The following is a 96,338-nucleotide window of genomic DNA, read 5'->3' on the forward strand; positions in this document are numbered from 1 at the left end:
AAGCCGCGATCAGCTGATGGATGTCGCCTATGACGATCAGGTCTATGTCGATGACCGCACGATCGACAGCCATATCAAGCGTTTGCGCAAGAAGATGCGCGCGGCCGATCCCGATTTCGCGGCGATCGAAACGCTGTATGGCATCGGCTACCGCTATAACGAGGAGTGAGCGCCGGCCATGACCGTCGCGCAGCGGATCGGGACCGACCGAAAGAACAGCATCCCGCGCAACAGCGAGGTGCTGATCGGTGAGGATTGGGAGACGCCGGAGGCTTTGGCGGAGCAGGAATTGCGTGCGCGCACATCCCGCAGAGGCCTCGTGGCGCTGAATCACTCACCGCTGGCCCGCAAAATCGTGATCTTCAACATGATGGCGCTGGTCATCATGGTGGCGGGGGTGCTGTTCCTGAACCCGTTCCGCGACAGCTTGGTATTGCAACGCGAACAGGGTCTAGTGACCGAGGCGCAGCTGTCCGCGCGGGTGTTCGAGGCCCGACTGGCCGATGGCGGTATTCTGGATGCCGCGCTGCCGGTGGCACCGCACCTCGGACCGGGGGTGGAACTGCACGTCTTCGACGCGTCCGGCGCGGTGATCGCTCAGGGCCGCGGCACCGCACAGCCGATTGTCGAAGATGCGCGGGCGACCATCATCACCGATTTTCTGAACAGGTCATGGGATTGGGTTTCCAACCTGCTGACCACGCAGGAACCCCTGACGCGCGCTCCCGACGGCGAAACGCTGGCACGGGCGCTGTTGCCAGCCGCCCAGGCCGGTGAAACGGCGGTCAATACGGCCCGCGCGCCTGAAGGGGGCACCGTCTTTTCTGTGGCGACACCGATCCGGCAGGACGGCGCGGTTGTCGGGGTGCTGGCCCTGACCTCGGCAGAGGGGGAGATTGACCGGCTGGTCCGGTCCGAGCGCGAACAGGTCTTGCAGATGTTCGTCATTGCCTTGCTGGTGTCAGTCGGGCTTAGCCTCGTGCTGGCCTCGACCATCGCCAATCCGCTGAACGATCTGGCGACAGCGGCCGAGCTGGGGCGTGACCGCGACGCGCGCAAGATGGCGCCGGGTCGGGTGCGTATCCCCGACCTGACCGCGCGTCCCGATGAAATCGGGCGCCTGTCCATCGCCATGCGTGGCATGGTGGCGGCGCTTTACGACCGGATCGACGCGAACGAACAGTTCGCCGCCGACGTGGCGCATGAGATCAAGAATCCGCTGGCCAGCCTGCGCTCGGCCGTCGCCTCGCTGCATCTGGCGAAGCGCGACGATCAGCGCGTTCGCCTGCTGGAGGTGATTGACCATGACGTGCGCAGGCTGGACCGTCTGGTCAGCGACATTTCAAATGCCTCGCGGCTGGACAGCGAACTGGTCAAGGAAGACGAGGAGGAATTCAATCTTCTGAAGACGCTGTCGAACCTGACGGAATACCTGTCGCAGGAGGCCGTCGCGCGGAAGGTTGAGTTCATCACCGACCTGCCGGCCGATCCCATCGTGATCCGCGGGCTGGAGGGCCGTCTGGCACAGGTTTTCGTCAATCTGATCACCAATGCGATTTCCTTCTGCGAGGAAGGTGATGCCGTGCGCGTCTGGGCGCGGCGGCGCGACAATCGTGTGTTGGTGGTGGTGGAAGACACCGGACCGGGCATTCCCGAGGCGGCCTTGACCAAGGTTTTCAAGCGCTTCTATTCTGAACGGCCGCAGGGTGATTTCGGTAATCACTCCGGTCTTGGGCTTGCGATTTCCAAGCAGATCGTCGAAGCCCATGGTGGCGTGATCTGGGCCGAGAACATCCGGCCAACCGATGCAGACCTGACCTCCGAACCGCTGGGCGCGCGCTTTGTCGTCGGCCTGCCGGTCTGATGATGTGGGGGGGCTGACGGCCGATCTTGTCCATGGCTCCTGCGTGGCTCTGGGCGGGCGCGGTCTTCTGATCCTCGGCCCGTCGGGCAGTGGCAAGTCCACCCTTGCGTTGAAGCTGATCGCCACGGGGGCAACACTCGTTGCCGATGATCAGGTGCGTTTGCGTCGTGCGGGCAGCGGCGTTGTCGCTTCCGCTCCCGAGCGTCTTGCCGGTATGATCGAAGCGCGCGGGGTAGGCCTTTTGCGCGCGGATTTTCTGGCAGAGACCCTGCTTGTGCTGGTCGTCGATCTTGCGCGCAAAGAGCCGGACCGCCTGCCGCCATTCCGACACATCCCCGTGCTTGGCTGCACGCTCGATCTTGTGTCCGGTGCGGGCAACCCTCATCTTGAAACTGCGCTTCTGCAATGGCTGCGGGGTGGAGGAAGGGTTGGATGATGGACGGCGCCACCGCCAAACAGGGTGAATTTCGGATCGTTCTGGTCACCGGGCCTTCGGGGGCCGGGCGGTCCACCGCGATCGACGCGCTGGAAGATCTTGGCTATGAGGTCATCGACAACCTGCCCCTGAGCCTCATTCCGCGGGTGATCGACGGTCCGCCGCTGGGGCGACCCATCGCCTTGGGGATTGATGTGCGCAACCGCGAATTCAATGCGACTGCGCTGATCGAGCTTGTCGATACACTGACCGCCGATCCGCAGGTTGATCTGGAACTGCTTTACCTTGATTGCGCGCCGACCGAGCTGATCCGCCGCTATTCTGAAACGCGCCGCCGACATCCGCTGGCGGTGGCGGAAACGCCTGCGCAGGGGATCGACCGCGAGATCGACCTGCTGAGTCCGATTCGCGTGCGTGCCGATCACCTGATCGATACGACCGAAATGTCCCCCCATGACCTGAAGGCCGAGATTGCGGAATGGTTCCGGCGCGAAGGCGCGCCAGGGCTTGCCGTCTCGTTGCAGAGCTTCAGCTACAAGCGGGGGGTGCCGCGGGGGCTGGACATGATCTTTGATTGCCGATTTCTTAACAATCCACACTGGCAGGCCGAATTGCGCCCGCTGGATGGCCGGGACAAGCCTGTTGCTGCCTTTGTTGCCGACGATCCACGTTTTGAGGAATACACGATAAAGTTGCGTGACCTCATCCTGTTTCTTCTGCCGGAGCAGACGGCCGAGGGTAAGGCGCATCTGAGCATCGGTTTCGGCTGCACTGGCGGGCAACATCGCTCTGTCGCCGTTGCGGAATTCATGGCCAATGCACTTGCAGAAGCCGGCTGGCCGGTGTCAAAACGACACAGGGAACTTGAAAGGCGGTCCGCCGGGGGGCGACCGCAATGATCTGGGTGATCGGGGTTTGATCGGTATTGTGATCGTGGCACACGGCGGTCTGGCGCGGGAGTATCTCGCCGCCGTCCAGCATGTCGTGGGGGAACAGCAGGCGATGAGCGCCATCGCCATTGAGGACGACCACGACCGCGGCGCAAAGTCGGCAGAGATCTGCGCGGCTGCCGATGCGGTGGATCGTGGCGAGGGGGTCGTGGTGGTGACCGACATGTTTGGCGGTTCGCCATCGAATCTGTCGCTTCCTGCCTGTGCCGCGCGCAACCGCCGCATCCTTTACGGCGCGAACCTGCCCATGCTGATCAAGCTGACCAAATCGCGCGACCTTCCGCTTGCCGAGGCGGTAAGTCTGGCGCTCGACGCGGGTCGGAAGTATATCAACAGCCTTGATCTGGGCGGTGAACCGACACCCGGACAGGGGGGAAATGCATGACCAACCGCGAGTTGCGCATCGTCAACGAAAAGGGGCTGCATGCCCGCGCTTCTGCCAAGTTTGTGGAGTGCGTCGAGGAACATGACGCGCGGGCCGAGGTATCGAAAGACGGGATGACGGTTTCCGGAGACTCCATCATGGGTCTTCTGATGCTTGGCGCCTCGCGGGGCACGTCGATTTCTGTTGTCACGGAAGGGCCGGAGGCCGACGCCTTGTTCGAGGCGCTGTCAGCGCTTGTCGCCAACCGTTTCGGCGAAGACAGGTGACGGGACATCCCGACGTGACCGGACCGACACCGCGCCCCACTGCCGAGCGTCAGTATGACATGCGCCGCCTGTCCTATGCGGGCACTTTCACCAACCCTTTCAAGGCAGGCACCATTCGCGCGATCGAATGGGGGACCGCCAAGATTACCCTGCTGCGGCTGATCCGCCAGTTCGAGCGTTCGGGAGCGCCCTTCGGCGCTCCGTTCTGGCCCAAGGCGATCCGCCAGATGGGGATCGAGATCCAGACCCCGCCCGAGGAGATCACCCGCATCCCCGCGACCGGCCCGGTCGTCGTGGTGGCCAACCATCCGCATGGTCTGGTCGACGGCATGGTGATGGCCGAAATGGTTTCGCGCGTCCGGCCGGATTTCAAGATCCTGACACGCTCGCTTTTGACCGGCATCCCCGAGATCGAGGAATTCATGATTCCGGTCCCCTTCCCGCATGAGGAAAATGCGCGCGAGGCGGGGCTGGAGATGCGGGCGCAGACCATGGCGCATCTGAAGCGCGGCGGGTTGGTGATTCTGTTCCCGGCGGGCAAGGTGGCGGTATCCGAGGGTTGGTTCGGCCGGGCGATCGAGCCGGAATGGAACCCCTTCACCCACAAGATGATCATGCGATCCGGGGCGACGGTGGTGCCGATCCATTTCACCGGGCAGAACAGCCGCGCCTATCAGATCGCCGACAAGCTGTCAGCGACGCTGCGGCAGGGGCTGCTGCTTTATGAAATCAAGCGCGCGCTGTTCAAGCCGCAACGCCCCTTTATCGGGCAGCCGATCCCGCCCGAGGCCCTGAAAGAGTGGGAGGGCAACCCGCGCGGCTTCCTTGCGTGGCTGCGACAGTTGACCCTCGACCTTGGTGCCTGACGCTCAGCGCGTCGGCACCGGCACCTCGCCACGATAGTCATAGAACCCCCGGCCGGATTTGCGGCCGAGCCAGCCCGCCTCGACATATTTCGTCAGCAGCGGGCAGGGGCGGTATTTGGTATCGGCCAGTCCGTCGTGCAGCACGTTCATGATGGCAAGGCAGGTGTCCAACCCGATGAAATCCGCAAGCTCCAGCGGCCCCATCGGGTGATTGGCGCCGAGTTTCATGGATTCGTCGATTGACCGGACGTTGCCGACCCCTTCATAGAGCGTATAGACCGCCTCGTTGATCATCGGCACCAGAATGCGGTTCACGATGAAGGCCGGGAAATCCTCGGCCGAGGCGGCGGTCTTGCCAAGGCGATTCACCACGGCCAGCAGTGCCTCGTAGGTCGGCTGGTCGGTGGCGATGCCACGGATCAATTCCACCAGCTGCATCACCGGCACCGGGTTCATGAAGTGGAACCCCATGAACTTTTCCGGCCGGTCCGTGCGGCTGGCCAGCCGTGTGATGGAGATGGACGAGGTGTTCGATGTCAGGATCGTCGTCGGTTTCAGATGCGGCAGCAGCGCGTCGAAGATCTGCTGCTTCACCGTTTCGCGTTCGGTGGCGGCCTCGATCACCAGATCGGTCTGTCCCAGATCGGTCAGCGTCAGCGTGGTCTTGATACGGGCCATGGCGGCGGCCTTGTCCTCTGCCGAAACCTTGCCGCGGCCGACCTGCCGTTCAAGGTTTTTGTCGATGGTGGAAACCGCCTTCTCAAGGCTTTCTGCGCTGATGTCGTTCAGCAGCACCTCGTAGCCTGCCAGCGCAAACACATGCGCGATCCCGTTGCCCATCTGCCCGGCGCCGATCACGCCCACCGTCTCGATTGTCATTCACGCCTCCACCTATGTCATCGGAACCTTATGCGCGGGAATGTGACAGGCGCAAGTCGGGAACGAATGTCTGAAATTTGAGGCGAATGCCGTGTTTAGCGGTTTGGCAAGGACTCGGGCGCAATCTGGACTTGGGTGAAAGAAAATGGGTGGGTGCTATGGCCTATGCAGATCCGGGCGCGGGGGCGCCGGATTATGCGCCATGTCAATATGGCGCGTCCAAACTGATGTTCCGGGGACCGCCGCAGCGGCTTGACCAGCCGTATGTCGCCATGCTCGGCGGAACGATGACCTATGGCAAATTCGTCGAACGGCCGTATCCGGCCCTTGTGGCAGAGGCGACGGGGCGGCGCGTGGTGAACCTCGGGATGCCGAATGCCGGGCTGGATGCCTATCTCGGCGATGCCGAGGTATTGGCCATCGCGGCGGGGGCTGAGGCGGTGGTGCTTCAGGTTCTGGGCGCGCAGAATCTGAACAACCGCTATTATCGGGTGCATCCGCGTCGCAATGACCGTTTCCTGACCGCACGTCCCTTGCTGCGCGCCCTGTTTCGAGAGGTCGATTTTACCGAAATCAATTTTACCCGGCATATGCTGACCGAATTGCGCAAAGTCTCGCCGGGCCGGTTTGAACGTGTGGTGGCAGAACTGCGCGCCGTCTGGCTGGCGCGTATGCGTGAATTGATCGAGGTGCTGGCTGTCCCGGTCACCTTGCTCTGGGTTCGTGAAGGGCAACCGCTGCCGGAAGGTGAGTTGGATATGGCGGCCGACCCGCTGCTGATCACCCGCACGATGCTGACGGCGCTGCAACCCGATGTCGCAAATTGCCTTGAGATTGTCATCAGCGCCGAGGCGCGGGCGCAGGGCACAGCAGGAATGGTGTTTTCACCGCTGGATTTGCCGGTGGCGCAGCTTGTGCCCGGCCCTGCGGCCCATGAGGAGGTTGCGGCGCATGTGGCGGCAATGTTGACCCGCACCATATGAAAAGGCCGCGCCCATGGGCGCGGCCTATCCAAAACCTTCGTGACCGGATCAGAGCTTGTCGGTCATTTCCGGGACAGCAGTGAAGAGGTCGGCGACGAGGCCATAGTCCGCGACCTGGAAGATCGGGGCCTCTTCGTCCTTGTTGATGGCGACGATGACCTTCGAGTCCTTCATGCCAGCGAGATGCTGGATGGCACCCGAGATACCCACGGCGACGTAAAGCGCAGGTGCCACAACCTTGCCAGTCTGACCCACCTGCCAGTCGTTCGGCGCATAGCCCGAATCGACGGCGGCCCGCGAGGCGCCAACAGCCGCGCCCAGCTTGTCGGCCAGCTTCTCGATGAGCGCGAAATCGGCTTCCGAACCGACGCCGCGCCCGCCCGAGACCACGATCTTCGCCGAGGTCAGTTCCGGCCGGTCCGAGGCCGCGACCTTGTCCTCGACCCAGCTCGACAGGCCTTCGGCAGTGGCGCCCGAGATCTTCTCGACCGCAGCGGAACCACCGGTGCCCGCAGCCGCGAAAGCCGCAGTGCGCACGGTGAAGACCTTCACCTTGTCGCCGGACTTCACGGTCTGGATCGCGTTGCCCGCGTAGATCGGACGTTCAAACGTGTCGGCATCGACCACGGCGGTCACATCCGACAGCACCATCACATCCAGCAGCGCGGCGACGCGCGGCAGCACGTTCTTGGCCGCAGCCGTCGCCGGGGCGCAGACGTGGGTGTAGCTACCGGCCAGACCCACAACCAGTGCTGCGGTCGCTTCGGCCATGCCGTGACAATAATCGTGGCCTTCGGCGAACAGCACTTTCGAGACGCCCGCCAGACCTGCCGCTTCGGTCGCAGCGGCATCGCCGCCCTGACCGGCCACGAGCAGGTGGACTTCGCCCAGACCGGCCACCGCCGTCAGGGTTTTCGCAACCGAATCGGTGGCAAGCTGGCCACCGTTCACATCGGCCAGAAGGAGAACAGCCATCAGATCACCCCCGCTTCGTCTTTCAGTTTCGCAATCAGTTCGTCAACCGAACCGACTTTTACGCCCGCTTTCCGGCCCGCAGGTTCGGTGGTTTTCACCACGGTCAGGCGCGGGGTGACATCGACGCCATAATCGGCGGCGGTCTTTTCTTCCAGCGGCTTCTTCTTCGCTTTCATGATGTTGGGAAGCGAGGCATAGCGCGGTTCGTTCAGGCGCAGGTCAACCGTCACCACGGTCGGCAGCTTCACCTTGATGGTCTGAAGCCCGCCATCGACCTCGCGCGTCACTGTCGCGCTGTCGCCATCTACTGCCAGTTCGCTGGCGAAAGTCGCCTGCGACCAACCCAGAAGCGCCGACAGCATCTGGCCGGTGGCGTTCATGTCGTTGTCGATCGCCTGCTTGCCGGCCAGAACCAGACCCGGCTCCTCGGCTTTCACCACGGCCGCGAGGATTTTCGCAACCGCCAGCGGCTCGATGTCGGTATGCACATCCGAGGCCGCCTCGACCAGAATCGCCCGGTCCGCGCCCATCGCCAGCGCTGTCCGCAGCGTCTCCTGCGCCTGCTTCACCCCGATCGACACAACGACGATCTCGGACGCGATCCCCTTTTCCTTCAGACGGATCGCCTCTTCCACGGCGATCTCGTCAAACGGGTTCATCGACATCTTCACATTCGCAAGATCAACCCCGCTCCCGTCCGCCTTCACGCGAACCTTCACGTTGTAGTCAATCACGCGTTTGACAGGCACCAATACCTTCATCAGCGGCAATCTCCCAGATTCCCGACCCCATGGGGGTCTTTCCAAGCTCTCCGCTGTGTTGTTAGCCCGTGCAGCAACAGGAAAACAATCCAAAAGCGACGCGGTGATGACGCGCGACGCCGCGTCATTGACGCTAGGTCAGCGTGTTCCGGTCCTCACCGTGACGCGCCGGGAACCCACAGGATATCGGCGCGCCCGTCATCGTTGGCGATACGGCCTGCCACGAAGAACCAGTCGCTAAGGCGATTGAGGTATTTCACCGCTTCGGGGTTCACATCCTCGACGCCTGCAAGCTCGACCGCCAGCCGTTCGGCCCGGCGCGAAACAGTCCGGCACAGGTGCAGATGCGCGGCCAGCGGGCTGCCGCCGGGCAGGATGAAGCTGCGCAGAGGCTCCAGCTTCGTGTTCATCGCGTCGATCTCGGATTCCAGACGTGTGACTTGCGAGGCGATGATGCGCAGGGGCACATATCCCGCTTCGTGATCCTTCGCCATGTCGGGGCGGCACAGGTCGGCGCCAAGGTCGAACAGGTCATTCTGGATACGCTTCAGAGCCTCGTCCATCTCGCCAGTCGCATGCAGCCGGGCCAGACCGATGGTCGAATTGGCTTCGTCCACAGTGCCATAGGCCTGCACACGGGCATCATGTTTCGCAACACGCACGCCATTGCCAAGCGCGGTCTGTCCCGCGTCGCCAGTCCGGGTGTAGATTTTCGACAGAACAACCATCACATGCCTCCGCGTTTGTGCAGCCAGGCGAACAGAACGATCAGCAACACCGCAATCGCCTGCGCGATGATGCGGTATCGCATCAGGCGGTTGGCGTGTTTGCGGTTGAAATCGCCGCCCTTGGCGAAGCCGCTGATGCCGATCATCAGCACGATCAGAACGACAAAACTTGCCGCGGCGGCCAGCAGGAACAGCGGATCTTTCAGAAGCATGGCATTTCCTTCATGAACTTGCTGCAGATGTAGCGACCCCGGCGCGAAAGGCGAGGGCTTTCTTGACGCCCACCCGATTTCAGCCCTTGGCGATCAGCCAGTCCAGCATCCGCGTCGGCAGGATGCGCCGCGCGGTTCCCATCAGATGCGTGGCCTTGGTGACGTAGTAGCGGGGCCGGGGCTGGGGGCTTTCCAGCGCGTGGATCAGTTTCGCGGTGACGGCGGAACAGGGCTGTTCGAACAGGTCGGGCTTGGTGCGTTCGTTGTAAAGCCGCCCCAGAAGTGTGCGGTATTCCTCCGCACGGGCCGAGTTTTCCCAGTCGATCCATTTTTCGAAATGCGGGATCGAGTTCTGGCGGATACGAGTCGGTATCGGGCCCGGCTCGATCAGGATCACCTCGATTCCGGTGCCCTTCATTTCGATGCGCAGCACATCGGTCAGCCCTTCGAGCGCGAATTTCGTGGCGACATAGGCGCCGCGCCATTTCATGCCGACAAGACCAAGCACGGAGGAGCAGTTGACGATTCTTCCGCGGCCCTGCGCCCGCATCATCGGGATCACCCGGCGGCTGAGGTCGTGATAGCCGAACAGGTTGACCTCGAAAATCTCGCGCAGCGCGGCACGAGGCAGGTCTTCTGTCGCGCCGGGGCAAGCAAAGGCGCCGTTGTTGTAAAGCGCGTCCAGCCGCCCGCCGGTGCGCGTTTTCACCTCTTCTATGGCCGAGGCAATGCTGGCCTCGTCGGAATAATCGAGAACAAAACTTTCCAGCCCTTCATCGCGCAGGCGGGCGCAATCGGCCTCTTGCCGGCAGGTGGCAAAGACTCGCCAACCCCGTGCTTTCAGGCCGCGCGCGGCATCCAAGCCAATGCCGGAGGAACAGCCGGTAATCAGGATGGTGCGGGGGGATGTCATGCGCTGCTCCGGGTCTTTTTACCCGGAGTAGGGTCTGGCCGCCCGCGATGCAATGCGTTTGAGGTTTATGGCGCGGTTGCGGTCAGCAGGTCGCCCGAGACAAAGCCAGCGATGCCATCCCCCTCGATGGCGATGCGGACCCAGCCGTTATCCTCTACCCACATCACGCGGATCGCCTCGCCTCGGGTCAGCCGTTCGACCACGGGAAACTCGGTCGAGGGGCCTTCGCGCACATTCACCGCACGGGCGCTGACATAGCGGATCTCTGCCTCTGGCTCCGAGGTTTCGACGGCGGGCAATTCTGCCACCGGCTTGATCAGCGGCAGCACAACAGGAAGATGGGTGGCGTGGGCCGGTGTCTGGGTTTCGGGCGTGTAAGAGGCGGTCTCGACCATCGCTACTGGTTCTGCGGCTTGAACGATCCGCGGGGCAGGGGTTTCGGCATGGCTGTCCTCAGCGCTCAGGCCGGGCCGCATCTGGCCGTGATCCTCGCCGCCGATCAACAGGACAGCGAACATCCCTGCGCAAAGAAGAAGCAGCAATCGAAGCATGACAAATCCCAACCTGAATCACTCGGACATGCCCGCAGTATCACAGAAGTTTACGGATTCGTGTGGAAAAAAGCGCCGGTTTTCCCCCTGACGGCAAATCCGGCTGGACCGGCGGCCAGCCCGCGATTACACCACATCCATGAGCAAGGAACCCGAGACCCCCAAGATCGAGCCCGTCACTGTGTCGGAGCCGCTGCGCCGCGCGATTGGCGAGCGCTATCTGACCTATGCACTTTCGACCATCATGCACCGGGCGCTGCCCGATGCGCGGGACGGGTTGAAGCCGGTGCATCGGCGGATTCTCTGGGCGATGCGGCGGCTGAGGCTCAGCCCGACCGGCGGGTTTCTGAAATCGGCCAAGATCGCTGGCGATACGATGGGGGATTTCCATCCTCATGGCGACGCGGCGATCTATGATGCGATGGTGCGTCTGGCGCAGGATTTCAACATGCGCTACCCGCTGGTGGACGGGCAGGGCAACTTTGGCAACATCGACGGCGACAATGCCGCCGCCAGCCGCTACACCGAGGCGCGGATTACTGCGCTGACCGAAGCGCTGATGGAAGGGATCGACGAAACCGCCGTCGATTTCCGCCCGAATTATGATGGCCGTCTGGAAGAACCCGCGGTGCTGCCCTCGGCCTTCCCGAATCTGCTGGCCAATGGCGCCAGTGGCATTGCGGTTGGCATGGCGACCAATATTCCGCCGCATAACCTGCATGAACTGGTCGATGCCTGTCAGGCCATGATTGCCGATCCCGAGGTGACGGACGAGGAGCTGGTGAGGCTGGTTCCCGGTCCCGATTTCCCGACCGGCGGCGTGATCGTGGAGCCGCGTGACAGCATTCTGGATGCCTATCGCACAGGACGCGGGGCCTTTCGTCTGCGTGCCCGCTGGGCGGTGGAGGATCTGGGCCGCGGTCAGTGGCAGATCGTTGTGACCGAAATCCCCTATCAGGTGCAGAAATCCAAGCTGATCGAGCGTCTGGCCGAAGTCATCACCACCAAGAAGGTGCCTGCCCTGGCCGATGTGCGCGATGAAAGCGCCGAGGATGTGCGCATCGTGCTGGAACCCCGCGTTCGCACCATCGACCCCGACATGCTGATGGGGATGCTGTTCAAGAACAGCGACCTGGAGGTGCGCTTCAGTCTGAACATGAACGTGCTGATCGACGGGCGTGTGCCGAAAGTGTGCAGCCTGAAGGATGTGCTGCGCGCTTTCCTCGATCATCGGCGCGAGGTTCTGACCCGTCGCACCCAGCACCGGATCGAGAAGATCGACCATCGGCTTGAAATCCTTGACGGTTTCATCATCACCTTCCTTCACCTCGACCGGGTGATCGACATCATCCGCTATGACGAGGACCCGAAGGCCGCGTTGATGGCCGAAAGCTGGGGCAAGAAGCACCGGCGGGCCACATCGGAGGCTGATTATGTGCCGCCGAAACCCGGCAAGGGTGAACTGACCGAAGTGCAGGCCGAGGCCATTCTCAACATGCGGTTGCGCAGTCTGCGTCGGCTGGAAGAGATGGAACTGGTCGCCGAACGGGACGAGCTGCGCGCCGAGCGAGAAGATCTTTTGGCCCTTCTGGGCGATCCGGGTCTGCAATGGCAACGCATCGGCCGCGATCTGACAGAGGTGCAGGTGCAATTCGGCAAGACGACTGAGGCGGGCCGCCGTCGCAGCACCTTTGCCGATATGGCCGAGGTCGAGGAAGTGCCGCTTGAGGCCATGATCGAGCGCGAGCCGATCACGGTGATCTGCTCCAAGATGGGCTGGATCCGGGCCATGAAGGGCCACCAGCCGCTCGACATCGACGCGAAGTTCAAGGACGGCGACGAGGGCCGCTTCATCTTCCACGCCGAGACGACGGACCGGATTCTGGTCGTTGGCGCCAATGGTCGCTTCTACACGCTGCTGGGGGCCAACCTGCCCGGCGGGCGCGGCATGGGTGAACCCGTGCGTCTGATGATCGATTTGCCGAACGATGCCGGGATTACCGATCTGATGGTCTGGCGGGCGGGTGAAAAACTGCTGGTCGCCTCCACCGCCGGGGACGGGTTTGTCGTGCCCTCGGACGAGGTGGTCGCGCAGACCCGCGCGGGGAAGCAGGTGCTGACCGTGAAGGAGGGCGTGCGCACCGCACTGTGCCGCCGCATCCATGGTGATCATGTCGCTGTCGTCGGCGAAAATCGCAAATTGCTGGTTTTCCCCGTGGCGGACCTGCCGGAAATGGCCAAGGGCAAGGGCGTGAGGTTGCAAAAGTATAAGGACGGGGGCCTCAGTGATGCCACCACCTTCACGCTTTCTGACGGGCTGAGCTGGAAAGACCCGGCCGGACGCACCCGCACGGAAACCGATCTGACCCAGTGGAGGGGCGCGCGCGCTGCCACCGGCGCCATGGCTCCGCGCGGTTTCCCGCGGGACAACCGCTTCAACTGAGGCGGTGAAATCGGTTGACGCATTGCCCTCGGGGCGCGACTATTCGCCCCGACATTTTCAGGAGGGCATCATGGCGCGACTCGTATTTACCCCCAATTCAGCCGTCCCCGTTTTCGATATGTTCGAGGTGCGTTCAAGCTTCTCCGAACAGGTTTTCGACTATGACTTCGTCAACGCCGGCGCAACAGCGCTGACATTGTATGATTCCGGGGCGGATTCACTTACCTTTTCCGGTAGCGGCCTTGCCTATGTCTTTCTTGGGGCGACCCTCGCTGGGGTTACGGCGGGGCGGGTCAACGCCGTCACCTGGAAGGTCGATGGCGATTCGGTGCTGCGGTTGACCGGGCTCGACATTCCCGCGGCCCAGTTTGCCGATCACCTGATCAATGACGAGTCGGCCGAGGCGGTGAATCAGCTTCTTGCGGGCAATGACCAGATCCTTGCTGGCAATGGCCGCGATGCCCTGATTGCAGGCGGCGGCAATGACCGGGTTGAAGGGCGCGGCGGCAATGACCGGGTCTATGGCGACGCGGGCAACGATACACTGCTGGGCCAGGCTGGAAGTGACAACCTGGTTGGGGGCACGGGCCGCGACCGTGTTCTGGGCGGCGGCGGCAATGATGCGCTGGCGGGTGGGGCCGGACATGATACGCTGATCGGGGGCGCAGGATCGGATCAGTTCGTCTTCGATACCCGTGCAGGCCGCGCGAACTTCGATGTGATCAGCGATTTCCAGAGCGCGCGTGACACGATCCTGCTGGATAACAATATCTTCCGCGCTTTCCGCCTGATCGCGGGTGAACTGCCGGAGGATATGCTGACATTCGGTTTCCGGGCGCGCGATGCCGACGATCACCTGATCTATCACCGCAGCAGCGGGCGGCTCTGGTATGATGCGGACGGGTCTGGCAGCGGTGGCAAGATCATTGTCGCCGAACTGACCGATGGCACCCGTCTGACAGCCGATCACTTCCAGATCATCTGACCACAAAGGAAAAGGGCGCCCGCAGACGCCCTTGGGTCAGCGGCTGAGGCCACTTGGCAGGTCCGGCAGGTCCAGCGCGGCAAAGCCGTAGTGGCGAAGCCAGCGCAGATCGGCCTCGAAGAAGGCGCGCAGGTCGGGGATGCCGTATTTCAGCATGGCAATACGGTCGATCCCCATGCCGAAGGCGAAGCCCTGCCATTCGTCCGGGTTTACACCGGCGGCGGCCAGCACCTTGGGATGCACCATGCCGGAACCCAGAATCTCCATCCACTTGTCGCCTTCGCCGATCTTCAGCTGACCGCCGACATTGGAATAACGGATGTCCACCTCGGCCGAAGGTTCGGTGAAGGGGAAGTGGCTGGCGCGGAAACGCAGCTCGACCTTGTCGACCTCGAAGAAGGCGCGGCAGAATTCCTCCAGCACCCATTTCAGGTTCGCCATCGAGATGTCACGGTCGATCGCCAGCCCCTCGACCTGATGGAACATCGGGGTGTGGGTCTGGTCCATGTCCATCCGGTAGACGCGGCCCGGCGCGATGACGCGGATCGGGGCGCCCTGATCCATCATGGCGCGGATCTGCACCGGCGAAGTATGGGTGCGCAGCACATGCGGCGGGCGGTTGTCGCCCTCGGCACGGTGCATGAAGAAGGTATCATGCTCCTGCCGGGCGGGATGCTCGGGCGGGATGTTCAGCGCGTCGAAGTTATACCAGTCGCTTTCAACCTGTGGCCCTTCGGCGACGGAAAAACCCATGTCGGCGAAGATCGCGGTCAACTCGTCCATCACCTGGCTGACCGGGTGAATGGTGCCGGTGCGGCGCGGGCGGCCGGGCAGGGTGACATCCAGCCATTCGGCCTTCAGCCGTTCGTCCAGTGCCGCATCCGACAGCGCCGACTTGCGGGCACGCAGCGCGGCATCAATCTCGGTCTTCAGCACGTTCAGCGCGGCGCCGGAGCTTTTGCGCTCTTCCGGGTCCATCTTGCCCAGCGTCGCCATCAGCGCCGAGATCTCGCCCTTCTTGCCAAGGGCAGCCAGCCGCACCTCTTCCAGCGCGGTCTCGTCGGCGGCACCGGCGACTGCCTCGATATACTTGCCACGAAGTTCGCTCAGGTCCATGTCCGCCTCCGCTTCTTGCGGCATCGTGCTAGCGGGGCAGGGGCGGATTTGCAAGGGCGAGGCGTTGTGCCCCGCCCCTGCAATATCGTGTCACTTCCAGATTTCCGGCTCCACCCCGCGGGCGAGGCCCGGATGCGCGGCAATATGGAAGCGCGGTTCCTGCCCGGCCTTGCGCTGGGCAAGGTAGTCGCGGGTCAGCGTTGCCACCACGCCCGACAGGGCGACAATGGCGATCAGGTTGATTGTTGCCATCAGCCCCATCGAGGCATCGGCGAAATCGAACACCGTGGCGACCGCCTGAAGCGCCCCCCAGATCACCATGATCAGCACCAGCCCGCGCAGGCCGGTCAGGGCGCCCTTGTGGCCCAGACCCAGAAACTCCATCGCGCTTTCACAATAGGCGTAGTTGCCGATGATCGAGGTGAAAGCGAAGAAGAAGATCGCCACCGCCACGAAGATCGCGCCGAAGCCGCCGAAGTGATGGGTCAGGGCGGCCTGCGTCAGGGCCGTGCCGGTCACGCCATTCGTCGGATCCAGCACGCCGGACAGCAGGATCATCACGGCCGTCGCGGTGCAGACCAGCAGCGTGTCGATGAAGACACCCAGCGCCTGCACGAACCCCTGACTGGAGGGGTGGTGCGGCGCCGGGCTGGCGGTGGCCGCGATATTCGGGGCCGAGCCCATGCCCGCCTCGTTCGAGAACAGGCCGCGCTTGATGCCGTTCATCGCGGCGGCGGCAATGCCACCCGCTACGCCACCCGCCGCTGCGCCAAAGCCGAAGGCGCTGCCGATGATCTGGCCCAGAACGCCGGGAACTGCCCCGATGTTCATGACCAGCACGACGATGGCCAGCAGCAGATAGACGCCTGCCATGAAGGGAACCACGATTTCCGCCACGCGGGCGATCTGACGCACGCCGCCGAAGATCACCACCCCGGTCAGTGCCGCGATGACGAGCCCGCTGGCCAGTTTCGGCACGCCGAAAGCCCCCGCAAAGGCATCAGCGATGGAATTGGCCTGCACCGCATTGAACACCAGCCCGAACGAGATGATCAGGCAGACCGAGAAGATGGCACCCAGCCAGGGCAGCCCAAGCCCGCGCGAGATATAGAAGGCCGGGCCGCCGCGATAGATGCCGCCCTCGGCCCCGTGGGTCTTGTAGAGTTGCGCCAGCGTGCTTTCGGCATAGGCTGTCGCCATGCCGACCAGCGCCACCATCCACATCCAGAAGATCGCACCGGGGCCGCCAAGGTAAAGCGCCACAGCGACGCCGGCGATATTGCCGGTGCCCACCCGCGAGGCGAGGCTGACGGTCAGCGCCTGAAACGGCGAGATCCCGTCGCGGTCCGTCGCACCCGATCCCAACACGCAGCGGAACATCTCGGCGAAATGGCGGAACTGGAGGAAGCCCAACCGCACGGTGAAAAACGCGCCAACGGCCAGAAGGCCGTAGATCAGCACATAGCCCCAGAAGACTGTGTTCAGAAACCCGATGATTGCTGTCATGCGAACTGTCCTTTCACTCTTGCGCCACGGGGCCAGCGCGGCGTCACCTTGCTCTCTCATTACCGGGATGCACCCTTTGGCTGAAACTGGCAAAGGGTTTTCGCCATCTGGCCGTGCGATGCAGCGGTGTTTTCTGGCGATAAACATGAAAAAGCCCCCGCCGGAACCCGGCGGGGGCCTATATTCAGCAGTGCTGAAACTGATCAGGCCAGAGCGGCCTTGGCTTGTGCGGCGATGGCGTTGAACGCCTCCGGCTCGTGCACGGCCAGATCGGCCAGAACCTTGCGGTCAACCTCGATCCCGGCTTTCGCCAGACCGTTGATGAAGCGCGAATAGGTCATCTCGATGTCATACAGACGCACAGCGGCGTTGATGCGCTGGATCCACAGGGCGCGGAAGTTGCGCTTGCGGGCCTTGCGGTCGCGGGTCGCATACTGGTTGGCCTTGTCAACGGCCTGAGTTGCGGTGCGGAAGTTGGTCGAACGGGCGGCGTAGTAACCCTTCGCAGCCTTGATGACCTTGCGGTGACGGGCGTGGGTGACCTTGCCGGATTTGACGCGGGACATATCTGGCGCTCCTTAGCGGTTATACGGCATGTATTTCTTGACGATCTTCTCATCGGCGTCGCACAGGATCATGGTCCCGGATGCATCGCGGATGAACTTCGTCGAGCGTTTGATCATGCCGTGGCGCTTGCCCGCCACACCGGCCTTGACGCGGCCCGAGGCGGTGAAGCTGAAGCGCTTCTTGGCCGCCGATTTGGTCTTCATCTTGGGCATTTCCATCTCCTCGTTGAGGGTGAACGCGCGACTCGGCAATGCCACACCGGCCGGCCGCGCGGGGATAGAGCGGGCCATATAGGGCCCGTCCGGGAAAAGTGCAAGTGGGTCAGTGCCGGAACTGGCCGATCACCCGGTAAAAGGCGTTCGGAATGTCGCGCACCTCGTAGCCGCCGGGCTTCTTGGTAAAGGCAAAGACGATTAGGACACCGGCGATCAACACGATGATCGAGGCCGCGCGCGGGGCGCGGCCATCGGTGAGGGCGGAAATCACTGCCGGGACGGCCAGAACCGCAAGCACGATACCAACAACAAGGAACAGATCGGGATTCACGCGGCCACCTCCGGGTTATCCCGTCAGATTACTCGGCCTCGGCGCGGTGAATCAACCGTTCATCACAGGGCGCGACACGCAGAATATTGGTCGTTCCGGTGACATTGAACGGCACGCCGGCAGTCACGACGATATGTTCCTTCTCGGTGGCAAAGCCCTGCTCGCGCGCAGCGCGAACGGCCGAGATCACAGCCCCCTTGAAGCGATCCTGCTCTTCGGTGATCACGCAATGGGCACCCCAGGTCAGGCAAAGACGGCGCGCGGTGCCGACAAGCGGCGTCAGGCCGATGATCGGCACGCGCGGGCGTTCGCGCGCGACGAGACTGACAGTGGTGCCCGACTGGCTGAAACAGCAGATCGCCTTGATGTCGGCGGATTCGGCAATCTCGCGCGCGGCGGCGACGATGCCGTCCGCGACCGAGGTGCGCACCACCTTGCGGCTGGCCTCGATCACGTCGCGGTAGGTGCTGTCGCTTTCCACGCTGATGGCGACGTTGTTCATCGTCGTCACTGCCTCGATCGGGTAGTTCCCGGCGGCGCTTTCGGCCGACAGCATGATGGCATCGGTGCCTTCATAGATCGCGGTTGCCACGTCCGACACCTCGGCCCGCGTGGGCACCGGGCTTTCGATCATGGATTCGAGCATCTGCGTCGCCACGATCACCGGCTTGGCAGCGGCGCGGGCCTTGCGGATCAGGCGTTTCTGGATCGGCGGCACGGCATGGACCGGCAGTTCCACACCCAGATCGCCGCGCGCCACCATGATGCCGTCGGCCACTGCGAGAATCGCGTCATAAACCTGCACGGCGGCAGGTTTTTCGATCTTGGCCAGAATGGCGGCGCGGCCATTGGCCAGTGCGCGCGCCTCGATCACATCCTCGGGGCGTTGCACGAAGCTGAGCGCCAGCCAGTCCACGCCCAGTTCGCAGACGAATTCCAGATCCTTGCGGTCTTTTTGCGACAGCGCGGCCAGCGGCAGCACAACATCGGGCACGTTCACGCCCTTGCGGTTGGAAATCGTGCCGCCCACCGTCACGGTGCAATCGGCAAAATCCTTGCCGCAGGCCTCGACCTTCAGGCGGATCTTGCCGTCATTGACCAGAAGGGAGGAGCCGGGTTCCAGCGCCGCAAAAATCTCGGGATGGGGCAGTTGCACACGGGTCGCATCGCCCGGCGCATCGTTCAGGTCCAGACGGAAGCTTGCGCCTTCCACCAGTTCCTCGGCGTCATTGGCGAAAGTGCCGACGCGCAGTTTCGGTCCTTGAAGATCGGCGAGGATGGCGATGGGGCGGCCGGTATCGGCCTCGATCTGGCGGATGATCTGATGCCGGGCACGGATGTCCTCATGCGCGCCATGGCTCATGTTCAGGCGGAACACATCGGCGCCCGCCTCAAACAGCTTGCGGATGGTTTCGTAATCCGACGAGGCCGGGCCCAGCGTGGCCACGATCTTGACATTGCGCATGCGTCTCATTCCAGCACGTCCTTGGTTCTTCGCGCGCGTCTCGGCGGCGGTCGTTTGCGTCGGGCCGCGTTCCTTATGGCCGAATTCCAGCCTTCGGGCAATGCTGCATATGTTAGCGTTAACATTGCCCTGCGGCAAGGGAAAAGGCGCCGAAACCGCTTCGCCATTCCCTTTTACGGGCCAATCCCCTAATGGAAATGACGTTACTGGATGACGCGAGAATGACAGTGCAACCCTATTCCATTGAAGGCGCTACACGGCCCGGTCGTTGGCTGATTACCTGCGACCATGCGACGAACCAGGTGCCGGATGACATTGGCGGCGGTAATCTGGGCATCGCAGCCGAGGATATGGCCCGCCATATCGCCTATGACGTGGGCGCGGCGGGGCTGGCACGGGCGCTGGGTGTGGCGCTGGACAGCCCGGTGATCTGTTCCGATTTCTCGCGTCTGGTGATCGACCCGAACCGGGGCGAGGATGACCCGACGCTGGTGATGAAGCTGTATGACGGCACCATCATTCCCGCCAACCGTCCCGTTGATGCAGCAGAAGTCGAGCGTCGGCTGGAGACGCTGTATCGCCCCTATCACGACGCGCTGGAGGCACTGGCCGCGCGGCGCGACGATACGGTGTTGCTGGCGATCCACAGCTTCACCCCCTGTCTGCGGGGCATGTCACCGCGCCCGTGGCAGGTGGGCGTGCTTTACAGCCATCTGGATGACCGGCTGTCGCGGCCGTTGATCGACCTCCTGAAGGCGGAACCGGATCTGTGCATCGGCGACAATGAGCCCTATTCCGGTCATCTGCCCGGTGACTCGGTTGACCGCCATGCCTTGCAGCCGGGGCGGCACAATACGCTGATCGAACTGCGCAACGATCTGATCGGGACAACCGAAGCACAGGAATACTGGGCCGCGCGGCTTGCACCGATTCTGTCTCAGGTGCTTTCGGGGCTTTGACCGGGGACAATCCGGCGTCTGATCCGGTGGTGTTTCCCGTTCGCCCCATAAATCTGGCGAAAGTTTGACGAAACCGGGGCGGGACGTCAGAGTGGGGCACTGAACCGGAGTCTTGCCATGGAACTGCTTGGAATGTTGCTGACACTGCCGCTCGCCCTTGTGGGGATGAGCTTTGCGGGCCATCACTCCGGTTCAGACGATGACGAAACCAGAACCGAAGAGGAAGAGCAGGCCACCGATGGCGACCTGCTGGATGCGGCGCGGGGCTGAGGCCGCGCCGCGCGGGGGTCAGACGGCAGCCTTGCGCATCTCGTCCAGATAGATTTCGCGCATCCGGGTGGCCACGCGGCCAACCGCGCCGGTGCCAACAGCCGCGCCGTCGATTTCCACGACCGGCATCACGAAGGCCGAGGCCGAGGTGATGAACGCCTCGTCGGCCTTCTGCGCCTCGTCGATGGTGAAATTACGTTCCTCGACCTCCATTTGCGCTTCCTTGGCGAAACGCAGCACGGCGGCGCGGGTGATGCCGTGCAGGATGTCGGAAGACAACGCGCGGGTGATGATCTTGTTGCCCTTCACGATATAGGCGTTGTTCGAGGTGCCTTCGGTCACGAACCCGTCCTCGACCAGCCAGGCGTCATCCACGCCCGCTTTCTTGGCGGCCATCTTGGCCATCGAGGGATAGAGGAGTTGCACCGTTTTGATATCGCGGCGGTGCCAGCGGATGTCGGGCACCGAGATCACGCGCCAGCCGGTCTTTGCCGCCGGGCTATCGGCCAGACCGGGCTTGGCCTGCGTGAACAGAACGACGGTCGGGGCGGTATCGGCGGGCGGATAGGCGAAATCGCGGTCGCCCGGATTGCCGCGCGTGACCTGCAGATAAACCATGCCCTCGTCGATGCCGTTCCGCGCCACCAGTTCGCGGTGGATGGCCAGCCATTCGGCATTGGAATGCGGGTTGGTCATTTCCAGCTCGGTCAGGCTGCGGGCCAGACGTTTGCAATGGCCGTCGAAGTCGATCAGCTTGCCATTCAGCACGCTGGTCACCTCATAAACGCCATCGGCCATCAGGAAGCCACGGTCAAAGACCGAAACCTTCGCCTCTTCTTCCGGCAGGTAGTCCCCGTTCACATAGACGGTGCGGCTCATCTTGAATTTCCTTTGAATCTTGCCCGGAACCCCCTGCGGTGTGCGGCAGAAGAAACGGCAGGTCAAGCATTCATCCTCGCCGCCATGCCGCACACGCAATGCTGCATACGCAAATCGGACTTGCCATTTGTTGCGCAACAATCTAACCAATCCATCGACATCCCTGAAATTTACTTGCCAAGAGGCGCCCATGAGCTTCCGCATCCAGCCTGCCGCCCCCGCCCGTCCGAACCGTTGCCAGCTGTTCGGGCCCGGCTCGCGTCCTGCCCTGTTTGAAAAGATGGCGGCCTCGGCGGCGGATGTGATCAATCTTGATCTGGAAGACTCGGTCGCGCCCGCTGACAAACCGCAGGCGCGCAAGAATATCATCGAGGCGATCAACACGATCGACTGGGGCAAGAAATACCTCTCGGTCCGCATCAACGGTCTGGATACGCCGTTCTGGTATCGCGATGTGGTCGAGGTGCTGGAAGGCGCAGGCGACCGGATCGACCAGATCATGATCCCCAAGGTAGGCTGCGCCGCCGATGTCTATGCGGTGGATGCGCTGGTGACAGCCATCGAACGCAACATGGGCCGCACCAAGCCGATCAGCCTTGAGGTCATTATCGAAACCGCCGCTGGCATCGCCCATGTCGAGGAAATCGCCGCTTCCTCGCCGCGCCTGCAGGCCATGAGCCTTGGCGCGGCCGATTTCGCGGCCTCGATGGGGATGCAGACCACCGGCATCGGTGGCACGCAGGAAAACTATTACATGTATCGGGACGGCGCGAAATACTGGTCGGACCCGTGGCACTGGGCTCAGACCGCCATCGTTGCCGCCTGCCGCACCCATGGCATCTTGCCGGTCGACGGCCCCTTCGGCGATTTCAGCGATGATGAGGGCTTCCGTGCGCAAGCGCGCCGCTCGGCCACGCTGGGCATGGTTGGCAAATGGGCGATCCACCCCAAACAGGTCGCGCTGGCCAATGAGGTATTCACCCCGTCGGAACAGGCCGTGACCGAAGCACGCGAAATTCTTGCCGCGATGGAAGAGGCCAAGGCCGCAGGGCAGGGTGCTGCCGTCTACAAGGGCCGTCTGGTTGACATCGCCTCGATGCGTCAGGCCGAGGTGATCGTGCGTCAGGCAGACATTATCGCGGCATCGTGATGAATCGTTGACAAGCTGCTGCCTTTGGTCGCAGTCTGGCTTCACGAAAGATTAACAATTCATCGCTCACCGAAGCGATACCCGCGCCGCCAGCGGGGAGAGGAGGCCCCCGGCGGCATCACGGGAGGAGCAGACCCCGCGATCACATCGCGGGGTCTTGCCGTTTCGGGGCGCCGCAGGTGCTCGCCTGACCGGCAAGCGGCAGCCGCACCTCGGTCAACAGATCTTCCTCGGCCACCTCGGACGGATCGTTCAGATAGACCTCATAAGCTACTCTCCCGGCGTGTTTCTCACCGGAGGCGGGATACCAGTCGTCGGCCAGCCAGCGATAGGCTTCGGGCAGGTTGGTGTAAGGGCCCTTCACCAGCACGACCGCATGACGGCCGGCGGGGTAGAGCACTTCGTCGAACGGGGGATGGATGGGGAAGCCCGGCGCCACCACAAAGCCCGCATGGGCGCGGCAGGCTTCGGGCGCCGTGACGCGTGGATTGTCATAACCGATCATCGCGGCCGCCTGAACCATTGGCCAAAGCCCGCTGACGCTGACCAGATCGGCGGCCTGACGGAACAGCGGCCCGACCTGATTGTAAGGGCCCTTGTAAGGCAGGGCAGCGATCCGGGTTTCGGGGATCGCGCGGATGTCCACGGTGAATGTCATGCCTTCCTCCGTTCGGCGGCGGTTTGGCGCAGGGTTTCGGCTGCCCGAGCCTCAGTCAAGTTGCAATTCCTGCGCGTCGCCTGCATATAAGCCGCAATCGCAGTGCGGAGAGTGTCATGACCTATCTCGAATTCGAGAAGCCCCTTGCGGAGATCGAAGGCAAGGCCGAGGAGCTGCGCGCCCTCGCCCGGCAGAACGAGAAGATGGATGTCGAGAAAGAGGCCGCCGCGCTTGACCGCAAGGCCGAGCAGCTTCTGAAAGACCTTTACAAGGATCTGACGCCCTGGCGCAAATGCCTGGTCGCACGTCATCCAGACCGCCCGCATTGCAGCGACTACATCGACGCGCTGTTCACCGAATACACACCGCTGGCCGGCGACCGGAACTTTGCGGATGACCATGCCATCATGGGTGGCCTCGCGCGGTTCAACGATGCGCCTGTCGTGGTGATCGGGCACGAAAAAGGCAACGATACCAAGTCGCGGATCGAGCATAATTTCGGCATGGCCCGCCCCGAAGGCTATCGCAAGGCGGTGCGGCTGATGGATATGGCCGACCGTTTCAACCTGCCTGTCATCACGCTGGTCGATACACCCGGCGCCTATCCGGGCAAGGGCGCGGAAGAACGTGGCCAGTCCGAGGCGATTGCCCGCTCGACCGAAAAATGCCTGCAAATCGGTGTGCCGCTGGTGTCTGTCATCATTGGTGAGGGCGGCTCGGGCGGGGCGGTGGCCTTTGCCACGGCTGACCGGATCGCCATGCTGGAACATGCCGTCTATTCGGTAATCTCGCCCGAGGGCTGCGCTTCGATCCTGTGGAAGGACGCCGAGAAAATGCGCGAGGCTGCCGAGGCGCTGCGCCTGACAGCGCAGGATCTGCAAAAGCTTGGCGTTATTGACCGCATCATCAAGGAACCGCTGGGTGGTGCACAGCGTGGCAAGAAAGAAGCCATCGACGCCGTCGGCAAGGCGGTCGAGATGATGTTGAAGGAACTTTCGGGCAAGTCGCGGACGGATCTGGTGCGCGACCGGCGCCAGAAATTCCTCAGGATGGGGTCGAAAGGCCTCGCGGCCTGATCACATCCGCGTGGTTGCCGCAGGATGGCCGCATTTGCGACCGACTGCTGCCACGGCCATGATCCAGTCTTTTCGTCTAGGTGTATCGGACGGAAGGTAATGGTTCATGGCCCCCAATCAGCTTATCCTGAACGGGAATTTTTCGGCTGGAAGCGCCAACTGGTCCGGCACGGACATCGAACTTAATCCCTATACATCCTACGGCGTGTCCGGCGGTTCAAACCCGTCGGCCGGAACCGTCACCGAAATGGATGGCCGGAGCGGGTATCGCACCGTGCTGCAACAGACCGTCACTGTCGCCCGCGACGGTCAGACCGGCACCTTTAGCTTTGACACGGCCCTGCGCTCGGCGCTGACCGGCAATCCGTCTTCCGGCGCCTATACCGTGCAGATTGTCAATGCGACCACCGGCACCCCGATCCTGTCCCAGACCATCTCGCCAACCTCGACCACATGGATCAACCAAAGCTACACCGTCACCTTCCCCAGTGCCGGGAACTACATCATCCGCTTTACCGAGGCCGCCTCGGGGGCGGATGATAGCCTCGGGGCGGTGCTGGACAATGTGTCTCTGCTGGTCTGTTTCGTCGCGGGGAGCCTTATTCGCGCCGAGCACGGGCCACTCCGGGTCGAGGAGGTCCAGCCCGGCATGCGGCTCTGGACTGTCGATCACGGTTTGCAGACCGTTCGCTGGAGCGGCCGCCGCAGGATCAGCCTGGCGCAGCAACTCGCCGATCCCGCGTTGCGCCCGGTGGTCTTTGAACCTGGAAGCCTCGGCGCGGGGCAGCCTGCCCGCAGGGTCCGGGTTTCACAGCAGCATCGCATGTGTCTGCAAGACTGGCGCAGTCAGCTTTACTTTGGTGAAAGCGAGGTTCTTGTGCCAGCCAAGGCACTGGTTGATGGCGATTGTATCCGGATTGATGCCCCGGAACTGGCCGTGACCTATGTGCACTTCCTGTTCGATCGTCACGAAATCGTCGAGGTGGATGGCTGTCTCACCGAAAGCTTTCTACCCACGGGCCTGTCACTGGGCGGGGTTGAACAGGCCGCACAGGACGAAATCTTGCGGTTCTTCCCGCAACTCCGCCATGGCACGTCTGCCATAGACACGGCGCGTCCTGTTCTTTCAGCGCGCGAAGCGCTGGTGCTTGCCGCCTGACCGCTACCACATGGTGTTCGCGGCCCGGCCGGGCCATTCGGCATCATAGGCTGCGCCGTCGAACCGGCCTTCGGTGATTTCGCGCAGCATGTCGCCCACACTGGGCAGGCCCGCCGATTGATCGCCAGCAGTCCAGAGGCCCGCACGGATCAGGGCACGCGCGCATTGCGAATAGACCTCGGAAATCCTGATGACGATGACTGTGCGCGGCACCTTGCCATCGCGGGAGAAGCTGGCGCACAGATCCGTTGCGGCACTCAATCGGGCGGTGCCATTCACGCGCAGTGCCGTGGTGCTGCCCGCCACAAGGAACAGAAGGCTGACCCGTCCGTCCCGCACGATATTGCGCAAAGAGTCGATCCGCTCATTTCCCTTCCAGTCGGGCAGCAGCAGCGTCCTGTCATCGGCGATGCGCACCACCGACCCCGCGTCGCCGCGCGGGCTGCCATCGGTCCCTTCCGGTCCTACGGTGGTCAACACGCAGAACCGCGCCCGTTCGACATGCGCGCGGTAGGCGGGTGTCAGGCGGGGCGTGACCTTGATCCGCGCGGCCTCGCCCGGCGTGCCATAAAGCGCATGCAGCGCGTCTAGATCCTCAACCCATGTCATTACGACCTCTTGCGCGGCTTTTTGGGTTTCGGCTCTGGCGTATCTGCCCACGCGGCCCGCAGGGCGCGCGCGCAAAGCTCGGGATCGTCCAATGCCTCGGAACCGATGATGTAATCCTTGCTGCCCGGATAGGCTGGACCGCGTTCCGCCTCGGGCAGCACGGCCAGCGCGCCGGAGGTGGGCTTGATGAACAGCGTGTCGTCGCAGATAAAGGCCACAGTCCGTCCATCAAGATACAGTGCATATTCGCCGAACATCTTGCGGCTGGTCAGCGGCAGCACCGAAAGCGTATCGAGGATATGCTCGATGGTCGCGGCCTGCGTTGCCATCACACGGCGCCCCGCGCCTCGGCCATCAGCGCGTTGGAGGAAGCTTCGACCTCGCGCTCCAGCCTTGTCATGAACTCGCCATTGCCAAGGCCGGGCGCGATTGCGGGCAGAAACTCCACCACGGCGGTGCCGGGTTTGCGCAAGACACCGCGCTTGGGCCAGAACAGGCCGACATTGGTGCCCACCGGCACGCAATCCTGACCCAACTGTGCATAAAGCAGCGCCGAACCCACCTTGTAAGGGGCCTTCACGCCCGGCGCGACGCGGGTGCCCTGCGGGTAGATGATCAACTGGCCCGGCAGGCTGGTGCCCGATTTCACATCGGCCATCATCTTGAGGATCGCAGCCCCGCGCTTGCCACGGTTCACCGGCACACATCCGATACGCAGCGCATACCAGCCCAGAACTGGTGCCCAGACCAGTTCGCGTTTCATGATGAACTTGCCACGCGGGACGGCGCCGAAGATCAGGATGATGTCCAGAAAGCTCTGATGTTTCGCGGCGATCAGTGCCTCTGCTTGCGGGACAGGGCCGCGCACCTCGGTTTTCAGCCCGGTCAGAAGCCGGAGGCTGAACCGCACCCAGAGGCAGAAACTACGGCAGGCGGTGTGGGCATAGCGGCGGTCGATCAGCGACGGGATCAGCAGGACAATGCCGATGACAAACATCGCCAGATACATCTGGATGCTGAAGATCAGTGACAACAGCCATTGCAGGGGCAGGATGCGGCGCAGCATTCAGGTCAGCTCCTTGAGGCGCGAGAAGGCGGCGAAGCGGGTGGCGGTGAAGGCGACGACAGCAGCCAGCAGGGGCAGGGCGGCGGGCAGCAGCCAGCCCCAGCCGGTAAAGCCGAGGCCGGTCAGAAAGCCGCCCGCCGTATCGGCCGAGGGCAGGACGGCGATGCCGATCATCCCCAAAAGCGCGCCAACGGCCGATCCGGCCAGCGCCCGCAGGGTAAAGCGGCGCACGAAGGCGCGGGCGATATAGCTGTCACGCGCCCCCACCAGACGCAGCACGCGGATCACCTGCGCATTGGCGGCCAGTGCGGCATGGGCGGCCAGCGTGATCATGCCCGCCATGGTGCCCCCGATCAGCAGGATCGACACCAGACCCAGCAGCCGCAGACGCCCGGCTGCCACTGCCAGCGGCCGACGCCAGCGGGTGTGATCGTCCAGCACCGCGCCCGGCGCTTCGGCCAGCAGGCGCTGACGCAGGCCGTCGGCATCGTAGCCGGCGGAATCCTCGGTCAGTTCGACCAGCCGGGGCAGGGGCAGGCTGTCCACCGGCAGATCGGGGCCGAACCACGGTTCCAGCAGCTTGCGCTGTTCCTCGTCGCTCAGTGCGCGGGCGCTTTCTACGCCGGGCGTGGTGGCCAGAACATCCAGAACGGCGCGGGTCTGCATCTCGATCTGGTCGGCTGGGGCAGAGATTCGCACCGTCGCAGTGCGGGCAAGGGCATCGGACCAGCGGTCGGCCATACGCCCGGCCGCCATCGAAAGGGCCAGCGCGAAGACCGCGAGAAAGGTCATGGCGCCTGCCGTGAACGAGGTCAGCCATGCGGTGTGGCCAGACCGTGGCACCACCCGGTCAGATTGCCGGTCGCGGCGCAGAAGCTGGGGCAGGAAATCGCGTGCCATCACAGATCCGCCCCCGCCAGTTGCAGCCGTCGGTTGCTGATGCGCAGTACGCGCGCCGCGATCTGGGCCTTGGCCTGCCGGATCAGGTTCAGGTCATGGGTGGCCACCACGATGGTCTTGCCCATCCGGTTGAGCTCGACCAGCAGGGTCAGAAGGCGCAGCGACATTTCCCAGTCGAGGTTCCCGGTCGGTTCGTCCGCCAGAATGACTTCGGGATCGGTGATGATGGCGCGGGCCAGCGCGGCCCGCTGACGCTCGCCGCCCGACAGCGAGGGGGGCAGGGCATCGGCCAGATGTTTCAACCCGACCCAGGCCAGCAGATCGCCCAGATCGCCGCCGTCGATCTCGCGCTGTGACACGGTCAGCGGCAGGGTGACATTGGCAGCGAGTGGCAGATGATCGAGGAACTGGCAATCCTGATGCACCACCCCGACACGTCGGCGCATATGGGCGACATCATCACGGCCAAGGCTGCGGACCTCACGGTCGAACAGGCTCACATGACCTGCGGTTGGCAGCAGTTCGGCATAGCACAGCTTCAGGAAGGTCGATTTGCCGGCGCCCGACGGGCCCGTCAGAAAATGGAAAGACCCCGGCGCCAGCCGGAGCGTCATATCCGAGAGCAGTTCGCCCCCGCCGTAACTGTAGGCCACGTTCTCGAAGGAAATCACCGGATGCCCCATTGCCGCACGGCGCGCACATTCGCCCAGCGGCGCGGCGGATTCAACCACATGCGCGTTGCCTTGCGGAAAATCCTGTCTGACTTGGGGTTGGACAAGCAACATATCGTTGCTACAACGGAACCAGTAACACGCCGGGAAGGCGGGCGGGAGCGGGACAGGATGCGGCTGATTTGCCCGAATTGTGATGCCCAGTACGAGGTCGCGGAAGATGCGATCCCGACCGAGGGCCGCGATGTGCAATGTTCGAATTGCGGTCATGCCTGGTTTCAGGAACATGCGTCCATCATCGAGGCGCGCGAAGAGGCCGAGGCTTTGAATGCGTCCGTTATGGTGCCGGAACCGGCCGTTGCGCCGGAGCCGGAACCCGAGCCGCCATCTGAACCCGAGCCTCAGGCACCCGAGCCCGAGCCCGAGGCCATTGTTGAGGCCGAACCCGATCCGGCCCCGGCGCCTGCCGTTGCCCCTGTGCGGCGCAGCGGGCTGGACGAAAGCCTGATGGCCGTGCTGCGCGAGGAGGCCGAGCGTGAAACGCAGGCCCGTGCCCGCGAGGAACCGCGTGCGCTGGAGGTGCAGGGCGACCTCGGGCTTGAGACAGTGGGCGCGGTGGCAACCCCCGCAGCCCGGCGCATTGCCCGGCTGAAGGGGATCGAGGACGAGCCGCAGGACGAAGCCGAAATCGAGGCCGTCACTGCCCGGTCGGGCAAGGGGCGTGATCTTCTGCCGGACATCGAGGAAATCAACTCCACCCTGCGTCCCTCCAGCGAACGTGACGGGGCAGGGGATTTACCCTCACCAGCCGCGCAGGCGCGCGGCAGCAGCTTCCGCACGGGCTTTGCGCTGATGCTCTTGATCGCTGTCGGTCTGGCTGCGGCTTATGTCCTTGCGCCGAAGGTGGGGCAGCAGATCCCCGCGCTTGCCGAACCCATGGCAGCGTATGTCGGGGCGGTGAATGCGGCGCGGCTATGGCTTGACGGGTTGATGCAAAGCGCCATTGCGGCCTTGCAGGGCTGAGGCCCGGTCTCAGAACAGTTCCAGCAGACGCTTCAGATAACCGCGTTCGTTTTCAGCGCGTTGCTGTTCACCTGCGCGGCGACGGATTTCGTCCAGCAGATCCTGCGCGCGACGGTAGACATCCTGCCCCTGTGCCATGTTGCGGTCAGACCCGATCGCGCGGCCGGTGTCGCCGGTTTCACGGCCCAGCGGATCGCGCGACCGGCCGGGTTGCGCGTTGCCGCCCGGTTGCTGTTCGCCCTGATCCGCGCGGCGTGCCGCGCGGGCGGCCTCGTCCAGCGCGCGCATGCCCTGTCGCAGCCCGTCCATCGCCTCGGCCTGTCGGTCCAGTGCGCCCGACAGATCACCCTCGCGCAGTGCGCGCTCGGCCTCGTCCATCGAGCGTTCGGCTTCGTTCAGCGACTGGCGGCCCTCTTGCCCCTTCTCGCTGCCCTCGCCGGGAAGCTGGCGGTTGCCCAGCCCATCCAGCCGTTCACGCAATTCGCGCTGACGTTCGGCCAGACTGCCGCCTTCGCTCTGGCTGCCTTCGCCCTCATCACCCTGCTGCAACTGGCGGAAGGATTCGTCCGACAGATCCTGTTGGTCGCGCAGCGTTTCCTGAAGCGCACCCATGCCGGGCACCGAAAAGCCATCGTCGCCCCCGCCCCCTTCGGTGATCTGCAAGTTTTCCAGCAACTGCTGCAACATTGCCATGGCCTGCGCGGCTTCGGCCATCTTGCCTTCCTCGATCAGGCGCTGGATTTCATCCATCATTTCCTGAATCTGGTTGCCGGTGATCTGCATGCGCTCCTGATTTTCGGCCTGCTGGCCATCCGGGTTGCGCTGGGCACGTTCGGCCAGCATGCGCACATAATCCTGCGTCGCCGCGCGCAGTTCTTCCATCAATTCCTGAATCTCGGCCGGATCGGCGCCGTTGCGGATCGCCTCATTCAGCCGGTCCTGCGCCCGTTCCAGCCGGGCACGGGCCGAGGCCAGATCACCTTCCTCGACCAGAAGTGCAATTTCCCAAAGCTCTTTCGCCAGTTCGTCGCGCAATTCCGGTGTCAGCGAAGCGGCATTTGCATCCAGCTTGACCATGGCCGTTTTCAGCCGCTCGAAAGTCTTTTCATCGCGGATCAGGCCCTCGGGCTGATGGGTCATGGCGCGGAAGATCTGTGCCGTACGGGGGGCATTCGTGCGGTTCCACAGCAGATCGCGCCGCATTTCGATGATGGCGGCGGCCAGCGGGTCGAAGAAGCGTTTGCCGGGCAGCACCATCGACAGTGGCTTGGTCTGGCCGGTCTGGCCGCGCGCATCGGTGACTGCAAGCCGCACCTGCACCGGCATATTTGCGAAGGGATGTTCCGAGATGTCCTCGACCAGCGCATCCTCGAATGCGGCGCGGTTGCCACTGATCGGCAGCGGCAGGTCCAGCGTCAGGGGCGCACGCGGCTCTGGCTCTGTCGCAAGGCCATAGCGGCGGTCTACCTGCGGCAGATCCAGCGTGGCGCTGACGTTGCCGGACGCGATGCCGTAATCATCCTCTGCCGCGAAGGGCAGGCGCATCTTGCCGTCGCGTTCCCGTGTGACCGTGCCGGTGACCTTCACGGACGGTGCGGTATCGGGGCGCACTGCCACTTTCCATTCGCGCCCGCCCCGCCCACTGATGGCAATGGCGCCACTTTGCATCACCTCAAAGCTTTGCGCCGGGTCCGAGGCGGCATCGGGCCGGGTGCTGCCCGACACGGTTTCATCCAGCGTCAGCGCGCCGATATCGCCATAGAGCCGGATCTGCACCTTGCTGCCCTGCGGCAGGTCCAGTGGCCCGGCCGGGACATCGTTCAGGTAAAGCGCAGGCTTTCCGGTATAAAGCGGCGGCTGGGCCCAGCCCTCCCACGAGGGGCCGGCCATCATCGCCTCGGCGGCACCGGGGGCGAGGCCGGACACGCTGGCCACCCGCCAGATCGACCCGAACAGCAGCGCCATCACCATGGCGGTCAGCGCCATGTAGCGCAGCCCGAAGGGGTCACGTTCGGCCAGCCGCAGATCGGGGCGCACAGGGCGAGCGGTGGCAGCGCGGGCGGCCATGCGGGCGCGATGCGCCTGCCAGACCGCGACCGAAGCCGGATCAGTGCCGCCCACCGCCTGTTCGTCGGTCAGCGCCGAAATCGGCTGTCCGGGCAGGGAGGCATCCAGCCGCGCCAGCGCCTCGGCCCGTCGGGGGGCGTGAAAGCGGCGCAGCCCGCGCCACAGCGCCCAACCGGCACCAAGACAGGCAGCAACAAGCCCGGTCCAGGCCGCTTCCAGCGGCAAAATATCCTGAAGCCCGAAGGTCAGCGCCGCCAGAACCAGCAGCGCAACAGTCCACAACGGCCAGAAGGCGCGTGACAGGCGTTCGGCCCAAAGCCCCGCCCACGTCAGCCGAAGCGGCCAACGGATACGGTGGAACAGCTCGGGCGCGGGTTTCGCCTGCATTGCCTCCGTCACGGTTTGGGCTGCGAAGTCACAGCCAGGATGGCAGCTTATCGCGGCTCAGCATATCGTCATAGCTCGGGCGTTCCCGGATGACAGCGAAGTGATCGTCGCGCACCAGCACCTCGGGCACAAGGGGGCGCGAGTTGTATTCGTTGGCCATGACCGCGCCATAGGCCCCGGCCGAGCGGAAGGCCACCAGATCGCCTTCTGCCAGCAGCGGAAGATCGCGCGCCTTGGCGAAAGTGTCGCCGGTTTCGCAGATCGGCCCTACGATATCGAAAGGTTGGGTCGGCGTGGCGGGGGCAGGTTCGGCCACCGCGACAATATCATGGTGCGCGCCATACATCGCAGGGCGGACCAGATCATTCATCGCAGCGTCAAGGATCAGGAAATCGCGGCCCTCGCCGTGTTTCACATAGATCACCTGCGACACCAGAACGCCGGAATTGCCGGAAATCAGCCGTCCGGGTTCAATCTCGATCTCGCAGCCCAGATGGCCCAGCTTTTCCTTGATCAGCGCGCCGTAATCCAGAGGCAGCGGCGGCGCCTCGTTCGAGCGGGTATAGGGGATGCCCAGCCCCCCGCCCAGATCGAGGCGGCGGATCGTGTGCCCGTCAGCCCGCAGCGCGGCAGTCAGGTCGGCCACCTTGTCAAATGCCTGCCCGAAGGGGTCAAGCTCGGTCAGTTGGCTGCCGATATGGACGTCGATGCCTACGATCTCCAGCCCCGGCAGACGGGCGATTTCGGCATAGACTTCGCGTGCGCGGGCGATCGGGATGCCGAACTTGTTTTCGCTTTTGCCGGTGGCGATCTTTTCGTGGGTTTTGGCATCCACATCCGGGTTCACCCGCACGGTGACCGGCGCGCGCAGGCCCATCGAGGCCGCGACCTCGGACAGCGCCCGCATCTCGGGTTCGCTTTCAAGGTTGAACTGGCGGATGCCGCCTTCCAGCGCGAGTCGCATTTCCGCGCGCGTCTTGCCGACGCCCGAGAACACGATGCGGTCGCCGGGAACCCCTGCGGCCTTCGCCCGCAGATATTCACCGATGGAAACCACATCCATCCCCGCGCCCAGATCGCCCAGCAGCTTCAGCACAGCGACATTGGACAAGGATTTGATGGCAAAGCAGACCATGTTTGGCAGCGGGTCCAGTGCCTGTTTGAAAAGCTGGTAATGCCGGGTCAGCGTGGCGGCGGAATAGCAGTAGAACGGCGTGCCGACCGTGGCTGCGATTTCGGTCAGCGGCACATCCTCGGCGTGCAGGGTTCCGTTACGATAGATGAAGTGATCCAAGCGCGCCTCCTGAAACGGTCGTCCCGGCTATATCAGAACCCGCCAGCTTCGCAATCAACGGTCACCGCACCGGCGCGGTGCGGAGGAACAGGTACAGCGGCAGCCCGCAGCCGGGGCCAAGCAGAAAGGTCACCGGCAGGGTGATCAGCGCCAGCCAGTTACGACGCACCCATGTTTCCGCAATCGCCCAGAGGCCGAGCGCGATAGCGGTGATCAACGTCTCGGACGGGCCGGAGAACCGCGCCACTGCGGCGGGCAGGCCATGGGCCAGAAGGAGCGACAGCGGATGCAGCGCCCCCGCCAGCGCCAGTGCCAGATAGAGAAGCCGCAGCGCCGACATCAGAGGCCAATCCCGATTCCGATGCCGCCGATGCGGGTGCCGATCCTTGCGCCATGCGGTGTGACGCCGACCCGTGCCGCGCCGATGCGGGTGCTGACCGATGGTGTGACTGCCACGCCCGCAGGCGTGGCATGGACGTTCACATTGGTCTGCGGCTCTGCCACCGGGGCGGCGCAGGCGGCCAGCACGATCAGACCGGCAAGCGCCTCCAGCCGGATCATGGGTTTTCGTAGGTCATGCCGACCCGCGCATCGCCGGAAATGGTGACCCCGGTTTGCGCCTCCGGAGTGCGCGGCGGGCCATCAGCACCGCACCCCGCCAGAAGCGCGGCTAGCGCCAGCCCGATCAACCCTTTGCCTGCATTCGTCATTTTCGTCTCCATGACTTTCCGCCGCCTGTCGCGGCACATGGGCCGCAGGCAATCAGGCGGCGAGCGTCAGCGCAACAGCCCCTGCCATCGCGCGATCTGTTCGCGCACCTGAACCGGCGATGTTCCGCCATATGACTGCCGGGAGTTCACGGAATTCTCGACGCCCAGCACCGAATATACACTTTGGTTTATGCCGCCGTGAACGGATTGCATCTCTGCCATGGTCAGTTCGGGCAGATCGCAGCCCTTCTTCTCGGCCATGGCGACCAGCGTGCCGGTCACATGATGCGCTTCGCGGAACGGAAGACCCAGTTCGCGGACCAGCCAGTCGGCCAGATCGGTCGCGGTAGAGAAGCCCGAGGCGGCGGCGGCACGCAGGTTTTCGGTCATCGCCTGCATGTCGCTGACCATGCCGGTCATCGCAGCCAGACCCAGCATCAGCGTGTCTGCGGCGTCAAACACCTGTTCCTTGTCTTCCTGCATGTCCTTGGAATAGGTCAGCGGCAGGCCCTTCATCACGGTGAACAGCGCCACTGTTGCGCCAAGGATACGCCCGAGTTTCGCGCGCAGCAGTTCCGCCGCGTCGGGGTTCTTCTTCTGCGGCATGATGGACGAGCCGGTCGTCCACTTGTCCGACAGCTTCACGAAACGGAACTGGGCCGAGGACCAGATCACCAGCTCTTCAGCAAAGCGGCTCAGGTGCATGGCGCAGATCGCCGAGGCCGACAGGAACTCCAGCGCGAAGTCGCGGTCGCTGACCGAGTCGAGGCTGTTGGCCGTCGGCCGGTCAAAGCCCAAGGCGGCCGCCGTGGCATGGCGGTCGATGGGGAAGGAGGTTCCGGCCAGCGCGGCCGCGCCCAGCGGGCATTCGTTCATCCGCCGCCGCGCATCTTCAAAGCGCGAGCGGTCACGCGCCAGCATTTCCACATAGGCCAGCATGTGATGCCCCCAGGTCACCGGCTGCGCGGTTTGCAGATGGGTGAAGCCCGGCATGATCCAGACGGCGCCTGCTTCCGCCTGCGACAGGAAGGCTTTCATCAGCGCGGTCAGCCCGGCAATCGCCGCATCGCACTGGTCGCGGACCCACAGCCGGAAATCGACGGCCACCTGATCGTTGCGCGACCGCGCCGTGTGCAGCCGCTTGCCGGCCTCGCCCACGATTTCGGTCAGGCGGGCCTCGACCGACATGTGGATGTCCTCATGTTCGACCTTGAAGGTGAAATTTCCGGCTTCGATCTCTGACAAGACCGTGAGCAGCCCTTCCCGGATCGCCTCGGCGTCTTTATCCGTAAGAATGCCCTGCGCCGCCAGCATCGCGGCATGGGCGCGCGAACCGGCAATGTCCTGGCCGTAAAGCCGCTGGTCGAACCCGATGGAGGCGTTGATCGCCTGCATGATGGCATCCGGCCCGCTGCTGAAGCGACCGCCCCACATGGCATTCGCCGTATCCGGGGCGTTTGCGGCGGTCTGGGTCTTGTCGTCTGCGCTCATTCTGGGCCTGCCTTTGTGGAGGGAAAATGCTGCCTGTCCGTGCCGCCGTCCTTTATACGGCCTTGCTGTTCGGTGCAAACCCGGCTGCGGCTGACCTCGCCGCCGCCGATGCCCTGCGCGACGGCGACATGAAAAAGCTGAACTTCGCCGAGGCGCAGGAACTGCCCGAAATCGGGTTGGTCGGGCTGGATGACAGCCCGCGTGCGCTGTCCGAGTTTCGCGGCAAGTGGACTGTGGTGAACTTCTGGGCCACCTGGTGCCCGCCTTGCCGACATGAAATGCCCTCGCTTGGCGCGTTGCAACAGGCGCTGGGCGGGCCGGAGTTCGAGGTGGTGACCGTCGCCACCGGCCGCAATGCCGTGCCCGCCATCGAGGAGTTTTTCGAGGAGGCGGGCGTCACTCATCTGACCGCGCTGCGCGATCCGAAATCGGCGCTGGCCCGCAATGTCGGTATCGCGGGCCTGCCCGTGACGCTGATCCTAAACCCCGAGGGCGCAGAGGTCGGCCGCCTGATCGGTGATGCCGACTGGAACAGCGCCGAGGCGCGCGCCGTGCTTGAGGCGCTGATGCGCTGAGGCTTCAGCGCGCCAGTGCGCTGTGGCAGGGACAGGTGACCATATGGTCGTTGACCATACCCGTCGCCTGCATGAAGGCGTAAACGATGGTTGGTCCGCAGAACTTGAAGCCCTCGGCCTTCAGCGCCTTCGACATGGCCCGCGATTCGGGCGTTTCGGTTGGCACCTCCGCCATGCTGGTGAAACGGTTGACGATGGGGCTGCCGCCGACGAAGCGCCAAAGGAAGGGCGAAAACCCCTCGCGTTCCTCGATCCGCAGAAAGGCACGGGCACCCGCGATGGTGCCTTCGATCTTGCCGCGATGGCGCACGATACCCGGATCGGCCAGAAGGCGCTGCACCTCCGTCTCGCCCCATCCTGCGATGATCTCGGGGTGAAAGCCTTCAAAGGCTGCGCGGAAGGTGTCACGTTTGCGCAGGATGGTGATCCAGCTCAGCCCCGCCTGAAATCCATCAAGGATCAGCTTTTCGAACAAGGCGCGACCGTCGTGTTCGGGCACGCCCCATTCCGTATCGTGATAAGCGACATACAGCGGCTCGGTGCCGCACCAGGTGCATCTGCCTTCCATGGAAAACCCCGCAAAATTAGAACTAAATGTGAACCTTCACCCGGTCTTTACCTTTGGCCGCGCAATCTGCCAAGCGGGAAGCAAGCAGGGGGACGGCCATGGCGATCCGGCAGACAGGCGGTGCGGTGGATGCGGGGCCTTTGTCCGACCCGCTCAGCTTTGCCATTTCCGAACAGGATCGACAGACCATCGCCATGGTGGAACAGGCCTTGCGTGACGGGCGTGTCCGGTTGGCCTTTCAACCCGTCGTGCTGGCCGCGGATCCGCAACGCATCGCCTTTCACGAAGGGCTGATCCGTGTTCTGGATCCGGGCGGCCGCGTGATCCCGGCACGCGATTTCATGGGGGCGGTCGAAGGGCGGGATCTGGGACGCCAGATCGACTGTGCCGCGCTTGATCTGGGGCTGCGCACGCTGGCCCGCCATACTGACATCCGCCTGTCAGTGAATATGTCGGCGCGATCCATCGGTTATCCGCGCTGGATGCGCGTTTTGAAGCGCGGCTTGCAACACTCCCCCACCATAGGGGAGCGGCTGATCCTCGAAATCACCGAAAGCTCGGCCATTCTTGTGCCGGAAATCGTGACGGCCTTCATGGACGACCTGCAACGGGAAGGCATTGCCTTCGCACTGGATGATTTCGGGGCGGGCTATACCGCCTTCCGCCATTTCAAGGAATTCTTTTTCGACGTGCTGAAGATCGACGGGCAATTCATCCGCAACATCCATGCGGACCGCGACAATCAGGCGCTGACCCGCGCGCTGATCTCCATCGCGCGGCAGTTCGAGATGTTCACCGTGGCCGAGGCGGTGGAAACACTGGAGGAGGCGCGATTTCTGCAATCTGTGGGCATCGACTGCATGCAAGGCTACTTGTTCGGCGCGCCGACGCTGAAACCCGTTTTCATGGCTGCGGATCGCAAACATGCGTGAGGGCTGCGACGAATCGCCAAAGTTTCGGCACTTGCGCGCAATCTTCTTGCTCCGGGCCGGAAACTTGCTTACCCCATGCTGCAAGGCGGCAGAGGAGCCCCTCCGCCGCATCGGCCAAGGGAGAGGACTACAGCCATGACGAATGTCGTTATCGTTTCCGCCGGGCGGACTGCCGTAGGCAGCTTCAACGGGTCTTTTGCCAATACGCCGGCACATGAGCTGGGCGCTGCGGTGATCGAGGCTGTTGTGGCCCGCGCCGGGATCGACAAATCCGAAGTTTCCGAAACCATTCTGGGCCAGGTGCTGACCGCCGGTCAGGGCCAGAATCCGGCCCGTCAGGCGCATATCCTTGCCGGTCTGCCGCAGGAAAGCTCGGCCTGGAGCCTCAATCAGGTCTGCGGCTCGGGTCTGCGCGCTGTTGCGCTGGGGGCGCAGCATGTGCAGCTTGGCGATGCCAGCATCGTTGTTGCGGGCGGTCAGGAAAGCATGTCGCTGTCGCCTCATGTCGCGCATCTGCGCGCAGGTCACAAGATGGGCGACATGAAGTTCATCGATTCGATGATCAAAGACGGGCTGTGGGATGCCTTCAATGGCTATCACATGGGTCAGACGGCCGAGAATGTTGCGAACCAGTGGCAGATCAGCCGCGACATGCAGGACGAATTTGCGCTGGCCAGCCAGAACAAGGCCGAGGCAGCACAGAAGGCCGGCCGTTTCAAGGACGAGATCATCCCCTTCACCATCAAGGGCCGCAAGGGCGATACTGTGGTGGATGCCGACGAATATATCCGCCATGGCGCCACCATGGAGGCGATGCAGAAGCTGAAGCCGGCTTTCGTCAAGGATGGCTCTGTCACGGCTGCGAATGCCTCGGGTATCAATGACGGTGCGGCGGCAGTGCTGCTGATGTCGGCCGACGAGGCGGCGAAACGCGGGCTGAAACCGCTGGCACGCATTGCTTCCTACGCGACGGCGGGTCTGGACCCGGCGATCATGGGGGTCGGTCCGATCTATGCCAGCCGCAAGGCGCTGGAAAAGGCGGGCTGGAAGGCCACCGATCTTGATCTGGTCGAGGCCAACGAGGCTTTCGCGGCGCAGGCCTGTGCGGTGAACAAGGACATGGGCTGGGATCCGTCGATCGTGAATGTGAACGGTGGCGCCATTGCCATTGGTCATCCGATCGGTGCCTCCGGCTGCCGCATCCTGAACACCCTGCTGTTCGAGATGCAGCGCCGCGATGCCAAGAAGGGCCTTGCGACGCTGTGCATCGGCGGCGGCATGGGCGTGGCCATGTGCCTCGAGCGCGCCTGATCCTTTTATTCCTGTGGCAATACCGGCGGCGCACTGGAGACAGTGCGCCGTTTGTTTTTCTTCATGCGAAATTTTGCTGCGAATGCAAAAAAACTTTCGCAACATTGTTGCGAAGCGGTGCGCTGTCCGGTAGCAAGATTCCAAGCAGACATTTCAAGGAGGAATCATGTCGAAAGTTGCTCTGGTCACCGGGGGGTCGCGCGGCATCGGTGCGGCGATTTCTGTCGCGCTCAAGAATGCGGGCTATTCTGTCGCGGCGAACTATGCCGGCAATGATGACGCCGCTGCGGCTTTCACCAAGGAAACCGGCATTCCTACCTACAAATGGTCGGTTGCCGACTATGACGCCTGCGCCGCAGGGATCGCCAAGGTGGAGACGGATCTGGGTCCGGTGTCGGTTCTGGTGAACAACGCAGGGATCACCCGTGATGCGATGTTCCACAAGATGACCCGCGCGCAATGGCAGGAGGTGATGGATACCAACCTCACCGGCCTGTTCAACATGACCCATCCGCTGTGGTCGGGCATGCGTGACCGCAAGTTTGGCCGCGTGATCAACATCTCCTCGATCAACGGTCAGAAGGGGCAGGCCGGTCAGGCCAACTATTCGGCCGCCAAGGCTGGCGATCTGGGCTTTACCAAGGCACTGGCACAGGAAGGCGCGCGCGCCGGCATCACCGTGAATGCGATCTGCCCCGGATATATCGGCACCGAGATGGTGCGTGCCATTGATGAAAAAGTCCTGAACGAGCGTATCATCCCGCAGATTCCGGTTGGCCGTTTGGGCGAACCCGAGGAAATCGCGCGCTGTGTGGTCTTCCTTGCTGCCGATGACGCAGGCTTTATCACCGGCGCGACGATCAGCGCCAATGGTGGCCAGTTCTTCGTCTGAGCGAACTGCGACAAAGCCGAAAAGGCCCGCTTGCGCGGGCCTTTTTCTTTGCCTAGACCTTCGACCGGGCGCAAAAATCTTCGGAAGATTTTTGCAAATTTCTTGCAAGAATTTTGCGGGGGCGGATGACGCAGGGCAGGGCAACAGCCATCGGGTTCAGTGCAGTGCTGCTTTGGGCATTGCTGGCTCTTTTCACCATCGGCTCGTCCCCGGTGCCGCCGTTTCAATTGAACGCGATCTGTTTCGCCATTGGTGGCGGGCTGGGATTGGCCCGCGTGCTCGCCAGCGGCGAAGGCGCGGTTCTGCGCCGGGTGCCGTGGTATGTTTATGCCTTCGGGACGATAGGGCTTTTTGGCTACCATGCGCTTTATTTCACCGCCTTCCGCATCGCACCTTCGGCGGAAACCGGGCTGATCGCCTACCTCTGGCCGTTGTTCATCGTTCTGCTGTCGGGCTTGCTGCCGGGCGAGAGGTTGCAGGCCGGGCATATCCTCGGCGCGCTGATCGCCTTCGCCGGGGCGGCGCTGATCGTGCTGGGGCGCGACGGCGGGCAGGCCAATGCGGCCGGGCTGGTCCTTGCCTTCGGCTGTGCGATCACATGGGCAGTCTATTCGGTGGCCTCGCGCGCGCTGGGGCAGGTGCCGACGGCGGCGGTGGCGGTCTATTGCCTGGCGACCGCAGCGCTTTCCGCCATCGTGCATCTTCTGATCGAACCGACGCTCTGGCCCGAAACCGCGACCGGCTGGCTTTCCGTGCTGGCGCTGGGGCTTGGCCCGGTGGGGCTTGCCTTCTTCACCTGGGACATCGGCATGAAAAAAGGCGACATCCAACTGCTTGGTGTCGCCTCTTATGCTGCGCCGCTCCTCTCCACGCTGGCGCTGGTGGTTGCCGGTATCGCGTCCCCATCGCTGGCACTGCTTGTCTCGGCGGTTCTGATCACCGGGGGGGCTGCGCTGGCCGCGCGGTCAAGACCGGCGCGGCCTAGCGCGAAGCGCGGTCAGGCGTGAGACAGCCGCTCGATTTCTTCCTTGATCTTCAGCTTCTGCTTCTTCAGCGCCGCGATTTCGAGATCGTCACTTCCGGGGGCACGCTGCGCCCGTTCAACCATTTCCGACAGGTGTTCGTGCTTTTTCCTCAGCTCGACAATATGCGAAGCGACGGTCATCAAAGCCTCCTGTAATGTGTTCGACAGGGTGATTGCAGCACGGATTCATCCGCTTGTCATCAAAATGTCACCGCTGCATCGCAGCAATTTCGGGCAATTAGCCGAACTGCGCCGAAAGGTCGCCGCCCATGCGCAGGATTTCGTTCGCGGCGGGGGTATAGCTTTCCCGGTCGCCTTCATGTGACGCGCCGTGATGGATGACGAAGGGGGCCAGCAACCGGAAGGGGGTGCGCCCCCCCTTGCGTGCACGCAGAATCACCCGTCGCGCGGCCCTGCCTTCGCGGGGGGCCAAGGGCAGCACACTGGCCGATCCCAGCGTGCCGAGGGCTGACAGAAGATCGGGCAGGGCATCGGCGCCGGCAATCATCGTCAACCAGCCACCGGGACGCAGGCGACGCGCCGCAACAGCAAGCCAGTCGCCAAGCGGAACCGCCTCGACCTGCATGGCCAAGGCGCGACTGGCCACGGGTGAAGGGGTGCCGCCTGGCGGGTAGTAGGGCGGGTTGCAGATCACATGGTCGAAATCACGGCGCAGATCGCGGGGCATGTTGCGCAGATCGCCCTCCGCAACATCCAGCGCGATGCCGTTGCGGGTGGCGTTGCGGCGGGCGAGGTCGGCGTAATCGGGCTGAAGTTCCAACCCTGCGAGGCGCAGGCCGGGCACACGCCAGCCAAGGCACAGCGCGGCTGCCCCGGCGCCGCAACCCAGATCCAGCACGCTCTGCCCCGCCTCTGCCGGACAGGCGGACGCCAGCAACACCGGATCCGTTGCCGCGCGATACCCTTTCAGCGGCTGCCACAAATGCAGCTTTCCGCACAGAAACTTGTCATCGCTCAGTTCGGCGTCAGAAAACATCAGCGCCCCGCATCTATGTCATTGTCGCGCAGGATGGCTTGCGCGATGAAAAGGTCACGGTCCGCAACCATCAGCCGCTGCGGCAGAATGCCAAGGCTTCCGTCAAGGATGCTCATGTGGACGTCGAGCGGAAACACCGCTATACCCTCGCCCTCAAGAAGGGTCGTGGCGAAGGCGATGACAGTCAGGTCTGTGCTGCGCAGGATTTCCTTCATGGTGCAGCAATGTCGGCAAAAGTCGCAGTTGTCGAGGGGATGAACGGGGGCGTTATGGGGTTGGACGAGGCTGCACGGAAACCGCATGATCGCCTCGGCGAATGGCTGGCCGCCGATATGGAGGCAGTGAATGCCATGATCCGGGCGCGCATGGCCTCGGAACATGCGCCGCGCATCCCGGAGGTTACCGCGCATCTGGTGGAAGCGGGAGGCAAGCGGTTGCGGCCGATGCTGACGCTCGCCGCCGCGCGGCTGTGCGGATATGATGGCCCGTTCCACATCCATCTGGCCGCGACGGTGGAGTTCATCCATACCGCGACGCTGCTGCATGACGATGTGGTGGACGAAAGCGCGCAACGTCGGGGGCGGCCGACGGCCAACCTGCTGTGGGATAACAAATCCTCGGTTCTGGTCGGGGATTATCTGTTTGCGCGCAGCTTCCAGTTGATGACCGAGACAGGTTCCATGCGGGTGATGGAGATCCTGTCGAACGCCAGTGCCACAATTGCCGAGGGCGAAGTGCTGCAACTGACTGCGGCGCAGGATCTGGCGACGACCGAAGCCATCTATCTGCAAGTGGTGCGCGGCAAGACCGCCGCGCTGTTTTCCGCCGCGACCGAGGTGGGCGGCGTGATCGCCGGGGCCTCTGCGGATCAGGTTCAGGCGCTTTACACCTATGGGGATGCACTGGGCATCGCCTTCCAGATTGCCGACGACCTGCTGGACTATGGCGGCACCTCTGCGGCCATCGGCAAGAATGTGGGTGATGATTTCCGCGAGCGCAAGCTGACCCTGCCGGTGATCAAGGCGGTGGCGCTGGCCGATGCCGAAGAGCGCGCCTTCTGGGAACGCACGATTGCGCGCGGTCGTCAGGAAGACGGCGATCTGGAGCAGGCGCTGGCCATCATGGCGCGTCACGGCGCGATGGAAGCGGCGCGCGACGATGCGCTGGCTTGGGCCGCGAAGGCGCGGGCTGCCATCGACACGCTGCCCGACCATCCGCTGCGCGGCATGCTGTCGGACCTTGCCGCCTATGTGGTGGCGCGGATCAACTGAGCCATATCGGCCCGCCCCGGATAGATCAGGCCCGACGCGACCCACCAGTCGGGTTGGTCTTCCGCCAGTGTCTCGGACGCCGCAATCGCCTCGGCCTCTTTGGCAAACAGCGCGAAACAGGTGGCGCCCGATCCTGACATGCGCGCGAACAGCGCACCGGGCAGGGCCTCCAGCGCGCTGACCACATCGCCAATCACCGGGGCAATGATCCGGGCGGGAGCCTCCAGATCGTTGCGGGTGTCGCGCAGCCAACCGGCCAGCGCGGCGGCGTCGATCCAGCTTGGCAGCACCTCGGGCAGGGGCGAATTTTTCTTTTGCGGCAGGGCCTTGAAGACCGCAGGCGTCGGCACCTCGATGCGCGGATTGGCCAGCACCACATGTACCTCGGGCAGCGGCGGCAGCCAGTCCAGCTTTTCCCCGATGCCGCGCATCCGGGCGGGGTGCGATGCAAGACACACCGGCACATCCGCCCCCAGCGCCGCGACCGCATCGGCCTGCGCCTGCGTCATGCCGGGCATCCGTCCGGCCATGGCCTGAAGCCTCAGCAACACGCGGATGGCGGCCGCCGCGTCGGCCGATCCGCCGCCGATGCCGCTGGCCGGGGGCAGGCGCTTGTCCAGCACCAGATCCGCCCCCATGTCGCCTGCCACCAGCCGCGCCGCCCGCAAGACCAGATTGTCCTGCCCCGCAGGCACCCCGGCGGCAAAAGGCCCGGTCACCCGCAGGTTCAGCCCGTCCGCCGGGGTGGCGCGCAGGCCGTCGCCGATGCCGGCAAAGACCACCAGACTGTCCAGCAGATGATAGCCGTCCGCCCGCTGCCCTGTGACATGCAGGCAGAGGTTGATCTTGGCATGAGCGAATTCAGTGATCGTTTTCGGCAGCATCGACCTTGCCCAATGGGGCTGCGCCTTCATCGGCCAGCACGCGGTCCAGCCCGATTTCCAGCTTGCGGCGAATGCGTTTCGCCTCTTTTTCTTCGGGATTGAACGAGAGCGCCCGACGCCACTGGAATTGCGCTTCCAGCTTACGGCCGACCGCCCAGTAGATATCGCCCAGATGGTCGGTCACGATCGGGTCCACCGGCTCCATCAAAGAGGCCGCTTCCATCGGTTCCACCGCTTCGTCATAGCGGCCAAGGCGGAAATAGGCCCAGGCAAGGCTGTCAGTGATGTAGCCGCTGTCGGGCTGCGCCGCCACGGCGCGCTTGATCAGGTCCAGCGCCTCGTCAAGGTTCTTGTTCAGCTCCAGAAAGCTGTAGCCGAGGTAATTGAGCACCTGCGGCTGGTCGGGGCTGAGTTCCAGCGCCTTGCGCAGATCGGCCTCGGCCTGATCCCAGCGTTTCTGGCGTTCGTGGCAGATGCCCCGGCTGAAGAAAAGTGGCCAGTCGCGGGCGGTGGGTGTGCCGACCAGCGCGATGGCACTGTCGTAAACCTTGGTCGCATCCTCGAAACGATCCTCGCGGCGCAACAGGTCGGCATAAGCGATCTGCACGCTGAGAAGCTTCGGATAGGTTCGGGCGAGGTTCTGCAACACCTCCAGCGCGGCATCGGTCCGGTCGCTGGACAGCAACGTATCGGCCCGGCCCAATTCGGCCAGATAGAATTCCGGCGCGGTGTTCGGCACCATCGCATAGGTCGCGGCGGCCATGTCATGCTGGCCTTCGGCGTTCAGCAGGCTCGCCGACATCAGCACGGCTTCGGTATGGTCGGGGCGCAGCCATGCGGCCGTGCGGGCGTAGATCAGGGTATAGCTGTTATCCGCCTCGCCGTTCAGCGCCACGGCCATGGTATAGAAGGCTTCGGCGACGCCTTCGGCCGGGTTGGTGGCGATGGCATAGGGCACGGGTTGACCGGCTTCCAGTTGCGCGCGCATCTCATCGACGGCAGGGTCTTGCCCCGGCGCGAAGGCGCTGTCCAGAAGAGCGGTGGCATCGGACGGGCGTTCAAGCTGGCTGAGGATCTGGGCATGGCCCAGAAGCGCCCGACGCACGGTTTTCAGCGGCGCAAGGGCGGGATCTGACAGGATCTTGTCCGCCCCTTCGAAATCGCCGACGGACGCCAGCGCCAGGGCCTTGTGATAGCGGGCGAAAAGCGCGGCCCCCTTCGCTTCTGCGGCCTTGTCGAAGGCGGCCAGTGCCTCGGTCATGCGGCCCTCACCGGCCTCGGACCATGCGCCGACCAATTGATCGAACAGGGTATTGGTGCTTTGGCCGTTTGCGGTGGCGGCGAGGATGGCCGCGTAATTGCCCCGCTTGGCCTCATCCGCCAGAAGGGCGAGGCTGGCGAACTGGCTTTTGCCGCCCAGATCGACAAGCCGTCGGCCATAGGTAGCGGCCGTTTCAAAATCGCCCGAACCCATCGTGGCGACAATCGCACCATTCAGCATATCAATGTTTTGCGGGTCTTTCGCCAGGGCGCGGGCAAACCAGCCCGCCGCCTCGGCATAATTGCTGTCGGTTGCGGCGACACGGGCGGCCAAGTAGGCCCCGGAATCCACGGGCTGTTCTGCGGCGGGCGTGGTCGCGGTCGTTGTTTGCGCGGGTGCGGTTTCAGCCCGTGCCAGCGGCGCGCCCGCGAGGGCGGCTAGGGCTAGGACGAGGGCGGTAGGTCCGAGGCGCATTCAAGTCTCCGCTGGCTGGTCGATATGTCAGACTAGGCTGGCCGCAGGTGCGGCGCAATGCACGGCCAGCCGCGCACCGGCGGCAATGGCGTGAAGTCGCGCAGATGTTATTGCAATCACTTGCGCAACAGCCCCCGCGCCCCGCCGGCGATCAGCAGCGCTACATCAGTCATAGCCCGCGTGGGCGACAGGCCGGGCGGCACGGCAATGTAGCGCGGCTGCCAGTCGGGGTGGAATTTCTGCTTGAAGGCGCGCAGACCCGCGAAATTGTAGAAGGTCCCGCCATGGCGATAGATCAGCCGGCCAAAGCGGTTCCACAGCCGACCGACCGAGCGTTCCGAAAGACCAGCCAAAGGCGCAACGCCAAGGCTGAAGGTTTCCGCACCCTTGCCGCGGTAAAGTTCGATCAGTGACAGGAACAGGAATTCCATCATGCCAGATGCTTCGTCGGGCAGGTAGCGCATCAGATCGACCGACACATGCCGCCCCTCGCCGGGGGCAAGCACATTGGCGAATGCAAGGATCGGGCCACCTTCCGCGCGCCGCACCACGGCGATGGGAAAGCGCGCCAGATACTCCGCATCGAAGCGGCCGACGGAGAAGCTTTTCTCGCGCCCGGCCTTGCCGTCCAGCCAGGCGTTGGAAACCGTGGCCAGTTCGGCGATCAGGGCAGGGGCGTGGGGCGGGGGCAGCAGTTCCATTTGCAGCCCTTCGCGCTCTTGCTTGTGATGGGCGGCGCGCAGCGACTTGAAGGCGGCGCCGGCAAGGCTGAAGCCCTGCAAGGGGATCACGGCCTCTTCGCCCACTTTGTGCAGGGCCATGCCGAGATCGACATAGACCGGCAGAAATCCGGGGCCGACCTCGTAGAACATCGGACGGCAATTGGCGCGCTGTGCCTGATCAATGAAGGCCCAACAGAGGTCGGGCACTTCTTCGGCACGGCCAACGGGATCGCCAAGGGCGACCCATGTGGACCCCTGCACCCCATACATGATGAAGGCGCCGCCTGCGTCCGAGAACAGGAAACGCTTGTCACCCGACAGGCCGATACAGCCTTGCGGGTCGCTTGCCGCCGCCACGATGGCCGCCGCGCGGTCCAGCACACCGGGATCTTGCGCGCGCAACGGGCGGCTGCGCACCGGGCGCAGCGCGAGGTAGAGACCGAAGAACAGCAGGATGGCCGAGGCGACCAGCCCCGCCCGCAAGGCGCGCGGGGTATTTGCGCCATGTGCAATCTCGGTCCACAGGTCGTTGGAATAGGGCGTGGTGCGGTGGACGAAGAAGAAGAACACCGCCGCCGCAAGGACAACCCCCAGCACGAGCGCGAACCACGCCGGGCTGAACACACCCTCGGTCAGCTTGGCCTTCCGGTGAAAGGCGCCCCGGAACGGCAACAGCAGCAGCAGCCCCGCGCCAAGAAGAAGCGCGCTATCCACGTCGAACCCGTTCAGCAGCGAGGCGACCAAGCCGCCCGCCAGCACCGCCTGCGTCAGCCAGAACGCCGCCTCCACGCGCCGGGCCAGGCCATGTGACAGGATCAGCAGCAGCACCCCGGCCACGGCAGAGGCCAGTGTGCCGCCCTCGATCAACAGGGCGGCGATGACATCGCGGTCGGCCATCGCATCGCCCCGGACCGAAGGGATCAGCGAGGCCATCAGCAGGTAAACCCCGAAACCGAAGGTCACCAGCCCCACCAGCGAGGGCACCACGCCGCCCAGCGCCTCGGTCACCGGGCGGCTTTGCGAGGGCAGGCGGCCCATCAGCCGGGTGATGAGCCCGCCTGCCATCCGCGCCTCGTTGACCGAAACGATGACGAAGCCCAGAACGAAGGGCAGGATGTAATAGATCATGCGGAACATCAGCAGGGCGGCGGCGGCCTCGCTGACGGGCACTTCCGGGGGAAGGGTGCCGATGACCACGGTTTCAAACACGCCGACGCCACCGGGGACGTGGCTCAGAATGCCGATCATCATGGCAATGGCATAGATCGCCACGAAGGATGCGAAATCCGGGGTGCCTGCGGGCATCAGAACCCATAGGGTATAGGCCGCCGCCACCACGTCGATCAGCGTCACCGCCAGTTGCCCGGCAAGGCTGCGCGGCGGCGGCAGGCGCAGGTCGAATCGCCAGACCTTCAACGAGCGGTTGCCCCAGGAGATGAACAGGATTACCGCGACCGAGACCACCAGAACCGCCAGCGAGCCCCAGCGCACCAGACCGGGAGACAGCGGCATCACGTCCGAGGCTGCCATCGGATGTATCGCCAGCGCGGCAAGGCCGATCAGGGTCAGGCCCGTGCCAAGGGCCATGGCGATATAGGCGGAAACTGCGGCCACCTCGAAGGCATTCAGCCCGAAGGCGGAATAGATCCGATAGCGCACCGCGCCACCCGACACGATGCTGACGCCGATCGTGTTGCCGAAGGCATAGCCCAGAAAGCCGCCCAGCCCCACCACCCGCCACGGCAGCCGGTGCCCGATGAAATGCAGGGCAAAGACATCATAGCCCACCAGCGCCGCATATCCCACCGCCGTCGCCAGAACCGCGCCGATCAGGCTGTGCCATGGGGTTGCGCGGATATGTGCCATCACATCCGCCGGATCGACCGGCCGCAGCAGGTGATACAGCGCATAAAGCCCCAGCCCGAACAGCCCGATGCCCAGCAGGATCGGAAAGCTCCGGCGCAGGAAAGAGATTGTGGATGCGATCATCTTGGAAATGCAGCCCGTCGCGGTCTTCCGGTCAGGTTCCAGCTAGGGCATAGGCTGGCGCGTGTAAACACTGCGGGCAGGATTGTGACCTGACGGCCGAAGGGATTTGGCAGCGCGCCGCGCATCATGCGGTGTGCTGGACCCGCGCCGGGCTGCCGACGGCATTCCTTGCCATATCGGCATAGATCGCCTCGACCTCGGCCCGGCCAAGGCGCCCGCCTTCCCGATACCAGTTGGTCACGCCGGTCAGCATGGCAATCAGCGCCAGTGTCGCAAGCTTGGTATCGGGCACAGCAAAGACCCCGGCGGCGCGGCCATCGCGCAGGATCGCCTCCAGCGCATTTTCATAGCGACGGCGCAGCGCCTCGATGGCGGAAAAGTTGTCGGGTTCCAGATTGCGCAACTCCATATAGGCAATGAACACCGCATCCGGGCGGTCGATGTGATAGCCGATATGGAACCGGGCGAACTGGTCCAGTCGTGCCTCGGGGCCACTGGCCGGGGGCAGGTCGGCGAAAGCCTCCAGCAGCCCCTCGAGGTGGTCACGCATCAGATCGGCAAGAAGGCTTTGCTTGTCGGGCGTGTAAAGATACAGCGCCCCGGCCTGCACCCCGACCTCGGCCGCGATCTGCCGCATGGATACGGCAGCATAGCCGTGGCGGGCGAACAGATGCTGGGCCGCCGCGCGGATGCGGGGGCCGGTGATTTCGGAATGCGAGCCTGTCTTGCGTGCCATGCGCCCATGCTATCTGAACGCATGTTCAGTTCAACCCCGCCCTTTGGTTCGGCCAGTCCGGCTTGCCCAACCGGCCCGCTGCCCTGTAAGGATGAACTGCACCATGCCAGCGCCGGACCTGACGATGACCGCCTTCCGCCTTTCCCTTGTCGCGCCGCTGGCCCTTGTCGCCTGCACGGCCATGCCGGATCTGGTGCCGCCCGCAGCCCCGACCGGGCCTGCCCCGGCGCTTCAACCCATCGACACGCTTCTGGCCGAGGCTCAGGTGGATACGCCGCCTGCCGATGCGGCTGACGGGCTTGCCGCACGCGCGGCGGCGCTTCAGGCCCGCGCGGCGGCATTGCGGGCACAGCGCCTGACCACGCCGGACCCTGCCACCCTGACCGGCGGCTGATCTCGGCGCGATTGCGCAGGCCGGTTGAACGGGCTAACAGACGGACAGACAAATCACGGAGCATATTATGGTTCAGCCCCTGCGTCTCGGGCTCGCCGGTCTTGGAACCGTCGGCATCGGAGTGGTGAAGATCGTTCAGCAACACGCCGATCTGATCACTGCGCGCACAGGCCGCCCCGTGGTGATCACCGCCGTTTCGGCGCGGGACCGCACAAAGAACCGCGATGCCGATCTGTCTGCCTATGCCTGGGAAACCGATCCGGTCGTCCTTGCGCGGCGTGATGACGTGGATGTGTTCGTCGAGGTGATGGGGGGGCATGAAGGCGCGGCGAAAGCCGCGACCGAGGCCGCCATCGCGGCGGGCAAGGATGTGGTGACCGCGAACAAGGCGCTGCTGGCGCATCACGGGCAGGCGCTGGCCGAAGCGGCCGAGGCCGCGGGCCGCGTCATCCGTTTCGAGGCCGCCGTGGCCGGCGGTATCCCCGTCATCAAGGCGCTGACCGAAGGTCTGGCGGGCAACCGCATCACCCGTGTCATGGGCGTGATGAACGGCACTTGCAACTACATCCTGACCCGGATGCAGAACGCGGGCTTGCCCTATGAAACCGTGTTCGAGGAAGCCCGGCAACTGGGCTATCTGGAGGCTGACCCCAACCTTGACGTGGGCGGCATCGACGCCGGGCACAAGCTGTCGCTTCTGGCCTCCATCGCCTTCGGCACCCGCGTCGCCTTCGACGCGGTAGAGCTTGAGGGCATTGGCAATGTCTCGATCGAGGATATCGAGCTTGCCGATGACATGGGCTATCACATCAAGCTCTTGGGCGTGGCGCAGATGTCCGGGCGCGGGCTGGAACAGCGCATGACACCGTGCCTCGTGCCTGCCGAAAGCCCCTTCGGGCAATTGCAAGGCGGCACCAATATGGTGATGCTGGAAGGCGACAGCGTGGGCCAGATCGTGCTGCGCGGCCCCGGCGCGGGCGAGGGCCCGACCGCCAGCGCGGTGATGTCCGATGTGATCGACATCGCACGCGGCCTGCGGCTGCCCACCTTCGGACGGCCTGCCGCCACGCTGGTTCCGGCGGTGCCTGCCAAGGCCGCGACCCCCGCGCCCTATTACCTGCGGATGACGCTGCTGGACAAACCCGGCGCGCTGGCCAAGATCGCCACCTGTCTGGGTGAGGCGGGCATCTCCATCGACCAGATGCGCCAGATCAACCAGCCGGGCGAGGATGATGATGACGCCATCGTCATCTTCGTCACCCACAAGGCGGCGCCAGCCGACGTGGCACATGCGCTTGCCAGCTTCCAGCAGACCGGCGTTCTGGTCGGCCAGCCTGTCGCCATTCGCATTGAGGAGCTGTAAGGCAGGCTGCGCCAGGGCGTTAGCGGAACCATCCTTGCGGGCTGCCCGCGTGGCGGCTAGGACAGGGCAACGTCTTTAACCGGCCTCCATACGGGGCAGACAACGGGGTTTTTCATGGCAGATGCGGCGCAGTTTCAGGATCGGTTGCTTTCCCTCGGTCTCGCGCGGGTGTCCGAGGCGGCAGCACTTGCCTCGGCTACCCTGATCGGACGCGGCAACGAGAAGGCTGCGGATCAGGCGGCTGTCAATGCAATGCGCGATCAGCTCAACCTGCTCGACATCGCCGGGGTGGTGGTGATCGGCGAGGGGGAGCGTGACGAGGCCCCGATGCTGTTCATCGGTGAAGAGGTCGGCACCGGCAATGGCCCGGCGGTGGACATCGCGCTTGACCCGCTGGAAGGCACCACGCTGACCGCCAAGGACATGCCGAACGCGCTGACCGTGATCGCCATGGCGCCGCGCGGCACGCTGCTGCACGCGCCCGATGTGTATATGGAGAAGCTGGCGATCGGGCCGGGGTATGCGCCCGACACCGTTACGCTGGACATGACCCCGGCGGAACGGGTGGAGGCGCTGGCCCGCGCCAAGGGCTGTGCGCCCGGCGATATCACCGTCTGCATTCTGGAACGTCCGCGCCATGAGGCGCTGATTGCCGAGGTGCGCGGCACCGGCGCCGCGATCCGGCTGATTACCGATGGTGATGTGGCCGGTGTGATCCACTGTGCCGAAAGCGACAAGACCGGCATCGACATGTATATGGGCTCGGGCGGTGCACCGGAGGGCGTGCTGGCAGCCTCGGCGCTGAAATGCATGGGCGGCCAGATCTATGGACAGCTTCTGTTTCGCAACGATGACGAACGCGCCCGTGCCGCCAAGGCGGGAATCGCCGACCTGAACCGCATCTATACCCGTGACGACATGGTGACCGGCGATGTGATTTTTGCCGCAACCGGCGTCACCAATGGTTCGATCCTGTCGGGCATCAAGCGCGAGCCCGGCTGGGTAACGACCGAGACGCTTTTGATGCGGTCGAAGACCGGATCGGTGCGCCGGATGACCTATCGCAGCCCCGTCAAGGGCTAAGGTTCGCTAAAGTCAAAAAGGCCCCCGGTTTCGGGGGCCTTTTGCATTGTGGATGTCCGGTTTTCACTTGTCCTCGGGGCGTAGAACCATTTGCGTCTGGACGACGAGGGCGGCCAGCTTGCCGTCGGCGCGCAGGATGCGGGTCTGCCATACCATCGTCTTGCGCCCTTTGTGCAGCGGCTCTGTCACAGCGCGGGCGGTAGTGCCAAGCGCCACCGGGCGGAAGAAGCTGGTTTTGCTTTCCACCGTCACCGTGCCGTCGCCGTCGCGCAGGTTGAGGAAGGTCGCGGTGCCGCCCATGTTGTCGGCCACACCCATGATGGCGCCGCCATGCAGGACGCCGTTACGGTTGCCCAGTGCCTCGGTCACCTCAAACTCTGCCTCCACCCTGTCAGGTGTGGCGGAAACCAGTCGCAGGCCCAGCAGGCGGGCAAAGGGCGGTTGATCGGCGGCGATGGGCGGAATGTCAGACATGTGAAACTCGGGGACTGAACTGAGAAGAAAACGCCCGCCACCTTGCGGGGCGGGCGTTCGAAATTCACAAGGCCGGATCAGCGGCGGCGGTCGCGCCGGGCACTCATCGGTTGGAACGCCACGCCGACATGGGCGTCGCAATAGGGCTTGCCCGCCTGCGAAGGCAAACCGCAGAACCAGAAATCTTCGGTCGCGGGGTCGCCGATCGGCCATTTGCAGGTGCGCTCGGTCAGTTCCATCAGCGTCAGCTTGCGGGCGCGCTTTTCCACCTCGCGCACCGATGCCAGCGCTTCGGGGCTGATCTCGTTGGCCGAAGGTTGCGGCGGCAGGGGTTGACCTGCCGGAACGATGGCCTTGCGCAGCGGGATCGGGGCCGAGGGCACCGGGGCGGCTGCCGCCGGTTGCGGGGTGGGGCGCTCCGGTGCGGCGGGGCGCGGCTGTTCGGTCATACGCGGTGCGGGTTCCGGTGCGGGGGCGGGCTTCGCCGCCTCGACGCGGGGCGCGGGAGCCTCGACAACCACCTCTTCCTCGTCTTCCTTGCCGCCAGCGCCGCCGACACGGTTCGACAGGCCCAGACGGTGCACCTTGCCGATCACCGCATTGCGGGTCACGCCACCCAGCTCCTTGGCGATCTGGCTGGCGCTCTGGCCTTCAGACCACATCCTCTTGAGCGTCTCGACGCGCTCGTCAGTCCACGACATGCTGTTCTCCGGCTTGGGTCTCCCGCGGCACGGCCGGGCGCGGGGTGGAGGCTATTTTACCTTGCCACGCAGCAGATACAAGCCGCCGTGCAGATAAGACCGCTTCGTCAGAGGGCGATCTGGGTAAAGCCGTCCCGCAGCGCCCTGGACCAGGCCTCGCTCATCGCGCGGAACTGTTCGTCCCCGGCCTCGATCCGCCGTCGCATACTGATCTTGCAGGCGTCACGCTCGATCACGCACATATCCAGCGGCATACCGACCGAGAGGTTGGACCGCAGCGTGGAGTCCATGCTCAGCAGCACCGCCTTCTGCGCGTCGGCCAGCGAGGTTTCGGGCCGCACCACCCGGTCGAGGATCGGTTTGCCGTATTTGTGCTCGCCGATCTGGAGGAAGGGGGTATCCTCGGTGGCCTCGATGAAATTGCCCTCGGGATAGATGAGGAACAGCCGCATCACGCCGCCGCGCCGCTGACCTGCAACGATCATCGAGGCAGAGGCGCTCTGGCGCATCGCATTCATCTTTTCGTCCACCTCGGTGCGGACCGAGGCCAGCATGTTGCCGACAATCTCGGCCACCTTCAGCATGGTCGGCGCTTTCAGGATCGAGGTTTCGCCGTCGGCGTCGGGTTCTTCGATGGCCTCGCGCAGGCGGGCGATGGTGGTCTGCGTGACGCTGAGGCTGCCAGCCGTCATGATGGCGATGACACGCTCGCCCGGTTCTTCGAAAGTGAACATCTTGCGATAGGTCGAGATATTGTCCAGCCCGGCATTGGTCCGGGTGTCCGACAGCAGCACCATGCCTTCATTCAGCAGAAGGCCTACGCAATAGGTCATGTTCGTTTCCGTGAGTGGCGTTTGGCGCAACACTAGGGCTGCGCCCGCGCGGGCGCAACCACCGCTTCGTCACTGCTGTTCCTGCTGCTGGCCCTGCGTGCAGACGGCCACGCGCACTGCCATGGTTTCGGCGCCGGGACCGCGCGCGATGCCGCGGATCGGCGCCGCATCCTGTGCGTCGAAGCCGGAGGAAAGCCGGATGTAGCGTTCATCCGGGCAGCAGGCATTGGCCGGATCGAAACCGACCCATCCCAGACCGGGCAACCAGATTTCGGCCCAGGCATGGGCGGCCTCATGCGCCTTGCCCTCGGCATCCGCGAACAGGTAGCCCGAGACATAGCGCGCTGGCATCCCCCGGTGCCGTGCAATGGCGATCAGGGCATGGGCGTGATCCTGACAGACGCCTTCGCCCAGACCCAGTGCCTCGGCGGCTGTGGTATGCGCCTCGGTCACGCCGGGGCGATAGGCAATCGCCTCTGCCACGGCAGCGGAAAGGCGGTGCGCGGCTTCCAGCGGGCCGTCGGCGCCCTCGGCGGCTTCGGACAGGTCGATCAGCGCGGTATCGACGCGGGTGGGCAGGGTGTCGCGCAGATAGACCTCGGGGCGCACCGTCTCGCGGTGGCCGCGCAGCACGCCTGCGAGGTCACGGGTATCGACCGTGCCGGTGACCTGCACCAGAATTTCACTGACCGGGCCGATGACGGACCAGGCGCTGATCCGGTCGCCCGCGCCGTCGCGGAAGCTGCCGCCCTGAAGCCCGTCTGTGACGGTAACCTTCCAGTCCAGCACGGTCTGCCCTTCGAACACCGAAGGCGTCAGGCGGTGGCTTTGCACCACACCGCGCACGGGCGCGGCATAGCGGTAACAGGTGACATGATCGACGGTCAGACGCATCAGCGCAGATCCCCGCTCAGATAAGATTCATGGATGGCAGTGCCCAGTTCGGCGGAATCACGGATGAACCGCGACAGAAACTCGTGCAGCCCCTCGTCGAAAATCGCCTCGACATTGGTGGTTTCCAGCTCGTTCAGCATGGCGGTGGCCTTGCCCTGCGCGGGCATGGTCCGGCCATAGGCCTTGGCCAGCCGCGTCAGGTGGTTGCCTACCCCGGAAACACAGGTGATGAGCGAGCGTGGGCTTTGCGGATTCAGGATCAGGAAATCCGCAATCTTGGCCGCCGTCACCTCGCCACCATAGGCCCAGTGGAAGGCGCGATGCGCACCCATGGCCCGCAGAAGCGTCGTCCATTGATAATTGTCGAGTCCCGAGCCCACGAATTCGATGCGGGGCAGCAGGACGTAGTATTTCACATCCAGCATCCGGGCGGTGTTGTCGCCGCGTTCCAGATAATAGCCGATATTCAGGAAGTTGTAGCCGTCATTGCGTAGCAGCGTCGCGTCTATGGCGCCGCGCACCATGGCGGTGTGGCGCATCACCCATTCGGTCAGGCGGCTGAGCTCCAGCTCGCTGCGCGGGGTGCGTTCCAGTTGCCGCAACTCCTGAAAGGCGGTGTTCAGCGCGTCCCAGACCTGGCTGGTCAGCGCGGTGCGCACGATGCGGCCGTTTTCCCGCGCCGCCGTGATGCAGCTTGCCACGGAAGAGGGGTTGTCGCGGTCGAAGAACAGCCAGCTTTCAAGGTTGCGCTGCACCGGGTCACCGTATTTGTGCGAAAACCCGTTGGCCGTGCCCGAGGATTGCAGCAGGCTGTCCCATTCGTTGCGATAGCCATGGGTGGAGGGCATCAGCGTGATGCGCGACCCCACTTCCAGCAGCCGCGCCGCAATGTCGGCGCGTTCCATATAGCGGGCGATCCAGTAGAGGTTGTCTGCGGTTCTGCTCAGCATCAATGATTACTCCGCCAGCACCCAGGTATCCTTGACCCCGCCGCCCTGAGACGAGTTCACCACAAGGCTGCCGTCTTTCAGTGCCACGCGGGTCAGCGCGCCGGGCACGAGGTCTATGCTTTCGCCGACAAGGCAATAGGGGCGCAGGTCCACATGGCGCGGCGCGATGCCTTCGGCCACGAAAGTCGGCGTCGTGGACAGCGCGAGCGTCGGCTGGGCGATGTAATTGTCGGGATCGTCAAGGATTTTCAGCCGGAACGCCTCGACCTCGGCCTTGGTGGATTTCGGCCCGACCAGCATGCCGTAACCGCCCGACCCATGCACCTCTTTCACGACCAGTTCGGGCAGGTTGTCGAGCACATATTTCAGGTCATCCGCCTTCCCGCATTGCCAGGTCGGCACGTTGTTCAGGATCGGCTCTTCCCCCAGATAGAAGCGCACCATTTCGGGGACGAAAGTGTAGACCGCCTTGTCATCCGCCACGCCCGCACCGGGGGCCGAGCAGATCGCCACCCCGCCGGAGCGGTAGACATCCATCAGCCCCGGCACACCCAGCATGGAATCCGGGCGGAAGCAGAGCGGGTCGATGAAGGCATCGTCGATGCGGCGATAGATCACATCCACCTTCTTCGGGCCTTCGGTGGTGCGCATCCAGACAAATTCGCCTTCCACGAACAGATCCTGCCCTTCCACCAGCTCGACCCCCATCAGATCGGCAAGGAAGCTGTGTTCGTAATAGGCGCTGTTGAAATGGCCAGGGGTCAGCAGCACAACGCGCGGCTCACCCGTGCATTTCGCGGGTGCGACCGAGGCGAGTGTGCGGCGCAGCCTTTCGCTGTAGCTGTCAACCGGCTGGATCCGGTTTTCGCGGAACAGATCGGGGAACATTCGCATCATGATTTCGCGGTTTTCCAGCATGTAGCTGACACCGGAGGGTGTGCGGCAGTTGTCTTCCAGCACAAAAAACTCGTCCGGCCCGGTGCGCACGAGGTCGATGCCGACGATGTGGCTGTAAACCCCCTTGGGCGGCACGAAGCCGACGACGGCCTTTTCGTAAGCCTCGTTTTCATACACCAGACGTGCCGGGATGCGCCCGGCCTTCACGATCTCGCCCCGGCCATAGACATCGGCAAGGAACATGTTCAGCGCCCGCGCCCGCTGTTTGATACCGCGTTCCAGACGTGTCCATTCGGCGGCGGTGAAGACGCGGGGAAACATGTCGAAGGGGATCAGGCGATCCGGGTCGCCGCCTTCGCCATAGACCGCGAAAGTGATGCCGATGCGGCGAAACAGGGTTTCGGCCTCGGCCTGCTTCATCTGCCTGAGCTCGGCCGGCATTTGCCGCATCCAGTCTTCCAGCCGCGCATAAGGTGCGCGGACTGCGCCATTATCATACATTTCGTTGAAATAGGTCGTCACCGAAGCGCCCCCGATCTTGCTGATTTCAGTTAAGCGCCGCCCCGTCGGACATGAAAGCGGAGGTGGCGGTTTTCGCGGCAAAAAATCGGGAAACCTGCCGGTAACGGGGTCATTTGCTTATATTTTGTGCGAAACTGGCGGAAAATCAGGGTTCAAAGCCTTTCGAATAACCGAATCCGCCTTTGCAGGGCATGAGTAGCCGCCAAGATTTGGCGCCTTCTGGCGGGGCGGAGGGTTGCGCTTGCACCTCCCGCGAACCTAGATGAGGACAAACATGATCGAGGTTTCCCCATGACACTTCCGCTTCCTTCGCCGGTTTTCGATGCCAATGCCGCCGGGGGTGGGCTTGGCAATCTGCCGGAATGGGATCTGACCGATCTTTATCCCGCGCCGGACGCGCCTGAGGTGGCCCGCGACATGGCCTGGCTGGAAAAAGCCTGTGCCGATTTCGCGGCGGCCTATGAAGGCAAGCTTGCGGGCCTCGATGCTGCCGGGCTGCTGTCTTGTGTGCAGGAATACGAGGCAATCGACGTGATCGCCGGGCGCCTGATGTCCTACGCCGGGTTGCGCTACTATCAGAACACCATGGACAGCGAACGCGCCAAGTTCATGGCCGATGCGCAGGACCGCGTGACCACCTTCACCACGCCGCTGGTGTTCTTCAGCCTGGAGTTCAACCGTCTGGAAGATGCGGCGCTGGACCGGCTGCTGGCCGCCAATGCCGATCTGGCCCGCTACAAGCCGGTGTTCGACCGGATGCGTGCCATGCGCCCACACCAGCTTTCGGACGAGCTGGAGCGCTTCCTGCATGACGAAAGCGTTGTCGGCGCTTCGGCCTGGAACAAGCTGTTCGACGAGACGATGGCGGGCCTGATGTTCAAGGTCGCGGGCGAGGAGGAGGAGCTGAACCTCGAAGCCACGCTGAACCTGCTGACCGATACCGACCGCGCGAAACGTGAGGCGGCGGCACGGTCGCTGGCCGAGGTCTTTGACCGGCACATCAAGCTGTTTGCGCGGGTGCATAACACGCTGGCCAAGGAAAAGGAAATCCATGACCGCTGGCGCAAGATGCCCAGCCCACAGCACGGCCGCCATCTGTCGAACCATGTGGAACCCGAGGTGGTGCAGGCCCTGCGCGACGCCGTGGTCGCCGCCTATCCCAAGCTCAGCCACCGCTACTATGCGCTGAAGGCGAAATGGCTGGGTCTCGACCGGCTGCAAGTCTGGGACCGCAACGCGCCGCTGCCAATCGAACAGCCGAAAACCGTGGACTGGGATACCGCACGCAAGACGGTTTCCGATGCCTATGCCGCCTTTTCGCCACGTCTGGCCGAACTGGCCGAGCCGTTCTTCACGCAGGGCTGGATCGACGCGGGTGTGAAGCCCGGCAAGGCCCCCGGTGCCTTCGCGCATCCGACCGTCACCACCGTGCATCCCTATGTGATGCTGAATTACCTCGGCAAACCGCGCGATGTGATGACGCTGGCGCATGAACTGGGGCATGGCGTGCATCAGCGGCTGGCGGCGGCACAGGGGGAGTTGTTGTCCTCCACCCCGCTGACGCTGGCCGAAACCGCCAGTGTGTTTGGCGAGATGCTGACCTTCCGCAAGCTTCTGGACGGAGCCAGAACCCCGGCCGAGCGCAAGACCTTGCTGGCCGGAAAGGTCGAGGACATGATCAATACGGTCGTGCGCCAGATCGCCTTCTATGATTTCGAATGCAAGCTCCACGCGGCGCGGGCGGAAGGGGAACTGACCCCCGACGACATCAATGCCCTGTGGATGAGCGTACAGGCCGAAAGCCTTGGCCCGGCCTTCGATTTCATGGATGGGTATGAGACCTTCTGGGCCTATATCCCGCATTTCGTGCATTCGCCGTTCTACGTCTATGCGTATGCTTTCGGTGACGGGTTGGTGAACGCGCTTTACGCGGCCTATGCCGATGGTCTGCCGGAGTTTCAGGAGAAGTATTTCGATCTGCTGAAGGCGGGCGGCTCGAAGCACCACAAGGAACTGCTGGCACCCTTCGGGCTGGATCTGTCTGATCCCGGTTTCTGGCAGAAGGGGCTCGACATGATCGCGGGCTTCATTGACGAGCTTGAGGCGATGGAAGCCTGATCCTGAACCGGCCCTTCGGGGCCGGTTTTCATTTGTGGTCGTCAGAAATGTGCTTTGGGCTCATCGGGTTTGCCCGCCGCCACAGCGAGCAACCCGCCGACAAGGCAGAAGCCGATCGGGAACATGGTGAAGACGCCAAAGCCGAAGGCGAGGTAGATCAGACCCGCGGACAACAGCATCAGAATGCCACCCCATAGCGCGCGCGCCCGCGCCATTGCGCCCCCCGCAATGGCCAGCAACGGGGCAAGGAAGCTGGCGATGCGGATGGTCTGCGCGTTCTCGAACTGGCCGAACATACGCCCGACCTCGGCGTGATTCTGAACGACCTCAGTATAGCCGAAGCTGAAAAACCCGACGATCATGGCGAACAGGCCGCCGATCAATCCCAATACCAGAGCGGCGTTGCGCATGGCCTGTCCTTTGCTTCGGTCCGGGGAGACACATGGGACCGGCCGAGCGCCCGGTCAAGGGCGCGGCAGGAGTCAGTGCGTCCAGGCGCTGCGGCGGTTGGTGGCGAAATTCTCACCATAGCCCATAGGGCGCACGTTGGGCTTGCGTTTGTGCGTTTCCAGCACGTCGAATTCGATCCCGTTTTCACGGGCGTATTCTTCGGCGGCTTCACGGCTGTCGAAGCGCAGCTTGACCTGAGTGGTGGTGTCGGTCGTCGAGGTCCAGCCCATCAGCGGATCGACCTCACGCGCGCTGGCCTGAGCGAATTCCAGCACCCAGCCCTTTGTCTTGGCAGTGCCCGATTGCATGGCGTTGCGGGCGGGCTGGTAGATGCGTGCGCGCATGGGAAGCTCCTTGCAGATCTGCCTTCTTATTGGCGAAAACCGCAGGTTAGGCAAGGGCCGCAACATCGAAATCCGAAAGGTCTGTCGGCTGGCTTGGGAGTGTGGTGGGGTGTGTGGTGCGGCCAGCCGACAGTGCGTTGCTTGCATAGCCACGATGCGTCATTCTGTGAATTTGCGCAACCAAAAGATGAATCTAAAGCGGTCAATTTTCTGTAAAATTGATCTGCCGATTTTCAGGCCTTGGTAATTACAGTTAACGGTGTCCGTGCGCAGCAGGCATTCGCCCTTGAACCGGAACAAAAACAGATCATCTTGGGGGCAAGCCAAGGAATCGCCATGCCGCACAACAATACCAACGCCCCGACCGAACGGCCCGAGGTTCTGACCCGTCCCAAGCTTGAAGGCGGGCGGCGTTTCGTTATGCACTCGCCATTTCAGCCCGCGGGCGACCAACCGACGGCCATCGCGGAACTGGCGGGCGGTATTCAGGCAGGCGAGCATGATCAGGTGCTGCTGGGCGCCACCGGCACCGGCAAAACCTTCACCATGGCCAAGATCATCGAGGAGACGCAGCGCCCGGCGATCATCCTTGCGCCCAACAAGACCTTGGCCGCGCAATTATATGGGGAATTCAAGGGGTTCTTCCCCGAAAACGCCGTTGAGTATTTCGTAAGCTATTACGATTACTACCAACCCGAAGCCTATGTTGCGCGGTCGGACACCTATATCGAGAAGGAAAGCCAGATCAACGAACAGATCGACCGGATGCGCCACTCGGCCACCCGGGCGCTGCTGGAGCGCGACGATGTGATCATCGTGGCCTCGGTGTCCTGCATCTACGGTATCGGCTCGGTCGAAACCTATTCGGCGATGACGCAGGATCTGATTGTCGGGCAGATGTATGAACAGCGGCAGGTGATTTCCGAACTGGTGGCGCAGCAATACCGGCGCAATGATTCGGCCTTCCAGCGGGGCAGCTTCCGGGTGCGGGGCGACAGTCTGGAAGTCTGGCCCGCCCACCTTGAGGATCGGGCATGGCGGTTTTCATTCTTCGGTCCAGAGCTGGAAAGCATCGTCGAATTCGATCCGCTGACGGGCGCGAAGACCGATGTGTTCAAGCAGATCCGCATCTACGCCAACAGTCACTATGTCACCCCGCGCCCGACGATGCAGCAGGCAGTCAAGGGCATCAAGCTGGAGCTGAAACAGCGGCTTGAGCAACTGGTGAATGAAGGCAAGCTGCTGGAGGCGCAGCGTCTGGAGCAGCGCACCAATTTCGATCTCGAAATGCTTGAGGCCACGGGCGTCTGCAACGGGATCGAGAACTACTCGCGGTATCTTACGGGCCGCGCACCGGGCGAGCCGCCGCCGACGCTTTTTGAGTTCATCCCTGACAATGCCATTGTTTTCGCAGATGAATCCCACGTTTCCGTGCCGCAGATCGGCGGGATGTATCGCGGCGACTATCGCCGCAAGTTCACGCTGGCGGAACACGGCTTCCGGCTGCCCAGTTGCATGGACAACCGGCCGCTGAAATTCGAGGAGTGGGACGCGATGCGCCCGCAGTCGATTTTCGTTTCCGCAACCCCGGCGGCGTGGGAGATGGAGCAGGCTGGCGGCGTCTTTGCCGAACAGGTGATCCGCCCGACCGGCCTTCTGGACCCGGTGGTGGAGATCCGCCCGGTGGAAATGCAGGTCGATGATCTGCTGGACGAGATCCGCCGCGTTGCAGCGCAGGGGTTGCGGGTTCTGGTCACCACGCTGACCAAGCGCATGGCCGAAGACCTGACCGAGTATTTCCACGAACAGGGTATCCGCATCCGGTATATGCACTCTGACATCGACACCATAGAACGCATTGAAATCCTGCGGGATTTGCGGCTTGGGGCCTTTGATGTTCTGGTCGGGATCAACCTTCTGCGGGAGGGGCTCGATATTCCCGAATGCGGGCTGGTGGCCATTCTGGACGCTGACAAGGAAGGGTTCCTGCGGTCTGAAACCTCGCTGATCCAGACCATCGGACGGGCCGCGCGAAATGCCGAGGGGCGGGTGATCATGTATGCCGACCGCATCACCGGCAGCATGGAGCGTGCACTGGCCGAAACCAACCGCCGCCGCGAAAAGCAGATGGCGTATAACGAGGCGCATGGCATCACACCGCAAACGGTGAAGAAGAATGTCGAGGATGTGCTGGCGGGTCTGTGGCAGGGCGATACTGACCAGTCGCGCGTGACGGCCAAGGTGGACAAACCGATGGTTGGGCAGAATTTGGCCGCACATCTGGAGGCGCTGCGGGTGCAGATGCGCAAGGCTGCCGAGAACCTGGAGTTCGAGGAGGCCGCGCGCCTGCGGGACGAGGTGAAGCGTCTGGAAGCCGTGGAGCTTGCGGTTGCCGACGATCCTCTGGCCAGGCAAGAGGTGGTGGAAGAGGCGGTCGATGCCGCAGTGAAGCGTGGTGGGCGGTCCACGGCGGGGCGCGCGGGGCAGCGTGGCGGCAACAAGCGGCGACGCTGAGTCCGGTTTTCGGAAATGGCGGAATGTGCCAAGCTGGGCGCATTCCTTTCAACCTGCCATTTTCGGAGACTGTCATGCGTCTGACCATTCTTTTTGCCATCTTCCCGCTGCCGCTTCTGGCAGATCCCTGTGCCGACCGGCTGTCGGCCCTGCTTGCGGCGCCGACCTTCAACGGCCAGCCTTACGCGGCACGCGCGACCGGTGAAATCGGCGGCATGCCCAGCGTGACGGTGCAGCGATTCCATATCGAATTGCATTCCTACATCGTGACGGAACAACCGCCGGGCACACCCGACATGCTGCATTTCAACGGGGGTGCCTATATGGCCGACGGGGCAGGGGGCTGGACACTGGCCTGGCAGATGGACCCGGTCGAAATGACGCGCCAAGCGGCCGAGATGCGGGCAGCGCAGGCTGCCGGTGTCATCCGGGCCGAATGTGGCACCGGCCAGATCGACGGCGTTGCGGTCGATCATGTGGCAGGTGTGGTCAAACAGGTGCCGCCGTGGCAAAGCGAACTGGGCGTGGCCTATGACATTGAAACCGCCACCGGCCTGCCAAAGCGGATGACCTATGACTACACGATGAGTGGGATGCCCACCCATGTGCAGTTCGATTTCACGCCGATGCCCGATATGGTCCTGCCCGAACCGTAAGGCGCCTAGAATACTGCTGCGACCTCATACATCACCGGCTCGAAGCTGCGGCACAGTGTTGCGATGACCTTGTTGCGCTGCCGCATTTCGGGGCTGCGCAGCATCGCCTGATAATCCTCGCGTCGCTGCCATTGCGAATAATTGCAGATCCGTGTCTGCGCATCATTCATATGCAGGCCCGCCGCGATGAAACCGGGCTGCTTGCTGATGAAGTCGCGGTAAGCGTCCTCAAGCGCTTCCATCAGATCCTGCGCGGTGCCGGGGCTGAGTTCGAAGGTGGTGATGACGGTCTGGCCTTGTAAGCCGGTGCGGATGTCTGGCATGGTTGGCTCCTCCTGCCCGTGCAGCCTAACAGAAAAAGCCAGAGGAACCATGCGCCTCATCGACGCCGACCATCCGATGTTCGCCCGGCCCGTTGTGCGCTGGCTGACGGCTGTGCTGCCATTGATCTGGGCTGCGTTGGAACTGGCGGCGGGGAATACCGGCTGGGCCATCATGTTTGGCGTGGCTGGGGCGATTGCGGTCTACGAGCTGATCATCGTCGGCCCTTCGGGCAAGTGACGCTGTCGCGCATTTCGCCGCTGTCGCCCCGCACGGTCGAAGGCAGCACGTCGCAGCCCGTGAGCCAGGGAACGACGGCGATCATCGTGGCACGGATCTTCGCGTGATCCCGTGGCGCGGCCCAGCCTTCGCGGATGACCTCCACCTGATTGGCCTTGCGATAGACAGTGTAACGGTGGCCGTCCACGGTGGTTTCATGCCGCGCGCCACCGAACATCAGCGGCGCAGGCTGGGCGCCGCAACCGGCGCAGAACAGAAGCAGAAGCAAGACACGCATGGCGCCACTATGGGCACCAAGGATTGATGGAATCCTAACGCGGGCTCAGCCCAGCACGGATTTCACCGCATCCACGGCAGCAGCGACCACGATGTCGGCCTCGTCCGACGTCATGCACAGTGGCGGGGCGAAGCCCAGAATGTCGCCCTGCGGCATGGCGCGGCCGATCACGCCGCGGTCCAGCAGGGCCGCCGCGATGGCCGGGCCGATCTTGCGTGCCGGATCAAAGAAGCGGCGGTCGTCGCGGTCCTCGACAAATTCCACCGCCGCCATAAGCCCGTCGCCCCGCACCTCGCCGACATGGGCGTGTCCGGCCAGCGCATCGGCCAGACCCTTGCGGAAGTAAGCGCCGACCGCGCCCGCATTGGCCACCAGCCCCAACTCGTCGATCAGCCGCAGGTTCGCCACCCCCGCTGCCGTACAGATCGGATGGGCCGAATAGGTCCAGCCGTGGCCCATCGGCCCGAAGTCATCCGATCCCTGCACCAGCACCTGCCACATGCGATCCGACACGATGGACCCCGACAGCGGCGCATAGGCCGAGGTCAGCCCCTTGGCGATGGTGATCAGATCGGGTTCCATCCCGTAATGGGTGGAGCCGAACATGCTGCCCAACCGCCCGAAGCCGGTCACGACCTCATCCGCCACCAGCAGGATGTCGTATTTCTTCAGCACGGCCTGAATCGCGGCCCAATAACCTTCGGGCGGGGGCACGATGCCACCCGTGCCAAGGATCGGCTCGCCGATGAAGGCAGCGATGGTGTCCGGGCTTTCGGCGAGGATCATCTCTTCCAGTTTCGCTGCGCAATGGGCGCTGAACTGCGCCTCAGTCATCGAGCGATCTTCGCGGCGGTAGTAATAGGGCGCCTCGGTATGCAGGATCGGCGCGCGCGGCAGGTCGAAATGCGCGTGGAACAGCGAAAGGCCAGTGAGGCTGCCGGTCATCACGCCCGAGCCGTGATAGCCGCGCCAGCGCGAGATGATCTTCTTCTTCTCGGGCCGACCGAGGATATTGTTGTAATACCAGATCAGCTTGATGTTCGTTTCATTCGCGTCCGACCCGGAGAGGCCGAAATAGACCCGGCTCATATGGGCAGGGGCGCGTTCGATGATCATGCGCGCCAGTGTGATGCTGGCCTCGGTGCCGTGGCCGACATAGGCATGGTAATAGGCCAGTTCCTTCGCCTGTTCGGCAATGGCCTCGGCGATCTCGGTCCGGCCATAGCCCACGTTCACGCAGTAGAGCCCGGCGAAGGCGTCGAGGCTGCGCTTGCCGGCGGTATCGGTGATGAAACAACCCTCACCCCCGGCAATCACCCGGCGCGGCGTCTCGCCGCGGGCATGGCCGCCCATATGGGTGGAAGGGTGGAAGAAATGATCCCGGTCCCAGGCGTTCAGGTCGTTGGCAAGGTCGTTCTGCATGGCTTCAGTCAATCACGATCAGGTCGCGCGGTGCGCGGGTGAGGCGGTCGGCGCCCGAGGGCGTGACCACGATGCTTTCGGAAATGGCGGCGCCGTAATCGGCCAGCCACATGCCCGCCTGGATGTGAAAGCACATCCCTTCGGCCAGTTCGGTCTGGTCGCCGGGGCGCAGGCTGACGGTGCGCTCGCCCCAGTCCGGCGGATAGGCAAGGCCGATGGAATAGCCGACGCGGCTTTCCTTCTTCAGCCCGTGGCGTGCGATGCTGGCCTGCCAGGCGGCCTCGACCTGTTCGGCGGTATTGCCGGGGCGGGCCTGTTCCATCGCACAATCCACGCCCTCGACTATGATCTTGGCCAGATCGGCCAGTTCACGCGGCGGCTTGCCCAGATGGAAGGTGCGGGTGAGCGGCGCGTGATAGCGGCGACGCGCGCCCGAGATTTCCAGCATGGCAAGGCCCGAGGTCGGCAGCGGCTTGTCGGTCCATGTCAGATGCGGGGTCGAGGTGCCTTCGCCCACAGGCATCATCGGCACGATTGCGGCATAGTCGCCGCCCGCGCCGGGCACACCACGGGTGAGGCTGTGCAGCACCTCGGCAATAATATCCTGTTGCGGCACGCCGGGTCGCATCACCTCGGCCGTGCGGTCGATGGCGGCGCTGACGATCTCGCCCGCTGCACGCATCAGGGCGACCTCCTCGGGCGATTTCACCAGCCGCGCCCAGTTCACCAGATCACCGTTGGAGCCAAGCGTCGCCTCGGGCAGGCCCGCCGCAAGGTGCTGGTGGCAGCGCGCCGTATAGTAATGCGCGTCCATCTCGACCCCGATGCGGGCGCGGGCCCAGCCGCGGTCGCGGATCAATGCGGCCAGCGCGTCATAGGGGTGTTCCACCGGATGATGGATCAGGCGTTCCGCATAGGGCACGATGTCGGCATCGGGCAGGTCCGTAGTGATACGGGCGCTTTTTGCATCCATAGCGCGGCCGAACCAGACCGGATTTGCTGCATCCACATGCAGGATCACGCATTGCGGCACATAGAAGGACCAGCCGTCAAAGCCGGTCAGCCAGCACATATTGGCCGGATCTTGCGCCACGATCAGATCCAGCCCGGCGGCGCGCATGCGGCCCTGCACCGCACGGGTGCGGCGCGCGTATTCGGCGGGCGGGAACAGCTTCTCAAAGATCTCCATTCGCGGGTCCTCGAATCTCTGGTGCACAACGTAGCAGGTTTTCAGCTATTATGCGGGGCTATTGGCGTCTGTCTAGTCATGTTGTATACATCTTGGCGGAGGTGGTTATGCTGGACGACTCGGACAAGCCCAAAAGCCAGGCGCGTGAACGCTTTGATGTCATCTATCTGGCGCTGCGCGAACGTATCTGCCTGCTGGACTATCCGCCCGGTATGCGGCTAGGGGAGGAAGAACTGGCACAGGAATTCGGCGTCTCGCGCACGCCGCTGCGCCGCGTGCTGTCGCGGCTGGAGACTGAGGGCCTGCTGGAAAGCCGTCAGGGCGTCGGCACTTTCGTGACCAGCTTCGACATGGAGGGGCTGCGCGCCACCTATCGGCTGCGGCTGGAACTGGCCTCGCTGATCGGGCGGCTGGACCCGCTGCCGGTCGCGCCGGAAAGCCTTGAGCGCATCCGGGCGCTGATCGCGCGGCTTGACCGTGGCCCCCGGCCGGACCGGCGCGAGATGGCCCGGTTGTTCCTTGACTTCTATCAGGAAAGCCTCGCGTTGATCGGCAACCCGCCGCTGCGCGAGATCACCGAGCGGCTGTATTTCCTGACCCACCGCATCTACCTGACGCTGATGCCGCAGATGGATGCGGCGGCCGAGGTGGAAATTTTCCGCCGCGAGATGGCGGAAACGCTGTCGGCCATGGAAATCGGTGACATCGAGGCCGTGGGCCTGATCCGCCGCACCCATATCTCGCTTTGTCTGCGCCGGATGGAACTGGCGCCTATCCCGGAGCAGCCATGAAACCTTCGCCCATTTCCGCAACCGTGGATTTCGATGCACCGGGCGTCAGCCACGGTTTCCTGCGGTTGCCCTATAGCCGGGACGATGCGGCATGGGGATCTGTGATGATCCCGCTGACGGTGGTGAAGAATGGCACCGGGCCGACCGCGCTGCTGACCGGCGCGAACCATGGTGATGAATATGAGGGGCCGATCGCGCTGTTCGATCTGGCGGCAAAGGTCCGGGCCGAAGATGTCAGCGGGCGGCTGATCATCCTTCCGGCAATGAACTACCCGGCCTTTCTGGCCGGGACCCGCACCTCTCCCATCGACAAGGGCAATCTGAACCGCAGTTTCCCCGGCCGCCCCGATGGCACGGTGACCGAGAAGATCGCAGATTACTTTCAGCGCGTGCTGCTGCCGATGGCCGATGTGGTGCTGGATTTCCATTCCGGCGGCAAGACGCTGGATTTCTTGCCCTATTGTGCGGCGCATGTGCTGCCCGACAAGGTGCAGGAGACCCGCGCCTTCGATCTGGTCCGTGCTTTCGGCGCGCCTTGGTCGTGCCGGATGCTCGAAATCGACGCGGTTGGCATGTATGACACGGCAGCCGAGGAGATGGGCAAGGTTTTCGTCACCACCGAACTGGGCGGTGGCGGCACGGCCACGGCACGAACGACAGAAATCGCAAAGCAGGGATTGCGCAATCTGCTGATCGCGGCCGGGGTGCTGAAGGGCGAGGTCGCACCGCGCGCGACCCGCTGGCTCGACATGCCCGACGCCGATTGCTTTACCTTTGCCGAGGACGGCGGGCTGATCGCCTTTTGGGCAGATCTGGGCGACCGGGTGGAGGCGGGGCAACCTGTGGCGCAGATCTACCCAACCGGCCGCACCGGGATTGCACCGCTGAGCGTGACCGCCGGTCGTTCGGGCCTGTTGGTGGCACGGCACTTTCCGGGGCTGGTGAAGCCCGGCGATTGTGTCGCCGTGGTGGCTGTTGAGGTCTGACCGGAGGGACAGACAGGGCGGCATGCAGAAAATCCGGTGAACGGGTTGACCCGAAGGCCAATGATGCCCAAACTTCAGGCAATTCTTTTCTGAACAACGGCCTGTTTAAGGCTAGATTTTTTCGCTGCGTTTTCCAACTGGCACCCCTGTGCCTGTCTTTTGAAGGAGTGAAGTCATGGTTGCATCTTTTCAGACTCTTGGCCGCGAGATTCTGGTCAATAGCTATACGGATGACAGGCAGGGCGATCCCAATATCGCCGCTAACCCCAAGAGCGGCGGCTTCCAGATCGTCTGGGAAAGCCAGGGTCAGGACGGCGACGGGCTTGGTGTCTTCGGACAGGGCTTTTCGTCCTCTGGCAAGCAGGTCGGGACCGAATTTCAGATCAATACGGTGATCGAGGGCGATCAGGAAAACGTCGATGTCACCTTCAACGAAGACGGGGCCGGGGCCTGGACATGGCTGACCAAGGCGATCTGGTTCACTACCGTCAACGTGGATGACACGCCCATCGCGGCCGGGGTGGCCGACAATTATCGGACGCGGTCCAAGACCTTCGGCTTCGAGGGCGAGGAGTTCAACAATGAGGAGCGTCTGCGTTTCGGCCTGACCCGCGAGGGCAAGGAACAGGAGGCGCAGGAAATCCGCGTCATCTCGCTTGGTGGCACGCAATTCGCCACATCGACCCCGATCTACGAGGTGGCGGTGGGCTATGGCGGGGTGGACATCGACCAGTTCACCGCAAGCGATTCCCCGGTGCGCGGCGGGCAATGGTCGCGTCGCACCGTGAACGACGACCGCTTTCCCTTGGGCCAGACCCCGACTGGCGACATTGGTGTGCAGTCGGATGGCGTGATTATCGCGGTCAGCGCCATGGCCTCGGACATCGCAGGCAATGACGGGGTGATCCAGTTCGAGCGCTTCTTCCAGCCCCCCAGCCAGGGTCTTGCCTTCAAGGTGGGCGAGAGGATCGTGCTGGAGGAAAGCTCTGGCCTGACCGGGCCTGCCACAGATCCGCGTGTGGCGATCCTGAAGGATGATGCCATTGCAATCACCTGGGCGGAATGGAACCTGACCGGCAAGGAACCGCAATGGGATGTGCATGTGCAGGTGATGAATGCCGATGGCACGCCGCGCAGTTCCTCGGTTCTGGTGCACAAGGCCAGCGGCGCCGACCAGACAGAGCCCGAGATTACCGCGCTGAAGGACGGCGGTTTCATGGTCGCATGGACCGATGCCGCAACCTCGGCCGACACATCCGGCTCGGCCGTGATGGTGCAGCGGTTCAATGCGGAGGCGGTGAAGCTGGGGCAGGCCATCGTGGCGAATGACACCACCGGCGGCGACCAGAATGCCCCGGCCCTGACCACGCTGAAGAACGGCAATGTGGTGGTGACATGGGAGTCGGCGAGCGGTGACGGCGATGGGGCCGGTGTGATGGCGCAGATCTTCAAGCTGGCAGGATATGGCCAGACCAAGGCACAATACCTTGGCGGCACCGATGCGGACGAAAAATTCTCGACCGGCGGCCGGGATGACACGGTGGATGGTGGCAGCGGCAACGATACGCTGCTGGGCGGTGGCGGTGGCGACCGGCTGAACGGCGAGGCCGGAAATGACGTGATCGCGGGCAGCACCGGCAATGATCGCGCCTCGGGTGGTGCCGGGAATGACAAGCTGGACGGTGGCGATGGCAAGGACACGCTGGCGGGTGATGCAGGAAGCGACCGGCTGTTCGGCAAGGGCGGGGCCGACAAGCTGGATGGTGGCGCCGACAATGACAAACTGGATGGCGGCGCCGATGGCGACCGGCTGAACGGCGGCGACGGCAATGACACGTTGCTGGGCGGTGCCGGCAATGACGTGCTGGATGGTGGCAAGGGCAATGACCAGATGCGCGGTCAGACGGGCGAGGACAGGTTTGTCTTCCGGGCCGGGCGCGATGTAGTGGCCGATTTTCAGGACAACGTGGATACGGTGGTCTTTGCGCATTCGCTGGTGAAGGGCAAATTGTCCATTCAGAAGCTCGCCGGGATTGTCGATGAAAAGGCCGATGCGCTGGTGTTCCAGTTCGGCGCCAACAAGCTGACCATCGAGGGCGTGTCTGATTTCAGCGATCTGCGCAATGACATCGCCTTTATCTGACGGGCCGCGCCCCCGGCCTGTCGGGGGCGCTTTACGCCGTCGGGGCGCCTTCCTATAGTCCGGGCGATTGCCTGACTGAACGGATGTGCCAGATGCTGACCATCGCTCGGGAAAACCCGACCGGAGCCGACCTTTCGCTGCTGTTTGAACGGCATACCGCCGATATGCACGCGGATACGCCGCCGGAAAGCATTCACATGATGGATGCGTCCGAACTGGATATTCCCGAAGTCTTCTTCTTCGTGATGCGCGACGCGGGGGTGCCGGTGGCGATGGGCGCCTTCAAGCGGATCGACGACAGCCATGCCGAGATCAAGTCGATGCATGTGCTGATCGAAAGGCGCGGTGGCGGTCTTTCGCGCCGCCTGCTGGATCATCTTGTGGCCGAGGCGCGCGCGGCGGGCTTCACCCGGCTCAGCCTTGAAACCGGCGTGCAGGATATGTTCGGTCCGGCGCGCGGGCTTTACGAACGCGCGGGTTTTGTGGAATGCCCGCCGTTCGAAGGCTATTGGGATGACCCGAACAGCTATTTCATGACGCGAAGCCTTGCCTAAGCGCGATCTGCACGGCAAAAGAGGCGGGCGCGGGCTGCCCGCGCATCCTCCGGTCCCGTAGCTCAACCGGATAGAGCAAGCGCCTTCTAAGCGCTAGGTTGTGGGTTCGAGTCCTACCGGGATCGCCAGTTTCTCAGGCCATTTCAGGCGGACGGGCTATGGCCGAAACACTCATCACCACCCTGAGAGACGGCCTGGCGCTCCGGGCACCCGCGATGATCGTCACGATTTATGGTGATGTGGTGGTGCCACGCGGGGGCGTGTTGTGGATGGGCACCCTGATCGAGATCGGCGCGGCGCTGGGCTTCAGTGAAACCCTGGTGCGCACGGCGGTGTCGCGGCTGGTGGCGGCCGGGCAGTTGGTTGGTGAACGCGAGGGGCGACGCAGCTTCTACCGGCTGGCCGAGGGCGCGCGGCAGGAATTTTCGGCGGCGGCGCGCTTGCTTTATGGCAAGCCGGTTCCGGCAATGGGATGGCAGTTCCACCATGCCCCTGGCCTGTCGGATGACGCGGCGCGGCGTGGGGCGCTGGCGCGGGTCGGTGCCGATCTGTGGTTGCGCCCCGATCATCCGGGCTTTGCGGCGCCGGGGCTGTGCTTTCTGGCGGATCCTCCGTCAGGACAAGGGGATTTACCTGCTCTCGCCGCAACTCTTTGGCCGCTGGACCGCCACGCAGCAGATTACCGGGCGATGATCGCGCAATTCGCGCCGCTGTGCCCGCGGCTGGCGGCCGGGGGGGCCTTGCCACCCGCTGCGGCGCTGGTGGCGCGGCTGCTGCTGGTCCACGCCTACCGGGGCGCTTTGCTGCGCGACCCGCGTCTGCCCGAGGCCGCCTTGCCTGACGACTGGCCGGGCGAGGCCGCGCGGACCCTGTTTGCGCAGCTTTATCGCGCGCTGTCGCCTGCGGCCGATTCGTATATCGGCACCCGGTTCGAAGGCGGCGCGGGCCTTCTGCCTGCCCGAACCGCCGAAACGCAGGCCCGGCTGCTGGCGCTGGCCGAGGACTGATCCCGCCAAACCCTTGTCAAAACGCCATTTCCTGGCCGACGGCAGGCTGCCGATCAAAACATCACGAAGAATCCAATAAATCGCTTAACAGTGTGATGCTTTCGCGCTATACATTGACCGATCGGTTGGTGAATTGGGAGACGCACCAGCCTCATCCGATACATGCGAGGGGGAACAGGCCCATGACAGAAGCCTTCATCTGCGACGCGGTGCGCACGCCCATCGGGCGGTATGGCGGGGCGCTGGCCTCGGTGCGGGCCGATGACCTTGCGGCGCTGCCCCTGAAAGCGCTGATGGAGCGGAACCCCGGCGTGGACTGGTCGGCGGTCGATGACCTGATCTACGGCTGTGCCAATCAGGCGGGCGAGGACAATCGCAATGTGGGCCGCATGGCGGTGCTGCTGGCCGGTATGCCCATCGGTGTGCCGGGCACCACGGTCAACCGGCTTTGCGGTTCCGGCATGGATGCGGTTGGCATGGCGGCGCGCGCCATCAAGGCGGGCGATTGCGATTTCGTGCTGGCCGGTGGGGTCGAAAGCATGAGCCGCGCCCCCTTCGTGATGCCCAAGGCCGAAAGCGCCTTTTCCCGCGCCAATGCGGTTTATGACACGACGATCGGCTGGCGCTTCGTCAACCCCTTGATGAAAAAGCTGTTTGGTGTCGATAGCATGCCGCAGACGGCCGATAATGTGGCTGCCGATTTCGCCGTCAGCCGCGCTGATCAGGATGCCTTTGCCGCCCGCTCGCAGGCCCGCTGGGCCGCGGCGCAAGAGGCCGGGATTTTCGCCGATGAAATCGTGCCGGTGACCATTCCGCAGCGCAAGGGTGACCCGATCATCGTCGCCGTCGATGAACACCCGCGCCCCGGCACCACGGCCGAGTCGCTGGCAAAGCTCAAGGGCGTGAACGGCCCGGATCTGAGCGTGACCGCCGGCAATGCCTCGGGCGTGAATGACGGCGCGGCGGCGCTGGCGATCCTGTCGGAACAGGCGGCGCGCGCGCAGGGCCTGACGCCCAAGGCCTGCATCGTCGCCATGGCGGCGGCGGGGGTGGAGCCGCGCATCATGGGCATCGGCCCGGCGCCGGCGGCGAAAAAGGTTCTGGCCCGCGCGGGGCTGACCATCGACCAGATGGATGTGATAGAATTGAACGAGGCTTTCGCCAGTCAGGCACTGGCGACGCTGCGTGACCTTGGCCTGCCGGATGATGCGGCGCAGGTGAACCCCAATGGCGGGGCCATCGCGCTGGGGCATCCCTTGGGCATGTCGGGGGCGCGGCTGGTGACGACCGCGATGTATCAGCTTCACCGCACCGGCGGGCGCTATGCGCTTTGCACCATGTGCATCGGGGTGGGGCAGGGCATCGCCATCATTATCGAACGCGTCTGAACAGGGAGGGACCGGCCCATGTATGCACAGATGGTGAAATCCGAGGGGATGAAATCCCGCGAGGACATGACGCCCGAGGAAATCGCGTTTCAGGAACGCATCGACCGGGGCGAGAAGATCGAGCCGAAGGAATGGATGCCGGAAGGCTATCGCAAGACGCTGATCCGCCAGATCGGCCAGCATGCGCATTCCGAGATCGTGGGCCAGTTGCCGGAGGGCAACTGGATCACCCGCGCCCCCACGCTGGAACGCAAGGCGATCCTGCTGGCCAAGGTGCAGGACGAGGCGGGGCACGGGCTTTACCTCTACAGCGCTGCCGAAACGCTGGGCGTCAGCCGCGACGAGCTGCTGGACGCGCTGCATGCCGGGAAGATGAAATATTCGTCCATCTTCAACTATCCGACGCTGAACTGGGCCGACATCGGCGCGGTCGGCTGGCTGGTCGATGGCGCGGCGATCATGAACCAGGTGCCGCTGCAACGCACTTCTTACGGCCCCTACAGCCGCGCGATGATCCGCATCTGCAAGGAAGAAAGTTTCCACCAGCGGCAGGGCTACGACATCATGATGAAGATGGCGGCGGGCACCCCGGAACAGAAGGAAATGGCGCAGGATGCGCTCAACCGCTTCTGGTATCCGGCGCTGATGATGTTTGGCCCGTCCGACAAGGATTCGGTCCATTCGGCGCAGTCGATGGCGTGGAAGATCAAGATCAACACCAATGACGAACTGCGCCAGAAATTCGTCGATCAGACCGTGCCGCAGGCGCATTACCTTGGTCTGACTGTCCCTGACGAGGGGCTGGCCTGGAACGAGGAAAAGGGCGGCTGGGATTTCAGCGAACCGGACTGGAGCGAGTTCTTCGCCGTCATCGCCGGCAATGGCCCCTGCAATACCGAACGCCTTGAGGCCCGCGTGACCGCCTGGGAGGACGGCGCCTGGTTCCGTGACGGGCTGATGGCGCATGCGAAGAAGGCCGATGCCCGCCGCGCCGCGGCCCGCATGGCCGCCGAATAATCATCGAACAGGGGGGCGCCTGCCCCCCAAGCCAGACACCCATCACCGGGAGGAACCCATGTCCAGCGAATGGCCCCTTTGGGAAGTTTTCATCCGTGGCCAGCACGGCCTCAACCATCGTCACGTCGGCAGCCTGCATGCGCCGGATGCCGAAATGGCGATCCGCAACGCGCGCGACGTCTATACCCGCCGCAACGAGGGCGTCTCGATCTGGGTGGTGAAGTCGAATGACATCACCGCCTCCAGCCCCTCGGACAAGGGGCCGCTGTTCGAGCCGTCGAATTCCAAGGTTTATCGTCATCCGACCTTCTTCGATATCCCGGCCGAAGTGGGGCATATGTGATGGGCAGCGCAGTCAATCAGGCCGCCTTCTTTGAATGGCTGTGCCGGATCGGCGACAATTGCCTGATCCTTGGCCACCGGGTTTCGGAATGGTGCGGGCATTCGCCGGTGCTGGAGGAAGACATCGCGCTGGCCAATCAGGCGCTTGACCTGATCGGGCAGACGCAGTTCTGGCTTGGCCTCGCGGCCGAGGTGGAAGGCAAGGGCCGCACCGCCGATCAGCTTGCCTATCTGCGCGACGCAGCGGCCTTCCGCAACGTGCTGCTGGTGGAACGCCCGAACGGCGATTTCGGCAATACGCTGATGCGGCAGTTCCTGTTCGACGCCTGGCATATCGAACTGCTGCGCGCGCTGGAGAAATCCTCCGACGCCCGCGTTGCCGAAATTGCGGCGAAGGCGGTGAAAGAAGTGGCCTATCATCTGGAACGCTCCGCCGATCTGGTGATCCGTCTGGGCGACGGGACCGAGGAAAGCCGCGCGCGGATGCAGAAGGCGCTGGATACGCTTTACCCCTATACGGGTGAACTGTTCATGGCCGACGCCTCGGATGAGGCGGTCGTCGCCGCCGGGATCGCCCCGGCCCCGGCCAGCCTGAAGGCGGCATGGGATGCGACGGTTTCGCAAGTGCTGGCAGAAGCCACGCTGACCCATCCGGGCGACACTTATCAGCACAAGGGCGGCCGCAAAGGCGTTCACTCCGAACACCTTGGCTATATCCTGGCCGAAATGCAGTTCCTGCAACGCGCCTATCCCGGCGCGACCTGGTAAGCGCGATGCAGGGGGGGGAGGAACGCCCGAGTGCCGCGGAAATCCGGGGCTGGCTGTCGGAAGTGCCGGACCCGGAAATCCCGGTGATCAGCCTGACCGATCTGGGCATCATCCGCGATGTGGCCTGGCAGGGCGAGACGCTGGTTGTCACCGTGACGCCCACCTATTCGGGCTGTCCGGCGACCGGGGTCATCAACCTCGACATCGAAAAGGCGCTGCGCGACCGTGGCATCACCGATCTGCGGCTGGAGCGGCAGTTGTCGCCGCCCTGGACGACCGACTGGATCACAGCCGAAGGGCGCGAGAAACTGCGCGCCTATGGCATCGCCCCCCCGATCGACGGCACCGCCGCCGACGGGCGGCCGGCGGGCAGGATCGCGCGGCTTTCGGGCACGTCGAACCTGACCATCGCCTGCCCGCGCTGCGGCTCCACCCAGACCCGCAAGGTCAGTCAGTTCGGCTCGACCCCCTGCAAGGCCAGCTATGTCTGCAACGACTGTCTGGAACCCTTCGACTATTTCAAATGCATCTGACGATGCGCCCGACCCAATAGGCAGGAGCCCATCATGGCACGCTTCCATTCCCTGAAGGTCACCGAGGTCCGCCGCGAGACGCGCGACGCCGTGGTGGTGACCCTCGCCCCGCGCGACGAGGACCGCGCGCTGTTCGACTTTACTCAGGGCCAGTATCTGACCTTCCGCCGCGATTTCGACGGCGAGGAACTGCGCCGCAGCTATTCCATCTGTGCAGGCAAGGATGAGGGCGTGTTGCGCGTCGGCATCAAGCGCGTCGATGGCGGCGCCTTCAGCACATGGGCGAACGAGAACCTCGCCCCCGGCGATGAAATCGACGCCATGCCACCGATGGGCAAATTCTTTACCGCCCTCGAACCCGGCGCGGCAAAGCATTACCTTGGCTTTGCGGGTGGTTCGGGCATCACGCCGCTTTTGTCGATCATCAAGACCGTGCTGGCGCGTGAACCTGCCAGCCGCTTCACGCTGGTCTATGCCAATCGCCAGATCAGCACGATCATGTTCCGCGAAGAGCTTGAGGATCTGAAGAACCTCTATCTTGGCCGCCTTTCGGTCCTGCATGTGCTGGAGGCCGAGGCGCAGGACATCGACCTGTTCACTGGCCGGGTGGATGGCGAGAAGATGAAAGCGCTGTTCGAACACTGGATCGACGCGAAATCGGTGGATACCGCCTTCATCTGCGGCCCCGAACCGATGATGCTGGCTATCGCCGCCAGCTTGCGCGACCATGGGCTGAGCGACAGCCAGATCAAGTTTGAACTGTTCGCCAGCGGCCAGCCGGGCCGGGCGCGCGCCAAGGCGGTGTCGAAGGTCGCGGTGACGCCGGGCAGCGGCACGCAGGCGACCGTCACGCTCGATGGCGCGACCCGCAGCTTCGAGATGCCGCGCGGGGGCCAGTCGATCCTCGACGCCGCCATCGCCGCGCAGATGGACGCCCCCTATTCCTGCAAGGCCGGCGTCTGTTCGACCTGCCGCTGCAAGGTGCTGGAGGGCGAGGTGGAAATGGCCGTGAACCACGCGCTTGAAGACTACGAGGTCCGCGCGGGCTATGTGCTGTCCTGCCAGGCGATCCCGCTGAGCGACCGTGTGGTCGTGACCTATGATGAATGAGGTCTGAAATGTCCGACACGATGAATATCGAAGACTATCTGGCGCAGGGTGGCGTTCTGACCGCGCCGGGCAATGTGCCCGCCCGCTATCGGGGCGAGCTGATGCGGCTTATGGGCTCGTTTGTGGACAGTGAACTGGCGGGGTCGGCGGGCTTTGCCGCCTCGATCAACTTCGCCCCCGGCATCAAGGAACGCATCGCCGCCAGCCGCATCACGCTGGAAAAGGCCGATCATGCGGAGCGGGTGCTCGACGTGATGGGCAGCTTCGGCACCGATACCAAGCGCTATCAGGGCCAGCATGACTGGGCCGCCCGGGTGGGCCGCGACGCCGATCTGGGCGCCGCGCGGCAGGCCGGCGACATGCGGCTGTCGGTCTTCCACTATCCGATCACCGGCTGGACCGATGCGGTGGCGATGAACGTGCTGATGGGCTTCGCGACCGGGGTGCAGATGACCGAACTGACCCGCGTCTCCTATGCACCGCTCGCCGAGGTGTTCCGCGAGATCGCCCCGCGCGAGGCGCGTCACGCCGAACTGGGGCTGGAGGGGCTGGAGCGTATTGCCGCGACCGATGCGGGCCGCACCGAAGCCGGGGCCGCCATCGCCTATTGGCGCCCGCGCGTCGCTGCAACCTTCGGCGTCGCCGGTTCGGGCCGCTATGATACCCTGCGCAAATTCGGCCTTCGCCATAGCCCTAACGAGGCCCTGCTGGCCCGTTGGGAGGCGCTGGTCGCCGAGAAACTGGCCCCGCTGGGCCTCTGACACGCTACCTGCGGGCGCGGTGGAACAGGGCCGCGCCCGTTGTTGAACGACAAATCTGAAGGAAACGCCATGACCGCCGCGCCGCGCCGTCTTGAAAGCTATCTCTGTGGCCGCTGGATGGCCGGGCAGGCCGAGGGGCAAACGCTGCTCGATGCCGCTACCGGGGCGCCGGTGGCTATGATCGATTCCACCGGCCTCGATTTCGCGGGCGCGCTGGATTATGGCCGTCGCGTGGCTGGCCCGCGCCTGCGCGCCATGTCGTTCCACGACCGCGCCGGGATGCTGAAGGCGCTGGGCCTGAAGCTGATGGAGTGGAAGGAGGAGTTCTATACCGAGAGCTTCCGCACCGGCGCCACCCGCGCCGATGGCTGGATCGACATTGAGGGCGGCATCGGCACGATGCTGACCTTCGCGTCGAAAGGTCGCCGCGAATTGCCGAACACCCGCGTGCTGACGGATGGTGAGGTCGAGGTGCTGTCCAAGGATGGCAGCTTTGTCGCGCAACACATCCTGACGCCGCTGACCGGCGTTGCGGTGCATATCAACGCCTTCAACTTCCCCATCTGGGGGATGCTGGAAAAGATCGCCCCCACCCTGCTGGCCGGGGTGCCCTGCATCGTCAAACCCGCCAGCCAGACCGCCTATCTGACCGAACTGATGGTGCGCTGCATCGTCGAAACCGGCATCCTGCCCGATGGCGCGCTGCAACTGGTTTGCGGCTCGGTCGGGGATCTGCTGGATCATGTGACAGGGCAGGACGCGGTGACCTTCACCGGCTCGGCCTGGACCGGGCGCAAGCTGAAATCGCACAAGGCGGTGGTGGAAAACTCGGTGCGCTTCACGATGGAGGCCGACAGCCTGAACGCCTCGATCCTTGGCCCCGATGCCGGGCCGGGCACGCCGGAATTTGACCTGTTCGTCAAGGAAGTTGCGCGCGAGATGACGGCGAAGGCCGGGCAAAAATGCACCGCCATCCGCCGCGTCATCGCGCCCCGCACCCATGTTCAGGCATTGGTGGAGGCGCTGCGCGACCGGCTGGGCAAGACGCTGCCGGGCCTGCCGGGGGACGAAGCCACCCGTATGGGCGCGCTTGCGAGCCTTGATCAGCGCGACGAGGTCCGCGCCCGCATCCGCGACCTGCAAGCCGATGCCGAGATCGTGGCGGGTAACCCCGATGACGTGCGCGTCGTTTCGGGCGATGCGGCGTTGGGTGCCTTCCTGAACCCCGTTCTGATGTATTGCGACCGGCCTTTCACCGCTATGGCGGTGCATGATGTCGAAGCTTTCGGCCCCGTGTCCACCGTCATGCCCTATGACGACCCGGCCGAGGCGGCGGAACTGGCGGCGATGGGCAAGGGCTCGTTGGTATCTTCGGTCTTTACCGATGATCCGAAAGTGGCCGAGGAAATGGTGCTGGGCCTCGCCCCGTTCCATGGCCGGGTGCTGATCGGCAACCGCGCTTCGGCGAAAACCTCCACCGGGCATGGTTCACCTCTGGCGCCGCTGGTCCATGGTGGCCCCGGTCGCGCGGGTGGCGGCGAAGAGATGGGCGGCATCCGCGGCGTCAAGCATTACATGCAGCGCACCGCCGTGCAGGGCAGCCCCCGCCTGCTGTCGGCTGTCACGGGCCGCTGGATCGAAGGCGCGCCGGTCACCCATGACATCCACCCCTTCCGCAAATCGCTGGCCAAACTGCGGATCGGCGACCAACTGGTCACCGCCAGCCGTCAGGTGACGCTGGAGGATGTGGAGCATTTCGCCCATTTCACTGGCGATACCTTCTATGCCCATATGGACGAGGCCGCCGCCAAGGCGAACCCGTTCTTTGACGACCGTGTGGCGCATGGCTATCTGATCGCAAGCTTCGCGGCGGGGCTGTTCGTGGAACCGAACCCCGGCCCGGTGCTGGCCAATTACGGCGTAGATAACCTGCGCTTCCTGACCCCGGTCTATTTCGGCGATACGCTGCAAGTGCGGCTGACCTGCAAAGAGATCAACCCGCGCGCCAATGCCGAACATGGCGAGGTGCGCTGGGATTGTCAGGTGACCAACCAGAACGGTGCGGTGGTGGCGCAATATGACGTGCTGACCATGGTCGCGAAACACTGGCCCGCCGCATGAGCCGTGTCTACGCCTATGACGGCGTGGTGCCGGTGATCGACCCCATGGCCTTCGTCCACCCCGAGGCGGTGGTGATCGGCGATGTGATCATCGGTCCTGCGGTCTATGTCGGCCCCGGCGCCGTGCTGCGCGGCGATTTCGGCCGCATTGTGCTGGAGCGGGGCTGCAATGTGCAGGAAACCTGCGTGGTGCATTCCTTCCCCGGCAAGGATGTGGTGGTGGAGGAAAGCGGCCATATCGGCCATGGCGCGGTGCTGCATGGCTGCCATATCGGCAAGAACGCCATGGTCGGCATGAATGCCGTGGTGATGGACGAGGCGGTGGTGGGCGAAAACACCATCATCGCTGCCATGGCCTTCGTGAAAGCAGGCGCAAAGATCCCGCCGAACAGTCTCGCTGTCGGATCGCCCGCGAAAGTGGTGCGGGAACTGTCAGCCGAGGAAATCGCGTGGAAACGTCAGGGCACCGGCGTCTATCAGCGCCTCGCGCTGGAAGCGCGCGACAAGCTTCGCCCAGTGGTCGCGCTCACCGAGGTCGAGCCCGACCGCCGCCGCACCACCGCGCCGGAATATGACCCGCTGGTGCTGGCCCGCGCAGGGTTCGAGCGCTAAGACCTTTCGGCCGGGATGAACGTGCCGGGCAAAGCGGTTCATTCGGCAAGGCACTCTTTACGCGCAGGGGCAGGGCGACGATCCGTTTCCCAACGGATCAGGATGTGAAGGCTTCGAGCGCTTCGCGGATTTTGTCGATGAGGCTGGCGCGGCGGTCTTTGGCACTTCTGACATCTGGGTGAGATCGCGCGCGATTGACCCGGCCATACTGACCTGCGATGTGCCCGCCCTTGTTTCGCTCGGCCATCGCGCTCCGCCCCCTGTTCTGACAGCCCTTGGCCCAAGCTCGGCCGAGATGAAGAAAAATGTCGGGAAGGGCGAAAATTACCCGCGCGATTTTCTGCCCGTTGGCTGGCTGTGCAGCATTCCGATGCTTTCCTTTCATCGAATCGCGCTATGCTGCCGAAAACAGAAGGGAGTCGCATCATGAGTTTCATCCGCACCCTCGCCACGCTGGCAGTGGGCTTTGCCGCCGCGAAGGGCGTGCAGAAGTTCCAGCAGAATGGCGGTCTGACCGGCATGAAGGACGCCTTGCGCGGTGCGGGTCAGCCCGGCGGTATGGCTGACCAGATGGGGGCCATGGCTGACAAGCTGGGGATCCCCGGCGGCAGTGCCGCCATGCGCGATATGATGGGCAAATGGGGCTCTGGCGCGGCGCAGGCGACCGAACAGGCCGAAGCAGGGTTCGGTAGCCTGATGGGCGCCATGACCGGCGCTGCGACGGCAGGCGCCAAGAACATGGGCGAGATGATGGGCGCGCTGACCGGCGCCACTCCGGCTGGCCCGATGGCCGAGGAAAATGCCCGCCTGATGATCCGCGCGATGATTCAGGCCGCCAAGTCCGATGGCGAGATTGATCCGGCGGAGCGGGCGGCGATTCTCTCGCATCTGTCAGATGCCAGCGATGAGGAGATTGCCTTTGTTCAGGCCCAGCTTGACGCGCCTGTCGATTATGCCGGGCTGGCCGCCGATGTGGGCGAGGCCGCGCGCAGCCAGGTCTATGCTGCGGCTTTGATGGCGATTACCGTGGATACGGATGCCGAACGCACCTATTTACGTGGTCTGGCCACCGCTTTGGGGCTGGATGCGGCAACTGTGACGGCGATTCACACCGGCGCAGGCAAGCCGCTGGTCTGACCCGGCAAAAGCGGCAGGGAATCCGGCTTTTCGCTGTTGACTCTGCCGCCCGCATCCTTAAAAGGCAGGCTTCAAAGGATTGAGCGGGCGACGCTGTTTCGCCTGATGCAGGAGAGACGACTATGGCGAAGCCGACGACGATCAAGATCCGTCTGAACTCGACGGCGGGCACCGGGCACTTCTATGTGACCAAGAAGAATGCCCGCACCATGACCGAGAAAATGACGGTCAATAAGTATGACCCGGTGGTGCGCAAGCACGTCGAATACAAGGAAGGCAAGATCAAGTAAGATCTGCCGCTCCTTTCTGGATCAAAGCCGCGCCTTCGGGCGCGGTTTTTGCATTTGAGGGGGCGCCCCTTTGGGCTTTAGCCATCACGGGGAAGCGCTGCCACATCTGGCCATGAAAAAGGGCCGGGGTTTCCCCCGGCCCTCATGTTTCCATGCTTCGCAGCGCTTATTCGCGGTTGCCCATGAATTGCAGCAGGAACATGAACAGGTTGATGAAGTCGAGGTAGAGGTTCAGCGCCCCCATGATCGCCGACTTTGCCAACCACTCCTGATCGCCATACTGGGCGTGCTGGATGTAGGTGTTCTTGATGTTCTGCGTGTCATAGGCGGTCAGGCCCGCGAAGATCAGCACACCGATCACCGAGATGGCGAATTGCAGCGCATCGGAACCCACGAACATGTTGACGATCATCGCGATGAACAGGCCAACCAGACCCATCATCAGGAAGGTGCCCATGCCGCTCAGGTCACGTTTGGTGACATAGCCATAGAGGCTGAGGCTCGCAAAGGCGATTGCCGTGATCAGGAAGGTGGTGGCGATCGAGGTGCCGGTGAACACGAGGAAAACCGAGCTGAGCGAGAGGCCCATCGCCACGGCGTAGACATAGAAGAACAGCTGTGCGGCCGGGGCCGACAGGCGGTTGATCAGCGCACCAAAGGCGAAAACCATCACCAGCGGCAGGAACATCACCACCCATTTCAGCGGCGACGTATACAGCAGCGCGCCGAAATTGGTCAGATACTCGCCAGCGCCGATCTGCGCGACGCCCGCTGCGGGGTCAGTTGTGACGGCAAGGCCCGCAATGGCCCATGCGGCCGCGCCGGTGATCAGCATCGCCACCGACATCAGGCCATAGACCTTGTTCATATGGGCGCGCAGCCCCTCGTCGATCCGTGCGGCGCTTGCGCCCGCACCGACAGTTCGGATGGTATCGTATTCAGCCATGAGTGCCTCCGGTTGTTACATCGGGGCACGGCCGATTGCTGCCAGCCGCGCCTTATGCCGCAAATATCGGAACTGCCGCACATGATTTCAAGCGGTTCCCGGCGAAAAGCCGACCGGATTCAAAGCGGGGTGCGCCAGTGTGCCGGGACGTCCCATGCTGCGCGCTGTGCCTCCTCCTCGGCCATGTCACGGGTCAGCCCGATGTCGCGCAGAAGATGATTATCCAGCCGCGCCAGCGCCCGCCGTTGATGCGCTAGCTGGGCCAGCGCGAACAGGCGGCGCAGCAGGGGGCGGCGTGCCGCCGGGACGGCGCGGGCGAGGCTGTGTGAATGTGCCATTTCCAGTTTCCTTCCTGATGCAAGTGGCAAGATGAATCAGATCTCTTGATGGATCATGCAGGATCTGGCATCTTCATGGAAACGAATGATCGTTGGGAATACCATCAAGGATCGTGATATGCCGCGAAACCTCGACCTTACCGCCCTCAGGGCTTTTGTCGCCGTCTCGGATGCGGGGGGGGTGACTCGTGCTGCCGGCCTGCTGAACCTGACGCAAAGCGCGGTTTCCATGCAGATCAAGCGCCTGGAGGAGAGCCTTGGCACGTCATTATTCCAGCGCGCCGCCCGCAAGCTGAGCCTTACGCCCGAAGGGATGCAGCTTCTGGGCTTCGCACGCCGTATGCTGGAGCTGAATGATGAGGCGACGGCACGGCTGGCCTCCGATGCCTTCGAGGGGCAGATCCGGCTCGGTGTGCCGCATGACATCGTTTATCCGGCGATCCCCGGTATCCTGAAGCGGTTGTCTGTCCAGTATCCGCGCCTGCGGATCAATCTTTCGTCCTCCTTCACCACCTTGCTGCGCATGGCTTTCGACAAGGGCGAGGTGGATGTGATGCTGACCACCGAGGACAGGCCGGGTCCGGGTGGCGAGATTCTGTCACAGCAGGAACTGGTCTGGATCGGAGCAGAAGGCGGCACGGCGGCCAGCCAGCGCCCCTTGCGGCTGGGTTTCAAGGATACCTGCATCTTCCGCCCGACGGCGCAGGCGGCACTGGATGCGGCAGGCATCTCCTGGGAGCTGGCGTTTGAGGGCGACAGCGAACAGGCCGCCGAAGCACTGGTCGCCGCCGACCTTGCCGTCAGCGCGCGCCTGCGCGGCCGCTGGCCGGACGGCACCGCCGAAATCACCGGGCAGGGCCTGCCCGATCTGGGAAACCTATCGGTCTGCCTCTACGCTGCCCCCACGGCGCGCGGCGAGGCAATCGACGCCTTGATGGCGGAACTCCGACTGGCCTACGGTGGCTGAAAAGCGGGGCTTGGCACTCGCCCTAATGCCATGATTCTCAAGAGGAATGATGGTGCTGCGAGAGAGGATTGAACTCTCGACCTCTCCCTTACCAAGGGAGTGCTCTACCACTGAGCTACCGCAGCTAACCGGGGCTTTCGCCGACGCTTCGGCGTGTTCCTGCCGGGCGTGGCGGGGAGATAGACGTATTCGCTGACATGTGCAAGCGCAATCTGGACCCTTTTTTTCGGCTGCGCTAACAGAGGGAACATGAGCCAGCCCGACGATCCCGTTCCCACCTCTTCCCGTGTCGCAAAGCCCGTGGCCAAGGCCCCGGCGGCAGAGCTTTCGCGTGAAGATCGGCTGAAAGCGGCGTTGAAGGCGAATATGGCACGGCGCAAGGCGCAGGCGCGGGCTCGGGCCGCGCAGGACGATAACGAGAAAGAGTGAGGCAGCGTGATGGATTCGATTCTGGTCAGGGGTGGGGGTGAACTGCGCGGGACGATCCCGATTGCGGGGGCGAAGAATGCCTGTCTCACGCTGATGCCCGCAACCCTTCTGACGGAAGAGCCGCTGACGCTGACAAATGCGCCGCGCCTGTCGGACATCCGCACCATGACGCAGCTTCTGCAATCGCTGGGGGCCGAGGTCGCCAGCCTTCAGGGGGGCAAGGTGCTGTCCATGTCCTCATGGCGGATCGACAACCACACCGCGGACTATGACATCGTGCGCAAGATGCGGGCCTCGATCCTCGTGCTGGGGCCGATGCTGGCGCGCGACGGTCATGCCGTCGTGTCGCTGCCGGGCGGCTGTGCCATCGGGGCGCGGCCGGTGGACCTGCACCTCAAGGCGCTGGAGGCAATGGGGGCAGAGCTGGACCTGCGCGACGGCTATGTCCACGCGAAGGCGCCGGGCGGGCGTCTGAAAGGCGCCGTGGTGGAGTTTCCCTTTGTTTCCGTGGGCGCCACCGAAAACGCCCTGCTGGCGGCCACCTTGGCCAAGGGCACGACCACGCTGAAGAATGCGGCGCGCGAGCCGGAAATCGTGGATCTTGCGCATTGCCTGCGCCGCATGGGCGCGCAGATCGAGGGTGAGGGCACCGAGACGATCACCATTCAGGGCGTTGACCGGCTGGGAGGTGCCACGCATCCGGTGGTGACCGACCGGATCGAACTCGGCACCTATATGCTCGCCCCCGCTATTTGCGGCGGCGAGGTCGAATGCCTTGGCGGGCGGCTCGATCTGGTTGGCGCCTTTGCCGAAAAGCTGGATGAGGCGGGGGTTTCCGTTACCGAAACCGAAACCGGGCTGAAGGTCGCGCGCAAGAATGGCCGGGTGAAGGCGGTGAATGTGACGACCGAGCCGTTCCCCGGCTTCCCCACCGATCTTCAGGCGCAGATGATGGCGCTGCTGTGCACCGCCGACGGCACCTCGGTGCTGGAGGAAAAGATCTTCGAGAATCGCTTCATGCACGCGCCCGAACTGATCCGCATGGGCGCCCGTATTGACGTGCACGGTGGTCACGCCACCGTCACCGGCGTTGAAAAACTGCGCGGCGCCCCCGTGATGGCGACCGACCTGCGCGCCAGCGTCTCGCTGATCCTCGCCGGGCTTGCGGCCGAGGGCGAGACCGTGGTCAGCCGGGTCTACCACCTTGACCGTGGCTATGAGCATGTCGAGGAAAAACTCGGTGCCTGCGGGGCACAGATCGAACGGATTGCAGGCTGATGGCTGACGCGCGGTTTGAAGATGCCGATGAAGGTCCGCTGTGGCTTGGTGCGGCGGATGCCGAGGATCTGAAGGTTCTGGCCTCGCTGGTGCAGGACGCGGTGTTTCCGATCACCGATATGACTTTCTCGCGTTCTAGGCGCGAATTTGCCATTTTGCTCAATCGCTTCCGCTGGGAGGATCGCGCGGCGGCCGAGGCGGCGGGGCGGCCGTATGAGCGGGTGCGCGCCATGTTGCTGGTGCGCGATGTGCAGGCGGTTCGATCGCAAGGCATTGACCGCAGCGACCGCGATACCATTCTGTCCCTGCTCGACGTCGCTTTCGAGGCAGGCGTGGATGGCACAGGCCGGCTGATCCTGACGCTGGCCGGCGATGGCGCCATCGCGCTGGAGGTCGAAACGCTGGATGTCGCGCTGCGCGATGTGACCCGGCCCTACACCGCGCCCTCGCGCAAGATGCCCGATCACGGCGCCTGATATTATCTTGGTTCAAATATCCTGGGGGAGCGCCGCAGGCGCGGGGGCAGAGCCCCCATTTCCCCGCTCCGGCTTGAGGCGCCGCGCCGTGCAGGCTAAGGCTTCGTCAGATTCACGCGGAGCCGCCCCATGCCCCAGTTCCTGAACACCGCCGATGCCGGTTTCGAAACCGCCTTCACCGCCCTTCTGGGCATGAAGCGCGAGGACAGCCCCGATGTCGATGCGACAGTCGCGGGCATCATCGCCGATGTGCGGGCGCGCGGCGATGCGGCGGTGATCGACCTGACCACGAAATTCGACCGGCTGGATCTGACGCCTGAAACGCTTGCCTTCTCAGCCGAAGAAATGGCTGCCGAAATCGCCAAGGTCTCGGCCGAGGATCGCGCAGCGCTGGAACTGGCGGCGGAGCGTATACGCGCCTATCACAGCCGCCAGATGCCCGAGGACGCCGAATGGCAGGATGCGAGCGGGGCGACTTTGGGCTGGCGCTGGACTCCGGTTTCGGCGGCGGGGCTTTATGTGCCGGGCGGGCTTGCCTCCTATCCCTCGTCGGTGCTGATGAATGCGATCCCGGCCAAGGTGGCGGGGGTTGAGCGGCTGGTCATCGCCTGCCCGACACCGGGCGGCGCGGTCAACCCGCTGGTCCTTCTGGCGGCGCAACTGGCCGGGGTGGATACGGTGTATCGCATCGGCGGCGCGCAGGCGATTGCCGCGCTGGCCTATGGCACGGCAACGATTCACCCGGTGGATAAGATCACCGGCCCCGGCAATGCCTTCGTCGCCGCGGCCAAGCGCCGGGTCTTTGGCAAGGTCGGCATCGACATGATCGCGGGCCCGTCGGAGATTCTGGTGATCGCCGATGCGGGCGGTGATCCGGACTGGATCGCGCTCGATCTGCTCAGCCAGGCAGAGCACGATCAATCCGCGCAAGCCATTCTGGTGACGCCGGATGCGGGAGTTGCCCGCGCGGTGACCGAGGCGGTGGAGCGGCAGCTTCAGGTGCTGGAGCGGCGCGAGATCGCGGGGGCAAGCTGGCGCGACTTCGGCGCGGTGATCGTAACCCGCGATCTGGGCGAGGCCGCGGCGCTGTCCAATCGCGTGGCGCCCGAACACCTTGAACTTTGCGTGGCTGACGCGGACGCGCTGAGCCGCAAGATTACTCATGCCGGGGCGATCTTTCTCGGCCACTGGACGCCCGAGGCTATCGGCGATTACGTCGGCGGCCCGAATCACGTTTTGCCAACCGCGCGTTCGGCACGGTTTTCCTCGGGCCTCTCGGTGCTGGATTTCGTCAAGCGCACAACGATTGCCCGCATGACGCCCGAGGCGCTGGCGGCCATCGGCCCGGCGGCCGAACGGCTGGCGCAGTCGGAAAGTCTTCAGGCGCATGGCCTGTCGGTGCGGGCGCGACTGGACCGGCTGAACGGTTGAACGGGGGGGTATGGCAGTTCAACCTTGAACCGAAGGGCCGTCTCGGGCATCACGGTTCAAGCCTCCTCAGGACTGACCATGACGAACCGTATCTGCCATATCGAGATCGACGAAAGCGGCCTGAAAGCCGCCACCCCCGCCATCGAGCAGGAACGCCGTGTCGCGGTGTTCGATCTGCTGGAAGAAAACAGCTTCGGTCTTCCTGCGCGCGAGGGGCGCGAGGTGCCACCTGGCCCCTACCGGCTGGCGCTGGCGATCCGCGATGGACGGCTTGTCTTCGACATTGCCACCGAGGATGAGACCCGGATCGGAGAGTTTCACCTGAGCCTCGGGCCATTCCGGCAGGTGGTCAAAGATTACTTCCAGATCTGCGAAAGCTATTTCGACGCGGTGAAACGCCTGCCGCCCAGCCAGATCGAGGCAATCGACATGGCCCGCCGCGGCATCCACAACGAGGGCGCCCGCGTGTTGCAGGAACGTCTGGAGGGCAAGGCCGATGTCGATACCGCGACGGCCCGCCGCCTGTTCACCCTGATCTGCGTCCTGCATTGGGGGTGATCTTGAGCGGCAGCTTTCCCTCTTCGGTTCTGTTCTGCTGCGATCATAATGCCGTGCGCTCGCCCATGGCCGAGGGGCTGATGAAAAAGCTCTATGGTCAGCGCGCCTATGTGCAATCGGCCGGCGTGCGCAACGATATGGAGATCGACGGCTTTTCCGTTGCGGTCTGCAAGGAGATGGGGATTGAGCTCAGCCGCCATCGCTCGCGTTCCTTCGAGGAAATGCAGGAATGGGGCGATGATCTTTCGCAATTCGACCTGATCGTGGCCCTTTCCCCCGCCAGTCAGCGCATGGCGCTGGCACTGACGCGGTATTTTCATCTGGATGTGGAGTTCTGGCCCATTATCGACCCCACGGCCATCGGGGACACGCGCGAGGCCAAGCTTGCCGCCTACCGGCAGGCCCGTGACATGATCCGCGACCGGATGGTCGCGCGCTTCGGTCTGCCGACCGCACCGGAAGTTGCGTCCGATCTTACGCCTCCAGCTTCAGCCCGGCGGTGAAATCCAGAAACGCCTTCAGTGCGGCCGTCATGTTCTTCCGCGACGGATAGACCAGATTGACCGGCAGGTCGGGCAGGGCGAAGCGCGCCAGCACGGGCACCAAAGCGCCCGAGCGTAACTCGTCTTCGATCATGAATTCCGGCATCAATGCGATTCCGCGCGCTTCCAGCACGGCGGTGCGCATCATTTCGGCGCTGTTGGTGGCAAAGGCGGGCTGGATTTTCTGATAGAGCGTCTCCGATCCGTCGCGGAACGGCCATGTTCCGGCGCCACGCAGGTTGGAGTAATGCAGGCAGCGGTGGCCGGTCAGATCCTCCGGGCGTTCCGGCGTGCCATGTTCCGCCAGATAGTCCGGCGCCGCCACGACCAGAATACGCGCCGAATGCAGGCGCCGCGCGTAAAGGCTGGAATCCCCCAGTTCACCAATGCGGATCACCGCATCGAAGCCCTGTCCGATGACATCGGTATGCCGGTCGTCCAGAACCGCTTCAAGCTGGATGTCGGGATGTGTCTCGATGAAACGCATCATATGCGGACCCAGAACTTTCAGCGTATAGGCCAGCGGGAAGCCGATTCGCAGCGGTCCGCTTGGATGCACTGAGAGTTGCTTGACGCTTTCATTTGCCGCCTGCAACTGCCCCATCACCTCGCGGATCTTCTGGTAATAGTCACGCCCGGCCGGGGTGGGGCGGACGGATCGGGTGGAACGGGTCAGAAGCCGGGTGCCAAGGCTGTCTTCCAGATCCGAAATATACTTGCTGCACAGGCTTTTCGAAATGCCCATCCGGCGGGCGGCGGCGGCGAAACTGCCCTCATCGACAATGTGAAGGTAGGTTTGCAGAACGGCGGTATCCATCGGTGATCAGATCCAGTGGGGCCGCAGGGCGGCTTTCTCAAGGATGCAGAGATGGGGAGCGCGACGCCGAAATGAAACAGGAATATGATGCGACTGGCTGCGTTGACTTGTGCAAATCTGCACAAATTGACGTCTTGACCATAGGATGTGTTGGAATAGGCAAGGGCGCCCGTGTTACCACAGGCGCCCTGTTTCCCGCCGCATCGGCTCAGTCGTTCCGGCTCGGGCGATCAACTTCGCCGCTCGACGGCAGCAGGGTCACGTTGACCGGGGTATCGGCGGAGACACGATAGCCGACCAGATCACGGGTCGAGTACAGTTCACCGGCGGTGGTTTCGACCGTGGTCACGTTCTTGGTCGAAACGAACAGCGAAGCGCCGCGCTGATTGCTGTCGGCGGCATGGGCGGCACCACCCAGAACAAGGGCGGCGGTCAGGATGGTTGCGAGGGTTTTCATAACGATCTCCGTTGGTTGGGTGTTTCGATGAGCGGCGTCGCCTCTCATGCAGTGGAGATAGGAGGATTGGCGGGCGGCGATTAGGCCGCATTTTTCGCGCTCATTATTCGATGTGAGTGAACGTTCACTTTCGCCTCACGCCTCTGTGAATACCTGCCGTGCCGTGTCGCAAAAGCGCTGCGGGAGGTCAGGCTGGGCATTGGCGCGGCAAAAGTTTCGGTGCAGGCTGCGCCGCAAATCACAGATCCAACCGGAGAGCCCAGATGAGCCGCGCCACGATCGAAGCCTATTACGCCGCCTTCAATGCAGCGAACCCCGAGGGCATGATGGCCTGCCTGACCGACGACATCGAACACCGCGTGAACGAGGGCGGCATCCGTCGCGGCATGGAAAAATTCGCCGAGTTCTGTTCGCATATGGGAGTAAGCTACCGCGAGGAACTGAAGGACATGGAAATCTTTGTAAACGAGGCGGGCACCCGCGGCGCGGCCGAATTCACCGTGCATGGTGAATATCTGAAAACCGATCCGGGTCTGCCCGAGGCGAAGGGCCAGAAATACATCCTGCCCGCAGGTGCGTTCTTCGACCTGCGCGATGGCAAGATCTCGCGGGTGACCACCTTCTACAACCTCAACGACTGGATCGCGCAGGTTTCGGCATGACCGAGGTTCGCGTTCTGACCGGCGCCGCGCTGGATGCGGCGCTGGACGATGTGGCGCGTTTGCGGATCACCGTGTTCCGCGACTGGCCATATCTGTATGACGGCTCGCTGGAGTATGAACGCGATTACCTGCAAACCTATCGTGACAGCCCCGGTGCCATTCTGGTGGGGGCCTTCGACGGTGCGCGACTGGTCGGTGCTTCGACCGGCACCCCGATGGAGGACCACGCCGAAGACTTCGGCGCGGCACTGGCCGGGGCAGGGGTGCCCTTGGAGCAGATATTCTATTGCGCGGAATCGGTGCTGTTGCCGGCCTGGCGCGGGCAGGGGCTGGGCCATGCCTTCTTTGACGCGCGCGAGGCGCATGCCCGTCAGCTTGGTCGCAGCCATGTCGCCTTCTGTTCGGTGAAACGGCCCGAGGATCATCCGATGCGGCCGGTTTCCTTCCGCACCAATGATGCCTTCTGGACGAAGCGCGGCTATGCACCCTTGCCGGGGGCATTGGCCGAGTTTTCGTGGAAGGATGTGGGCGATACCGAAGAAAGCCGCAAACCACTGCAATTCTGGATACGGGCGCTCTGACGTTCGTCCCAGACAGGAAAGAGAGACGCATGAAGATCGCTGCCGCCGCCTATCCACTGGATTTCTTTGCCGATTTCGATGCCTATGCCGCCAAGATCACGGATTGGGTGGTGCGGGCCGCGGCAGAAGGGGCGCAGCTTCTGGTCTTTCCCGAATATGGCGCCATGGAACTGGGCAGCCTTGGCGGCCGTGACGTCGCGGCGGACCTGGAGGCCTGCCTGCACGAAGTCGCACGCTGGAAGCCGCAGGTCGATGCGCTGCACGTCGATCTGGCGGCGCGGCACGGGCTGCATGTCCTTGGCGCCTCCGGCCCGATGTTCCTGCCCGGCCAGCCCCGCCCGGTCAACCGCGCCACCTTCTACGGGCCGTCTGGCATCCTCGGCCATCAGGACAAGCAGATCATGACCCGGTTTGAACGCGAGACCTGGTTTGTCGATCCGGGGCAGGGGCTGACACTGTTCGATACGCCCCTTGGCCGGATCGGTGTTGTCATCTGCTATGACAGCGAATTTCCCTTGCTGTCGCGCGCACTGGTCGAGGCGGGGGCCGAAATCCTGCTGGCGCCCTCCTGCACCGACACGTTCCGGGGCTTCACCCGGGTCAAGGTCGGGTCGATGGCGCGGGCGCTGGAAAACCAGTGTATTGTCGTCCATTCCCCCACCGTGGGCCTGTGCGATTTCTGCCCGGCGGTGGACGAGAATGTCGGCTCCGCCGCTATCTACGGCCCGCCCGACATCGGCTTTCCCGAAGATGGCATCTTCGCGCAAACCCCGCTCAATGAACCCGGCTGGGCCTTCGCCGAAGTCTCGCTGGATGCGGTGACCGAAGTGCGGCGCAATGGCGGTGTGCTCAACAGCCTGCATTGGGCCGAACAGGATCAAAGGGTTGAACAGGGCGTCCAGCGCGCCTAGTTTCAGGTGCACTCCATTTCCCCCCTTGAAAATCAGGGGAAAGAGGCGCATTTAGCCGCCATGCCTGCGCACGGATCGCGGGCGATACCTATTTGGAGTGACCATGGCCAAGGAAGAACTGCTCGAATTCCCCGGCGTCGTGAAGGAACTCCTGCCGAATGCGACGTTCAAGGTCGAGCTGGAAAACGGCCATGAACTGATCGCAACAATGGCAGGCAAGATGCGCAAGAACCGCATCCGCGTTCTGGCAGGCGACAAGGTGCAGGTGGAAATGACCCCTTACGACCTGTCGAAGGGCCGCATCAACTATCGCTTCAAGTGAAGCTGATCCTCGGTTCTGCCAGCCCGCGCCGGAAGGATCTTCTGGCGCAGCTTGGCGTTGTGCCTGATGCCATTCTGCCGCCCGATATCGACGAAGACCCGAAGCCCCGCGAACTGCCGCGACCCTATTGCGCACGGCTGGCACGCGAAAAGGCGCAGGCGGTGTCGGCAGACCCCGATGACATTGTGCTTTGCGCCGATACCACCGTGGCCTTGGGGCGCCGTATCCTCGGCAAACCGGCGGATGCGGGCGAGGCGGCGGCTTTCCTCACGCTTCTGGGCGGGCGCCGCCATCAGGTCATCACGGCCGTCGCCGTGCGGCGCGGTGCGCGTCTCTGGTCGCGCGAGGTCGTGACCGATGTAAAGATGAAGCGCCTGTCGGATGTGGAACTGAACGGCTATCTTGCCTCGGGCGAATGGCAGGGCAAGGCGGGCGGCTATGCCATTCAGGGCCTCGCCGGTGCCTTCATTCCGTGGATCTCCGGCTCGTTCACCGGCGTCGTCGGCCTGCCGGTGGCTGAAACCGCCGCCCTGCTGGCCGCCGCGGGCTACCCCCTATATGGAGAGACGGCATGAAAGGCCGCACCATTGCGCTGGACCGGATCGGTGACCGCGAGGCCGCTGCGCTGATCGTCGATGGCCAGCTTCAGGATTTCCTGATCGACCCGGCGGATGATACACCGCTGCCCGGCGCCATCTATCGCGGTATCGTGGACCGGCCGGTGAAAGGGCAGGGCGGGGTTTTCCTGCGCCTGCCCGATGGCCAATCTGGCTTCCTGCGGCAGGTGTCGGGCCTTGCACCCGGCCAGTCGCTGCTGGTGCAGGTGTCGGGCACGGCTGAGCCCGGCAAGGCGGTGCCCGTGACAGCGCGGCTGCTGTTCAAAAGCCGCTATGCCATCATCACGCCCGGAGCGCCGGGGCTGAATATCAGCCGCCGCATCCGTGACGAAGATCTGCGCGCCGATCTTGATGAACTGGCGAAAGCCGGGATGGAGGGGGCGCCGCGTGACTTGGGGCTGATCCTGCGGTCTGCCTGCGAAGGCGCCGACGAAGCCGAGATCGCGGAGGATATTCTCGCGATGCGCGAGCTTGCCATCGCGGTGCTGGCCGATGTCGATGGCCCGCCCGAATTGCTGGTCGAAGGCGCCAGTGCGCATGAAACGGCCTGGCGTGACTGGTGCGACCCCGCTCCCGACGATTTCGACGACAGCGAAGGCAGTTTCGAGGCGCATGGCGTTGCCGAGATGCTGGACGCAGCGCTTGTCGCCCGCATTTCGTTGTCTGCCGGTGCGCATATGTATATCGAGCCGACCCGCGCGCTGGTGGCGGTGGATGTCAACACCGGGTCCGATACCTCGCCCGCCGCCGCGCTGAAGGCCAATGTCGCCGCCGCCCGCGATCTGCCGCGCCAGTTGCGCCTGCGTGGCCTCGGGGGGCAGGTGGTGGTCGATTTCGCGCCGATGTCGAAGAAAGATCGTGCCGTGCTGGAGCAGGTGCTGCGTGCCGCTTTCAAAGGTGAAGCGGCCGAGACCAGCCTGTCGGGCTGGACGACACTGGGTCTGTTCGAACTGGTGCGCAAACGCGACCGTGCGCCGCTGGCCATGCTGCTGGAGGATCGGGCATGAGCTGCCCGATCTGCGGGAAGCCGGCGATGGAAGAATATCGCCCGTTCTGCTGCAAACGCTGCGCTGACATCGACCTTGGCCGCTGGCTGAAGGGCGGCTACGTCATTCCCGGCGCCGCGCAGGAAGAGGACGATCCTGCCCCGTCTGTAGAACCGCCGAAGCACTGAACTTTTTTCACAAAACCCTCTGGACAGCCCCCGCGCCCTCGCTTAATACCGCCCCACCAAGCAGCCGCAGGCTGACAGTGCCCAGATAGCTCAGTTGGTAGAGCAGCGGATTGAAAATCCGCGTGTCGCTGGTTCGATTCCGGCTCTGGGCACCACTTAACTATATGATATTGTTGGATTTTTCAGGCGCCCGTTGATCGGTTTCGGCCTTCGGATTAAGTTATACACAGCTATACACTCAATCCTTGGCATCATGACCGTCGAATCCCCGAACCGGATGACCTCGCTGCGGCACCTGCGCAAAGGGCTCGCTATCTTCAAGACGGGTCGCAGCCCGTTCTGGATGGTTCGGCTGCGCGATCCGGAGGATGGGCGCTACATCGTAAGGTCGACCAAAGAGGAATTGTAACCCGACAAAAATAAGGGTGTTTTTAGGGAAGTGGGGGGCGCCATCCGTCGTCAGGTGTCGTTATGTAACCCGACAAAAATAAGGGTGTTTTTAGGGAAGTGGGGCGCGCCATCCGTCGTCAGGTGTCGTTACCCGTCGCCAGCCGTCTTTCCTCAATAAAATAAGGCCCTTATCGCACCTGTGAGGCTCTGGCGGCGCGCCCGGGCCGCTCTGGGGCGGAGATCCCGGTGGCGACGAAAATATTGCGCCAAACAGGGGGCCAGAGCTGATCCGCGCCGTTACAGGCTTCCGGGCTTGAGCCGAAAATCCCCCGGAAACATCAATAAAACTTGGCTTTAACGGCTATTACAGGGCGATTCAGCCGATCCGGGGAAATTGCGAAACTCGGAACTCATGCGCGGATTTTCGAACCCAGTTCATAGTTACGTCTTTTCAATGCCTTACAAGGATTGCGCCCTGTCTTTCAGCCCCGAAATCCCTGTTTTTGGGCCGGAAACTCGGAACTGGCGGCCTTCCAGTTCATAGTTACATGATTTCAATGTGTTAGGGAGAATGGCGATGTGCGAGCCATGCGCCATCCGCATAGCTCAGCGGATGACCTTCTCTTACCCCATTATCGCGCCACACTGTTTTGCGGCCCAGCGTTCGGCGCGGGCGAGTTCGGTGCCGGACAGCATGTGGTCGATGAGGAGCAGGCCGTAGAGCCGCATTCCGGCGAAGAGGCCCGCGCCGTCACGGGCGCCGATCATCAGCCCGGCGTTCAGGGCGGTCATCACGCCGGGGGGAGTTTCGGCCGCCACCTGCACCCCGTTCACCCGCA

Annotated in this window: 111 protein-coding genes and 3 tRNA genes (1 of these 114 running past the window's edge); 61 read left to right on the plus strand and 53 right to left on the minus strand. The window is 63.8% G+C overall.

Features of this window, described 5'->3' with window-relative positions; all coding sequences use genetic code 11:
• The 7 genes in view from D2N39_RS05940 to D2N39_RS05970 are tightly spaced (at most 59 nt apart) and all read left to right on the plus strand, a layout consistent with a single transcriptional unit that may run on beyond the window.
• Positions 1 to 169, plus strand: partial view of a response regulator transcription factor gene (locus tag D2N39_RS05940; protein ID WP_119133825.1) — the 3' portion only. It extends 533 nt beyond the left edge of the window; the window shows 169 of its 702 coding nt (coding positions 534–702); the start codon falls outside the window, past its left edge; it ends in the stop codon at positions 167 to 169.
• A 9-nt stretch (positions 170 to 178) separates the two neighbouring features.
• On the plus strand, positions 179 to 1,864 hold the full coding sequence (locus D2N39_RS05945) for a sensor histidine kinase (protein ID WP_119133826.1): 1,686 nt from the start codon (positions 179 to 181) through the stop codon (positions 1,862 to 1,864).
• Positions 1,865 to 1,868: 4 nt separating this feature from the next.
• On the plus strand, positions 1,869 to 2,300 hold the full coding sequence (locus tag D2N39_RS05950; RefSeq protein WP_233557060.1) for an HPr kinase/phosphorylase: 432 nt from the start codon (positions 1,869 to 1,871) through the stop codon (positions 2,298 to 2,300).
• On the plus strand, positions 2,300 to 3,199 hold the full coding sequence (gene rapZ, locus D2N39_RS05955) for an RNase adapter RapZ (protein WP_119133978.1): 900 nt from the start codon (positions 2,300 to 2,302) through the stop codon (positions 3,197 to 3,199). The genes D2N39_RS05950 and rapZ overlap by 1 nt, the downstream gene beginning before the upstream one ends.
• 16 nt (positions 3,200 to 3,215) lie before the next feature.
• Positions 3,216 to 3,635, plus strand: coding sequence for a PTS sugar transporter subunit IIA (locus D2N39_RS05960; protein WP_119133979.1), 420 nt, complete (start codon positions 3,216 to 3,218; stop codon positions 3,633 to 3,635).
• Positions 3,632 to 3,901: an HPr family phosphocarrier protein gene (locus D2N39_RS05965; RefSeq protein WP_119133827.1), complete on the plus strand. Its 270-nt coding sequence runs from the start codon at positions 3,632 to 3,634 to the stop codon at positions 3,899 to 3,901. Before D2N39_RS05960 ends, D2N39_RS05965 begins: the two co-directional genes overlap by 4 nt.
• 59 nt (positions 3,902 to 3,960) lie before the next feature.
• Positions 3,961 to 4,767, plus strand: coding sequence for a lysophospholipid acyltransferase family protein (locus D2N39_RS05970; RefSeq protein ID WP_119133828.1), 807 nt, complete (start codon positions 3,961 to 3,963; stop codon positions 4,765 to 4,767).
• 3 nt (positions 4,768 to 4,770) lie between these two features.
• Here the strand turns inward: D2N39_RS05970 and D2N39_RS05975 are convergent, their stop codons facing one another.
• Positions 4,771 to 5,646 carry a 3-hydroxybutyryl-CoA dehydrogenase gene (locus tag D2N39_RS05975; RefSeq protein ID WP_119133829.1) on the minus strand — a complete coding sequence of 292 codons (876 nt, stop codon included), beginning with the start codon at positions 5,644 to 5,646 and terminating at the stop codon, positions 4,771 to 4,773.
• A gap of 158 nt (positions 5,647 to 5,804) precedes the next feature.
• On the opposite strand from D2N39_RS05975, the gene D2N39_RS05980 reads away from it, so the two are divergent.
• A complete protein-coding gene (locus D2N39_RS05980; RefSeq protein WP_119133830.1) occupies positions 5,805 to 6,629 on the plus strand; it encodes a DUF6473 family protein in 825 nt (274 codons plus the stop codon).
• Between the two features lie 48 nt (positions 6,630 to 6,677).
• Here D2N39_RS05980 and D2N39_RS05985 read toward each other — a convergent pair whose 3' ends face one another.
• The 6 genes from D2N39_RS05985 to D2N39_RS06010 form a co-directional block, all read right to left on the minus strand.
• Positions 6,678 to 7,604 (minus strand): electron transfer flavoprotein subunit alpha/FixB family protein, encoded by a 927-nt coding sequence (locus D2N39_RS05985; protein ID WP_119133831.1) that lies wholly within the window; start codon positions 7,602 to 7,604, stop codon positions 6,678 to 6,680.
• The gene (locus tag D2N39_RS05990; RefSeq protein WP_119133980.1) at positions 7,604 to 8,365 is read right to left on the minus strand and encodes an electron transfer flavoprotein subunit beta/FixA family protein; all 762 of its coding nucleotides are present in this window, start codon (positions 8,363 to 8,365) and stop codon (positions 7,604 to 7,606) included. The genes D2N39_RS05985 and D2N39_RS05990 overlap by 1 nt, the downstream gene beginning before the upstream one ends.
• A 155-nt stretch (positions 8,366 to 8,520) precedes the next feature.
• Entirely contained in the window at positions 8,521 to 9,093 is a 573-nt protein-coding gene (locus D2N39_RS05995; protein ID WP_119133832.1) for a cob(I)yrinic acid a,c-diamide adenosyltransferase, read from the minus strand.
• Positions 9,093 to 9,305 (minus strand): twin transmembrane helix small protein, encoded by a 213-nt coding sequence (locus D2N39_RS06000; protein WP_119133833.1) that lies wholly within the window; start codon positions 9,303 to 9,305, stop codon positions 9,093 to 9,095. The genes D2N39_RS05995 and D2N39_RS06000 overlap by 1 nt, the downstream gene beginning before the upstream one ends.
• 79 nt (positions 9,306 to 9,384) lie before the next feature.
• Complete coding sequence (locus D2N39_RS06005) at positions 9,385 to 10,218, minus strand: SDR family NAD(P)-dependent oxidoreductase (protein ID WP_119133834.1); 834 nt, start codon at positions 10,216 to 10,218, stop codon at positions 9,385 to 9,387.
• 65 nt (positions 10,219 to 10,283) lie between these two features.
• Entirely contained in the window at positions 10,284 to 10,769 is a 486-nt protein-coding gene (locus D2N39_RS06010; RefSeq protein WP_119133835.1) for an SH3 domain-containing protein, read from the minus strand.
• 139 nt (positions 10,770 to 10,908) lie between these two features.
• Between D2N39_RS06010 and D2N39_RS06015 the strand changes: the two genes are divergently transcribed.
• Together D2N39_RS06015 and D2N39_RS06020 are read left to right on the plus strand one after the other, a co-directional pair.
• Complete coding sequence (locus D2N39_RS06015; RefSeq protein ID WP_119133836.1) at positions 10,909 to 13,212, plus strand: DNA topoisomerase IV subunit A; 2,304 nt, start codon at positions 10,909 to 10,911, stop codon at positions 13,210 to 13,212.
• Positions 13,213 to 13,282: 70 nt separating this feature from the next.
• A complete protein-coding gene (locus D2N39_RS06020; protein ID WP_119133837.1) occupies positions 13,283 to 14,197 on the plus strand; it encodes a calcium-binding protein in 915 nt (304 codons plus the stop codon).
• Between the two features lie 36 nt (positions 14,198 to 14,233).
• On the opposite strand, the gene pheS is transcribed toward D2N39_RS06020, so the two are convergent.
• The 6 genes from pheS to pyk form a co-directional block, all read right to left on the minus strand.
• Positions 14,234 to 15,313 carry a phenylalanine--tRNA ligase subunit alpha gene (gene pheS / locus D2N39_RS06025; RefSeq protein ID WP_119133838.1) on the minus strand — a complete coding sequence of 360 codons (1,080 nt, stop codon included), beginning with the start codon at positions 15,311 to 15,313 and terminating at the stop codon, positions 14,234 to 14,236.
• A 90-nt stretch (positions 15,314 to 15,403) separates the two neighbouring features.
• The gene (locus D2N39_RS06030) at positions 15,404 to 16,819 is read right to left on the minus strand and encodes an alanine/glycine:cation symporter family protein (protein WP_119133839.1); all 1,416 of its coding nucleotides are present in this window, start codon (positions 16,817 to 16,819) and stop codon (positions 15,404 to 15,406) included.
• Between the two features lie 203 nt (positions 16,820 to 17,022).
• Entirely contained in the window at positions 17,023 to 17,385 is a 363-nt protein-coding gene (rplT, locus tag D2N39_RS06035) for a 50S ribosomal protein L20 (RefSeq protein WP_054300751.1), read from the minus strand.
• 12 nt (positions 17,386 to 17,397) lie between these two features.
• Positions 17,398 to 17,598 (minus strand): 50S ribosomal protein L35, encoded by a 201-nt coding sequence (gene rpmI, locus D2N39_RS06040; RefSeq protein WP_054300875.1) that lies wholly within the window; start codon positions 17,596 to 17,598, stop codon positions 17,398 to 17,400.
• A 109-nt stretch (positions 17,599 to 17,707) separates the two neighbouring features.
• Entirely contained in the window at positions 17,708 to 17,932 is a 225-nt protein-coding gene (locus D2N39_RS06045) for a hypothetical protein (protein ID WP_119133840.1), read from the minus strand.
• Between the two features lie 28 nt (positions 17,933 to 17,960).
• A complete protein-coding gene (gene pyk, locus D2N39_RS06050; RefSeq protein ID WP_119133841.1) occupies positions 17,961 to 19,406 on the minus strand; it encodes a pyruvate kinase in 1,446 nt (481 codons plus the stop codon).
• Between the two features lie 212 nt (positions 19,407 to 19,618).
• On the opposite strand from pyk, the gene D2N39_RS06055 reads away from it, so the two are divergent.
• Positions 19,619 to 20,356, plus strand: coding sequence for an N-formylglutamate amidohydrolase (locus tag D2N39_RS06055; RefSeq protein ID WP_119133842.1), 738 nt, complete (start codon positions 19,619 to 19,621; stop codon positions 20,354 to 20,356).
• A 117-nt stretch (positions 20,357 to 20,473) separates the two neighbouring features.
• Positions 20,474 to 20,626: a hypothetical protein gene (locus D2N39_RS22810; protein WP_158589780.1), complete on the plus strand. Its 153-nt coding sequence runs from the start codon at positions 20,474 to 20,476 to the stop codon at positions 20,624 to 20,626.
• Between the two features lie 18 nt (positions 20,627 to 20,644).
• Here the strand turns inward: D2N39_RS22810 and D2N39_RS06060 are convergent, their stop codons facing one another.
• On the minus strand, positions 20,645 to 21,505 hold the full coding sequence (locus D2N39_RS06060; RefSeq protein ID WP_119133981.1) for a D-amino-acid transaminase: 861 nt from the start codon (positions 21,503 to 21,505) through the stop codon (positions 20,645 to 20,647).
• Positions 21,506 to 21,695: 190 nt separating this feature from the next.
• Here D2N39_RS06060 and D2N39_RS06065 point away from each other — a divergent pair, with 190 nt between their 5' ends.
• Complete coding sequence (locus tag D2N39_RS06065; protein WP_119133843.1) at positions 21,696 to 22,655, plus strand: L-malyl-CoA/beta-methylmalyl-CoA lyase; 960 nt, start codon at positions 21,696 to 21,698, stop codon at positions 22,653 to 22,655.
• Positions 22,656 to 22,797: 142 nt separating this feature from the next.
• Here D2N39_RS06065 and D2N39_RS06070 read toward each other — a convergent pair whose 3' ends face one another.
• Positions 22,798 to 23,313: an AraC family transcriptional regulator gene (locus D2N39_RS06070; RefSeq protein ID WP_119133844.1), complete on the minus strand. Its 516-nt coding sequence runs from the start codon at positions 23,311 to 23,313 to the stop codon at positions 22,798 to 22,800.
• A 116-nt stretch (positions 23,314 to 23,429) separates the two neighbouring features.
• Here D2N39_RS06070 and D2N39_RS06075 point away from each other — a divergent pair, with 116 nt between their 5' ends.
• Both D2N39_RS06075 and D2N39_RS06080 read left to right on the plus strand, forming a co-directional pair.
• The gene (locus D2N39_RS06075; protein WP_119133845.1) at positions 23,430 to 24,389 is read left to right on the plus strand and encodes an acetyl-CoA carboxylase carboxyltransferase subunit alpha; all 960 of its coding nucleotides are present in this window, start codon (positions 23,430 to 23,432) and stop codon (positions 24,387 to 24,389) included.
• Positions 24,390 to 24,495: 106 nt separating this feature from the next.
• Positions 24,496 to 25,548 carry a Hint domain-containing protein gene (locus D2N39_RS06080; RefSeq protein ID WP_119133846.1) on the plus strand — a complete coding sequence of 351 codons (1,053 nt, stop codon included), beginning with the start codon at positions 24,496 to 24,498 and terminating at the stop codon, positions 25,546 to 25,548.
• A 3-nt stretch (positions 25,549 to 25,551) separates the two neighbouring features.
• Here D2N39_RS06080 and D2N39_RS06085 read toward each other — a convergent pair whose 3' ends face one another.
• From D2N39_RS06085 to D2N39_RS06105, 5 genes are read right to left on the minus strand one after another with little or no spacing between them, the layout of a single operon-like run.
• The gene (locus D2N39_RS06085; RefSeq protein WP_119133847.1) at positions 25,552 to 26,157 is read right to left on the minus strand and encodes a pyridoxamine 5'-phosphate oxidase family protein; all 606 of its coding nucleotides are present in this window, start codon (positions 26,155 to 26,157) and stop codon (positions 25,552 to 25,554) included.
• Positions 26,157 to 26,486 (minus strand): TfoX/Sxy family protein, encoded by a 330-nt coding sequence (locus D2N39_RS06090; protein ID WP_119133848.1) that lies wholly within the window; start codon positions 26,484 to 26,486, stop codon positions 26,157 to 26,159. Before D2N39_RS06090 ends, D2N39_RS06085 begins: the two co-directional genes overlap by 1 nt.
• The gene (locus D2N39_RS06095) at positions 26,486 to 27,223 is read right to left on the minus strand and encodes a lysophospholipid acyltransferase family protein (RefSeq protein WP_233557061.1); all 738 of its coding nucleotides are present in this window, start codon (positions 27,221 to 27,223) and stop codon (positions 26,486 to 26,488) included. Before D2N39_RS06095 ends, D2N39_RS06090 begins: the two co-directional genes overlap by 1 nt.
• Complete coding sequence (locus D2N39_RS06100) at positions 27,224 to 28,123, minus strand: cell division protein FtsX (protein ID WP_119133849.1); 900 nt, start codon at positions 28,121 to 28,123, stop codon at positions 27,224 to 27,226. It abuts the gene before it with no gap.
• Entirely contained in the window at positions 28,123 to 28,794 is a 672-nt protein-coding gene (locus D2N39_RS06105) for a cell division ATP-binding protein FtsE (protein ID WP_119133983.1), read from the minus strand. Before D2N39_RS06105 ends, D2N39_RS06100 begins: the two co-directional genes overlap by 1 nt.
• A 171-nt stretch (positions 28,795 to 28,965) precedes the next feature.
• Between D2N39_RS06105 and D2N39_RS06110 the strand changes: the two genes are divergently transcribed.
• Positions 28,966 to 29,817, plus strand: coding sequence for a zinc-ribbon domain-containing protein (locus D2N39_RS06110; protein WP_158589781.1), 852 nt, complete (start codon positions 28,966 to 28,968; stop codon positions 29,815 to 29,817).
• Positions 29,818 to 29,826: 9 nt separating this feature from the next.
• Here the strand turns inward: D2N39_RS06110 and D2N39_RS06115 are convergent, their stop codons facing one another.
• From D2N39_RS06115 to argH, 6 genes are all read right to left on the minus strand, one after another.
• Positions 29,827 to 32,271, minus strand: a complete 2,445-nt coding sequence (locus D2N39_RS06115) for a DUF4175 domain-containing protein (RefSeq protein WP_119133851.1) — start codon at positions 32,269 to 32,271, stop codon at positions 29,827 to 29,829.
• Positions 32,272 to 32,299: 28 nt separating this feature from the next.
• On the minus strand, positions 32,300 to 33,565 hold the full coding sequence (gene lysA, locus D2N39_RS06120; protein WP_119133852.1) for a diaminopimelate decarboxylase: 1,266 nt from the start codon (positions 33,563 to 33,565) through the stop codon (positions 32,300 to 32,302).
• Positions 33,566 to 33,626: 61 nt separating this feature from the next.
• Entirely contained in the window at positions 33,627 to 33,905 is a 279-nt protein-coding gene (locus D2N39_RS06125) for a DUF2834 domain-containing protein (protein ID WP_119133853.1), read from the minus strand.
• Positions 33,905 to 34,126 carry a hypothetical protein gene (locus D2N39_RS06130; RefSeq protein WP_119133854.1) on the minus strand — a complete coding sequence of 74 codons (222 nt, stop codon included), beginning with the start codon at positions 34,124 to 34,126 and terminating at the stop codon, positions 33,905 to 33,907. Before D2N39_RS06130 ends, D2N39_RS06125 begins: the two co-directional genes overlap by 1 nt.
• The gene (locus D2N39_RS06135) at positions 34,123 to 34,275 is read right to left on the minus strand and encodes an argininosuccinate lyase (protein ID WP_119133984.1); all 153 of its coding nucleotides are present in this window, start codon (positions 34,273 to 34,275) and stop codon (positions 34,123 to 34,125) included. The genes D2N39_RS06130 and D2N39_RS06135 overlap by 4 nt, the downstream gene beginning before the upstream one ends.
• Before the next feature lie 66 nt (positions 34,276 to 34,341).
• Entirely contained in the window at positions 34,342 to 35,766 is a 1,425-nt protein-coding gene (gene argH, locus D2N39_RS06140) for an argininosuccinate lyase (protein ID WP_119133855.1), read from the minus strand.
• Between the two features lie 26 nt (positions 35,767 to 35,792).
• Here argH and D2N39_RS06145 point away from each other — a divergent pair, with 26 nt between their 5' ends.
• Entirely contained in the window at positions 35,793 to 36,341 is a 549-nt protein-coding gene (locus D2N39_RS06145) for a TlpA family protein disulfide reductase (protein ID WP_119133856.1), read from the plus strand.
• Between the two features lie 4 nt (positions 36,342 to 36,345).
• Here the strand turns inward: D2N39_RS06145 and D2N39_RS06150 are convergent, their stop codons facing one another.
• Entirely contained in the window at positions 36,346 to 36,909 is a 564-nt protein-coding gene (locus D2N39_RS06150; protein WP_119133857.1) for a DNA-3-methyladenine glycosylase I, read from the minus strand.
• A gap of 98 nt (positions 36,910 to 37,007) precedes the next feature.
• Here D2N39_RS06150 and D2N39_RS06155 point away from each other — a divergent pair, with 98 nt between their 5' ends.
• The 4 genes from D2N39_RS06155 to yddG all read left to right on the plus strand — a co-directional run bounded on the left by D2N39_RS06155 (position 37,008) and on the right by yddG (position 41,051).
• Positions 37,008 to 37,841 (plus strand): EAL domain-containing protein, encoded by an 834-nt coding sequence (locus tag D2N39_RS06155; protein WP_119133858.1) that lies wholly within the window; start codon positions 37,008 to 37,010, stop codon positions 37,839 to 37,841.
• 135 nt (positions 37,842 to 37,976) lie between these two features.
• Entirely contained in the window at positions 37,977 to 39,152 is a 1,176-nt protein-coding gene (locus D2N39_RS06160) for an acetyl-CoA C-acetyltransferase (RefSeq protein ID WP_119133859.1), read from the plus strand.
• 166 nt (positions 39,153 to 39,318) lie between these two features.
• A complete protein-coding gene (gene phbB / locus D2N39_RS06165) occupies positions 39,319 to 40,044 on the plus strand; it encodes an acetoacetyl-CoA reductase (protein WP_119133860.1) in 726 nt (241 codons plus the stop codon).
• Between the two features lie 125 nt (positions 40,045 to 40,169).
• A complete protein-coding gene (gene yddG / locus D2N39_RS06170) occupies positions 40,170 to 41,051 on the plus strand; it encodes an aromatic amino acid exporter YddG (protein WP_119133861.1) in 882 nt (293 codons plus the stop codon).
• Here the strand turns inward: yddG and D2N39_RS06175 are convergent.
• The 3 genes from D2N39_RS06175 to D2N39_RS06185 form a co-directional block, all read right to left on the minus strand.
• Positions 41,042 to 41,209 carry a YdcH family protein gene (locus D2N39_RS06175; RefSeq protein WP_119133862.1) on the minus strand — a complete coding sequence of 56 codons (168 nt, stop codon included), beginning with the start codon at positions 41,207 to 41,209 and terminating at the stop codon, positions 41,042 to 41,044. The two genes, yddG and D2N39_RS06175, sit on opposite strands and share 10 nt — an antisense overlap.
• 97 nt (positions 41,210 to 41,306) lie before the next feature.
• Positions 41,307 to 42,065 carry a tRNA1(Val) (adenine(37)-N6)-methyltransferase gene (locus D2N39_RS06180; RefSeq protein WP_119133863.1) on the minus strand — a complete coding sequence of 253 codons (759 nt, stop codon included), beginning with the start codon at positions 42,063 to 42,065 and terminating at the stop codon, positions 41,307 to 41,309.
• Positions 42,065 to 42,280, minus strand: coding sequence for a putative signal transducing protein (locus D2N39_RS06185; protein WP_119133864.1), 216 nt, complete (start codon positions 42,278 to 42,280; stop codon positions 42,065 to 42,067). The genes D2N39_RS06180 and D2N39_RS06185 overlap by 1 nt, the downstream gene beginning before the upstream one ends.
• Before the next feature lie 54 nt (positions 42,281 to 42,334).
• On the opposite strand from D2N39_RS06185, the gene D2N39_RS06190 reads away from it, so the two are divergent.
• Positions 42,335 to 43,336: a polyprenyl synthetase family protein gene (locus tag D2N39_RS06190; RefSeq protein ID WP_119133865.1), complete on the plus strand. Its 1,002-nt coding sequence runs from the start codon at positions 42,335 to 42,337 to the stop codon at positions 43,334 to 43,336.
• On the opposite strand, the gene D2N39_RS06195 is transcribed toward D2N39_RS06190, so the two are convergent.
• From D2N39_RS06195 to D2N39_RS06210, 4 genes are all read right to left on the minus strand, one after another.
• Positions 43,312 to 44,205 carry a 4-(cytidine 5'-diphospho)-2-C-methyl-D-erythritol kinase gene (locus tag D2N39_RS06195; RefSeq protein WP_199725215.1) on the minus strand — a complete coding sequence of 298 codons (894 nt, stop codon included), beginning with the start codon at positions 44,203 to 44,205 and terminating at the stop codon, positions 43,312 to 43,314. The two genes, D2N39_RS06190 and D2N39_RS06195, sit on opposite strands and share 25 nt — an antisense overlap.
• Positions 44,198 to 45,955 (minus strand): tetratricopeptide repeat protein, encoded by a 1,758-nt coding sequence (locus tag D2N39_RS06200; RefSeq protein ID WP_119133867.1) that lies wholly within the window; start codon positions 45,953 to 45,955, stop codon positions 44,198 to 44,200. The genes D2N39_RS06195 and D2N39_RS06200 overlap by 8 nt, the downstream gene beginning before the upstream one ends.
• A gap of 116 nt (positions 45,956 to 46,071) precedes the next feature.
• Entirely contained in the window at positions 46,072 to 48,666 is a 2,595-nt protein-coding gene (gene mprF / locus D2N39_RS06205; protein WP_119133868.1) for a bifunctional lysylphosphatidylglycerol flippase/synthetase MprF, read from the minus strand.
• Between the two features lie 124 nt (positions 48,667 to 48,790).
• Positions 48,791 to 49,402, minus strand: a complete 612-nt coding sequence (locus tag D2N39_RS06210; RefSeq protein WP_119133869.1) for a TetR/AcrR family transcriptional regulator — start codon at positions 49,400 to 49,402, stop codon at positions 48,791 to 48,793.
• Between the two features lie 103 nt (positions 49,403 to 49,505).
• Here D2N39_RS06210 and D2N39_RS06215 point away from each other — a divergent pair, with 103 nt between their 5' ends.
• The 3 genes from D2N39_RS06215 (at position 49,506) to glpX (ending at position 52,242) form a co-directional block, all read left to right on the plus strand.
• Positions 49,506 to 49,796: a hypothetical protein gene (locus D2N39_RS06215; RefSeq protein WP_233557062.1), complete on the plus strand. Its 291-nt coding sequence runs from the start codon at positions 49,506 to 49,508 to the stop codon at positions 49,794 to 49,796.
• A gap of 67 nt (positions 49,797 to 49,863) precedes the next feature.
• The gene (locus D2N39_RS06220) at positions 49,864 to 51,159 is read left to right on the plus strand and encodes a homoserine dehydrogenase (RefSeq protein ID WP_119133870.1); all 1,296 of its coding nucleotides are present in this window, start codon (positions 49,864 to 49,866) and stop codon (positions 51,157 to 51,159) included.
• A gap of 114 nt (positions 51,160 to 51,273) precedes the next feature.
• Positions 51,274 to 52,242: a class II fructose-bisphosphatase gene (gene glpX, locus D2N39_RS06225; RefSeq protein WP_119133871.1), complete on the plus strand. Its 969-nt coding sequence runs from the start codon at positions 51,274 to 51,276 to the stop codon at positions 52,240 to 52,242.
• Positions 52,243 to 52,305: 63 nt separating this feature from the next.
• Here the strand turns inward: glpX and D2N39_RS06230 are convergent, their stop codons facing one another.
• The 6 genes from D2N39_RS06230 to D2N39_RS06255 form a co-directional block, all read right to left on the minus strand.
• Positions 52,306 to 52,716 (minus strand): PaaI family thioesterase, encoded by a 411-nt coding sequence (locus tag D2N39_RS06230; RefSeq protein WP_119133872.1) that lies wholly within the window; start codon positions 52,714 to 52,716, stop codon positions 52,306 to 52,308.
• A 77-nt stretch (positions 52,717 to 52,793) separates the two neighbouring features.
• Positions 52,794 to 53,417, minus strand: a complete 624-nt coding sequence (locus D2N39_RS06235) for a GcrA family cell cycle regulator (RefSeq protein ID WP_119133873.1) — start codon at positions 53,415 to 53,417, stop codon at positions 52,794 to 52,796.
• A gap of 107 nt (positions 53,418 to 53,524) precedes the next feature.
• The gene (locus tag D2N39_RS06240) at positions 53,525 to 54,250 is read right to left on the minus strand and encodes a proteasome-type protease (protein WP_119133874.1); all 726 of its coding nucleotides are present in this window, start codon (positions 54,248 to 54,250) and stop codon (positions 53,525 to 53,527) included.
• Positions 54,251 to 54,319: 69 nt separating this feature from the next.
• A complete protein-coding gene (locus D2N39_RS06245; protein WP_119133875.1) occupies positions 54,320 to 55,144 on the minus strand; it encodes a transglutaminase family protein in 825 nt (274 codons plus the stop codon).
• A complete protein-coding gene (locus D2N39_RS06250) occupies positions 55,144 to 56,094 on the minus strand; it encodes an alpha-E domain-containing protein (RefSeq protein ID WP_054302378.1) in 951 nt (316 codons plus the stop codon). Before D2N39_RS06250 ends, D2N39_RS06245 begins: the two co-directional genes overlap by 1 nt.
• A gap of 6 nt (positions 56,095 to 56,100) precedes the next feature.
• A complete protein-coding gene (locus D2N39_RS06255; RefSeq protein WP_199725216.1) occupies positions 56,101 to 57,492 on the minus strand; it encodes a circularly permuted type 2 ATP-grasp protein in 1,392 nt (463 codons plus the stop codon).
• 312 nt (positions 57,493 to 57,804) lie between these two features.
• Here D2N39_RS06255 and D2N39_RS06260 point away from each other — a divergent pair, with 312 nt between their 5' ends.
• A complete protein-coding gene (locus tag D2N39_RS06260) occupies positions 57,805 to 59,631 on the plus strand; it encodes a M3 family oligoendopeptidase (protein WP_119133877.1) in 1,827 nt (608 codons plus the stop codon).
• Positions 59,632 to 59,672: 41 nt separating this feature from the next.
• On the opposite strand, the gene D2N39_RS06265 is transcribed toward D2N39_RS06260, so the two are convergent.
• Positions 59,673 to 60,041 carry a hypothetical protein gene (locus tag D2N39_RS06265; protein ID WP_119133878.1) on the minus strand — a complete coding sequence of 123 codons (369 nt, stop codon included), beginning with the start codon at positions 60,039 to 60,041 and terminating at the stop codon, positions 59,673 to 59,675.
• A gap of 72 nt (positions 60,042 to 60,113) precedes the next feature.
• Positions 60,114 to 60,425: an ETC complex I subunit gene (locus tag D2N39_RS06270; RefSeq protein ID WP_119133879.1), complete on the minus strand. Its 312-nt coding sequence runs from the start codon at positions 60,423 to 60,425 to the stop codon at positions 60,114 to 60,116.
• 336 nt (positions 60,426 to 60,761) lie between these two features.
• Here D2N39_RS06270 and uvrB point away from each other — a divergent pair, with 336 nt between their 5' ends.
• Together uvrB and D2N39_RS06280 are read left to right on the plus strand one after the other, a co-directional pair.
• Positions 60,762 to 62,939, plus strand: coding sequence for an excinuclease ABC subunit UvrB (gene uvrB, locus D2N39_RS06275; RefSeq protein ID WP_119133880.1), 2,178 nt, complete (start codon positions 60,762 to 60,764; stop codon positions 62,937 to 62,939).
• Positions 62,940 to 63,013: 74 nt separating this feature from the next.
• On the plus strand, positions 63,014 to 63,595 hold the full coding sequence (locus tag D2N39_RS06280) for a hypothetical protein (RefSeq protein ID WP_119133881.1): 582 nt from the start codon (positions 63,014 to 63,016) through the stop codon (positions 63,593 to 63,595).
• 5 nt (positions 63,596 to 63,600) lie between these two features.
• On the opposite strand, the gene D2N39_RS06285 is transcribed toward D2N39_RS06280, so the two are convergent.
• On the minus strand, positions 63,601 to 63,918 hold the full coding sequence (locus D2N39_RS06285) for an antibiotic biosynthesis monooxygenase family protein (RefSeq protein WP_119133882.1): 318 nt from the start codon (positions 63,916 to 63,918) through the stop codon (positions 63,601 to 63,603).
• A 49-nt stretch (positions 63,919 to 63,967) separates the two neighbouring features.
• On the opposite strand from D2N39_RS06285, the gene D2N39_RS06290 reads away from it, so the two are divergent.
• Positions 63,968 to 64,156 carry a hypothetical protein gene (locus D2N39_RS06290; protein ID WP_119133883.1) on the plus strand — a complete coding sequence of 63 codons (189 nt, stop codon included), beginning with the start codon at positions 63,968 to 63,970 and terminating at the stop codon, positions 64,154 to 64,156.
• Here D2N39_RS06290 and D2N39_RS06295 read toward each other — a convergent pair.
• From D2N39_RS06295 to D2N39_RS06305, 3 genes are read right to left on the minus strand one after another with little or no spacing between them, the layout of a single operon-like run.
• A complete protein-coding gene (locus tag D2N39_RS06295) occupies positions 64,131 to 64,433 on the minus strand; it encodes a hypothetical protein (RefSeq protein WP_119133884.1) in 303 nt (100 codons plus the stop codon). The two genes, D2N39_RS06290 and D2N39_RS06295, sit on opposite strands and share 26 nt — an antisense overlap.
• 45 nt (positions 64,434 to 64,478) lie before the next feature.
• Entirely contained in the window at positions 64,479 to 65,855 is a 1,377-nt protein-coding gene (locus tag D2N39_RS06300; protein WP_119133885.1) for an aspartate aminotransferase family protein, read from the minus strand.
• A gap of 4 nt (positions 65,856 to 65,859) precedes the next feature.
• On the minus strand, positions 65,860 to 67,044 hold the full coding sequence (locus D2N39_RS06305) for a M24 family metallopeptidase (RefSeq protein WP_119133886.1): 1,185 nt from the start codon (positions 67,042 to 67,044) through the stop codon (positions 65,860 to 65,862).
• 107 nt (positions 67,045 to 67,151) lie between these two features.
• On the opposite strand from D2N39_RS06305, the gene D2N39_RS06310 reads away from it, so the two are divergent.
• From D2N39_RS06310 to D2N39_RS06380, 15 genes are all read left to right on the plus strand, one after another.
• A complete protein-coding gene (locus tag D2N39_RS06310) occupies positions 67,152 to 67,835 on the plus strand; it encodes a GntR family transcriptional regulator (RefSeq protein ID WP_119133887.1) in 684 nt (227 codons plus the stop codon).
• A complete protein-coding gene (gene doeB / locus D2N39_RS06315; RefSeq protein WP_119133888.1) occupies positions 67,832 to 68,821 on the plus strand; it encodes a N(2)-acetyl-L-2,4-diaminobutanoate deacetylase DoeB in 990 nt (329 codons plus the stop codon). The genes D2N39_RS06310 and doeB overlap by 4 nt, the downstream gene beginning before the upstream one ends.
• Before the next feature lie 175 nt (positions 68,822 to 68,996).
• Positions 68,997 to 70,964, plus strand: coding sequence for a calcium-binding protein (locus D2N39_RS06320; RefSeq protein ID WP_119133889.1), 1,968 nt, complete (start codon positions 68,997 to 68,999; stop codon positions 70,962 to 70,964).
• Positions 70,965 to 71,056: 92 nt separating this feature from the next.
• On the plus strand, positions 71,057 to 71,518 hold the full coding sequence (locus tag D2N39_RS06325; RefSeq protein WP_119133890.1) for a GNAT family N-acetyltransferase: 462 nt from the start codon (positions 71,057 to 71,059) through the stop codon (positions 71,516 to 71,518).
• A gap of 51 nt (positions 71,519 to 71,569) precedes the next feature.
• A tRNA-Arg gene (locus tag D2N39_RS06330) sits at positions 71,570 to 71,646 on the plus strand.
• Positions 71,647 to 71,676: 30 nt separating this feature from the next.
• Positions 71,677 to 72,525: a PaaX family transcriptional regulator C-terminal domain-containing protein gene (locus tag D2N39_RS06335; RefSeq protein WP_119133891.1), complete on the plus strand. Its 849-nt coding sequence runs from the start codon at positions 71,677 to 71,679 to the stop codon at positions 72,523 to 72,525.
• 182 nt (positions 72,526 to 72,707) lie between these two features.
• Positions 72,708 to 73,913, plus strand: coding sequence for a 3-oxoadipyl-CoA thiolase (gene pcaF / locus D2N39_RS06340; protein ID WP_119133892.1), 1,206 nt, complete (start codon positions 72,708 to 72,710; stop codon positions 73,911 to 73,913).
• Positions 73,914 to 73,931: 18 nt separating this feature from the next.
• A complete protein-coding gene (gene paaA / locus D2N39_RS06345; RefSeq protein WP_119133893.1) occupies positions 73,932 to 74,930 on the plus strand; it encodes a 1,2-phenylacetyl-CoA epoxidase subunit PaaA in 999 nt (332 codons plus the stop codon).
• Between the two features lie 58 nt (positions 74,931 to 74,988).
• A complete protein-coding gene (gene paaB / locus D2N39_RS06350) occupies positions 74,989 to 75,273 on the plus strand; it encodes a 1,2-phenylacetyl-CoA epoxidase subunit PaaB (RefSeq protein WP_119133894.1) in 285 nt (94 codons plus the stop codon).
• A complete protein-coding gene (paaC, locus tag D2N39_RS06355) occupies positions 75,273 to 76,040 on the plus strand; it encodes a 1,2-phenylacetyl-CoA epoxidase subunit PaaC (protein WP_119133895.1) in 768 nt (255 codons plus the stop codon). The genes paaB and paaC overlap by 1 nt, the downstream gene beginning before the upstream one ends.
• 5 nt (positions 76,041 to 76,045) lie before the next feature.
• Positions 76,046 to 76,573: a 1,2-phenylacetyl-CoA epoxidase subunit PaaD gene (paaD, locus tag D2N39_RS06360; protein ID WP_119133896.1), complete on the plus strand. Its 528-nt coding sequence runs from the start codon at positions 76,046 to 76,048 to the stop codon at positions 76,571 to 76,573.
• Between the two features lie 33 nt (positions 76,574 to 76,606).
• Positions 76,607 to 77,683: a 1,2-phenylacetyl-CoA epoxidase subunit PaaE gene (gene paaE / locus D2N39_RS06365; protein ID WP_119133897.1), complete on the plus strand. Its 1,077-nt coding sequence runs from the start codon at positions 76,607 to 76,609 to the stop codon at positions 77,681 to 77,683.
• An 8-nt stretch (positions 77,684 to 77,691) separates the two neighbouring features.
• A complete protein-coding gene (locus tag D2N39_RS06370) occupies positions 77,692 to 78,444 on the plus strand; it encodes a Phenylacetic acid catabolic protein (protein ID WP_119133898.1) in 753 nt (250 codons plus the stop codon).
• A gap of 69 nt (positions 78,445 to 78,513) precedes the next feature.
• Complete coding sequence (gene paaZ / locus D2N39_RS06375) at positions 78,514 to 80,565, plus strand: phenylacetic acid degradation bifunctional protein PaaZ (RefSeq protein ID WP_119133899.1); 2,052 nt, start codon at positions 78,514 to 78,516, stop codon at positions 80,563 to 80,565.
• Positions 80,562 to 81,176 carry an acyltransferase gene (locus D2N39_RS06380; RefSeq protein ID WP_119133900.1) on the plus strand — a complete coding sequence of 205 codons (615 nt, stop codon included), beginning with the start codon at positions 80,562 to 80,564 and terminating at the stop codon, positions 81,174 to 81,176. The genes paaZ and D2N39_RS06380 overlap by 4 nt, the downstream gene beginning before the upstream one ends.
• Before the next feature lie 97 nt (positions 81,177 to 81,273).
• Here the strand turns inward: D2N39_RS06380 and D2N39_RS22655 are convergent, their stop codons facing one another.
• Positions 81,274 to 81,561, minus strand: coding sequence for a hypothetical protein (locus D2N39_RS22655; protein WP_147373455.1), 288 nt, complete (start codon positions 81,559 to 81,561; stop codon positions 81,274 to 81,276).
• A gap of 41 nt (positions 81,562 to 81,602) precedes the next feature.
• Between D2N39_RS22655 and D2N39_RS06385 the strand changes: the two genes are divergently transcribed.
• Positions 81,603 to 82,313: a DUF533 domain-containing protein gene (locus D2N39_RS06385; RefSeq protein ID WP_119133901.1), complete on the plus strand. Its 711-nt coding sequence runs from the start codon at positions 81,603 to 81,605 to the stop codon at positions 82,311 to 82,313.
• Between the two features lie 122 nt (positions 82,314 to 82,435).
• Positions 82,436 to 82,603 carry a 50S ribosomal protein L33 gene (gene rpmG, locus D2N39_RS06390; protein WP_011750518.1) on the plus strand — a complete coding sequence of 56 codons (168 nt, stop codon included), beginning with the start codon at positions 82,436 to 82,438 and terminating at the stop codon, positions 82,601 to 82,603.
• 166 nt (positions 82,604 to 82,769) lie between these two features.
• Here the strand turns inward: rpmG and D2N39_RS06395 are convergent, their stop codons facing one another.
• Both D2N39_RS06395 and D2N39_RS06400 read right to left on the minus strand, forming a co-directional pair.
• Positions 82,770 to 83,549: a Bax inhibitor-1/YccA family protein gene (locus D2N39_RS06395; protein ID WP_119133902.1), complete on the minus strand. Its 780-nt coding sequence runs from the start codon at positions 83,547 to 83,549 to the stop codon at positions 82,770 to 82,772.
• 119 nt (positions 83,550 to 83,668) lie between these two features.
• On the minus strand, positions 83,669 to 83,887 hold the full coding sequence (locus D2N39_RS06400; protein WP_119133903.1) for a DUF1127 domain-containing protein: 219 nt from the start codon (positions 83,885 to 83,887) through the stop codon (positions 83,669 to 83,671).
• A 118-nt stretch (positions 83,888 to 84,005) separates the two neighbouring features.
• Here D2N39_RS06400 and D2N39_RS06405 point away from each other — a divergent pair, with 118 nt between their 5' ends.
• Positions 84,006 to 84,854 carry a LysR family transcriptional regulator gene (locus D2N39_RS06405; RefSeq protein WP_119133986.1) on the plus strand — a complete coding sequence of 283 codons (849 nt, stop codon included), beginning with the start codon at positions 84,006 to 84,008 and terminating at the stop codon, positions 84,852 to 84,854.
• Positions 84,855 to 84,904: 50 nt separating this feature from the next.
• Here D2N39_RS06405 and D2N39_RS06410 read toward each other — a convergent pair.
• Positions 84,905 to 84,979 (minus strand) — tRNA-Thr (locus D2N39_RS06410).
• A gap of 124 nt (positions 84,980 to 85,103) precedes the next feature.
• On the opposite strand from D2N39_RS06410, the gene D2N39_RS06415 reads away from it, so the two are divergent.
• From D2N39_RS06415 to D2N39_RS06440, 6 genes are all read left to right on the plus strand, one after another.
• Positions 85,104 to 85,283, plus strand: a complete 180-nt coding sequence (locus D2N39_RS06415) for a hypothetical protein (protein WP_119133904.1) — start codon at positions 85,104 to 85,106, stop codon at positions 85,281 to 85,283.
• A gap of 9 nt (positions 85,284 to 85,292) precedes the next feature.
• Positions 85,293 to 86,561, plus strand: a complete 1,269-nt coding sequence (gene murA, locus D2N39_RS06420; protein ID WP_119133905.1) for a UDP-N-acetylglucosamine 1-carboxyvinyltransferase — start codon at positions 85,293 to 85,295, stop codon at positions 86,559 to 86,561.
• Positions 86,561 to 87,037: a DUF2948 family protein gene (locus D2N39_RS06425; RefSeq protein WP_119133906.1), complete on the plus strand. Its 477-nt coding sequence runs from the start codon at positions 86,561 to 86,563 to the stop codon at positions 87,035 to 87,037. The genes murA and D2N39_RS06425 overlap by 1 nt, the downstream gene beginning before the upstream one ends.
• A gap of 129 nt (positions 87,038 to 87,166) precedes the next feature.
• Positions 87,167 to 88,468 carry a histidinol dehydrogenase gene (gene hisD, locus D2N39_RS06430; protein ID WP_119133907.1) on the plus strand — a complete coding sequence of 434 codons (1,302 nt, stop codon included), beginning with the start codon at positions 87,167 to 87,169 and terminating at the stop codon, positions 88,466 to 88,468.
• Between the two features lie 78 nt (positions 88,469 to 88,546).
• Positions 88,547 to 89,026, plus strand: coding sequence for a UPF0262 family protein (locus D2N39_RS06435; RefSeq protein ID WP_119133908.1), 480 nt, complete (start codon positions 88,547 to 88,549; stop codon positions 89,024 to 89,026).
• A gap of 65 nt (positions 89,027 to 89,091) precedes the next feature.
• A complete protein-coding gene (locus D2N39_RS06440) occupies positions 89,092 to 89,529 on the plus strand; it encodes an arsenate-mycothiol transferase ArsC (RefSeq protein WP_233557073.1) in 438 nt (145 codons plus the stop codon).
• Here the strand turns inward: D2N39_RS06440 and D2N39_RS06445 are convergent.
• Both D2N39_RS06445 and D2N39_RS06450 read right to left on the minus strand, forming a co-directional pair.
• Positions 89,501 to 90,385: a LysR family transcriptional regulator gene (locus tag D2N39_RS06445; RefSeq protein ID WP_119133909.1), complete on the minus strand. Its 885-nt coding sequence runs from the start codon at positions 90,383 to 90,385 to the stop codon at positions 89,501 to 89,503. The two genes, D2N39_RS06440 and D2N39_RS06445, sit on opposite strands and share 29 nt — an antisense overlap.
• A 208-nt stretch (positions 90,386 to 90,593) precedes the next feature.
• Complete coding sequence (locus D2N39_RS06450; protein WP_119133910.1) at positions 90,594 to 90,842, minus strand: thioredoxin domain-containing protein; 249 nt, start codon at positions 90,840 to 90,842, stop codon at positions 90,594 to 90,596.
• A 263-nt stretch (positions 90,843 to 91,105) separates the two neighbouring features.
• Here D2N39_RS06450 and D2N39_RS06455 point away from each other — a divergent pair, with 263 nt between their 5' ends.
• The 8 genes from D2N39_RS06455 to D2N39_RS06490 all read left to right on the plus strand — a co-directional run bounded on the left by D2N39_RS06455 (position 91,106) and on the right by D2N39_RS06490 (position 95,264).
• Positions 91,106 to 91,504 carry a nuclear transport factor 2 family protein gene (locus tag D2N39_RS06455; protein WP_119133911.1) on the plus strand — a complete coding sequence of 133 codons (399 nt, stop codon included), beginning with the start codon at positions 91,106 to 91,108 and terminating at the stop codon, positions 91,502 to 91,504.
• Entirely contained in the window at positions 91,501 to 92,085 is a 585-nt protein-coding gene (locus tag D2N39_RS06460) for a GNAT family N-acetyltransferase (protein ID WP_119133912.1), read from the plus strand. Before D2N39_RS06455 ends, D2N39_RS06460 begins: the two co-directional genes overlap by 4 nt.
• 29 nt (positions 92,086 to 92,114) lie before the next feature.
• Positions 92,115 to 92,996 (plus strand): carbon-nitrogen hydrolase family protein, encoded by an 882-nt coding sequence (locus tag D2N39_RS06465; RefSeq protein ID WP_119133913.1) that lies wholly within the window; start codon positions 92,115 to 92,117, stop codon positions 92,994 to 92,996.
• Positions 92,997 to 93,099: 103 nt separating this feature from the next.
• Positions 93,100 to 93,318 carry a translation initiation factor IF-1 gene (gene infA / locus D2N39_RS06470; RefSeq protein WP_054301515.1) on the plus strand — a complete coding sequence of 73 codons (219 nt, stop codon included), beginning with the start codon at positions 93,100 to 93,102 and terminating at the stop codon, positions 93,316 to 93,318.
• A complete protein-coding gene (locus tag D2N39_RS06475) occupies positions 93,315 to 93,893 on the plus strand; it encodes a Maf family protein (RefSeq protein ID WP_119133914.1) in 579 nt (192 codons plus the stop codon). Before infA ends, D2N39_RS06475 begins: the two co-directional genes overlap by 4 nt.
• Positions 93,890 to 94,942: a ribonuclease E/G gene (locus D2N39_RS06480; protein ID WP_119133915.1), complete on the plus strand. Its 1,053-nt coding sequence runs from the start codon at positions 93,890 to 93,892 to the stop codon at positions 94,940 to 94,942. The genes D2N39_RS06475 and D2N39_RS06480 overlap by 4 nt, the downstream gene beginning before the upstream one ends.
• A complete protein-coding gene (locus D2N39_RS06485) occupies positions 94,939 to 95,109 on the plus strand; it encodes a DNA gyrase inhibitor YacG (RefSeq protein ID WP_119133916.1) in 171 nt (56 codons plus the stop codon). The genes D2N39_RS06480 and D2N39_RS06485 overlap by 4 nt, the downstream gene beginning before the upstream one ends.
• A 79-nt stretch (positions 95,110 to 95,188) precedes the next feature.
• Positions 95,189 to 95,264, plus strand: a tRNA-Phe gene (locus D2N39_RS06490).
• An 859-nt stretch (positions 95,265 to 96,123) separates the two neighbouring features.
• On the opposite strand, the gene D2N39_RS22815 is transcribed toward D2N39_RS06490, so the two are convergent.
• On the minus strand, positions 96,124 to 96,338 hold a 215-nt coding region (locus D2N39_RS22815; protein WP_158589782.1), incomplete at its 5' end, for a hypothetical protein.

This window comes from Gemmobacter lutimaris (genome assembly GCF_003570715.1).
GTDB lineage: Bacteria > Pseudomonadota > Alphaproteobacteria > Rhodobacterales > Rhodobacteraceae > Gemmobacter > Gemmobacter lutimaris.

Coding starts and splice junctions, on each gene's coding strand:
- D2N39_RS05945 (WP_119133826.1), top strand. CDS start 179: ATGACCGTCGCGCAGCGGATCGGGACCGACCGAAAGAACAGCATCCCG.
- rapZ (WP_119133978.1), top strand. CDS start 2,300: ATGGACGGCGCCACCGCCAAACAGGGTGAATTTCGGATCGTTCTGGTC.
- D2N39_RS05965 (WP_119133827.1), top strand. CDS start 3,632: ATGACCAACCGCGAGTTGCGCATCGTCAACGAAAAGGGGCTGCATGCC.
- D2N39_RS05970 (WP_119133828.1), top strand. CDS start 3,961: ATGCGCCGCCTGTCCTATGCGGGCACTTTCACCAACCCTTTCAAGGCA.
- D2N39_RS05975 (WP_119133829.1), bottom strand. CDS start 5,646: ATGACAATCGAGACGGTGGGCGTGATCGGCGCCGGGCAGATGGGCAAC.
- D2N39_RS05980 (WP_119133830.1), top strand. CDS start 5,805: ATGGCCTATGCAGATCCGGGCGCGGGGGCGCCGGATTATGCGCCATGT.
- D2N39_RS05985 (WP_119133831.1), bottom strand. CDS start 7,604: ATGGCTGTTCTCCTTCTGGCCGATGTGAACGGTGGCCAGCTTGCCACC.
- D2N39_RS05990 (WP_119133980.1), bottom strand. CDS start 8,365: ATGAAGGTATTGGTGCCTGTCAAACGCGTGATTGACTACAACGTGAAG.
- D2N39_RS05995 (WP_119133832.1), bottom strand. CDS start 9,093: ATGGTTGTTCTGTCGAAAATCTACACCCGGACTGGCGACGCGGGACAG.
- D2N39_RS06000 (WP_119133833.1), bottom strand. CDS start 9,305: ATGCTTCTGAAAGATCCGCTGTTCCTGCTGGCCGCCGCGGCAAGTTTT.
- D2N39_RS06005 (WP_119133834.1), bottom strand. CDS start 10,218: ATGACATCCCCCCGCACCATCCTGATTACCGGCTGTTCCTCCGGCATT.
- D2N39_RS06010 (WP_119133835.1), bottom strand. CDS start 10,769: ATGCTTCGATTGCTGCTTCTTCTTTGCGCAGGGATGTTCGCTGTCCTG.
- D2N39_RS06015 (WP_119133836.1), top strand. CDS start 10,909: ATGAGCAAGGAACCCGAGACCCCCAAGATCGAGCCCGTCACTGTGTCG.
- D2N39_RS06020 (WP_119133837.1), top strand. CDS start 13,283: ATGGCGCGACTCGTATTTACCCCCAATTCAGCCGTCCCCGTTTTCGAT.
- pheS (WP_119133838.1), bottom strand. CDS start 15,313: ATGGACCTGAGCGAACTTCGTGGCAAGTATATCGAGGCAGTCGCCGGT.
- D2N39_RS06030 (WP_119133839.1), bottom strand. CDS start 16,819: ATGACAGCAATCATCGGGTTTCTGAACACAGTCTTCTGGGGCTATGTG.
- rplT (WP_054300751.1), bottom strand. CDS start 17,385: ATGTCCCGCGTCAAATCCGGCAAGGTCACCCACGCCCGTCACCGCAAG.
- rpmI (WP_054300875.1), bottom strand. CDS start 17,598: ATGCCCAAGATGAAGACCAAATCGGCGGCCAAGAAGCGCTTCAGCTTC.
- pyk (WP_119133841.1), bottom strand. CDS start 19,406: ATGAGACGCATGCGCAATGTCAAGATCGTGGCCACGCTGGGCCCGGCC.
- D2N39_RS06055 (WP_119133842.1), top strand. CDS start 19,619: ATGACAGTGCAACCCTATTCCATTGAAGGCGCTACACGGCCCGGTCGT.
- D2N39_RS22810 (WP_158589780.1), top strand. CDS start 20,474: ATGGAACTGCTTGGAATGTTGCTGACACTGCCGCTCGCCCTTGTGGGG.
- D2N39_RS06060 (WP_119133981.1), bottom strand. CDS start 21,505: ATGAGCCGCACCGTCTATGTGAACGGGGACTACCTGCCGGAAGAAGAG.
- D2N39_RS06065 (WP_119133843.1), top strand. CDS start 21,696: ATGAGCTTCCGCATCCAGCCTGCCGCCCCCGCCCGTCCGAACCGTTGC.
- D2N39_RS06070 (WP_119133844.1), bottom strand. CDS start 23,313: ATGACATTCACCGTGGACATCCGCGCGATCCCCGAAACCCGGATCGCT.
- D2N39_RS06075 (WP_119133845.1), top strand. CDS start 23,430: ATGACCTATCTCGAATTCGAGAAGCCCCTTGCGGAGATCGAAGGCAAG.
- D2N39_RS06080 (WP_119133846.1), top strand. CDS start 24,496: ATGGCCCCCAATCAGCTTATCCTGAACGGGAATTTTTCGGCTGGAAGC.
- D2N39_RS06085 (WP_119133847.1), bottom strand. CDS start 26,157: ATGACATGGGTTGAGGATCTAGACGCGCTGCATGCGCTTTATGGCACG.
- D2N39_RS06090 (WP_119133848.1), bottom strand. CDS start 26,486: ATGGCAACGCAGGCCGCGACCATCGAGCATATCCTCGATACGCTTTCG.
- D2N39_RS06095 (WP_233557061.1), bottom strand. CDS start 27,223: ATGCTGCGCCGCATCCTGCCCCTGCAATGGCTGTTGTCACTGATCTTC.
- D2N39_RS06100 (WP_119133849.1), bottom strand. CDS start 28,123: ATGGCACGCGATTTCCTGCCCCAGCTTCTGCGCCGCGACCGGCAATCT.
- D2N39_RS06110 (WP_158589781.1), top strand. CDS start 28,966: ATGCGGCTGATTTGCCCGAATTGTGATGCCCAGTACGAGGTCGCGGAA.
- D2N39_RS06115 (WP_119133851.1), bottom strand. CDS start 32,271: ATGCAGGCGAAACCCGCGCCCGAGCTGTTCCACCGTATCCGTTGGCCG.
- D2N39_RS06125 (WP_119133853.1), bottom strand. CDS start 33,905: ATGTCGGCGCTGCGGCTTCTCTATCTGGCACTGGCGCTGGCGGGGGCG.
- D2N39_RS06130 (WP_119133854.1), bottom strand. CDS start 34,126: ATGATCCGGCTGGAGGCGCTTGCCGGTCTGATCGTGCTGGCCGCCTGC.
- D2N39_RS06135 (WP_119133984.1), bottom strand. CDS start 34,275: ATGACGAATGCAGGCAAAGGGTTGATCGGGCTGGCGCTAGCCGCGCTT.
- argH (WP_119133855.1), bottom strand. CDS start 35,766: ATGAGCGCAGACGACAAGACCCAGACCGCCGCAAACGCCCCGGATACG.
- D2N39_RS06145 (WP_119133856.1), top strand. CDS start 35,793: ATGCTGCCTGTCCGTGCCGCCGTCCTTTATACGGCCTTGCTGTTCGGT.
- D2N39_RS06150 (WP_119133857.1), bottom strand. CDS start 36,909: ATGGAAGGCAGATGCACCTGGTGCGGCACCGAGCCGCTGTATGTCGCT.
- D2N39_RS06155 (WP_119133858.1), top strand. CDS start 37,008: ATGGCGATCCGGCAGACAGGCGGTGCGGTGGATGCGGGGCCTTTGTCC.
- D2N39_RS06160 (WP_119133859.1), top strand. CDS start 37,977: ATGACGAATGTCGTTATCGTTTCCGCCGGGCGGACTGCCGTAGGCAGC.
- phbB (WP_119133860.1), top strand. CDS start 39,319: ATGTCGAAAGTTGCTCTGGTCACCGGGGGGTCGCGCGGCATCGGTGCG.
- yddG (WP_119133861.1), top strand. CDS start 40,170: ATGACGCAGGGCAGGGCAACAGCCATCGGGTTCAGTGCAGTGCTGCTT.
- D2N39_RS06175 (WP_119133862.1), bottom strand. CDS start 41,209: ATGACCGTCGCTTCGCATATTGTCGAGCTGAGGAAAAAGCACGAACAC.
- D2N39_RS06180 (WP_119133863.1), bottom strand. CDS start 42,065: ATGTTTTCTGACGCCGAACTGAGCGATGACAAGTTTCTGTGCGGAAAG.
- D2N39_RS06185 (WP_119133864.1), bottom strand. CDS start 42,280: ATGAAGGAAATCCTGCGCAGCACAGACCTGACTGTCATCGCCTTCGCC.
- D2N39_RS06190 (WP_119133865.1), top strand. CDS start 42,335: ATGGGGTTGGACGAGGCTGCACGGAAACCGCATGATCGCCTCGGCGAA.
- D2N39_RS06200 (WP_119133867.1), bottom strand. CDS start 45,955: ATGCGCCTCGGACCTACCGCCCTCGTCCTAGCCCTAGCCGCCCTCGCG.
- mprF (WP_119133868.1), bottom strand. CDS start 48,666: ATGATCGCATCCACAATCTCTTTCCTGCGCCGGAGCTTTCCGATCCTG.
- D2N39_RS06210 (WP_119133869.1), bottom strand. CDS start 49,402: ATGGCACGCAAGACAGGCTCGCATTCCGAAATCACCGGCCCCCGCATC.
- D2N39_RS06215 (WP_233557062.1), top strand. CDS start 49,506: ATGCCAGCGCCGGACCTGACGATGACCGCCTTCCGCCTTTCCCTTGTC.
- D2N39_RS06220 (WP_119133870.1), top strand. CDS start 49,864: ATGGTTCAGCCCCTGCGTCTCGGGCTCGCCGGTCTTGGAACCGTCGGC.
- glpX (WP_119133871.1), top strand. CDS start 51,274: ATGGCAGATGCGGCGCAGTTTCAGGATCGGTTGCTTTCCCTCGGTCTC.
- D2N39_RS06230 (WP_119133872.1), bottom strand. CDS start 52,716: ATGTCTGACATTCCGCCCATCGCCGCCGATCAACCGCCCTTTGCCCGC.
- D2N39_RS06235 (WP_119133873.1), bottom strand. CDS start 53,417: ATGTCGTGGACTGACGAGCGCGTCGAGACGCTCAAGAGGATGTGGTCT.
- D2N39_RS06240 (WP_119133874.1), bottom strand. CDS start 54,250: ATGACCTATTGCGTAGGCCTTCTGCTGAATGAAGGCATGGTGCTGCTG.
- D2N39_RS06245 (WP_119133875.1), bottom strand. CDS start 55,144: ATGCGTCTGACCGTCGATCATGTCACCTGTTACCGCTATGCCGCGCCC.
- D2N39_RS06250 (WP_054302378.1), bottom strand. CDS start 56,094: ATGCTGAGCAGAACCGCAGACAACCTCTACTGGATCGCCCGCTATATG.
- D2N39_RS06255 (WP_199725216.1), bottom strand. CDS start 57,492: ATGTATGATAATGGCGCAGTCCGCGCACCTTATGCGCGGCTGGAAGAC.
- D2N39_RS06260 (WP_119133877.1), top strand. CDS start 57,805: ATGACACTTCCGCTTCCTTCGCCGGTTTTCGATGCCAATGCCGCCGGG.
- D2N39_RS06265 (WP_119133878.1), bottom strand. CDS start 60,041: ATGCGCAACGCCGCTCTGGTATTGGGATTGATCGGCGGCCTGTTCGCC.
- D2N39_RS06270 (WP_119133879.1), bottom strand. CDS start 60,425: ATGCGCGCACGCATCTACCAGCCCGCCCGCAACGCCATGCAATCGGGC.
- uvrB (WP_119133880.1), top strand. CDS start 60,762: ATGCCGCACAACAATACCAACGCCCCGACCGAACGGCCCGAGGTTCTG.
- D2N39_RS06280 (WP_119133881.1), top strand. CDS start 63,014: ATGCGTCTGACCATTCTTTTTGCCATCTTCCCGCTGCCGCTTCTGGCA.
- D2N39_RS06285 (WP_119133882.1), bottom strand. CDS start 63,918: ATGCCAGACATCCGCACCGGCTTACAAGGCCAGACCGTCATCACCACC.
- D2N39_RS06290 (WP_119133883.1), top strand. CDS start 63,968: ATGCGCCTCATCGACGCCGACCATCCGATGTTCGCCCGGCCCGTTGTG.
- D2N39_RS06295 (WP_119133884.1), bottom strand. CDS start 64,433: ATGCGTGTCTTGCTTCTGCTTCTGTTCTGCGCCGGTTGCGGCGCCCAG.
- D2N39_RS06300 (WP_119133885.1), bottom strand. CDS start 65,855: ATGCAGAACGACCTTGCCAACGACCTGAACGCCTGGGACCGGGATCAT.
- D2N39_RS06305 (WP_119133886.1), bottom strand. CDS start 67,044: ATGGAGATCTTTGAGAAGCTGTTCCCGCCCGCCGAATACGCGCGCCGC.
- D2N39_RS06310 (WP_119133887.1), top strand. CDS start 67,152: ATGCTGGACGACTCGGACAAGCCCAAAAGCCAGGCGCGTGAACGCTTT.
- doeB (WP_119133888.1), top strand. CDS start 67,832: ATGAAACCTTCGCCCATTTCCGCAACCGTGGATTTCGATGCACCGGGC.
- D2N39_RS06320 (WP_119133889.1), top strand. CDS start 68,997: ATGGTTGCATCTTTTCAGACTCTTGGCCGCGAGATTCTGGTCAATAGC.
- D2N39_RS06325 (WP_119133890.1), top strand. CDS start 71,057: ATGCTGACCATCGCTCGGGAAAACCCGACCGGAGCCGACCTTTCGCTG.
- D2N39_RS06335 (WP_119133891.1), top strand. CDS start 71,677: ATGGCCGAAACACTCATCACCACCCTGAGAGACGGCCTGGCGCTCCGG.
- pcaF (WP_119133892.1), top strand. CDS start 72,708: ATGACAGAAGCCTTCATCTGCGACGCGGTGCGCACGCCCATCGGGCGG.
- paaA (WP_119133893.1), top strand. CDS start 73,932: ATGTATGCACAGATGGTGAAATCCGAGGGGATGAAATCCCGCGAGGAC.
- paaB (WP_119133894.1), top strand. CDS start 74,989: ATGTCCAGCGAATGGCCCCTTTGGGAAGTTTTCATCCGTGGCCAGCAC.
- paaC (WP_119133895.1), top strand. CDS start 75,273: ATGGGCAGCGCAGTCAATCAGGCCGCCTTCTTTGAATGGCTGTGCCGG.
- paaD (WP_119133896.1), top strand. CDS start 76,046: ATGCAGGGGGGGGAGGAACGCCCGAGTGCCGCGGAAATCCGGGGCTGG.
- paaE (WP_119133897.1), top strand. CDS start 76,607: ATGGCACGCTTCCATTCCCTGAAGGTCACCGAGGTCCGCCGCGAGACG.
- D2N39_RS06370 (WP_119133898.1), top strand. CDS start 77,692: ATGTCCGACACGATGAATATCGAAGACTATCTGGCGCAGGGTGGCGTT.
- paaZ (WP_119133899.1), top strand. CDS start 78,514: ATGACCGCCGCGCCGCGCCGTCTTGAAAGCTATCTCTGTGGCCGCTGG.
- D2N39_RS06380 (WP_119133900.1), top strand. CDS start 80,562: ATGAGCCGTGTCTACGCCTATGACGGCGTGGTGCCGGTGATCGACCCC.
- D2N39_RS22655 (WP_147373455.1), bottom strand. CDS start 81,561: ATGAAAGGAAAGCATCGGAATGCTGCACAGCCAGCCAACGGGCAGAAA.
- D2N39_RS06385 (WP_119133901.1), top strand. CDS start 81,603: ATGAGTTTCATCCGCACCCTCGCCACGCTGGCAGTGGGCTTTGCCGCC.
- rpmG (WP_011750518.1), top strand. CDS start 82,436: ATGGCGAAGCCGACGACGATCAAGATCCGTCTGAACTCGACGGCGGGC.
- D2N39_RS06395 (WP_119133902.1), bottom strand. CDS start 83,549: ATGGCTGAATACGATACCATCCGAACTGTCGGTGCGGGCGCAAGCGCC.
- D2N39_RS06400 (WP_119133903.1), bottom strand. CDS start 83,887: ATGGCACATTCACACAGCCTCGCCCGCGCCGTCCCGGCGGCACGCCGC.
- D2N39_RS06405 (WP_119133986.1), top strand. CDS start 84,006: ATGCCGCGAAACCTCGACCTTACCGCCCTCAGGGCTTTTGTCGCCGTC.
- D2N39_RS06415 (WP_119133904.1), top strand. CDS start 85,104: ATGAGCCAGCCCGACGATCCCGTTCCCACCTCTTCCCGTGTCGCAAAG.
- murA (WP_119133905.1), top strand. CDS start 85,293: ATGGATTCGATTCTGGTCAGGGGTGGGGGTGAACTGCGCGGGACGATC.
- D2N39_RS06425 (WP_119133906.1), top strand. CDS start 86,561: ATGGCTGACGCGCGGTTTGAAGATGCCGATGAAGGTCCGCTGTGGCTT.
- hisD (WP_119133907.1), top strand. CDS start 87,167: ATGCCCCAGTTCCTGAACACCGCCGATGCCGGTTTCGAAACCGCCTTC.
- D2N39_RS06435 (WP_119133908.1), top strand. CDS start 88,547: ATGACGAACCGTATCTGCCATATCGAGATCGACGAAAGCGGCCTGAAA.
- D2N39_RS06440 (WP_233557073.1), top strand. CDS start 89,092: ATGGCCGAGGGGCTGATGAAAAAGCTCTATGGTCAGCGCGCCTATGTG.
- D2N39_RS06445 (WP_119133909.1), bottom strand. CDS start 90,385: ATGGATACCGCCGTTCTGCAAACCTACCTTCACATTGTCGATGAGGGC.
- D2N39_RS06450 (WP_119133910.1), bottom strand. CDS start 90,842: ATGAAAACCCTCGCAACCATCCTGACCGCCGCCCTTGTTCTGGGTGGT.
- D2N39_RS06455 (WP_119133911.1), top strand. CDS start 91,106: ATGAGCCGCGCCACGATCGAAGCCTATTACGCCGCCTTCAATGCAGCG.
- D2N39_RS06460 (WP_119133912.1), top strand. CDS start 91,501: ATGACCGAGGTTCGCGTTCTGACCGGCGCCGCGCTGGATGCGGCGCTG.
- D2N39_RS06465 (WP_119133913.1), top strand. CDS start 92,115: ATGAAGATCGCTGCCGCCGCCTATCCACTGGATTTCTTTGCCGATTTC.
- infA (WP_054301515.1), top strand. CDS start 93,100: ATGGCCAAGGAAGAACTGCTCGAATTCCCCGGCGTCGTGAAGGAACTC.
- D2N39_RS06480 (WP_119133915.1), top strand. CDS start 93,890: ATGAAAGGCCGCACCATTGCGCTGGACCGGATCGGTGACCGCGAGGCC.
- D2N39_RS06485 (WP_119133916.1), top strand. CDS start 94,939: ATGAGCTGCCCGATCTGCGGGAAGCCGGCGATGGAAGAATATCGCCCG.